The 115343-nt window shown below is 41.5% G+C and carries 115 protein-coding genes and 2 other RNA genes (2 of these 117 running past the window's edge); 52 read left to right on the top strand and 65 right to left on the bottom strand.

Features of this window, described 5'->3' with window-relative positions:
* Positions 1 to 2 carry a 2-nt sliver of a bacteriorhodopsin-like gene (locus G3567_RS04325; protein WP_205521172.1) on the top strand. It extends 730 nt beyond the left edge of the window, so a 2-nt sliver of its 732-nt coding sequence is all that appears in the window; its start codon lies beyond the left edge, outside the window; the stop codon is cut by the window's left edge — 2 of its three bases fall inside, at positions 1 to 2.
* A gap of 66 nt (positions 3 to 68) precedes the next feature.
* On the opposite strand, the gene G3567_RS04320 is transcribed toward G3567_RS04325, so the two are convergent.
* Together G3567_RS04320 and ytxJ are read right to left on the bottom strand one after the other, a co-directional pair.
* A complete protein-coding gene (locus G3567_RS04320; RefSeq protein WP_164004093.1) occupies positions 69 to 533 on the bottom strand; it encodes an ankyrin repeat domain-containing protein in 465 nt (154 codons plus the stop codon).
* Between the two features lie 103 nt (positions 534 to 636).
* Positions 637 to 1053 (bottom strand): bacillithiol system redox-active protein YtxJ, encoded by a 417-nt coding sequence (gene ytxJ / locus G3567_RS04315; RefSeq protein WP_164004092.1) that lies wholly within the window; start codon positions 1051 to 1053, stop codon positions 637 to 639.
* 142 nt (positions 1054 to 1195) lie between these two features.
* On the opposite strand from ytxJ, the gene G3567_RS04310 reads away from it, so the two are divergent.
* A complete protein-coding gene (locus tag G3567_RS04310) occupies positions 1196 to 1885 on the top strand; it encodes a phosphoadenylyl-sulfate reductase (RefSeq protein ID WP_164004091.1) in 690 nt (229 codons plus the stop codon).
* 93 nt (positions 1886 to 1978) lie between these two features.
* Positions 1979 to 2104 (top strand): hypothetical protein, encoded by a 126-nt coding sequence (locus G3567_RS13545; protein ID WP_262887109.1) that lies wholly within the window; start codon positions 1979 to 1981, stop codon positions 2102 to 2104.
* Positions 2105 to 2291: 187 nt separating this feature from the next.
* Here the strand turns inward: G3567_RS13545 and G3567_RS04305 are convergent, their stop codons facing one another.
* The 5 genes from G3567_RS04305 to G3567_RS04285 all read right to left on the bottom strand — a co-directional run bounded on the left by G3567_RS04305 (position 2292) and on the right by G3567_RS04285 (position 5950).
* Complete coding sequence (locus tag G3567_RS04305; protein WP_164004090.1) at positions 2292 to 2744, bottom strand: PH domain-containing protein; 453 nt, start codon at positions 2742 to 2744, stop codon at positions 2292 to 2294.
* A gap of 6 nt (positions 2745 to 2750) precedes the next feature.
* Positions 2751 to 3512 (bottom strand): peroxide stress protein YaaA, encoded by a 762-nt coding sequence (gene yaaA / locus G3567_RS04300; protein WP_164004089.1) that lies wholly within the window; start codon positions 3510 to 3512, stop codon positions 2751 to 2753.
* Between the two features lie 86 nt (positions 3513 to 3598).
* Positions 3599 to 4636 carry an RluA family pseudouridine synthase gene (locus tag G3567_RS04295; protein WP_164004088.1) on the bottom strand — a complete coding sequence of 346 codons (1038 nt, stop codon included), beginning with the start codon at positions 4634 to 4636 and terminating at the stop codon, positions 3599 to 3601.
* A gap of 41 nt (positions 4637 to 4677) precedes the next feature.
* Positions 4678 to 5232: a PASTA domain-containing protein gene (locus G3567_RS04290; RefSeq protein ID WP_164004087.1), complete on the bottom strand. Its 555-nt coding sequence runs from the start codon at positions 5230 to 5232 to the stop codon at positions 4678 to 4680.
* Between the two features lie 70 nt (positions 5233 to 5302).
* The gene (locus G3567_RS04285) at positions 5303 to 5950 is read right to left on the bottom strand and encodes a rhomboid family intramembrane serine protease (protein WP_164004086.1); all 648 of its coding nucleotides are present in this window, start codon (positions 5948 to 5950) and stop codon (positions 5303 to 5305) included.
* Positions 5951 to 6005: 55 nt separating this feature from the next.
* Here G3567_RS04285 and G3567_RS04280 point away from each other — a divergent pair, with 55 nt between their 5' ends.
* Entirely contained in the window at positions 6006 to 6878 is an 873-nt protein-coding gene (locus G3567_RS04280; protein WP_164004085.1) for a lysophospholipid acyltransferase family protein, read from the top strand.
* A 126-nt stretch (positions 6879 to 7004) separates the two neighbouring features.
* Here G3567_RS04280 and glmM read toward each other — a convergent pair whose 3' ends face one another.
* Positions 7005 to 8390 carry a phosphoglucosamine mutase gene (glmM, locus tag G3567_RS04275; protein WP_164004084.1) on the bottom strand — a complete coding sequence of 462 codons (1386 nt, stop codon included), beginning with the start codon at positions 8388 to 8390 and terminating at the stop codon, positions 7005 to 7007.
* A gap of 102 nt (positions 8391 to 8492) precedes the next feature.
* Between glmM and G3567_RS04270 the strand changes: the two genes are divergently transcribed.
* Positions 8493 to 9089 carry an acyl carrier protein phosphodiesterase gene (locus tag G3567_RS04270; protein WP_164004083.1) on the top strand — a complete coding sequence of 199 codons (597 nt, stop codon included), beginning with the start codon at positions 8493 to 8495 and terminating at the stop codon, positions 9087 to 9089.
* Positions 9086 to 9778 (top strand): hypothetical protein, encoded by a 693-nt coding sequence (locus G3567_RS04265; RefSeq protein WP_164004082.1) that lies wholly within the window; start codon positions 9086 to 9088, stop codon positions 9776 to 9778. Before G3567_RS04270 ends, G3567_RS04265 begins: the two co-directional genes overlap by 4 nt.
* On the opposite strand, the gene G3567_RS04260 is transcribed toward G3567_RS04265, so the two are convergent.
* The 5 genes from G3567_RS04260 to G3567_RS04240 all read right to left on the bottom strand — a co-directional run bounded on the left by G3567_RS04260 (position 9775) and on the right by G3567_RS04240 (position 12227).
* Positions 9775 to 10143, bottom strand: coding sequence for a DoxX family protein (locus G3567_RS04260; protein ID WP_164004081.1), 369 nt, complete (start codon positions 10141 to 10143; stop codon positions 9775 to 9777). The two genes, G3567_RS04265 and G3567_RS04260, sit on opposite strands and share 4 nt — an antisense overlap.
* 79 nt (positions 10144 to 10222) lie before the next feature.
* Complete coding sequence (locus G3567_RS04255) at positions 10223 to 10759, bottom strand: DUF4252 domain-containing protein (RefSeq protein WP_164004080.1); 537 nt, start codon at positions 10757 to 10759, stop codon at positions 10223 to 10225.
* 2 nt (positions 10760 to 10761) lie between these two features.
* Positions 10762 to 11295 (bottom strand): DUF4252 domain-containing protein, encoded by a 534-nt coding sequence (locus G3567_RS04250; RefSeq protein WP_164004079.1) that lies wholly within the window; start codon positions 11293 to 11295, stop codon positions 10762 to 10764.
* 4 nt (positions 11296 to 11299) lie between these two features.
* Complete coding sequence (locus G3567_RS04245) at positions 11300 to 11731, bottom strand: hypothetical protein (protein WP_164004078.1); 432 nt, start codon at positions 11729 to 11731, stop codon at positions 11300 to 11302.
* Positions 11718 to 12227: an RNA polymerase sigma factor gene (locus G3567_RS04240; RefSeq protein ID WP_164004077.1), complete on the bottom strand. Its 510-nt coding sequence runs from the start codon at positions 12225 to 12227 to the stop codon at positions 11718 to 11720. Before G3567_RS04240 ends, G3567_RS04245 begins: the two co-directional genes overlap by 14 nt.
* 96 nt (positions 12228 to 12323) lie before the next feature.
* On the opposite strand from G3567_RS04240, the gene G3567_RS04235 reads away from it, so the two are divergent.
* From G3567_RS04235 to G3567_RS04215, 5 genes are all read left to right on the top strand, one after another.
* On the top strand, positions 12324 to 13754 hold the full coding sequence (locus tag G3567_RS04235) for a S41 family peptidase (RefSeq protein ID WP_164004076.1): 1431 nt from the start codon (positions 12324 to 12326) through the stop codon (positions 13752 to 13754).
* A 203-nt stretch (positions 13755 to 13957) separates the two neighbouring features.
* On the top strand, positions 13958 to 15040 hold the full coding sequence (gene gcvT / locus G3567_RS04230; protein WP_164004075.1) for a glycine cleavage system aminomethyltransferase GcvT: 1083 nt from the start codon (positions 13958 to 13960) through the stop codon (positions 15038 to 15040).
* A 337-nt stretch (positions 15041 to 15377) separates the two neighbouring features.
* Positions 15378 to 16184, top strand: coding sequence for a sugar nucleotide-binding protein (locus G3567_RS04225; protein ID WP_235923466.1), 807 nt, complete (start codon positions 15378 to 15380; stop codon positions 16182 to 16184).
* Positions 16185 to 16237: 53 nt separating this feature from the next.
* Positions 16238 to 16522, top strand: a complete 285-nt coding sequence (locus G3567_RS04220) for a 4a-hydroxytetrahydrobiopterin dehydratase (RefSeq protein ID WP_164004074.1) — start codon at positions 16238 to 16240, stop codon at positions 16520 to 16522.
* A gap of 87 nt (positions 16523 to 16609) precedes the next feature.
* A complete protein-coding gene (locus tag G3567_RS04215; protein ID WP_164004308.1) occupies positions 16610 to 17233 on the top strand; it encodes an NAD(P)H-dependent oxidoreductase in 624 nt (207 codons plus the stop codon).
* Between the two features lie 76 nt (positions 17234 to 17309).
* On the opposite strand, the gene G3567_RS04210 is transcribed toward G3567_RS04215, so the two are convergent.
* A complete protein-coding gene (locus tag G3567_RS04210) occupies positions 17310 to 18515 on the bottom strand; it encodes an NAD(P)-dependent oxidoreductase (protein ID WP_164004073.1) in 1206 nt (401 codons plus the stop codon).
* 197 nt (positions 18516 to 18712) lie between these two features.
* Between G3567_RS04210 and ssrA the strand changes: the two genes are divergently transcribed.
* Positions 18713 to 19115, top strand: a transfer-messenger RNA (tmRNA) gene (gene ssrA / locus G3567_RS04205).
* Positions 19116 to 19180: 65 nt separating this feature from the next.
* Here ssrA and yjjX read toward each other — a convergent pair.
* The gene (gene yjjX, locus G3567_RS04200; protein ID WP_164004072.1) at positions 19181 to 19708 is read right to left on the bottom strand and encodes an inosine/xanthosine triphosphatase; all 528 of its coding nucleotides are present in this window, start codon (positions 19706 to 19708) and stop codon (positions 19181 to 19183) included.
* Between the two features lie 299 nt (positions 19709 to 20007).
* Here yjjX and G3567_RS04195 point away from each other — a divergent pair, with 299 nt between their 5' ends.
* A complete protein-coding gene (locus tag G3567_RS04195; RefSeq protein WP_164004071.1) occupies positions 20008 to 20442 on the top strand; it encodes a hemerythrin domain-containing protein in 435 nt (144 codons plus the stop codon).
* 112 nt (positions 20443 to 20554) lie between these two features.
* Here the strand turns inward: G3567_RS04195 and G3567_RS04190 are convergent, their stop codons facing one another.
* The 7 genes from G3567_RS04190 to G3567_RS04160 form a co-directional block, all read right to left on the bottom strand.
* The gene (locus tag G3567_RS04190) at positions 20555 to 21913 is read right to left on the bottom strand and encodes an NAD-dependent succinate-semialdehyde dehydrogenase (protein WP_164004070.1); all 1359 of its coding nucleotides are present in this window, start codon (positions 21911 to 21913) and stop codon (positions 20555 to 20557) included.
* Between the two features lie 68 nt (positions 21914 to 21981).
* Positions 21982 to 23124, bottom strand: a complete 1143-nt coding sequence (locus G3567_RS04185) for a C45 family autoproteolytic acyltransferase/hydolase (protein WP_164004069.1) — start codon at positions 23122 to 23124, stop codon at positions 21982 to 21984.
* A 25-nt stretch (positions 23125 to 23149) separates the two neighbouring features.
* Positions 23150 to 24841, bottom strand: a complete 1692-nt coding sequence (locus tag G3567_RS04180) for a biotin carboxylase (RefSeq protein ID WP_093365915.1) — start codon at positions 24839 to 24841, stop codon at positions 23150 to 23152.
* A 4-nt stretch (positions 24842 to 24845) separates the two neighbouring features.
* The gene (locus G3567_RS04175; protein WP_164004068.1) at positions 24846 to 27590 is read right to left on the bottom strand and encodes an aminotransferase class I/II-fold pyridoxal phosphate-dependent enzyme; all 2745 of its coding nucleotides are present in this window, start codon (positions 27588 to 27590) and stop codon (positions 24846 to 24848) included.
* Positions 27591 to 27595: 5 nt separating this feature from the next.
* Positions 27596 to 27994, bottom strand: a complete 399-nt coding sequence (locus tag G3567_RS04170) for a VOC family protein (protein WP_164004067.1) — start codon at positions 27992 to 27994, stop codon at positions 27596 to 27598.
* 20 nt (positions 27995 to 28014) lie between these two features.
* A complete protein-coding gene (locus tag G3567_RS04165; protein WP_164004066.1) occupies positions 28015 to 28947 on the bottom strand; it encodes a carbon-nitrogen hydrolase family protein in 933 nt (310 codons plus the stop codon).
* Between the two features lie 133 nt (positions 28948 to 29080).
* Positions 29081 to 30388: an aspartate aminotransferase family protein gene (locus tag G3567_RS04160; RefSeq protein ID WP_164004065.1), complete on the bottom strand. Its 1308-nt coding sequence runs from the start codon at positions 30386 to 30388 to the stop codon at positions 29081 to 29083.
* 551 nt (positions 30389 to 30939) lie between these two features.
* Here G3567_RS04160 and G3567_RS04155 point away from each other — a divergent pair.
* Positions 30940 to 31761: a hypothetical protein gene (locus G3567_RS04155; protein WP_164004064.1), complete on the top strand. Its 822-nt coding sequence runs from the start codon at positions 30940 to 30942 to the stop codon at positions 31759 to 31761.
* A 463-nt stretch (positions 31762 to 32224) separates the two neighbouring features.
* Complete coding sequence (locus G3567_RS04150; RefSeq protein WP_164004063.1) at positions 32225 to 32419, top strand: hypothetical protein; 195 nt, start codon at positions 32225 to 32227, stop codon at positions 32417 to 32419.
* A 130-nt stretch (positions 32420 to 32549) separates the two neighbouring features.
* On the opposite strand, the gene ggt is transcribed toward G3567_RS04150, so the two are convergent.
* The 4 genes from ggt to G3567_RS04130 all read right to left on the bottom strand — a co-directional run bounded on the left by ggt (position 32550) and on the right by G3567_RS04130 (position 37729).
* Positions 32550 to 34283: a gamma-glutamyltransferase gene (gene ggt / locus G3567_RS04145; RefSeq protein ID WP_164004062.1), complete on the bottom strand. Its 1734-nt coding sequence runs from the start codon at positions 34281 to 34283 to the stop codon at positions 32550 to 32552.
* Between the two features lie 101 nt (positions 34284 to 34384).
* Complete coding sequence (locus G3567_RS04140) at positions 34385 to 35608, bottom strand: Nramp family divalent metal transporter (RefSeq protein WP_164004061.1); 1224 nt, start codon at positions 35606 to 35608, stop codon at positions 34385 to 34387.
* Complete coding sequence (locus tag G3567_RS04135; protein WP_164004060.1) at positions 35605 to 36711, bottom strand: DUF2891 domain-containing protein; 1107 nt, start codon at positions 36709 to 36711, stop codon at positions 35605 to 35607. The genes G3567_RS04140 and G3567_RS04135 overlap by 4 nt, the downstream gene beginning before the upstream one ends.
* Before the next feature lie 58 nt (positions 36712 to 36769).
* Complete coding sequence (locus G3567_RS04130) at positions 36770 to 37729, bottom strand: calcium/sodium antiporter (RefSeq protein WP_164004059.1); 960 nt, start codon at positions 37727 to 37729, stop codon at positions 36770 to 36772.
* Positions 37730 to 37830: 101 nt separating this feature from the next.
* Between G3567_RS04130 and G3567_RS04125 the strand changes: the two genes are divergently transcribed.
* Both G3567_RS04125 and G3567_RS04120 read left to right on the top strand, forming a co-directional pair.
* Entirely contained in the window at positions 37831 to 38592 is a 762-nt protein-coding gene (locus tag G3567_RS04125) for an SDR family NAD(P)-dependent oxidoreductase (RefSeq protein WP_164004058.1), read from the top strand.
* A 372-nt stretch (positions 38593 to 38964) separates the two neighbouring features.
* Entirely contained in the window at positions 38965 to 40428 is a 1464-nt protein-coding gene (locus tag G3567_RS04120) for an aminoacyl-histidine dipeptidase (protein WP_164004057.1), read from the top strand.
* Positions 40429 to 40645: 217 nt separating this feature from the next.
* Here the strand turns inward: G3567_RS04120 and G3567_RS04115 are convergent, their stop codons facing one another.
* From G3567_RS04115 to ald, 6 genes are all read right to left on the bottom strand, one after another.
* Positions 40646 to 41767, bottom strand: coding sequence for a TonB-dependent receptor (locus G3567_RS04115; RefSeq protein ID WP_164004056.1), 1122 nt, complete (start codon positions 41765 to 41767; stop codon positions 40646 to 40648).
* Positions 41768 to 41854: 87 nt separating this feature from the next.
* Positions 41855 to 42517, bottom strand: a complete 663-nt coding sequence (locus G3567_RS04110) for a hypothetical protein (RefSeq protein WP_164004055.1) — start codon at positions 42515 to 42517, stop codon at positions 41855 to 41857.
* The gene (locus tag G3567_RS04105; RefSeq protein ID WP_164004054.1) at positions 42504 to 43067 is read right to left on the bottom strand and encodes an RNA polymerase sigma factor; all 564 of its coding nucleotides are present in this window, start codon (positions 43065 to 43067) and stop codon (positions 42504 to 42506) included. Before G3567_RS04105 ends, G3567_RS04110 begins: the two co-directional genes overlap by 14 nt.
* Before the next feature lie 182 nt (positions 43068 to 43249).
* An RNA gene (rnpB, locus tag G3567_RS04100) (RNase P RNA component class A) lies at positions 43250 to 43594 on the bottom strand.
* A 469-nt stretch (positions 43595 to 44063) separates the two neighbouring features.
* Complete coding sequence (locus G3567_RS04095; protein WP_164004053.1) at positions 44064 to 45209, bottom strand: geranylgeranyl reductase family protein; 1146 nt, start codon at positions 45207 to 45209, stop codon at positions 44064 to 44066.
* Between the two features lie 224 nt (positions 45210 to 45433).
* Positions 45434 to 46519, bottom strand: a complete 1086-nt coding sequence (gene ald / locus G3567_RS04090) for an alanine dehydrogenase (protein WP_164004052.1) — start codon at positions 46517 to 46519, stop codon at positions 45434 to 45436.
* 319 nt (positions 46520 to 46838) lie between these two features.
* On the opposite strand from ald, the gene G3567_RS04085 reads away from it, so the two are divergent.
* Positions 46839 to 47261 (top strand): ABA4-like family protein, encoded by a 423-nt coding sequence (locus G3567_RS04085; RefSeq protein WP_164004051.1) that lies wholly within the window; start codon positions 46839 to 46841, stop codon positions 47259 to 47261.
* Between the two features lie 191 nt (positions 47262 to 47452).
* On the opposite strand, the gene katG is transcribed toward G3567_RS04085, so the two are convergent.
* The 3 genes from katG to G3567_RS04070 form a co-directional block, all read right to left on the bottom strand.
* Complete coding sequence (gene katG, locus G3567_RS04080) at positions 47453 to 49777, bottom strand: catalase/peroxidase HPI (protein ID WP_164004050.1); 2325 nt, start codon at positions 49775 to 49777, stop codon at positions 47453 to 47455.
* A gap of 226 nt (positions 49778 to 50003) precedes the next feature.
* On the bottom strand, positions 50004 to 52094 hold the full coding sequence (locus G3567_RS04075; RefSeq protein ID WP_164004049.1) for a M28 family peptidase: 2091 nt from the start codon (positions 52092 to 52094) through the stop codon (positions 50004 to 50006).
* A 12-nt stretch (positions 52095 to 52106) separates the two neighbouring features.
* On the bottom strand, positions 52107 to 52415 hold the full coding sequence (locus G3567_RS04070; protein ID WP_164004048.1) for a hypothetical protein: 309 nt from the start codon (positions 52413 to 52415) through the stop codon (positions 52107 to 52109).
* Positions 52416 to 52418: 3 nt separating this feature from the next.
* On the opposite strand from G3567_RS04070, the gene G3567_RS04065 reads away from it, so the two are divergent.
* On the top strand, positions 52419 to 53042 hold the full coding sequence (locus tag G3567_RS04065) for an HIT family protein (protein ID WP_317164158.1): 624 nt from the start codon (positions 52419 to 52421) through the stop codon (positions 53040 to 53042).
* Between the two features lie 39 nt (positions 53043 to 53081).
* Here G3567_RS04065 and G3567_RS04060 read toward each other — a convergent pair whose 3' ends face one another.
* The 4 genes from G3567_RS04060 to G3567_RS04045 form a co-directional block, all read right to left on the bottom strand.
* On the bottom strand, positions 53082 to 53930 hold the full coding sequence (locus G3567_RS04060) for a DUF6671 family protein (protein WP_164004047.1): 849 nt from the start codon (positions 53928 to 53930) through the stop codon (positions 53082 to 53084).
* A 9-nt stretch (positions 53931 to 53939) separates the two neighbouring features.
* On the bottom strand, positions 53940 to 54899 hold the full coding sequence (locus G3567_RS04055; RefSeq protein ID WP_164004046.1) for an L-threonylcarbamoyladenylate synthase: 960 nt from the start codon (positions 54897 to 54899) through the stop codon (positions 53940 to 53942).
* A gap of 5 nt (positions 54900 to 54904) precedes the next feature.
* On the bottom strand, positions 54905 to 56257 hold the full coding sequence (locus G3567_RS04050; RefSeq protein ID WP_164004045.1) for a dihydroorotase: 1353 nt from the start codon (positions 56255 to 56257) through the stop codon (positions 54905 to 54907).
* 325 nt (positions 56258 to 56582) lie between these two features.
* Positions 56583 to 58115, bottom strand: a complete 1533-nt coding sequence (locus G3567_RS04045; RefSeq protein WP_164004044.1) for an alpha/beta hydrolase-fold protein — start codon at positions 58113 to 58115, stop codon at positions 56583 to 56585.
* Between the two features lie 481 nt (positions 58116 to 58596).
* Here G3567_RS04045 and G3567_RS04040 point away from each other — a divergent pair, with 481 nt between their 5' ends.
* The 4 genes from G3567_RS04040 (at position 58597) to G3567_RS04025 (ending at position 61941) form a co-directional block, all read left to right on the top strand.
* Positions 58597 to 59280 carry a peroxiredoxin-like family protein gene (locus tag G3567_RS04040; protein WP_164004043.1) on the top strand — a complete coding sequence of 228 codons (684 nt, stop codon included), beginning with the start codon at positions 58597 to 58599 and terminating at the stop codon, positions 59278 to 59280.
* A 322-nt stretch (positions 59281 to 59602) separates the two neighbouring features.
* Entirely contained in the window at positions 59603 to 59881 is a 279-nt protein-coding gene (locus G3567_RS04035; RefSeq protein WP_235923464.1) for a hypothetical protein, read from the top strand.
* Complete coding sequence (locus tag G3567_RS04030) at positions 59878 to 60078, top strand: helix-turn-helix transcriptional regulator (RefSeq protein WP_164004041.1); 201 nt, start codon at positions 59878 to 59880, stop codon at positions 60076 to 60078. Before G3567_RS04035 ends, G3567_RS04030 begins: the two co-directional genes overlap by 4 nt.
* Before the next feature lie 384 nt (positions 60079 to 60462).
* Complete coding sequence (locus G3567_RS04025; RefSeq protein WP_164004040.1) at positions 60463 to 61941, top strand: carboxypeptidase-like regulatory domain-containing protein; 1479 nt, start codon at positions 60463 to 60465, stop codon at positions 61939 to 61941.
* A gap of 261 nt (positions 61942 to 62202) precedes the next feature.
* Here G3567_RS04025 and G3567_RS04020 read toward each other — a convergent pair whose 3' ends face one another.
* Positions 62203 to 63087 carry a PPK2 family polyphosphate kinase gene (locus tag G3567_RS04020; protein WP_164004039.1) on the bottom strand — a complete coding sequence of 295 codons (885 nt, stop codon included), beginning with the start codon at positions 63085 to 63087 and terminating at the stop codon, positions 62203 to 62205.
* Positions 63088 to 63354: 267 nt separating this feature from the next.
* On the opposite strand from G3567_RS04020, the gene G3567_RS04015 reads away from it, so the two are divergent.
* The 6 genes from G3567_RS04015 (at position 63355) to G3567_RS03990 (ending at position 67556) form a co-directional block, all read left to right on the top strand.
* Positions 63355 to 63663: a hypothetical protein gene (locus tag G3567_RS04015; protein ID WP_164004038.1), complete on the top strand. Its 309-nt coding sequence runs from the start codon at positions 63355 to 63357 to the stop codon at positions 63661 to 63663.
* A 65-nt stretch (positions 63664 to 63728) separates the two neighbouring features.
* A complete protein-coding gene (locus G3567_RS04010; protein ID WP_164004037.1) occupies positions 63729 to 64340 on the top strand; it encodes a porin family protein in 612 nt (203 codons plus the stop codon).
* Positions 64341 to 64539: 199 nt separating this feature from the next.
* Complete coding sequence (locus G3567_RS04005; protein WP_164004036.1) at positions 64540 to 65034, top strand: hypothetical protein; 495 nt, start codon at positions 64540 to 64542, stop codon at positions 65032 to 65034.
* 189 nt (positions 65035 to 65223) lie between these two features.
* The gene (locus G3567_RS04000; protein WP_164004035.1) at positions 65224 to 66261 is read left to right on the top strand and encodes a sensor histidine kinase; all 1038 of its coding nucleotides are present in this window, start codon (positions 65224 to 65226) and stop codon (positions 66259 to 66261) included.
* Positions 66258 to 67007 (top strand): LytR/AlgR family response regulator transcription factor, encoded by a 750-nt coding sequence (locus G3567_RS03995; protein ID WP_164004034.1) that lies wholly within the window; start codon positions 66258 to 66260, stop codon positions 67005 to 67007. The genes G3567_RS04000 and G3567_RS03995 overlap by 4 nt, the downstream gene beginning before the upstream one ends.
* A gap of 42 nt (positions 67008 to 67049) precedes the next feature.
* Entirely contained in the window at positions 67050 to 67556 is a 507-nt protein-coding gene (locus G3567_RS03990; protein WP_164004033.1) for an NADPH-dependent FMN reductase, read from the top strand.
* 63 nt (positions 67557 to 67619) lie between these two features.
* On the opposite strand, the gene typA is transcribed toward G3567_RS03990, so the two are convergent.
* Positions 67620 to 69416, bottom strand: a complete 1797-nt coding sequence (typA, locus tag G3567_RS03985; RefSeq protein WP_164004032.1) for a translational GTPase TypA — start codon at positions 69414 to 69416, stop codon at positions 67620 to 67622.
* A 126-nt stretch (positions 69417 to 69542) separates the two neighbouring features.
* Positions 69543 to 70949, bottom strand: coding sequence for a hypothetical protein (locus tag G3567_RS03980; protein ID WP_164004031.1), 1407 nt, complete (start codon positions 70947 to 70949; stop codon positions 69543 to 69545).
* 134 nt (positions 70950 to 71083) lie between these two features.
* Between G3567_RS03980 and G3567_RS03975 the strand changes: the two genes are divergently transcribed.
* Complete coding sequence (locus tag G3567_RS03975) at positions 71084 to 72715, top strand: ABC-F family ATP-binding cassette domain-containing protein (RefSeq protein ID WP_164004030.1); 1632 nt, start codon at positions 71084 to 71086, stop codon at positions 72713 to 72715.
* A gap of 79 nt (positions 72716 to 72794) precedes the next feature.
* Here G3567_RS03975 and mltG read toward each other — a convergent pair whose 3' ends face one another.
* The 3 genes from mltG to dapF are packed head-to-tail and all read right to left on the bottom strand — an operon-like array spanning position 72795 to position 75133.
* The gene (gene mltG, locus G3567_RS03970; RefSeq protein ID WP_164004029.1) at positions 72795 to 73838 is read right to left on the bottom strand and encodes an endolytic transglycosylase MltG; all 1044 of its coding nucleotides are present in this window, start codon (positions 73836 to 73838) and stop codon (positions 72795 to 72797) included.
* A complete protein-coding gene (locus G3567_RS03965; RefSeq protein WP_164004306.1) occupies positions 73828 to 74355 on the bottom strand; it encodes a GNAT family N-acetyltransferase in 528 nt (175 codons plus the stop codon). The genes mltG and G3567_RS03965 overlap by 11 nt, the downstream gene beginning before the upstream one ends.
* Complete coding sequence (dapF, locus tag G3567_RS03960) at positions 74348 to 75133, bottom strand: diaminopimelate epimerase (protein ID WP_164004028.1); 786 nt, start codon at positions 75131 to 75133, stop codon at positions 74348 to 74350. Before dapF ends, G3567_RS03965 begins: the two co-directional genes overlap by 8 nt.
* 123 nt (positions 75134 to 75256) lie before the next feature.
* On the opposite strand from dapF, the gene G3567_RS03955 reads away from it, so the two are divergent.
* The 4 genes from G3567_RS03955 (at position 75257) to obgE (ending at position 78941) form a co-directional block, all read left to right on the top strand.
* A complete protein-coding gene (locus tag G3567_RS03955; protein ID WP_164004027.1) occupies positions 75257 to 76663 on the top strand; it encodes a trypsin-like peptidase domain-containing protein in 1407 nt (468 codons plus the stop codon).
* Positions 76664 to 76795: 132 nt separating this feature from the next.
* Positions 76796 to 77335: a hypoxanthine phosphoribosyltransferase gene (gene hpt, locus G3567_RS03950; protein WP_164004026.1), complete on the top strand. Its 540-nt coding sequence runs from the start codon at positions 76796 to 76798 to the stop codon at positions 77333 to 77335.
* Positions 77328 to 77900: an adenylate kinase gene (locus G3567_RS03945; protein ID WP_164004025.1), complete on the top strand. Its 573-nt coding sequence runs from the start codon at positions 77328 to 77330 to the stop codon at positions 77898 to 77900. The genes hpt and G3567_RS03945 overlap by 8 nt, the downstream gene beginning before the upstream one ends.
* 24 nt (positions 77901 to 77924) lie before the next feature.
* On the top strand, positions 77925 to 78941 hold the full coding sequence (gene obgE, locus G3567_RS03940) for a GTPase ObgE (RefSeq protein WP_164004024.1): 1017 nt from the start codon (positions 77925 to 77927) through the stop codon (positions 78939 to 78941).
* Here the strand turns inward: obgE and G3567_RS03935 are convergent.
* The gene (locus G3567_RS03935) at positions 78938 to 80086 is read right to left on the bottom strand and encodes a sensor histidine kinase (protein WP_164004023.1); all 1149 of its coding nucleotides are present in this window, start codon (positions 80084 to 80086) and stop codon (positions 78938 to 78940) included. The two genes, obgE and G3567_RS03935, sit on opposite strands and share 4 nt — an antisense overlap.
* 117 nt (positions 80087 to 80203) lie before the next feature.
* Here G3567_RS03935 and G3567_RS03930 point away from each other — a divergent pair, with 117 nt between their 5' ends.
* Genes G3567_RS03930 through G3567_RS03920 form a run of 3 tightly spaced genes read left to right on the top strand, consistent with a single transcriptional unit; the run spans position 80204 to position 82417 of the window.
* The gene (locus G3567_RS03930) at positions 80204 to 81367 is read left to right on the top strand and encodes a 5-(carboxyamino)imidazole ribonucleotide synthase (RefSeq protein ID WP_164004022.1); all 1164 of its coding nucleotides are present in this window, start codon (positions 80204 to 80206) and stop codon (positions 81365 to 81367) included.
* 4 nt (positions 81368 to 81371) lie between these two features.
* Positions 81372 to 81851 (top strand): 5-(carboxyamino)imidazole ribonucleotide mutase, encoded by a 480-nt coding sequence (gene purE, locus G3567_RS03925; protein ID WP_164004021.1) that lies wholly within the window; start codon positions 81372 to 81374, stop codon positions 81849 to 81851.
* 53 nt (positions 81852 to 81904) lie between these two features.
* Entirely contained in the window at positions 81905 to 82417 is a 513-nt protein-coding gene (locus tag G3567_RS03920) for a DUF4136 domain-containing protein (RefSeq protein WP_164004020.1), read from the top strand.
* 21 nt (positions 82418 to 82438) lie between these two features.
* Here G3567_RS03920 and G3567_RS03915 read toward each other — a convergent pair whose 3' ends face one another.
* The 8 genes from G3567_RS03915 to pyrR form a co-directional block, all read right to left on the bottom strand.
* Complete coding sequence (locus G3567_RS03915) at positions 82439 to 83341, bottom strand: Ppx/GppA phosphatase family protein (RefSeq protein WP_164004019.1); 903 nt, start codon at positions 83339 to 83341, stop codon at positions 82439 to 82441.
* Positions 83342 to 83347: 6 nt separating this feature from the next.
* Complete coding sequence (gene ppk1, locus G3567_RS03910) at positions 83348 to 85417, bottom strand: polyphosphate kinase 1 (RefSeq protein ID WP_164004018.1); 2070 nt, start codon at positions 85415 to 85417, stop codon at positions 83348 to 83350.
* Positions 85417 to 85902, bottom strand: coding sequence for a SixA phosphatase family protein (locus G3567_RS03905; protein ID WP_164004017.1), 486 nt, complete (start codon positions 85900 to 85902; stop codon positions 85417 to 85419). Before G3567_RS03905 ends, ppk1 begins: the two co-directional genes overlap by 1 nt.
* 1 nt (position 85903) lies before the next feature.
* Complete coding sequence (pdxH, locus tag G3567_RS03900; protein WP_164004016.1) at positions 85904 to 86548, bottom strand: pyridoxamine 5'-phosphate oxidase; 645 nt, start codon at positions 86546 to 86548, stop codon at positions 85904 to 85906.
* 57 nt (positions 86549 to 86605) lie between these two features.
* On the bottom strand, positions 86606 to 87514 hold the full coding sequence (locus G3567_RS03895; protein ID WP_164004305.1) for a ribonuclease Z: 909 nt from the start codon (positions 87512 to 87514) through the stop codon (positions 86606 to 86608).
* A gap of 4 nt (positions 87515 to 87518) precedes the next feature.
* Positions 87519 to 87851, bottom strand: a complete 333-nt coding sequence (locus G3567_RS03890; protein ID WP_164004015.1) for a ribonuclease Z — start codon at positions 87849 to 87851, stop codon at positions 87519 to 87521.
* An 89-nt stretch (positions 87852 to 87940) separates the two neighbouring features.
* Positions 87941 to 88891: an aspartate carbamoyltransferase catalytic subunit gene (locus G3567_RS03885; RefSeq protein ID WP_164004014.1), complete on the bottom strand. Its 951-nt coding sequence runs from the start codon at positions 88889 to 88891 to the stop codon at positions 87941 to 87943.
* 9 nt (positions 88892 to 88900) lie between these two features.
* Complete coding sequence (gene pyrR / locus G3567_RS03880) at positions 88901 to 89440, bottom strand: bifunctional pyr operon transcriptional regulator/uracil phosphoribosyltransferase PyrR (RefSeq protein WP_164004013.1); 540 nt, start codon at positions 89438 to 89440, stop codon at positions 88901 to 88903.
* 138 nt (positions 89441 to 89578) lie between these two features.
* Between pyrR and G3567_RS03875 the strand changes: the two genes are divergently transcribed.
* Positions 89579 to 90808, top strand: coding sequence for an Nramp family divalent metal transporter (locus G3567_RS03875; protein ID WP_164004012.1), 1230 nt, complete (start codon positions 89579 to 89581; stop codon positions 90806 to 90808).
* A gap of 71 nt (positions 90809 to 90879) precedes the next feature.
* On the opposite strand, the gene dnaK is transcribed toward G3567_RS03875, so the two are convergent.
* A complete protein-coding gene (gene dnaK, locus G3567_RS03870) occupies positions 90880 to 92790 on the bottom strand; it encodes a molecular chaperone DnaK (protein WP_164004011.1) in 1911 nt (636 codons plus the stop codon).
* 191 nt (positions 92791 to 92981) lie between these two features.
* On the opposite strand from dnaK, the gene G3567_RS03865 reads away from it, so the two are divergent.
* The gene (locus G3567_RS03865; RefSeq protein WP_164004010.1) at positions 92982 to 94421 is read left to right on the top strand and encodes an L-serine ammonia-lyase; all 1440 of its coding nucleotides are present in this window, start codon (positions 92982 to 92984) and stop codon (positions 94419 to 94421) included.
* Between the two features lie 61 nt (positions 94422 to 94482).
* Here the strand turns inward: G3567_RS03865 and G3567_RS03860 are convergent, their stop codons facing one another.
* From G3567_RS03860 to G3567_RS03845, 4 genes are all read right to left on the bottom strand, one after another.
* On the bottom strand, positions 94483 to 95415 hold the full coding sequence (locus G3567_RS03860; protein WP_164004009.1) for a peptidylprolyl isomerase: 933 nt from the start codon (positions 95413 to 95415) through the stop codon (positions 94483 to 94485).
* 82 nt (positions 95416 to 95497) lie between these two features.
* Entirely contained in the window at positions 95498 to 96043 is a 546-nt protein-coding gene (locus G3567_RS03855) for a Smr/MutS family protein (RefSeq protein ID WP_164004008.1), read from the bottom strand.
* Positions 96033 to 96242, bottom strand: a complete 210-nt coding sequence (locus tag G3567_RS03850; protein WP_164004007.1) for a hypothetical protein — start codon at positions 96240 to 96242, stop codon at positions 96033 to 96035. The genes G3567_RS03855 and G3567_RS03850 overlap by 11 nt, the downstream gene beginning before the upstream one ends.
* Before the next feature lie 30 nt (positions 96243 to 96272).
* Positions 96273 to 97790 (bottom strand): GH3 auxin-responsive promoter family protein, encoded by a 1518-nt coding sequence (locus G3567_RS03845; protein WP_164004006.1) that lies wholly within the window; start codon positions 97788 to 97790, stop codon positions 96273 to 96275.
* A gap of 70 nt (positions 97791 to 97860) precedes the next feature.
* On the opposite strand from G3567_RS03845, the gene G3567_RS03840 reads away from it, so the two are divergent.
* The gene (locus G3567_RS03840) at positions 97861 to 98658 is read left to right on the top strand and encodes a DUF2797 domain-containing protein (RefSeq protein ID WP_164004005.1); all 798 of its coding nucleotides are present in this window, start codon (positions 97861 to 97863) and stop codon (positions 98656 to 98658) included.
* 58 nt (positions 98659 to 98716) lie between these two features.
* On the opposite strand, the gene rpsU is transcribed toward G3567_RS03840, so the two are convergent.
* Both rpsU and G3567_RS03830 read right to left on the bottom strand, forming a co-directional pair.
* Positions 98717 to 98911, bottom strand: coding sequence for a 30S ribosomal protein S21 (rpsU, locus tag G3567_RS03835; RefSeq protein ID WP_164004004.1), 195 nt, complete (start codon positions 98909 to 98911; stop codon positions 98717 to 98719).
* Between the two features lie 90 nt (positions 98912 to 99001).
* A complete protein-coding gene (locus tag G3567_RS03830; RefSeq protein ID WP_164004003.1) occupies positions 99002 to 99733 on the bottom strand; it encodes a biotin--[acetyl-CoA-carboxylase] ligase in 732 nt (243 codons plus the stop codon).
* 89 nt (positions 99734 to 99822) lie between these two features.
* On the opposite strand from G3567_RS03830, the gene rsfS reads away from it, so the two are divergent.
* The 6 genes from rsfS (at position 99823) to G3567_RS03800 (ending at position 104746) form a co-directional block, all read left to right on the top strand.
* Positions 99823 to 100194, top strand: coding sequence for a ribosome silencing factor (rsfS, locus tag G3567_RS03825; protein ID WP_164004002.1), 372 nt, complete (start codon positions 99823 to 99825; stop codon positions 100192 to 100194).
* 15 nt (positions 100195 to 100209) lie between these two features.
* Positions 100210 to 102267, top strand: a complete 2058-nt coding sequence (gene ftsH, locus G3567_RS03820; protein WP_164004001.1) for an ATP-dependent zinc metalloprotease FtsH — start codon at positions 100210 to 100212, stop codon at positions 102265 to 102267.
* A gap of 113 nt (positions 102268 to 102380) precedes the next feature.
* Positions 102381 to 102986 (top strand): LUD domain-containing protein, encoded by a 606-nt coding sequence (locus G3567_RS03815; RefSeq protein ID WP_164004000.1) that lies wholly within the window; start codon positions 102381 to 102383, stop codon positions 102984 to 102986.
* A 3-nt stretch (positions 102987 to 102989) separates the two neighbouring features.
* The gene (locus G3567_RS03810; RefSeq protein WP_164003999.1) at positions 102990 to 103790 is read left to right on the top strand and encodes a phosphatidate cytidylyltransferase; all 801 of its coding nucleotides are present in this window, start codon (positions 102990 to 102992) and stop codon (positions 103788 to 103790) included.
* On the top strand, positions 103780 to 104439 hold the full coding sequence (locus tag G3567_RS03805; RefSeq protein WP_164003998.1) for a phosphatidylserine decarboxylase family protein: 660 nt from the start codon (positions 103780 to 103782) through the stop codon (positions 104437 to 104439). The genes G3567_RS03810 and G3567_RS03805 overlap by 11 nt, the downstream gene beginning before the upstream one ends.
* Position 104440: 1 nt before the next feature.
* Entirely contained in the window at positions 104441 to 104746 is a 306-nt protein-coding gene (locus G3567_RS03800; RefSeq protein ID WP_164003997.1) for an acyl-CoA-binding protein, read from the top strand.
* A 52-nt stretch (positions 104747 to 104798) separates the two neighbouring features.
* On the opposite strand, the gene G3567_RS03795 is transcribed toward G3567_RS03800, so the two are convergent.
* Together G3567_RS03795 and G3567_RS03790 are read right to left on the bottom strand one after the other, a co-directional pair.
* A complete protein-coding gene (locus tag G3567_RS03795; RefSeq protein ID WP_164003996.1) occupies positions 104799 to 107426 on the bottom strand; it encodes a valine--tRNA ligase in 2628 nt (875 codons plus the stop codon).
* A 309-nt stretch (positions 107427 to 107735) separates the two neighbouring features.
* On the bottom strand, positions 107736 to 109076 hold the full coding sequence (locus G3567_RS03790) for a retropepsin-like aspartic protease (protein ID WP_235923463.1): 1341 nt from the start codon (positions 109074 to 109076) through the stop codon (positions 107736 to 107738).
* 137 nt (positions 109077 to 109213) lie between these two features.
* On the opposite strand from G3567_RS03790, the gene G3567_RS03785 reads away from it, so the two are divergent.
* The 6 genes from G3567_RS03785 (at position 109214) to G3567_RS03760 (ending at position 113782) form a co-directional block, all read left to right on the top strand.
* Positions 109214 to 110407 (top strand): pyridoxal phosphate-dependent aminotransferase, encoded by a 1194-nt coding sequence (locus G3567_RS03785; RefSeq protein ID WP_164003995.1) that lies wholly within the window; start codon positions 109214 to 109216, stop codon positions 110405 to 110407.
* Positions 110408 to 111421 (top strand): UDP-N-acetylmuramate dehydrogenase, encoded by a 1014-nt coding sequence (gene murB, locus G3567_RS03780; RefSeq protein ID WP_164003994.1) that lies wholly within the window; start codon positions 110408 to 110410, stop codon positions 111419 to 111421.
* An 85-nt stretch (positions 111422 to 111506) separates the two neighbouring features.
* The gene (locus tag G3567_RS03775; protein ID WP_164003993.1) at positions 111507 to 111713 is read left to right on the top strand and encodes a membrane or secreted protein; all 207 of its coding nucleotides are present in this window, start codon (positions 111507 to 111509) and stop codon (positions 111711 to 111713) included.
* A 145-nt stretch (positions 111714 to 111858) separates the two neighbouring features.
* Positions 111859 to 112833, top strand: coding sequence for a glycosyltransferase (locus G3567_RS03770; protein ID WP_317164157.1), 975 nt, complete (start codon positions 111859 to 111861; stop codon positions 112831 to 112833).
* Positions 112824 to 113378: an RNA polymerase sigma factor gene (locus tag G3567_RS03765; protein WP_164003991.1), complete on the top strand. Its 555-nt coding sequence runs from the start codon at positions 112824 to 112826 to the stop codon at positions 113376 to 113378. The genes G3567_RS03770 and G3567_RS03765 overlap by 10 nt, the downstream gene beginning before the upstream one ends.
* 2 nt (positions 113379 to 113380) lie before the next feature.
* A complete protein-coding gene (locus G3567_RS03760) occupies positions 113381 to 113782 on the top strand; it encodes a DUF4174 domain-containing protein (RefSeq protein WP_164003990.1) in 402 nt (133 codons plus the stop codon).
* Here the strand turns inward: G3567_RS03760 and G3567_RS03755 are convergent.
* Both G3567_RS03755 and G3567_RS03750 read right to left on the bottom strand, forming a co-directional pair.
* The gene (locus tag G3567_RS03755) at positions 113779 to 114729 is read right to left on the bottom strand and encodes a phosphoribosylaminoimidazolesuccinocarboxamide synthase (protein WP_164003989.1); all 951 of its coding nucleotides are present in this window, start codon (positions 114727 to 114729) and stop codon (positions 113779 to 113781) included. The two genes, G3567_RS03760 and G3567_RS03755, sit on opposite strands and share 4 nt — an antisense overlap.
* A gap of 3 nt (positions 114730 to 114732) precedes the next feature.
* Positions 114733 to 115343, bottom strand: partial view of a PhoH family protein gene (locus G3567_RS03750; protein WP_164003988.1) — the 3' portion only. It continues 343 nt past the right edge of the window; only the last 611 of its 954 coding nucleotides appear in the window; its start codon lies beyond the right edge, outside the window; it ends in the stop codon at positions 114733 to 114735.

Genomic DNA, 115343 nt, shown 5'->3' with positions numbered 1-115343 from the left:
AAATCAACTTACCTAAATGATTTTATAAGCCGAATCTTAACAGATTCGGCTTACTTTTTTTATACGATTTAATCTTGACTCACTAAAGCTTCAATTTCCTTGAAGCCCAGGTTTCTAGCATGGGCTCTGGCAGATAAACCATCCTGGTCTTTTATGCTGATATCAGCTCCATGAGACAGTAATAACTTCACCATATCAGGCTGATTATAACTCACTGCATAAATCATGGCCGTCGCTCCCTTTTTATTGCTAAGGTTGACATCGGCTCCATGCTTTAAAAGCAATTCAGCCATGTCCAGATTCCCTTTAAAACTCACACCCATCAGGGCCGTATTTCCTGTCACATCCTGTGCATTGACATCCGGATGGAATTTCATCAAATAATCAACCAATGCGGTTTGACCCGTATAAGTTGCATATAACAGGGGTGTAAATCCCCTTTCATCAGGTTGATTTATCGCTTCAGGGTTTTGCTCCAGAATATGTTTGGCTTCTTCCCTATTTTGGCTTTTGACTGCGTCTATTAGATTCATTTGCTTCATGATTTTTTTTATGAATTTAAAACAAACCGGATTCAGATCCGGGTTTTTTTCTATTTCTAAAACACATAGGACTATCAACTGAACAGATGCCTGGTTATGAATCAGATTCTGGTAGGAATTTTTTGATATTGGAGAGTCTTATGGCTGAATGGGAAGCATGGTGTAAAACCTCTCCATTCTTAATCACCAGTATCTGCGGAGACTGGTGCAGAACCTGAAAACGCTGTGTGATTTCATTGGAAACATCTCTATGGGCCAAAAGATCAAGGTAAAGCATTTCGATGTGATCGTTATTGAAATCTATCTCGTTTTGGAATTGATGCCAAACCATATTGCTGATTCCACAGGAAACAGAATGCTTAAAAATAACCACCAGTTTTTCTTCTGAAAGCTTTTCTACAGCATCCAGCTGAGAAAGACCGTCAAGAGTCCGCCAGGTAAATTCAGAGGCCTTTGAGGCTTCGTCAGTTTGAGTTGGTTTAACATTAAAGAGTTGATCAAAAAATCCCATAATGGTTCTAATTTATTAAGAGTTGGCGTCAGCTTCTTTCCTACTTACAGCTAACAAGCAAAGTCTAAAGTTATCATTAAAAAATAAAGTCTAAAACTAATCAGTTACTTATATTCGCAAAGTTAAAATATCTAGAAATAGAATGAGTGAAATTGCAGAAAAGAGAATCGTTTCCAATGAAGACATACAGCTACTCAATAAAAAATATAAAAGCTTAAGCATTGCAGACCGCATCAAGACTTTGTATGAAGATTTTGATCAGGCTGAAGTCATGGTCACCAGTTCTTTTGCAGCCACTTCTGCATTTTTACTCAAGCTCTTTTCCGACATCAATTCCGACCAGGTCATCTATTTTATAGATACCGGCTACCATTTTGAGGAGACACTAAACTACAAAAAACAACTGAGTGAAGCCTATCAGCTGAATGTAAAATCGGTCAGCGCCCTTTCTCATGAACATGAGTTTACGACCAAAGACAAAACCTGGTCTAAAAATCCGGATTTTTGCTGCAGCATCAATAAAGTCAAGCCCCTGGAAGTCATTAAGAATAAATTCACCGTATGGGTTTCTGGGCTTATGGAATGGCAGAGCGACCATAGGAATTCACTGGATATTTTTGAACAAAGAGGGGAAATCCTGAAATTTTATCCGCTTTTAGACGTCAGTAAAGAAGAACGGGATGCTTTTATAAGAAAACACGAGTTACCTTTTCACCCTCTGGTGAGCAAGGGCTACAATTCTATTGGCTGTAAACACTGCACTGTTCCCGGTGATGACAGGAGCGGACGCTGGAATAACAGCCCCAAAACCGAATGCGGTTTACATCTATAATTTAAAAAATACTACTTTGTTTTACATAGTACTGTAACAAATCTAGTTTTCATTCGTCTTAATAATAGATATTAACTTTTAAAACGAATACTCATGGAAACTACATTAGAAAACACCGTACTTGACTCAAGCAGAAAACCCGTATCAAGAGCTCACAAACTAGAGCTTAAAACCACACGTTTAAAATACTGGAACAGCTTACGCCGATATCATTATTAAAACAAGCCGCCTCAAAACTTTAGCATTGTCAGTATGAACCTGCCTGATTGCATCGTGCAGGAGTAAGACCCTGAAACCAGTTCAGGGTGACAAGAATAAAGTTTTGAGACCGCTTTAAAGGTTTGGAAGGACAAACGCAGTTTGTTTCTGGGCATATCCAGACACGGCTTACAAAGGAAGAAGAGCTTTATTTTAAGGAAATAAACTGATTTTTCTCAATCTCAATGTCAGGATTGACTTTTTTTAGATAGTCAACAAAAGAATCATTGGTTTTAGGCGCAAAATAAATTTCCTTATTCCCATTATATATCAGGACCAAACCCTTTTTAGCCAGGGCTACCTTTTTACCATCCCAGGACGTTTTATCTACCATCACTTTTTTGATCTGTTTCAGGGGAATCGTTCCGTAAAAAGGTCCGCTTCTGAAACTGACCTTCCGATCGGTTATTTTATAACTCGTATCCAAAAAAATCCAGATTACCAGTAACCAAAGTAATGCAACAGCAGTGACCAAAACAATGACATAGGTTTTTGAAAAATTCATCATCAGTACATTCTGGCTAATCAATATGCTAAAAAGAAGTGATAATAAACTAAATATAAAAATAAAGGTCTTGTCTATACGGCTTTTGAATTTCATCTTCGCTTATCTGATAAAGACGGGCTCACTTTCTTTCTCTGTATGTTCTTCAGAAAAGTGATAGTCTTCATAATTAAACCCTTTAATACCTTCCAGGGTTTTGATCTCATGATCCAGGATATACCTTACCATGAGTCCTCTGGCTTTTTTAGCATAGAAACTGATAATTTTCAATTTCCCATTTTTGAAATCTTTAAACACGGGAGAAATGATTTCAGCATGCAGCTTTTTAGAATTGACTGCTTTGAAATACTCCTGACTTGCTAAATTGATTAAAAGTTCACCTTCCTGCATTTCTGAATTGAGCTGAGAAGTCACTTTGTCCTGCCAAAGCGCGTACAAATCATCATTTGACTCTATGGCTAATTTTGTTCCCATTTCAAGCCTGTAAGGCTGAATAAGGTCTAAGGGCCGAAGCACACCGTACATCCCTGACAAAATCCGCAGCGAATTTTGCAGATGTTCCAGCTTATCTTTTGGAATGGAATAGGCATCTATTCCTGTATAAACATCCCCATCGAACATGTAGATAGCGGGTCTGGCATTTTCAGGGGTGTGTTTTTCTTCAAAATCCTGATACCTTCCGTAATTGAGATCCGCAAGTTTATCGCTGATGCTCATCAAATCAGCGATGTCATCTTTGCTCATTCGCGCCAGCTTTCGGTTGATTTGTGCGGCGGTTTCTTCAAACACCGGCTTGGTATAGCGATCTGTAGGAAGCTGATCCTCTTGATTAAGTGATTTGGCAGGAGATACGATTAATTTCATTTTTTATTTTAAAAATAATGGAAATTCAGCAGTTAAAATATCCTGTTAACTAATAATTTAAAATAACAGGATTAGATTCGCTTATATTAAATATTCTCCTTGCTGTTTTTAGCATAATTTCTCCAGCGCTCCACACAGTCTGAGATGTCTGCGGGGACTTCAGAATCGAATTCCATCCATTCTTTGGTTACCGGATGTTCGAAAGCCAGGGTTTTGGCGTGAAGTGCCTGACGTGGAAGAATTTTAAAGCAATTATCTACAAATTGCTTGTACTTGGTGAAGGTGGTTCCTTTCAGAATCTTGTCCCCTCCATAGCGTTCATCGTTGAATAAGGTATGACCAATATGTTTGAGGTGCACACGAATCTGGTGTGTTCTTCCTGTTTCCAGCTGACAGGAGATCAGGGTCACGTAGCCTAAACGTTCAATCACTTTATAATGGGTCACCGCGGGCTTCCCCTGCTCGGCTTCATCCCCGGTGTGAACGAGGTTTTGCAATCTGTTCTTAGGATTTCTTCCGATATTGCCTTCAATTCTGCCTTCATCATCATCCATATTTCCCCAGACCAGCGCGACATACTCACGCTTACTGGTTTTATGAAAAAATTGATTGGCGAGGTAGGCCATAGCCGATTCGGTTTTGGCAATTACCAAAAGTCCGCTTGTATCCTTATCGATTCGATGAACCAATCCAGGGCGATCGCTGCTGTTGTTCGGCAAATTATCGAAATGGTAAATCAGGGCATTAATCAGTGTTCCGGAGTAATTCCCATGGCCCGGATGCACTACCATTCCGGCCGGTTTATTGACCACTAATAGAGAATCGTCTTCATAAACGATATCCAAAGGAATGTCTTCGGGTGTGAGTAAGTTTTCATAAGGCGGATAGGCCAAGAGGACTTTCACCTCATCACCGGCTTTCACTTTATAATTTTGCTTAACCGCTACCCCATTGACGTAAATATTCCCGTCTTTAGCCGCCTGCTGAACTTTATTACGCGTGGCATTTTCAATAAAATTCATTAAAAACTTATCTACACGCAGCGGTTCCTGACCCCTGGTTGCGGTAAAACTATGATGTTCATAGAGATCATCATTCTCATCTAAATTATCTTGTGCTTGCATGGTGTGTTTAATTTGGAACTTAGCAGGATATGACCGCGAGCCTAAAGACTGCCATCACCTACCACTAAGTCTATGGTACTCGTTTTGGGAAGCTTATCTCCGGCTTTCAGGGTTTCCCCTTTATGTCTCAGTTCGAGGATGGCTCCTTTGGCAATATCGCGTTTTTCTATAATTTCTCCGATTTGAAAGCCTAAAGCTATCAGTGTAGGCTCTACCTGTCGTCTTGTTTTTCTGATTAGATTTTCAGGAATTTCAACATTGATATAACCCGAAGGATTGAGGGTGAGGTAAATTTTACGCATTTCTTTGACCTGCTTTCCTGGTTTCGGAACCTGGTCCAGTACAGAATAGGGCGGATAATTTGGATTAAAATTGGCGGAGTCCAGGATCTCACGTCTCAAGTTCATTTCCTCCAATTTTTTATCGACGATATCCAGTTGGAATTTGGACAAATCCGGAACGGCAACGGTTTCGTTATGATCGGTCGTGATGTCTAAATATTTTAGAGCACCAAAAACCAAAACAACTAAAACCAGGACTGCCAGAATTAACTGAAGCAAAAAGACTTTGCTAAAAATAAACTTGAAAAATTTCATAACTAAAAATAATTACAAATATAGGTTATGCCGAAGCTAGAATAAAATTAACGCGAGAGATTCTAAAAAATTATAGTTTACCCATTCTCTGAAGCACGAAAAGAACCACAATAGGAATGGCAAGCAAAATAACCATCAGCAAATGCTCCTGTAACACCCATGGAGAAAGCAGCAAGGTGATGAAATAACCTCCCATAGCTCCCCCAAAATGCGCATCATGCCCTACATTATCTCTTCTGGCTTTCATCGCCCAGATGGAATAAAACAAATAGCCTATCCCAAACACATAAGCAGGAATGGGAATGATAAAAAATAAGCCCAGCATCATATCGGGCTGAAGTAAAATAGCAGCGTATAAAACACCTACCACAGCTCCGCTCGCCCCAACAGCCGTATAATTGCTTTCGTTTTTATGAAATTGAAGCGAAAGTAAATTTCCCAGAATCAGACTTCCAAAATACACCAGCAAAAGTCCGCCGGTTCCAAGAAAACTTAGCACACTGGAAGCAAAGAAATACAACGTCAGCATATTGACAAAGAGATGCGTCGTATCCACATGAAGAAATGCAGAACTCAATAGTCTGATTTGATCTCCGGCTTTGATAGAGGAAACCTCAAATTTATAGCGGTTAAAAAAACCGGAATTCTTGAATCCCTTATAAGACATCAACACATTGGCCGCTATGATTGCTATAACTATAAAACCTAATCCCCCCATAATTTTTAAATCTCAAAAGCCCAAATATACCTATCTTTGCACAAAATTTGGCTAAATGCAATTACTGATTTATGTTTTAATCTACCCCTTTTTATGGCTGATTTCAAAACTTCCCTTTCCACTTATTTATCTCCTTTCAGACCTGGTTTATGTTTTGGTATATAACCTGTTCGCCTACCGCAAAAAGGTAGTCCTGGACAATCTGAAACTCGCATTCCCGGACTATTCAAAGTCAGAGCATGAAGCCATAGCAAGAAAATTTTATAAACATTTATGCGATCTGATCTTTGAGTCCATCAAATCGATTTCCATGTCAAAAGCTGAAATAGATAAACGCTTTAAGTTTGAAGGTTTATCCATTTTTTCAGATTTGGAACGCCAAAATAAAAGTGCCATTATCATCCTGGGGCATTATGGAAACTGGGAATGGATTTTCATTTTACAAACCTTTATAAATCATAAGGGCTATGGGGTCTACAAGCAACTGAAGAACAAATATTTCGACAGGTTGGTGAAACGGATCAGAGCCAAATACGACACCTACCTCATCACGACCAAAGAAACGGTTCATGTATTGAACGAAGTCACTGAAAAGGGTGAGTTGACCGTGAGTGGTTTCATATCCGACCAGTCTCCCAAGAAAGACAAAGCCTTTCACTGGCAGGAGTTTATGGGCGTTGAGGTTCCTGTGTATACAGGCGCCGAAATGCTGGCCAAAAGACTGGACCATGCCGTGGTTTATGCCAGAATTTCCAAGCTGAAACGCGGGCATTACAACTGTAAATTCGAACTTATCACCGATGAGCCCAAGTCGATTCCTGACTATGAAATCACGGATCATTTTTTGAAATTGCTGGAAGAGCAAATTCGTGAGGAACCCGCTTACTACCTGTGGACTCACAAGCGCTGGAAACACAGAAAACCCTAAACAAATCCTCCCGAAATGTCTATCTGCTCGAGGGGAATTGGTTAGGGTCTGATGTATGTTCTTTTAAACAGAGCTTTAGGCTGAGCTCATCTCTCTTTTTACAAAAAAACTGGTCGCCTGAAAGCTTTATCTACTCATTTCTTCCAGCTCAGCTATAAAGCGCTGAGCCAAAGCATCGGCCTCGTCTTGACTTTTAGCTTCGGTATAAATTCTGACGATGGGTTCTGTATTTGATTTTCTCAGGTGGACCCAGTTATTCTCAAAGTCGATTTTCACGCCGTCGATGGTTTTGATGTCCTCGTCTTTATATTTTTCCTGTATCTTATTCAAAAGCGCATCCACATCAAGATCTGGAGTCAGTTCAATTTTTTCCTTCGCCATAAAGTAGGAGGTGTAGGTTTGTCTGAGCTCAGAAACTTTAATCTGTCGTTCTGAAAGCAAGCTTAAGAACAAAGCAACACCCACAAGGCTGTCTCTGCCGTAGTGCAATTCAGGATAAATGACTCCACCATTCCCTTCGCCTCCTATCACTGCATTCACTTCTTTCATTTTGGCTACGACATTCACTTCTCCAACCGCACTTGCAAAATATTCACACCCGTGTTTCTCGGTAATATCGCGCAGGGCACGAGACGACGACAAATTGCTAACCGTCGGCCCTTTTTTACGACTCAGTACATAATCGGCGATGCTCACCAGCGTATATTCCTCTCCAAACATGTCCCCGTTTTCATCCACCAAAGCCAGTCGGTCTACATCCGGGTCCACAGCAATACCGAAATCCGCGTGTTCTTCTTTAACTTTTTTAGACAGTTCCGTCAAGTGTTTAGCCAGCGGTTCCGGATTATGTGGGAAATGCCCGTTGGGTTCGCAGTAGAGTTTTACCACTTCTACCCCAAGCATTTCCAGAAGTGGTGGAATAGATATCCCTCCGGTAGAGTTTACGGCATCTACGACCACCTTGATTTTGGCTTCTTTTATCTGATCGACTTCTACAAGCTCCAGGTTCACCACTTCTTCAATGTGAAGATCTATATATGCATTATGATAGGTGATTTCCCCTAAATCGTCTACTTCAGAAAACTGGAAGTTCTCTTCTTCCACGAAATTCAGAATGTCCTGGCCTTCGGCGGCATTTAAAAATTCTCCGTCTTTATTCAATAGCTTTAGGGCGTTCCATTGTTTAGGGTTATGACTTGCCGTAAGGATGATACCTCCGTCTGCATTTTCAAGACCTACTGCCATTTCTACAGTGGGCGTCGTGGAAAGGTCCAGGTCCACCACGTGAATACCCATCCCCGATAGCGTATGCATTACCAGTGACTGAACCATCTTCCCGGAAATTCGTGCATCCCGGCCCACTACAACTTTGTAGTGTTCCTTGGTTCTTTGGGTTTTTATCCATTGCCCGTAGGCCGCAGAAAACTTTACAACGTCCAGCGGGGTCAGATTGTCTCCAACCTGTCCGCCAATAGTGCCTCGAATTCCAGAAATAGATTTAATTAGTGTCATAATTTAGGATTTATAAGAAATTTTTCAGGTGTAAAGATACGAGTCCAAAGATTTTACCTGTAAATAATTTGCTAAAACTGCTTAATAAACTATTTTAGAGCAATGAATTACCTGGCTCATATATTTCTATCTGGTGATGATGAATTCCTGAAACTGGGGAACTTCATGGCAGATGAAATAAAAGGAAAGTCGTACAAGACCTATCCTGCTGAAATTCAGAAAGGCATTTTACTGCACCGGGCTATAGACGACTTTACAGATCACCATCCTTTGGTGTCTAAAGGGGCGCATCGGTTTTTTGATGAACTTGGACATTACAACAGCGTTGTAATCGATATGATTTATGATCATATTTTAGCCAAACGCTGGAAAGAATATTCGGATATAGAATTACCTGTATTTGCGGAAGATTTTTACCATTTGCTGGAGAGTAATCAGCATCTGCTGCCTAAGAAAATAAGTAAAGTGGTTCCTTATATGATCGAACACAACTGGTTATTGAGTTATTCCAAGTTAGACGATTTAAGACACATTCTAAGGCAGATGAATCATAAAACCAAGCATGAAACCCAATTGCATAAAGGCGCCGACATTTATCTGGCGTTTCAATCTGAATTTGATTCAGAATTCACCAGCTTTTTTGAGGATATCCGGAAGTTTTGCAACTTAAAAATCAAAACACTTAACCAGAATATATGAAGCGATTTTTGAAGATCTTAAAAATAACAGGCCTGGGGGTTGTAGGTTTAATACTAGTCCTGACGCTCATTGGCTTTTTCATGTCTGAAGACCTGCCGGAGGGCAAACAAGGCCCGGAAGCCGATCGGTTTGCACAGCAGATTTTAAAAGAGTTGAATTATGAAGCTTTCCAAAACACCAAAATCATAAGCTGGACCTTTGCAGGCTTGCATTCGTACGAATGGCATAAAGACCAAAACTATGTCCTGGTAAGTTCTGAGAATTATAAAGTAAAACTCGACCTGAAGGAGTATGACAAAAGCGAAGTCATCTCCTCTAATGACCTGAATTCTTCAGAAATCATTCAAACCTGCATTAAAAATTTCAATAACGACTCGTACTGGCTGATTGCACCCTACAAAATCATGGATGAGGATGTAGAAAGGCGACTTGTAACTAAAGATGGAGAAAAGAGCCTACTGGTTACCTTTACTTCAGGAGGCACCACACCCGGCGATTCGTATTTATGGAAGGTAGATGAAAATTACAGACCCACTGCGTTCAAAATGTGGGTGTCTATTATTCCTGTAGGCGGGATTGAAGCTAAATGGAAAGACTGGGTCAAAACCCAGTCTGGTATGCTGCTTTCCACTAAAAAATCAGTATTTGGAATTCCCATTGAAATTACAAATCTGGAAACTTTGCGCTAAGCAAAGGCGATAAACGCTGACATCACAAGCATTAAAAAGGCGGGTAACGAGCGCTTTAACGGATCGTTTATTTTGATATGCATGGCAATGGCTCCTATCATAAGGATTCCCATACCTACTGCGCCAATAAAGCCAAGATTATAGCCATCATTAAAAATGCTTATAATCAATAAGGTTGCAAATCCGAGTTTTAGAAATCCAATCACGGGTACAAGCCAGACCGGAAGGCCATATTTGGTAAACTCTTCATTCATGTTTCCGGCTGCAGCTCCTCTCCATTCGGTTTGCTTGTTAAACCTCAGTAACCAGACGTTTAGGATGCCAAGGGCAATCACTACTTTAAAAATTAAAATTAGAGTATCCATAAGTAATTATTTTTATTAAATATCTTAAAAATAATTAAGCCTAAAGACACTCTAACATAAATTTAATCAGAAAATCAATCTATTGCCCCAAATCTCCTAAGAGATCTCCAAAGTCTCCCGTCAATGCATTCATATCCATGCGCTGAGCGGTTTGTGTAATCTGATAGATATCATTGGCGTTCACATCACTACCTCGCATTCTCAGAAGCAACATACCTATTTCTGAATCATATCCGAAAAAGATGAGCTCATCTATGTTTCCTTCCGATCCAACGAACAGCAATTCAGCTTCTCTGCCACTACTGCTGAAGTCCAGAAGAGATTCGTAGGCTGGTTGTTCAAGAACGGATTTCAGCTTTAAACGCTCTTCTTCAAGCATAGTCTTCCCTTTTTTATTCGTCAGCGCCAGTAAATTTATCTTTTCAATTTTCCTCAAACTGCTATTCTCTTCGGGAGACAGGCTGTCCAGGTTTTGAAATAAAAGATTAGTAGGCAGACTGGCAGAAATAAATTCGACTGAATTTTCTTTTTCCACAAGATATTCCTGGAGGCTTGGCTTGGAATTGCAAGCCACCAGAGAAATACCTATCAATGCTATTAAAATGATCTTTTTCATATCTATTGCTCTTTAAGTTTTTCCAAAGACTTTCCGCCAGGAATATTCATCTGACTGGTCAACTTGGAAATATTTTTCAAGTCAATTTGACCATTGATAACCATCAGCACCGACTGGGTATCTGATTCTTCTGAGGAGTTGATAAACATCAAGAGTTTATTCACATAGTCATCGGATTTACCGGGTTCGATATAAAAATTAACATTCTTACCTTCACTGTTAACACGCATCAGCTCCTCCAGATTTTTATTGGATTTCATTGTATTAAAATCGGCTTGAAGCTGTTTGCCGTATTCGACACTTTCTGTTGTATAAATCTTGATATCCTCTAGATTTCCAACAAGATCCAGGTAAGCTTTGACATCTTCATCGGAACTGTCTAAGTCTAGTTTACTCATAAGTCTAAACATGCCTTTGTTTACCACTATAGAAGTGATTTCCCTTACATTGTTATACTTACTGAAATCCTGAGCATTTGTCGTTAAGCTCATCATGGCGATGGTCATTATAAGACCCATTAATTTAAGTTGTTTCATAGCTTTATTTTATTAATTTATTTTTCTGTTGGCTGAATACTTCTATATATTCCAATTTCTCGAGACCTTCATTCATGTTAATGGATAAAAAATTAAGCGCATTTTGAGTGGTTTCAAAGGCAAGTCTGGCTTGCTCTAATTCTTGTTGGTCTTGATAAAAGTCATAAAACCAAACCCCGCCTAACACAATACAAATGCTTGCTGCTATATTGATCCAAAACGGATACCTTGTTTTTTTCGCTTTGGTTTGAAGAGGAGGACTTTGAGATGTAGATTCTTTTTCAAAAAACTGAAAAAGACGAGCGTAAGCTGCAAACTCCGAGTCATAGTTTTCACTCGAAAAATAAGACTTCAGTTCTCTCTCCTGCTCCAGAGTGGTTTCCCCCTCTTCGTAAAGCTTTAGGAGCTTTTCCACGTAAGATTTATCCAATTCCATATGCTGATGTTTTTTTTAATTCACTCATAATTTTTTTTCTTGCTCTTGATAAAGCGACTCTTACCGAAGTAGAGTTCATGTCCATAATCTCTTCAATCTCTTTGTTCGTAAACTGCTCCACATCCCTCAGCTGAATAACCGCTCTCTGCTGTTCTGGCAATTCATTGATGAATTTAGCCACCAAATTCACTTCATCTCTGGCTTCTATTTCTGAAGAAAGACTGGACGTTTGTCCCGCATAATTGCTGTGAACAAGTTCCAGGGTTTTACTGTGCTTAGATTTCAAAACATCATAACACATGTTTTTAGTCATTGTCATAGCATAAGCTTCCATGTTTTTTATGCCTGCAAGTTCTTTTCTCAATCTCCACAGCTTCAGTAAAACTTCCTGTGTAGCGTCTTTCGCAGCGTCTTCTGAAGATAAGAGACGTCTAGAAAACCTAAAGATTTTATCTTGTAGGGGTATAACGTGCTGAGCATAAAATTCAGAAGTCATAGGTAGCCTGTTTTAATGAAGACGATCTAACAAAGGATTTGTTACATCATCACCCTTGTATTTTAAAATTGATTATTTTTATCAAAAAATAGCTTGATGAAAAAATTGAAACTTTTCTTATTTGTTAGCATCTCTTTATCCATTCTCATGTCCTGCCAGGAAGATATTGATGATTCTATTACAAACGTAAATGAATTGGCCGACCAAAACGCTATAAAAGATTTTATCTGGAAGGGCCTGAATATCTTTTACGTCTATAAAAGTGACTCCCCGGACCTGGCAGACAACAGATTTGAAACCACACCGGAATATGTCGATTTTTTGTCAAGCATAGACTCGCCTGTCGACTTCTTTTATTCCTTATTAGCCGAACAGGACCGGTTTAGTTTTATCGTTACCGATTTTGTGACTTTAGAACAGAATCTACAGGGAATTTCATTGTCCAATGGTATGAAGTTTGGACTGGTAAGATTTACCAATACCGAAACGGTTTTCGGTTACGTGAGATATATTGTTCCGGGCTCCCCTGCAGATGTTGCAGGTATTGAGCGGGGAGTTATATTCAATCGCATCGACGGCGTGACTTTTACTCCAACAACCGATTTTAATTTACTTTTATCTCAGCCCAGCTATACGATTGGACTGGCAGAATTTCAGGGGGATAATTTGGTTGCCCTGGACCAGGAGATCAGTCTAAATAAAATTCAGCTTACAGAAAATCCTATTCTTGAGCATAACGTACTGGATGTGGATGGCCAAAAAGTAGGCTATCTGATGTACAACAACTTCAGATCCAACTTCAACAGCGAACTCAATTCGGTTTTTGCTAATTTTTCTGCGGAAGGGATTACAGATCTGGTTTTAGACCTGAGGTACAATTCCGGCGGAAGCATTGAAACTGCCAAAGATTTATCCAGCATGATTACCGGACAGTTTTCCGGAGAAGTCTTTGCCAGACAGATCTACAACGAAAATTTTGAACCCACTGAATTGGTTTTTGACAATCAAATTTCTACGGATGAACCCATCAATAGTCTGAATTTATCCAGGGTATATGTATTAACTACAACTTCTTCGGCTTCAGCAAGTGAACTTGTCATCAACGCCTTGAATCCGTACATCAACGTTATACAAATCGGAACAAATACAGCGGGCAAATTTGAAGGATCCGTCACCTTATATGACTCCCCGGATTTCGGAAGAGAGGATGTTAGCTTAGAACACACCTATGCCATTCAGCCATTGATTTTAAAAATAGCCAATAAAGAGGGATTCACCGGATTTTTTGACGGCCTCGAGCCCGACATTCAGCAGCGTGAAATCTTCTCACAGCTCGGCGTATTGGGAGACCCTCAGGAAACCTTGCTCAATGTAGCGCTCAGGGAAATCAGTCCGGGCTTTGAACGTCCTGCATTTCAGGAGAAACAGTCCATTAGTCCTGGTGTCCTTATCGGAGAAAGTCAGATGAATGCTCCGGCTTTTCAAAGAATGTATATCGACCTGAATGCGGTCCCCTCCCGGAAATAGGTATTGAGTGTTAGACTGGAAAACTATTTTCTGCATATACCACAAGTGAATTCACTCTGTTCATACTTATGAATTCAAAGGGACATATGCATTATGCTTAATTAAAAATCAGAAGGCTTCAGCTATTCGTTCTCAAAGTTAATGCCTGCCAGTCAGGCTCATTCTTGATTTTAATCTTAAATTTGCACACGAAAAAAACAACTATGAAATCAACAGCACTTAATCATATTCATCACCAGCTGGGAGCCAAGATGGTTCCTTTTGCAGGCTACGAAATGCCCGTTTCCTATACAGGAGTTAATGTAGAACACGAAATCGTCCGCCAGCATCTTGGTGTATTTGACGTGTCCCACATGGGTGAATTTTTCGTAGAAGGCAAAGAAGCTTTGGACCTCATCCAAAGAGTCACTACCAATGACGCTTCTGTTCTTGCAGATGGCCAGGCGCAGTACACCTGTATGCCCAATGAAACCGGTGGTATTGTGGATGACCTGATCATCTATAAATTCAATGCTGAAAAATTCATGATGGTCGTGAATGCTTCCAATATTGAAAAGGACTGGAACTGGATCAATTCTCATAATTCATTTGATGCTAAACTATCAAATTTATCGGATGAATATTCGCTTTTGGCTATACAAGGCCCCAAAGCAGTAAACGCTATGCAAAGTCTGTCGCCACTGGACTTATCTCAAATCAAGTTTTATCACTTTGAAGTTGGAGAGTTTGCCGGCGCTCAGGATGTTATTATTTCAGCGACAGGCTATACGGGAAGCGGAGGTTTTGAAATTTATTTCAAAAACAAAGATGCAGAGCAAATCTGGTCGGCCGTTCTTGAAGCAGGAAAAGACTTTGGCATCCAGCCCATCGGACTGGCTGCCCGCGATACCTTAAGACTGGAAATGGGCATGTGTCTGTATGGAAATGATATCGATGAGACCACGTCTCCGATTGAAGCTAAACTGGGCTGGATTACCAAATTCACCAAAGACTTCATCAATGCTGAAGCCTTAAAGCAAGAAAAAGAAGAAGGCCCTTCAAGAAAATTGATCGCCTTTGAAGTTATTGAAAAAGGCATCCCTAGACACGGCTACGATTTGCTGAATACGGAAGGTGAAGCCATTGGCCATGTGACTTCCGGGACCATGTCCCCAAGCCTTAAAAAAGCCATTGGCATGGGGTATGTGAACACAGAATATGCCAAATTTGGAACAGAAATTCTGATCCAAATCAGAAAAAAACAAGTCAAAGCCGTTATTGTGAAGCCTCCCTTTTACAAAGCTTAAGGCTAAAATAAACTGGATATTTGAGCCGTTTCTAGTTTAGGAAGGGCTCAATTCGTTTAGAAAAAATAGGGAAGTCAAATCTTTGGAGATTTTAGGATTATAAGTCATAATTTAAAATCTGTCGATAGGTGGATGGTTCTCGACTTTAGTTTATCCTGAGCATAGAGGAAGGCTCTAACTTTAAACAGGAAAGTGGTAATTAAGAGTTTATATAAAAACGTCGTTGGGTAGCCTTTCAGCATCATTCAAGACAGGCTAAAGTTAACACCTGACTATACGAAGAGACAACATAAAATACCTATTAAAAAAAAGCATTATCAAACACTCAAAAAAAATATTGATTCTTGGCGCAAGCGGCTTTCTGGGAAATGTTCTGTTCAAAGAATTATCTCCTTATTACGATGTTTATGGCACCTATGCAAGAGACCATGCGGTTCTGGAACAGAATAAGCGTATGTTTCAGTGGGATGCAGAAACAGAGAGCATAAGCCTTCTGCTTCAGGAACTGGCTCCGGACCTTATCATTTCGGCTATACGCGGAGATTTTTCGGCCCAGACCCATGCTCACTTTGAGATTATTGAGTATCTGATCAAATTTCAAAAGAAATTGATTTTCATCTCCTCTGCCAACGTGTTTGATGTGTTCACCAATTATCCGTCCTACGAATATGACAAAACGCTTTCTGAAAGTGTCTATGGCCGATTTAAAATCAAGATTGAAAATGCCTTACTTAGGCTTCCCAATCCGCTGTATAATATCGTTCGGCTTCCCATGATTTACGGACACAATTCTCCCCGGGTAAAGGAACTGAAGATTATGCATGATCTGAAAGAAGCCATAGAAGTCTTCCCGAATGTAGTCATGAATGCGACGACCCACGATAAATTTGCCCAGCAGATTCACTACATCATCAACAGAGAACTGGAGGGGGTTTATCATCTGGGCAGCAGGGATCTGATACATCACAAAGAACTGGTCTATGAGATTTTAAAAGGACTGGAACTGGAAAACCCTATTTTCAAAAACGTCTATAACTCTAACGAAGATCGCTATATCGCTGTCATTCCTAAAGAAAATATATTACCAAAAAATTTACAGATCAATATCGATGAAGTGGTACAAAACTCTGTAAAACTTTCATAAACCTGAAAATATCTACACTCAAAATTGTAAATTCAACTCAAAATAAAAATGACATGAAACCACTACAAAGCGCAGAAATCGAATCCAGATTAGAAAAAATGGAAGGCTGGTCCTTTAATGAAAATGCTATACATACGACGCTTGAGTTTGAAAATTTCAAAGAAGCTTTTGCAGCCATGACCAGAATTGCCTTTGAAGCAGAAGCCCAACAGCATCATCCGCAATGGTATAATGTTTACAATACCCTCGAAATCTCGTTATCGACACATGATGCCGATGGCGTAACCGATAAAGATTTTAAACTGGCAGAAAAGATAGAAGAAATCATCGCGGCCTAATTTTAACAAAAGTTGAGTTAATTATTTCGGAAGTTAAACACGGTAAGGATCATAACTCTATATTTGTCAAAATAAATAGATTTGAATATGATTGATGCTTTAGAATGGAGATACGCCACCAAGAAGTTTGACGATTCCAGAACCGTAGACTCCAGCAGGATTGAGCTTTTGAAAAAAGCCTTCAACCTGACCCCTACCTCCTATGGCTTGCAGCCTTTACGCCTGGTGATTATAAAAAACCAGGAGCTTAAAGACAGGCTTTTTGAGCACAGTTATGACCAAATACAGGTTAAGACCGCTTCGCACGTTTTGGTGATTTGCATTGAAAATACGGTGGATGAACATTTTATCAATCACAATTTTGAACTGCAGAAAGAAATCAGAAATGCAAAGGATGAAATCATCAATCCCTTTCGGGAATTTTTGATTAAAGATTTCGGTAAAAAAAGCGATGGAAACATCAAAGAATGGGCTATTAATCAGGCGTATTTAGCGCTTGGAAATATGCTCACCACCTGTGCCGCCGAGAAAATAGATGCCTGTCCTATGGAAGGTTTTGAAAAAGAAGCCTATGACGACATTTTAAACCTTAAGGAAAAAGGTATTTCATCCGCTTTGGTTCTTCCCATAGGCTATCGCGCTAAAGACGACAAGTTTGCCGATTTTAAAAAAGTAAGACGCCCTCAGGAAGAAACGATAATAGAATATTAGATAGTAGATATTAGACTGTAGAGGTTAGATATTAGATAGTAGTCAGTAATCTGTAGTCTGTACTCTGTAGTCAAAACTATTCTTTTCCATCTACAAACTCCTGTAAATAGTCATATCTGGGGGTTAGTTTACCATCTTTTGTCATTCTCGCGCGTTCGAGAATTCCATCTAAATCTCCATTGAAAAAAGCAGGAATCACATGTTCTGCAAACATCTGTCCGAAGCCTTCGCTGGCATCTTTAGGCAATTCACAGGGCAGATTATCAACAGCCATAACCGTGATGGCTCCTTCGGCATCAAAAGCGACTTCAGATTCGGTTTGCGGATCGTACCCATAAAAGGGATCTTCAATTGTAGAAGCTCTCAGCGTAGAAGCCACCGGACCATCGATATCGCAGCTGATATCAGCAACCAGGCTGATCTTAAAGTCAGGGTGCCTTGCATCTGCTCTGGTAAATAAATAGGGCGCGTTATCGCCGTAGAAATGTCCGGCAATGAAGAAATCGGTGACCTTGGCAAACCGCATAAAGTCAGACTCATAAGGTGAAGGATCCAGGAAGAATTCTGATATTTTTCCAGGCTCACCATCTTTTCTTCTGTTGTAGTCCAGCACATGAATAATGGTATAGACGGGTTCCTGAAAGGTATCGGAAAGATACTCTTCTACGCCAACCTGTTTGATTTTGAGATGATCTAAAATTTCTTTCGCTCCTTTGGCCACCTTTCCTAGACCTGAAAGACAGATTTTGATAGCAGGCACCCGGATAGCATCCAGTTCTTTTTTGACCGCCTCCAGGTCTGCGAGGTCATCGACCTTTGGCAAACTGAAGAGACTGTCTCTAAGCCCAAGGGCTCTAAACCCGTTGTAGGCTCCGACTAACCCGGCATAACGTCCAAAGCCTATAAGTCGGTTACCCAGGCTATCCGTAACCACTTCATGGTCATACAGCTGGATATTTTTATCTAATATCGCTTTCAGCAAATCTCTGTTATAGGGCTGCTTTTTGATGGTATGTGAAAAAAAGAAATAGGATGCATGCGGAATCAGGGAATCTATGGGCACTTCTTTGACCCCCAGTAAAACATCACAGTTGGACAGGTCATTTTCCAAAAGTAAATCCTGTTGTGCATAGGCTTTATCTGAAAAGATACGAATGTCTGAAGGCTCTACGACAAACTGTAAATCTTCAAACTGCATTTGGACTGCTTTCGCTTTTTGCGGAGAAAATACAACGCGGCGGTCTGGAGGGGTTTTTCGCTCTTTGATAAGTCCAATTTTCATATCAGGTATTTTAAGATGAATTTAGCTTCAAAGATAGGATTAATATCTATTTTTGCATTCCTGTTTTGAAAAGGAAACGCCTGGTTTTTGTCTGTCAGCTTTAAGTTAACGACAAACTCGCGTTAGTCCCCAAAGCATTGGGGACAAAACAGTGTTCTTTGACGTGATTGCAGTTATACAGCTTCACTTATTTAATTGGGGTCGACTTGGTTTTGACAGCAAGACCAATTGAATGGTAAGCACGCCGAGCGCTGGGATACAGCTCGTAAATCTCATATTTCACACTTTTTTAAACGGCGAAGATAACTACGCCTTGGCTGCATAATCCGAATTTCAGTAGGATATGCTTCATCCCCAACAAGGTTGGGGACCAAGATGTCTCGCAAAAGCCTTGATTTACGGCGTTTGCACCAGAGGCACCGGTAAAGTAAATATAGCCAAAGCAGGGCCTTGATGCTTTGGTAAAATTTAATCGAGGATAAGGACAAAGTAGGTGGTTTTCAGCCAGCTTTGTCACGAAAACCCAAGAGAAAACTAAGCGTGTAGAAAACTATTGAATTGCTTGTTTGGACGGGAGTTCGAGTCTCCCCGACTCCACAATAAACCCTCATATACCCAGTGTATATGGGGGTTTTGTATTTTAGGTGACAGGTAAGATTGTTTTCCTAATACAACGTCTCATTTTTAAAAGGTATCAGGGCTAAAATGACAGCCTCGGTGTAATAGGAGGTTCGGCTGATCAGATCACCTGTCAAAATGCCTACAGCCCCGCTTTTTTGCTTGGAATTATCGCGGTTAAAAACCAGATCATCGGCTTCACCAAGCTCCTTCCCTTCCCGGATCAGGTCGACCACCTGTTTGGGGAGAAAAAAGGTTCCCGTCCTGGATTTACCGTACTGCTCGCCAGATTTGATAACCACCCAGGCAAAGGCCTGCATTTCATTGTTGATTTGGGCGATCCCCCCTTCTATACCGATGTGAAAATCAGCGTCTTTGTCTGAACCTGAAGCATTGTCAGCCCTGTTTTTGGCGCCGAGAAAGGTTTCTTCATCACTCATAGGCTGGTCAGACACATTTGAGGGGACAGACACACCCACGCATTCGAACTCCTGATCGGGAAACATCTGCTCCAGACCCTGTTTTGCGGCTTTAATTTTTACGGGATTTTTTGAAGCGATAATCACTTTTTTCATGGTCCTGTTTATAAAGGGGGTCTATTCTAAATTTATGTTTTGGAGGGGGTAACTGGTCTCCCCCGTTCCATAAGTTTTCTGTACAACATGCAGTTGGTTTCAACGAAACCTCAGCACATCTTTAAGTTTTAAACATAGCAAAAAATTCGATTAGGGCACGCACTCCGTCCTGAAAAATAGACGAAGTATCAAAATCAACTTCTCTTTAGAACGGGTTTAAACTATCAGGTTAAGTCTTAAATTGAGTTTCCCTCAAGCTTTAAATTTCTAACTTAGGATTTGAACCAAAACCTTATATCATGACAATTTTTGAAGCCTTACGTCAGGAACACGAAATTCAGCGCCATCTGGCGGCTAAGCTGGTGGAAACCCACGGCGATACTGAAGAACGAAAAAAAATATTTGAACAGTTCAAACACGAATTAAAAATTCATGCCGATGCCGAAGAAAGGCATTTCTATATCCCCTTAATCAAGAAAGACCTGACCCAGGAAAAAGCCAGGCACAGTATAGCTGAGCACCATGAAATGGATGAGCTGATCGAACAGCTGGAAAATACCGAAATGGATGCATCCAACTGGCTAAAAATAGCCAAAGACCTGGAAGATAAAGTGATTCATCATCTCGATGAAGAAGAGCATGAAGTCTTTCAAATGGCGGGTAAAGCGCTCACCGACCATCAAAAGACCAGTCTTGCTGAAGACTATAACAAGGAAATTAAGAAGATGAGGTAAGACGTGAGATTTAATCACCCTTATTTTTATTAAGCCTAGCTTTCAAACGCATGTAGGTCCTTACAAACTAGGTTTATAAGGATTTACTGGTATAAGCCTAATGAGATATTGACTACCCTTTTACATAAACCGTTTTCTTATTCACAAACTCCATCATACCTTCTTTGGCCAGTTCTCTTCCGTAACCAGAGCGTTTGGTTCCCCCAAAAGGGAGTCGGGGATCAGACTTGACCAGTTCATTGATGAAGTAAGCTCCATCGCTGACTTTTTCGGCCATGTCCATAGCTTTCTGAATGTCTTTAGTAAAGACGGTCACACCCAATCCAAATTTGGAATTTTCAGAAAGTTCAAAAGCTTCCTCAATAGTTTTAGCTTTAATCATAGCCGCCAACGGCCCAAAGGTTTCCTCATCGAAGGCCGGCATGCCCGGCTTTACATGTCCAAGGATGGTAGGCTCGTGGTAACAGTTATCCTGCTTGCCTCCCAGAATTAATTCAGCACCCATTTCCACCGATCTTTCCACCTGGCTATGAAGCTGGTCGGCCAGGTCTTGTCGAGCTAACGGACCCACCTGAGTGGAATCGTCCATCGTGTCTCCGCGTTTCAACTCACCAACTGCTTTTTTGAATTTAGAAACAAATTCATCGTAAACACCTTCTAAAACAATAAACCGCTTCGCTGCGATACAACTTTGCCCACAGTTTAGCATTCTCGCCTTTACTGCTGTTTCAACAGCCTGATCGATGTCCGCGTCTTCCCATACAATAAAGGAGTTACTGCCTCCAAGTTCCAGCAAACTCTTTTTTAAATGTTCGCCGGCAAGTTTAGCCACTGCAGAACCTGCTCCGCCACTTCCAGTTAAGGTGACCGCCTGAACAGTATCGTGAGCTATAATTTGCTCTGAGGTGTCATGGTGAACAATCAAATTCTGAAAAACACCTGCAGGATAGCCTGCTTTTTTAAATACCTCTTCAATCTTCAGCGCGCATCCAAACACGTTGGGGGCGTGTTTTAATAGAGCTGTATTTCCAGAAGTCAGGGTAGGCGCTGCAAATCTAAAGACCTGCCAGAAGGGAAAATTCCAGGGCATCACTGCAAACACGGTTCCTATAGGCTCATGCCTGACATAACTGTGCTTAGCATCGGTTTTTATCACTTCATCAGCTAAAAATTCTGAAGCATTTTCAGCGTAATAATCACAAACCCAGGCGCACTTATTGACCTCAGCTCTGGATTCAGAAATGGGCTTGCCCATTTCACGCGTAATCATTTCGGCAAAGTCTTCCACATGTTCTCTTAACACCTCTCCTGCTTTCTTCAAACGTTCAGTTCGCTCAGACAAAGGGGTCTTTCTCCAGGCTTTAAAGGCTTCAGAAGAAGCTTTGAGTTTAGCAGTAAGTTCTTCGGGAGTAAGTGAATTATATTCTGCAAATTGTTCTCCGTTATAAGGATTTATACTTTGAAATTTCATTTGTCTATCATTTTATTACACCTCTTCAAAATTAAAATTTGAAAGGAAATTTTTAATTTCTAATTTAATTACGATTTTATATCTGACCAGACTTCTTTCAAAAACTCTTTAGTTATTTCTTTAGGCTTTTTAGGGGTTGCTTTGTCCAAAAGAGGAGTTGAATATGTAATAATTTTGGCAGTATGGCCTTTATATGGCATCGCAAACTGATTGTTTTTTGGTCGTCGTTTTCTTCTCTGCAGGAGTTGAATGTTTTCTTCTCTTTCCTGAAAATCATCAAAACTTTGACTGATTTTTTTATTTGGCCAGTGCAATTCAACCCGACCTGATTTTGGATAATACGATGCAGTGAATAGCGTTCCAAAACCTTCTTTGAAAAGATCATTATAAAGAGGTTTCCTAAGAAAAGCTGATACTAATTCTTCCGATGAAAGACCATCCTCTTCCAATAAGTGGCTTAAAAACAAAGAACGCTCAACTGTTTTATTAAATCTGGCATTCTCTGGCCAGTCCACCTTTTTTTGATGATTTGTCGTGTACGCAGAGTTCGTGATGACAGCTTTTTCGCCGGGAGCGACTCTTATCGTTTTATAACTTCCCGACTCGTCTGCAACACTTACATTATAAGCCATATGGGATGGTATTCTGATTAAGGCTTCGACGGCCTCATCCACATTAGAACAGAATTCAAGTATGTACCTTAAAATGAAGGGGATGCCAAATCCTTGGCCTGTGATTTTTCTTCCCCCAAAGGTTAATGAAACCACCAAACCGTCTTCATTTATACCATCCAAAACACCAATTAAGCAATCACTGGTAGCGATTACTTTTTTTTGATTCCATCGGGTAAGGAGTTGTACACCTTCAAATAGGTCTGGATGATGATCGTAATTCCGAACGAGCTGAAAATCATCCCCTTCCAAAATCGCATTTGAACATCCGCTTACGTAAAATGGAGGCTGATAACCAGTGAGAAATTTAGCTCCCAATGCATTTGCATCCACAAGATGGCAAAGTCGTTCATAAGTTGGCCATAATTCTGGCATGTAAGTTTTGAGCGCTAATTGAGAGGTTTCCAAATCTGCAGTTGGAACGTCTTTCTCATTTTCAATTAACCACTTTTCATAAGCCTCCCAATGCGTAAAGAACAGGTTTTGCCATTTTGATCCAGGTAAACCAGGTTCTGAAATCGTCTTAAAATTAATCTGCATATAGAGATTTATAATTAATATTTGTTTATTTGGTTAAAGATCCGGACAAATTTGGTTTGCGTTTATCTTCAACTACAACCGAGGAAAACTTAGATCGAATAGCCTTAATCCATTTTTTAGCTCTGCCATTCAGTTTAAAATCGTCTGTCATCATTCGACCTCTGGTTACCAAAATACCCATGTCTGCACCCTCATAGAGATAATCACCGTTTTTAGCTATTCTCATGAAAAAAGCTTCGTTTTCATTTTGCACAGCACGTCTATGCGTATCCATCCTGTCAAATTGAATGTGTCCTGTATCGTACATTTTCCAAATACCAGATTTCGCAGATTCAGTAACATATTCAATGGTGTCTTCGGTATGCTTCACAATCAATTGGCTCCAGCTGTCTATATTTTGCTGATTGGACCAGCGCTTGTTTAGTTTTTCTACATCCAAAGCATAATCGATGTTCATCCATTCTAAAATATGAAATACAAATAGTGGAGCATCTGCTAGGGCGAAAACGGCGTGATTCGTAATGGAACTCGCTCCGGTAACTCTCGGATTGAGCTCTCCTAAGTAAATTTCTCCATTGTCTTGATCTATAAGAAAATCCAATTCAAAATAGCCTTTATAACCTTCTTCTCTTAGCTGGTTTCCAAAAAGCTGGGTGTAATCCACTGCTTTTTGTCTCAACTCTGGCGTAAATGCATCCGGATAAATTTCGTTACCACACCAGCCCCCTTCATAAGGTGTTAATTGTTTGAAACCAACCAGCTCGGTCATAAGTGGTGCAACAATGGTACCATGTCTGGTCACACAGGCTTCAATCGCTGTTCCTCTGCAACGAATACGTTTCATGATTTTAACCTCTGATTCTTCTTCGATTTCATCTGCATATTCAAGGTATTCTTCTTCATTAGAAATAAAGAAAGTCGTATGACCAGAATCTCCAAAAGGAGTCTGTATAACGAGTTCATTGCCTAAATGCTTAGAAACTTCACACAAGTGATCGTAATTTTTAACTTTTGAAAGGACATAAGGAACACAGGCAACGCCAGCTTTTTCCGCAATTCTATTGGTATTGACTTTATTATCCAGAAAGGTTCTCATTTCAGCTTTGGGAAACATGATCTCCAAGCCCAGTTTTTCGGCAAGTCTTTCAGTTTCTTCATTAAACATAAGAAACATAGCCTTTCCTGCTCTTCCATCGACACTTCTGGTTTTTATATAGTCTTGTACTTCAGGGTGCTGTAGCAGGTAGTTGTTGATATCTTCTATCCCTTCAAAATCGTCATGGGGTATTTCATTTTTAGGAGAGAAAACGTTTGGGTGCTGGCCATCAAAACATTCTATATAAGTAATAAATCTGAAACCTTTTATCCATTCATCTGCTCCCAAGAGATTAAAATTGGTAGCACTTATGAAATATAAGGGTTCTTCATTTTTATGAAAAGCCCTTCTGATGTCAGATATGCCGTTCAATTCTACTTTTTTAGGTCTTCCCCGTTTTTTTGGTGCTGTCCCAGGAGAAGCTTTACTTGGTTTTGTAAGGGTTTTACTTTTGGGAGATGAACCGGCTTTAGTTGAAGTAGAGGCTTTTTTACTTTTGGACTTTTGATTTCCGCGAACTGGGATTTTAGTTTCATCCTTTCCCGTAATCGTTGCCTGTTTAGAATGAGATTGCTCTTTCGCTTTTTTATTATCTGAATCCTTATTTTTTGCTGATTTCATACGTTTATTTTTTATCAATTAAATTTTTCTTTCTATTACTCCCCATGGAGGTAACTGTTTGTTGCCTGTTCAATACACTGTCTTTAAATACTCTCAACCCGAGTTCTGGTGAATAACCGTGAATTTCGGTGACATCCAAAACGGTTAAAAAGTGAATAATTTCTTCACTCACCACCTGTCCAGGTACCAAAACAGGAAATCCTGGAGGATACGGAATTATAAATGAAGAGGCCACCAGAGTTCTTCCTCCTTCCATGGTAGGTCTGCACTCTGATAATGGCACGAATTCGTAATTCTCTTCACTGTAAGCTAAGGTGAAGGCCTCCCTGATGTTTCCTCCAGGAACTCCTGGAACCGCTTGAAAAGAGTGATGAAAATAACTAAAGTCTGGCAATGGAGGGAAATCCTGGGTTAAAGAATTGATTTTAGCCTGATGGATTTTATTCTCTTCGGTAGTAAGAGACAATTCCTCCCTGTCCAATTCATCTGCAATTTTAAGCAATGCGTTAGTCAAGTATGTAATGCTACCTCTGGTTGTACCAATATTAGTCATCAATAAAACGGTGTTCCGTGATGTTTTGTTGATTTGGATATTGAATTGATCCATCAGGTATTTGTTCTTGAAGGTATCTCCATCCACGCCTGTTCTTCCAATATGTATAGTGATCTTTGTGGGGTCTAATACGAATTCATCCGCTTCCCAGGCTTTATCCATTCGATTCCAGCCTGTCTTTGGATTATAATATTCCGATAACCCAGAGGATCTGTATTCCTTTGGAATAAAATCTCCTACGGTTAAGACATCAAAGTATTTTTTTAATTTTGGATGATCGTTGACCTTGGCTCTAAAAACCATGGCTAATTCGATGCTTTTTTCCACGAGTTCATAACCCTCAAATTGTACTTGCCGTCTTCCTGCATCGAGCGAGGCAAGAATTTGATAATTCGGTGATGTAGAGGTATGAGTCATATAGGCTTCCATGAACGTATTTTGCGTTTTCTTCCTGAAATCCTGATCCCATATATGAATCATTGAGCCCTGTCTAAAACTGCTTAGTGTTTTGTGCGTACTTTGTGTTGAATAGACTCTTATCCGAACCTTATCTGGGTCTGGAAGCTTTGATACCTCCCCTTTCTTGAGGCCTTTTATATGTTCTTCGTATTCAATTCGATATTTTTCCGTCTTATATTTTTTGCTGAGTTTATCTGCTACATACATTCCGGTTCTTTGCTTATAATTGTAGGTGAAACCTGCAAAAGCAAACCAGGCTTCATCCCAGAGAAAAATCATATCGGGTTTGATCGCCAGGATTTCTTCCATCACTCTTTCTACATTGTAAACAAATCCATCAAATGTACAGTTGGTAAGTAATAGCATTTTTGCCAGCTGCATTCTCCCAGCTTCTTTCAATTGCAGCAACTTATCTTTTATTTGTTGCAGTGGAACTGCTCCATACATTGAATATTTTTCTATCGGGTAGGAATCCAGATACACCGGATAAGCACCGGAAAGCACTAGCCCGTAATGATGTGATTTATGACAATCTCTGTCGATTAAAACAATATCCCCCGGTTTCACCAAAGCTTGTACAACAATTTTGTTCGATGTTGAAGTTCCATTAGTCACAAAAAAAGTATTCAACGAACCATAGGCTTTACTGGCCATTTTTTGAGCGGTCTTCAGAGTTCCTGTTGGCTGAAGTAGTGAATCCAGGCCTCCTTTTGTCGAAGACGTTTCCGCTAAAAACATATTTCTGCCATAGAAATTTCCAAAATCATTAATCCATCTGGATTTAAAAACTGAATTCCCGCGAGAGATCGGCATCGCGTGAAATACTCCAGTAGGCTTTTTACTGTATTCTTTCAAAGCTGAAAAAAACGGAGTTTCGTAACGCTTATAAATTCCTCTAAGAATGGTCAGGTGTAATTCCTGAACATCTTCTGCCCGGTAAAAAATTCTGTCGAAAGTTTTTAAGGTATTGTCTTTCAAATTTGCTAAGGATGTATCTGTAACATAATACGTATCGATCTCAGGTCTGAATTTCTTAACCAAACGACCTAAAACCGGACCTAAACGTATTTCTGATTTTGAATTCACGTCCAAATCGAGAATGCTCTGAACAAACGGTTTCAATACCGGAGTAATTTTTTTGGATTTGTAGGGCGGTGCATAGCGAATCACTACGGCCTGAATATTACTATTGAATTTCAAAGCTATCATAGCATCCTCAAAGGTTTTTTGGACCACGACCCCATAATTGAACTGATCGCTGCTAGTGCAGACCTCTTTTAAGTCACTTCGTAGTTTATTCTCTTCCTGTAGGGAAATATCCTCCACAAAAAGAACCTCAAAATAATTTTTACCCTTACCATCGTATTTATCAATGTCTTCCAGCTGATCTATCTTTAAATCCTCATCTTCTAAAGCATTAGGATTACTCCTGTATTTATCACTGACAAGCAGTTTAGTGATTTCAGAAATTTTGTGAGCAAAAGCAGTGTATTCTTGCCTTACTATCATTTCAAACAATAATCCTAACCTATGAATTCCTGGAAGAGCAAAGTAACTTTCGATGCTTTCTAATTTAGAAAGTATTTTTTTGACTTTTTCAACTTGCTTTTTCTCTTCAGCTGAACCCTTAGAATTCTCACCAAGCTTAGAAGATTCTAACTTTAATGAATTCCAGGATTCGAGTCGAAGTTGGTTGATATTATAACAATTTGAAATTTGAAGTTTTGAATTTATCATACGTATTATTGGCTTGAATAAAGTGCTAATTTGTTTCCTTCTGAATCAATGAAAATGGCGAAATAACCAGATTCTTCGCTGATAAGCGTTTTGGGCATTACAATTCTTCCTCCGGCATTTTCAACATTTCTCAGAACAAGATTGAGATCATTTCCGGCATTTAAATAGATGAGAGGACCAGAGTCTCCGGGCGTAGAACCGGGACCCGCTACTATTGAGCCCCCAATGCCATTACTGACCGGAAAAAAAGCCATGGCATAGTTGTCATCAATATTGGTTTCCATGTCAATTCCAAAGATCTGATTGTAAAAATTTACAGATTGCTGAAAATTGATCGCTGGAATCTCAAACCAGCTTATAAAATCTTTTTGCTGTAGTTTAACTTTTGGTGATGTTCCTCCCATAGTTTTGTTTTAAATTTTTATTATCCCCCAAATCCTTTGTAACCTGCCGGATCCTGAGGGGCCTGATAGCCTTGTTCTTTCATTTTTAACTCTGCCAGATTTCCTAGCTTTGTCGGTTTGATAAGCGGCCCTAACGAATTCAGATAAGGCAGCTGAACGCCCTGCTGGTAAATATTAAACTGGCCGATATGGTCTCTAAAACTTTTTAGAGGCTGTCCTAATCGTAAAATTCCCAGTTCCCGACTTCTTTTCACCCGATTGATATTGAGTTCCAGCGGGAAAATTTCTTCATTACCTTCGGCCTGATAGATGACTCTGCCATCAGGTCCACAGACGATGGATCTACCACTACCTCCGGATTCCAGTCCGTTCACATCGAAGAAATAGCATTGGTTAACCGCTGCCATCGCTCTTACGATAGATAATTCCACATCTCTGTCTATGGTTCCGGTCATCGTAGGATGCAAAATGACTTCTGCGCCCATGACTGCCAGCGTACGCACGGTTTCCGGAAACCACATGTCATAACAAATGGACAACCCAAATCTGGCGACACCCGGCACATCGAACACACAAAATTCTGAGCCCGGGGTCACCCCTACTTCGTAAGGATAAAACGGGAACATTTTTCTGTAACGCGTAACGATTTCACCCTCCGGGTTAATCACTGTAGCCGTATTATAGATCTTGCCTTCACTTTTTTCGAATATAGAGCCTGGCAAGAGCCAGATGCCGTGTTTCTTGGCCATGGCCTGCATCTCTTTTTCAAATTCTCCCGGGATTTCCTGGGCATTATGGGTTAACGGACCGTAACCACATAACTCACTAAAGAGAACCATATCTACCCAGGGGTAGAGACTCATCGTGATATCGAGTTTCAGCTTCATCATTTCCACATTGGAACTAACCGCTGAAATCTTCATTTGTATTCCTGCTATTGCAAATGGATTCATAATCTTATTTATTTCGTGTTATTTGAAAACCTATGTTTTCAAATTAGTAATGCTTAAGATTCAATGCTGTCGTAAAATCAATAGACGACATGAAAAATAATCATCTCTGTAGAGACAATCACCTGTATAAATCTTAAGTATGTTTTCTTATTTGATTTTCGATAATGTCCAAACCTTTGTTCAATTGTTCATCGGTAATGACAAGCGGACACAAAATGCGTATCACATTTTTGTGAGTTCCGGCACTTAAGAGAACCAGACCCTCTTCAGCACAACCTTTCACAATTTTAGAACATAGGTCCGTATGAGGATCTCCAGGATCATTATTTTTTATAAATTCTATACCTATCATAGCCCCTATACCTCTTACGTCACCGATTTCAGGATAATGCCTGCTTAATTTTTCCATGCGGCTGGTAATCAGTTTACCAATGTGTAAGGCGCGTTCATTCAGGTTTTCATCTTTCATATACTGAATGGTGGCCAGTGCTGCGGCGCAACACACAGGACTTCCTATATAGGTTCCGCCAATGGTTCCAGGTCCGGCAGCATCCATAACTTCTGCCCTGCCCACAACAGCAGCAATAGGAAGACCGGATCCCATAGATTTGGCATAGGTGCTCAAATCTGGTTGCACTCCGTAGTGCTGCCAGCTGGCCCAGTGTCCTGTTCGGCAAAAACCGCTCTGGATTTCATCGAAAATCAACATCACCCCGTGTTCGTCGCAAAAAGAGCGAAGTCCTTCCATATATTTTGGAGGAATCGGATTAAATCCACCCTCACCCTGAATGGGCTCCACAATGATAGCGGCAACGCTATTGATGTCAACCATGCTATGTGCACTCTCCCTTAACCTCCTGAGCTCGGTCTCCACAAATTCTTCCATGCTCTGGGAACCGTGATATTTATAGAAGTTAGGAAACGGGATGCGGTACACTTCAGGCGCAAAAGGACCCGATGAAAATTTATAATTTACCTTACTAGTAAGACTCATTCCCATCAATGTCCGACCGTGATAGGCTTCTGTAAAACAAATAACTGCCGGTCTTTGTGTCGCCTGACGTGCAATTTTTATAGCATTTTCAACGGCCTCAGCCCCGGTACTGATGAGCATGACCTTGGTTTTATCGCCGTGAGGAAGAATGTCTGCAAGTTCTTCACACAACCTGATATAAGGTTCATAAGTCACAACATTGAAACTGGTATGAAGATAATTCTCGGCCTGTTCCTGGATCGCCTTAACCACAGGCGCCGGACAATGTCCTGCATTGACAACTCCAATCCCACCGGCAAAATCTATAAGCTCATTACCATCTACATCTGTAATGATGGCCCCTTTGGCTTTTTGTACGGTTGCTGTATTAAAAACACCAACGCCGTTGGCGACAATGTTTTTTCTCCTCTCCAGGAGCTCCTGAGATTTTGTTTGCTCTTGAGTCATAAAAAATTTAAATTATTATATAGTGTTCAATGCTGGTCTGAAAACATCGGAATTAAGTTTTTTGAGAAAAACCTGGAATACCCTTTCAGCGCTTTTCAATATACGATTTAATTCTGTCATTCAAAATGACTTTTTCGCTTAAAATCAGTAATAAAATGGACCAAACACTAAAGTTATACTAATAAGCTTGTTAATTAATTTGTGTAAAAACAGACTCTAAAAACCTATCTGCTTTATCGTCAATAAATTATAGCTGCAGAAGCCACATTCAGCAAATTCAACTTTAACAATCCAGAAGCTCTACATATTGTTAAAGAATTTAACTAAAAATAGTTAAGCTTTTTAACAATAGACTTCCAGAGGTTATGCATACACCTTACATTGGCTTGCTTAAAAAAACTCAATTTCCGAAAACGAAAGCTTCACCTTTTGATATGAATAAACCTTTTCACTCAGGGTACTGTTGTAAAGGTTATTTTCGGTTGCAAATAATCCCTCTAAAAATTTTACTTATGTTTAGCCTTCTGTAATTCCAGTAAAACTTAAACACGATGAAGAGAACAACAGATTCTGTAAACATAAGATATTGGAGCGGTAACCGCACACAGATCAGGCAGGACTACGAAGGCTTGGTATTGATAGCCGTCCTGGAAGCGACTGAAAAAGATTTTGGGTTATGGAATCTAGAAGAAAACACAAGCGATTTGCCAGGAGATGAAGAATCTAAAGTGTTCACGGAAAAAAATTATGATCTACTGGTAAGCATAGCAGGTAATCAAAAGTTTAAAGATCAGGAAATTCATATGATAGAGTACCCCCTGGTTAAAAATTTATTAGGCTTCAGAATACCAATAGTCAGAGAAAACGTTTCATCACAATTTCATTCTGAGGCGAAAACCTCTGACTTAAAAGCGCTGGTTCACGGCATTCCGGAAACCTGGGGGGATGTCACAATATTTGAAGAAAACGGATATTCGGTTTTAGAAAAAGGCAGCTTAGATAGTCTGTTTGAAAGGCTCTCCAACAAAGAATTTGATTACACGGCCTTTGGTGCTAATGAAATCCTCAGTGTTTTTGAACATAGAGCTTCTAAATTTGAAAACCTGGAAATAGCCGAAGCTGTGCTTTTCTATTACCCCTTTCCTATGGTCTTTTACGTTCATCCCCGTCGAGAAAAGTTAGCCAAGCGGATACAAACGGGCATGGAAAGAATTCAAAAAAACGGCGATTTAGATTCGATTTTCCGTTCGTTTTATGGAACATTAGTCACGGATTTAAAACTGACTGAGCGTAAGATCTTTAAATTGAAAAACCCCTTTATTCCCGAAACCTTTAAAAATCTTCAACCTGATCTTAATTCTATTCAAAACTAAAGCCACATACACCTGATGCTTCTAATTATAGGCAGATTCAGATTTCAGCGTATCCACTATCACTGACTTAAAACTTTACTCTGTAGGTTTGTTTAGATTCGGTTTAGAGTTTAGTCAGAGTTTTACTGAGAAGATATGTATCTAAACTGTTGTTTATAAACCAGTTACAAATCCATTTCTTAAAATATTCAGCTGACAGTTAAGTGATTTAAAAACATGCAGAATTATAAAAGGTTCACCTCAGATGAATCTTATTTTAAAAATCCTATTTTATTTATGAAACCTTAATTGCTCAGCTAACTCTCATCTTTTATTTAGTTTTAAAAGACATAATTAAAATAATTGAACACTTGAGAACTGAAATACTCAAATTACTGACGACTGGAATGGAACTTAATGATCTGTTAACGGACAATTATTCCGATGTATTACCTCAAAAATCCTGGAAACTGCATAACACACAGTGAGTACTGATTTACCTAATAAAGTGAATGCTTTCTTAAGCATTTGGAATGTGGTCGAGAATGAAGAGAAATACAAACCACTGGACTCTATTGATGACCCTATTTCTCTTTTTGAAAATGAAGATATTCAGAAGTCAATAGATAAAACAACAGAGAATAATGACCTGACGGGTATAAGTCCGTTGCGAGAGTAAGCCTTTACTTTATCTGAAATTTTAAGCAATGCTTTGAATGGTATGGAATCGAGCGTACAACTGCTAAGTGCTCAAATACAGCTGGGTGAATCTCTTAAAAGACGAGGCGGCTACAGCTAGGTCTTTTTTATTAATACCCGGCTGCCTGACCGTCAACGCGAGATTCTGAAGCCCCGTAATACACGCCGTTTTCCTGATCTTTTAAGATGCCTTGATACCTTCCAAAAAAACTGTTACCCACCTCTACCTTATGGCCTTTGGCGCGGAGTTGGCGAACGACTTCGTACCGAATTCCAGATTCGACATTCACCTGACCGGTAGTAGTGAGATGATCCGCAACTGACCCGGTTGGTTTTGATGAGCCGGAATGGTCCCATCGGGAAGCATCCCCGGCTTCCTGAACATTCATTCCAAAATCGATTATATTAGTCAGGATACTCACATGTCCTATAGGCTGGTAGGCGCCTCCCATATTGCCATAGCTTAAAAACGGCTTTCCGCCTTTCATCACAAAGCCCGGGATGATCGTATGAAAAGGCCGCTTACCAGGCTGATATACATTGGGATGTCTGGGGTCTGTAGAGAATAATTCCCCCCGATTTTGAAAACTAAATCCAAGTCCGGGGACCACAAAGCCTGTGCCCATGCCTCTAAAGTTACTTTGTATCAAAGACACCATATTGCCTTCGCTGTCTGCTGTTGTCAGATAAACCGTATCTCCATTTTCAATCACCTCAACCCCTGTACTCATGTCACTCATCGCCTTTTCCCCAATGAGCTGTCTTCGTTCAGCGGCATAATCTTTGGACAATAAAATGTCGTAAGGCACATTCTGAAAATCAGGATCGGCGTAGTGTTTTGCTCGGTCTTCATAAACCAGCTTTTTGGTTTCGATATAGGCATGCAGGGTTTCTGCCGTCCCGAATCCCATGGACGCTAGGTCGAAGCCTTCCAGGATATTCAGCATTTGTAAAACCGCTGTACCCTGTACATTTCCTCCTACCTGATACACATCATAACCACGGTAATTGGTGCTAACAGGCTCTATCCATTCGGAGTGGTGGTTTTTAAAATCTTCATAACGCAAATAGCCGCCTTGCTCTTTCATCCAGCGATCTATCTCCTGAGCGATTTCTCCTTCATAGAATGCATCTCTGCCCTTTTCAGCCAGCAAGCGCAGGGTGTTGCCCAGGTCAGGGTTTTTGAAAATCTCACCTTTACGGGGGCCCCGGCCATCTATGGTAAACGTAGATTCAAAAGCGCCGGGCTGTGTCTTTAAAAAAGGAACACTGGATCTCCACCGCATGGAAATCGCTTCGGTCACAGGAAATCCGTTCACCGCATAATCGATTGGCGATTTCAAAATGTCCTTCATCGGTAGAGAACCAAATTTTTTATGCAGCTCAAACCAGCCGTCGACTGCGCCAGGCACGGAAACCGAAAGCAAATGATAAGACGGTATACTTTCCCGATCGATTGCATCTAGCTCAGCGAGTAAACCCTCATACGACAAGCCCAGAGGCGAACGCCCGCTGGCATTGATGGCGTATAATTTCTGACTTTTCTCATGCCAGATAATGGCAAACAAATCTCCCCCGATTCCGTTGCCGGTGGGTTCCATTAGCCCTGTAGCCGCATTGACGGCAATGGCTGCATCAATGGCGTTTCCGCCCTGCTTCAGGATATCCAGTCCAATTTGGGTGGCTAAGGGATGGCTGGTGGCCACCATCCCATGTTGTCCTATGACTTCAGATCTTGAGGCAAAATTAAGTCCTTTCGCTTCTCGATCGGCCTGTGCAAAAGTGAAGCCCGTCATTAACAAACCTAGTGATAAACTGCTTAAATGCTTCAGATATGAATTCATAATATGTGTTTTAAGATCTAAGAAATCAAGTTTTTGACTTAAAAATTCTTATAAAGTTAAATATCTATTCATTCAAAAACTAATAAACCATTACCTCATTACTACACACTGTACATCATAAAAAAACTCTTGAAGCTTAAAAACAAACAAAACAGCACGATCAAAATTCCTACGGCATTTTGTAACCAGGTGTTTTTAAATTCGCCCATCAGCTTTTGGTTAGAGACCATAGCAAGAAGTATTATAGCAATAAAGGGCAATAATATAGCATTACTCACCTGGGCAATTTGAATCAACTCAATCGGATTGATGCCTAAGGAAGAAAAGAAGACGCCGAGAAAAAGAATACCTCGCCAGGTCCATTTGAATCTCGGATGCGACTTAGCTATCTTCCAGCCCAGGCATCCTTTCAGGACATAGGCAGCAGCCAAAGCGGCCGTGAGTGTTGATGTAATTCCTGCGGCAAAAAAACCAAAGCCCAGTAAATACTTTGCATACACCCCATACAGAGGTTCCAGGGTTTCCGCCATATCCAAAATAGAAAGCAGTTCTTCCTTGGGTAATCGGGAAGCCGACACCACGACGGCAATGGAAACTATTCCGCCGAGGCCTATAGCGATGGCAGAATCCCATTTGGCCGCTGACAAAGCCTTTACGCCATTCCATTTTTCCTGAACGATAGAAGAATGCAAAAACAAATTGTAAGGGACAATGGTTGTCCCGACAATGGCCAGAACAGTGGTTAAAGATTCGGAAGGCATGTTAAAAAGAAAAACGCCTTGCAATAAGGCCAGGTAACTCGGTTGGGTGATGATGGCTGTGGTCAAAAACGACAAACTCATCAAAACCACCAGGACAATCAAAACGTTTTCGATTTTTTTATAGCTGTTCATATTCAGGATGAAGAAACAAATCACACCGATGAGCAGAGGCAGATAATCCAGCTGGAAACCCCCGATACTGACCAGGGTATCTGCATAAATCACCGAAAAGCCCATCACAGCGCCACTGATGTTTCCAGCTTCGTAGGCTGCATTTCCAAAGACGATGGCGACCACCACCAGAACCATGAGAATGCTTTTGAGTATGGGATGTTTGACCACATGGCGCATGGCTGTGCCCAGGTCTTTTTGAGTGACCAGGCCAATCCTGGCAGACATGTTTTGTAAGACGATGGTGGCCAGAATCGATAAGACCAGCGCCCAGATCAGATCGGTTCCAAACTTAACGCCGGCAATTGAACAAATGGTAATCGTCCCGGGACCGATAAAGGCTGCCGCTACAAAGGTTCCCGGACCGAAATAGGAAGTGAGTTTTTTGATCATTCAGGACGCTTTTCGAGTGCATAAAGCGCAAAGGTTCCCAGCCAGTGCGAGCCCTCATAGGTATCGCCAAATAAATTCGGATAGGCTTTCGCAAAATGTTTATCTCCTGTGGTTTTCAGATGATAAAAGGCTTCATAAGTATCGGCCAGTTCATAGAGGTTCCAGGCTCTGCTGAAATTGAGACCATCCAGGTGTACCAGCTTTCCATCGCTCCTGTCGCTTACTTCAGCAACCTCTAAAGAAAAATATTTTGAAAATAATTCCGGCATAAAGTCCCTGGCCCAGACTTGAAATTCATTTTCAGGCAACACTTTAGCCATCAGAGAAGCTTCTTCCAGACATGGCGATAAAAAATCGTAGCCGCTTGGCTCCCACCCGATCGGGCAATTTTTATCCCCGAGGTAAAAATCCCTGGAGCGCTTGAAGAGGAGTGCCCTGAGCGCTTCTTTTTCAAAAGTCTTCGCATAATCTAAAGTCATGGACAAGGCAAAAGCGGTGTTGGGATGTTCTCCCACCCGAATGGGATAGACCAGTTTGGGCAAAAACGCCATCATTTTGTCTTCCAGCAACTCGACAAGCGGCATCAGATTAGTGAGCCATTCCTGTGCCTGAGGGTCTTCCCAGGTTTTGAGTTCTCTGGCCAGGGTAAACAGCCAGGCCCAGCCGTAAGTGCGTTCAAAATTTGTATTGTGTTCGGTTTCAAAAAACTCGATTTCGGTTTGAATGTGTTCTGCCGTAAGCCTTTGCGATAAAGCACTTCTGATATTATCCGCCTGCTTAAGTTCTGGAAAGGATTTGAGCAGTTTCACCAAAGACCACTGACTGTGCACAGCAGAATGCCAGTCGAAACAGCCATAAAAGGCAGGGCGCAGATCTTTAGGTCTGGCCAAATCGGCTCCCGAGCCCAGCACCTGACCCAGTTTGTTCGGGAATTCCTGAGTGATGCACTCCAAGGGAAGTTCAGCTAGCTGTTCTGCTTCTTCAATCCCAAATTCAGGAAAAGAATGGGTCTCAAACGGAGATTTGGTTCCGCCTTGGGTATCCGGTGACTTCTGACAACTCCAGAACGCTAAAGACAGAAAAACTACACAAGTCAATTTCATAGAATTCAATTTTGGCTGACAAGTTAAAGAAATCACACAGTACTTTCAAAATCCGAATTTATTTTGATATCATATAGCCGGTATAAACCACAAAGCCGACAAGCAGCAGGAGAGCCTCCCAGCGGTCCAGGCGTTTGGCTTTACCGCTGAACATAGCGATAAACAAAAACAAGGTAGCCCCCACAAGCAGATACATTTCAAAATTGAAAGACACATTGTAAGCAATAGGTTTGATCAGGGCACTCACCGGTACTATCAAAAGCACGTTGAATATATTGGAACCAATCACGTTACCAATGGCGATGTCGGCGTTTTTCTTAAGCGCAGCCACTATGGAAGTCACCAGCTCCGGCAGGGAGGTTCCAGCAGCAACGATGGTTAATCCTATCACTTTTTCACTGATTCCAAATTCCAGGGCCATATCCGTCGCATTGCTCACCACCAGGTGTCCACCGTAAACCAGACCGGCTAAACCAAAGACCACCAAAAGCGTCATTTTAGTGGTCGTGTAATCCTGAGCAGGAGGGCTGTCATCTGACTTCTTCACTGTTTCGGAAGAAAGCCCCCGATAGATATAATACATAAACCCTGCGAATAAAAGCAGTAAAACCAGGGCATCGCCCCAGGACACCTTGGCGGTGCTGCTTCCAAACCATGCGTTTGACAAGATATAAAGGACTATGATTACAACAAGGGAAATAGGAATTTCTATCCACACCATGCTTTTTTGTACGGTAATGGGTTTGATGAGGCCTACAATGCCCAAAATCATCATCAGGTTAAACAGATTACTGCCCAGGACATTGCCCAAAATCAAATCTGACTGCCCCTGTACGGAAGCCACAGAACTCACCACCAGTTCAGGGGCCGATGTGCCGAAAGCCACTATGGTAAGTCCAATGGCAAGATCAGACATGTTCAGTCGTCGGGCCAGGGCTGAGGCGCCTTTTACCAAAGCATCCGCTCCGAAAATCAACAGGACAAAGCCAAAAATTACCAAAAGTATTTCAACTAACATATGCATTTTTTATAAAGCGAAATTAGTCTGAATTTTCATTCAAAAAGCAACTCAGTTCATAAATTTAAAAGCTTTTGCTTACATTTATCAAAAACAAATGTATGTCCAAAACAGTACTCATTACTGGAGCCAGCAGTGGAATAGGATTGGCCACCGCCAGACAATTTGCCAAAGAAGGCTTCAAACTTATACTCTGTGGTCGTCGGCAGGAGCGTCTGGATGACTTAAAATCAGAGTTGTCTTCACAGACGAAAGTCACCACCCTCAATTTTGATGTAAGGGATCAGCAAGCGGTAAACGAAGCCCTGGAATCCCTCCCAACTGAATTTAAAGCCATTCAAATCCTTATCAACAATGCCGGCAACGCCCATGGTCTGGATTACATACAAGAGGGCTCTTCTACAGACTGGGATGCTATGCTGGACATCAATGTGAAAGGCTTACTCTATGTTTCTCAGCCGATCATACGGACCATGATCAAGAATAATGACGGCCATATCATCAACATCGGTTCTACGGCAGGCAAGGAAGTTTACCCCAAAGGTAACGTTTATTGCGCCAGCAAACACGCCGTGGACGCGATCAATAAAGGCATGCGCATGGATTTGAATGCGCACGGCATACGCGTGGGCGCCATCAATCCCGGCATGGTCGAAACCGAATTCAGCAAAGTCAGATTCAAAGGCGATGAAGATCGTGCCGAGCAGGTTTACAAAGGCTACAAAGCCCTGCAGCCAGAAGATATCGCCGACATTATTCACTTCACGGTCACCCGGCCCTATCACGTCAACATCGCCGACCTTGTGGTCATGCCTACCGCCCAGGCCGGCAGCGGAATGATCAACAAGTCCAGTCAAGATTGATTTTGCCCCTGCTGGCGTTCAGGTTTTGCGATATCACCAGCTTAAAACCTTAACGCAGACCTGATGCCGGGAACTGGGGCTTAATGGCAGTTTGAAGATGTAGTTGTGTATATACGTGAGCGTTCATCTGAAGTATCCAAATGCGGTATCTACAGCTGAAGCCCCTCTTGGGTCGACCTCTCGACTGCGCCTGCCTGCGGTCCCCTTGGAAGGCAGGCTCTAACCTAAACAAAAAACAAGCTGAAAGTCGAGACCTATTTTCAATAGTATCAAATGATACTATCAGAAGAACTAAAACCACAACACAATTTTATCACTTCCTTACCATCCATTTAGAACAAGCCTCTTAACTTTGTAAAAAACATAACACACATGAGCAGCCCTATACAAGACCTTGAACCTAAAGCAATCTGGAAAAACTTTTCAGACTTAAACGCCGTGCCGAGAGCTTCCAAAAAAGAAGAACGCGTCATTGAATTTATGATGCAGTTCGGGAAATCTTTGGGTCTCGAAACCCTTCAGGATAAAGTTGGAAATGTAATCATCAAAAAACCGGCGACTTCCGGCATGGACGATCGCAAAACCACGGTTTTACAGTCGCATCTGGACATGGTTCATCAAAAAAATAACGATACGGATTTCGATTTTGATACCGAGGGTATTCGCATGTATGTGGATGGCGACTGGGTAAAAGCCGAGGGGACCACGCTTGGCGCCGATAACGGACTTGGCGTGGCCACGATTATGGCGATTTTGGAAAGCAAGGATCTGCCGCATCCCGCCCTAGAAGCTTTATTTACCATCGATGAGGAAACGGGCATGACCGGTGCCAAAGAGCTGGATGGCAGTATTCTGGACGGTGAGGTTTTACTCAACCTCGATACCGAGGAGGATGACGAAATCGGGATTGGCTGTGCGGGTGGCGTGGACATGACCGCCACACGTTTTTATATCGAAGAATCGATTCCCGAAAATTCGCTGGCTTACAAACTCAAGCTCAAAGGTTTGCAGGGCGGACATTCAGGCATGGACATCATCAAAGGCCTGGCCAATGCCAATGTCCTGATGAACCGACTCTTGTACTCCGCCTATACAACGGTAAACTCCCGAGTCGCAAGCATTGAAGGCGGAGGACTCAGAAATGCCATTCCGCGTGAAAGCGAAGCCGTGGTCATCGTACACCGGGACCACAAAGACAAGTTTGAGGATGCCCTCCATACCCTTTTTCATGAGATCAAATCTGAATTTGCCAGCCTTGAGCCGGAGATGAAGTTTGACCTGGAACAAACCGAATTGCCTAAGAAAATCATGAGCAGCGATGTGCAGGATGCGGTGTTGAAATCCATTTACGCCGCGCATAACGGGGTGTACCGAATGAGTCCTGACATTGAAGGTTTGGTAGAAACCTCCAACAATATCGCTAAAATCTCGCTGGGAGGCGGAAAGATTGAAGTCTTATGCCTGACGAGATCCTCACTGGCGTCGTCCAAAGACGATCTGGTGAATTCCTTAAGTTCGGCTTTTGATCTGGCTGGTTTTCAGGTTGACCTATCCGGGGATTATCCAGGCTGGTCACCCGACCCGTCTTCAGAAATTCTTAAGGTCGTCGACCGCATTTACCAGGAACAAAACAATGAAAAAGCCCATGTCGCCGCCTGCCATGCAGGTCTGGAATGCGGGATTTTAGGCAGTCATTATCCCGAAATGGATATGATTTCCTTTGGACCGACCATTCGCGGGGCGCACTCGCCAGACGAACGCGCCAGCATTTCCAGTACCCAAAAGTTCTGGAAACTGACTCAGGAGGTCTTGAAGCAAATACCGGTAAAAGGATAGACTGGTTGACCGGTCCACTGGTTTAAACATAATTTGTCATTCTGCCTGCCTTTGCCGGCAGGAAGGCTCGTCGAAGCGAAAAAGCTTCATCAAAACGATCAGCGATCGGTAAATTTGAAACAGCTTCCTCATCAGCCACATTCGCAGAGACTAACAAAAAAAGAAAACAGGCTCCTGTTGTTCAACAAGAGCCTGTTTTGATTGTGATTTAATAGACTTAATCCCAATGTGTCCGGATACCAATCTGGAAATTATTCAAGTCGGTTAGGTTGTCGCTGAAAATGGAATTGAGGTTATACTGAGCAAAGACCGCCATGTTTTCCCAGCCTATATAAGCACTAAGGCCATACAACAGGTTATTGGTGTTGAAGTCATCCCGCTCCCGAAGCTTTACATCGGTTCGGCCGTCATTGTACTTTAACTTCTGAGTATTCAGTATATTTATACCTGCAAATCCACCCAGACCTACTTTAAAATCATGATCACTAAAGCGCTTGTTGCCATTGTCCAGAACCGTGGTCTTTGAACTTCCAAACTGAAGATGAACCGGAACGATTAAATTGTCCATTCTGAATTTCGATTTATCCAGATCAAACCCAAACTCTTGGAGTTCGGTCTGTTCGCCATTTTGAACAAAAACGGAATTGTTTTTTGGTTTTAAGCCGTTAAACTGAACAGAAACGCCATAATTCAATCTTAAAAAATTGGTTTCTTTAAACACCCGTGTACTCCACTCATACCCAATTTCAAAGCTACGGCTTCCCCCAAATTTGAAGGAGGTGTCGTCTATACTTCCCCCCTCCAAAACCGCATTGTTGAAAGACAAACTGGAGAAAACTGCCCCGCTTGTTCTGGATGAATAGGGAAGATCCCGGTGTTTTAAAGTCTCCTGTGAAACCTCCTTCTTAGATGAAATTTCAAACAGGTCGAAGGTAAAACTTGATGGACTTAGACCCAATTCATCGATAATGGACAGATAAGAATCATAGTCTTCAAACTGATCAAAGTCTACTTCGTTATATTTCCTTTTTTGAAAAGAAGCCCAGTCGATAAGCAATTCCTGAGCTTCTTCTATGTTTGCAGCAGACTCTGTTGCAGCCTCCATCTTGAGTTCCTCAGCTTCAGCAGGTGAAAGCTCTCCGTTTTCCAGCTGAGAATTGATTTTACTCACTTTAGTACTCAAAAAGCGCTTTTCTTCGGTTTCAATCCTGTTGAGAAGCTGCTTTAGCTCTAAAGTTTCATTCTTAGAAAAGATCGAAAAATCTCTGTTCTGTGCCACAAGTGATGTGCTCCATATACTGGCTAAAAACAGGACTATAAGTGTTATTTTAATAGGCATAATTTTAAAATTTAAAGGTTGAACATTAGATAAATACAACAGGTATGTCTTTAAATTGGGCGCCAACATAGCTGTATTGGATTATAACTACCTAGCCCCGAGGCTAGATTTTAATTCGTTGAAATTCACTTCTATAAACTTCCAGATTTTATCTTTAAAAGAGTCTGGGTTTTCACGATCCACCTCAGCCAAAAGGCGTTCTGCCGAGAGCTGATCGAAAATCTGTTTATCCCTCTTCGTGGATAAATCGGCTCTGGCCTGTGCTAATAAGGCATCCACTTCGCTTAGATTCTGCTGACGAAAACGCTCCTCTTCGAGCTCCTGCTCTACCTCGGTCAGTAAGGTTTTAGGCTTAAGGTGATTAGGTTTTAGGGTACCGGTGCTGATAGATTTAGGAGCTTCGATTATTATCTTGGATTTGGGTAGCTGAACGAATGAAGCTTTTACCGCTTTAGGCTGAAGCTGAATGACAGATAGGATTATCGGTCTTTCAGGCTCCATGTCCTGAGTTTCCTTTTCTTCTGAATTGACCATAGGTCCTTCCTCTGTAGAAACAGAAAAATAAGCTGGAGACAATAAAACCAAGAGCCCGATAAACCCGGCGGCAATGCCGCTCCAAAACCACAAGCTTTTCGTTATAGATATGCGGGAACTGGCTAATTCTCCGGTGATTTTTCCCCAGGCTTCCTCCGTTGGCTGGATGTCTCGCTGGTTGAACTTATGCTGTATGTCGTTTTTAAACTTGTCCATGAGCTGTGGCGCTTAAGGTTTCTAATTTTGTTTTGAGCAGTCGCCTGGCTTTAAACAGCTGCGACCTGGAGGTTGCTTCCGTAATATTGAGCGTTTCTGCAATGGCTTTGTGCGTATAGTCTTCGATCACATGCATGGTGAATACGAGTCTGTAGCCTTCCGGCAGTTCGTCGATAACTTCCTGCAGCTCCTCCACCGACCACTCGGTCAGGCCCGGCATCCGGACCACTTCAAAATGCTCTACCTCATCGGTAGAAAATTCGATGTCTTTTTGCTGTCTGAGGAAATCAATTGCTGTAGTCACCATGATGCGACGGACCCAGCCTTCAAAACTCCCTTTGTGTTCGAAGCGATGCAGGTTTTTAAAGACTTTCACAAAGCCGGTGGACATCACATCTTCGGCATGATGAAGGTCTGAAATGTAAAGCCTGCAAACCGAGAGCATTTTGGGAGCAAACTGCCTGTAAAGGCGGTACTGTGCCTTCTGGTTGTGGCGTTGGGCCTCCCGAATATTTTGCTCTAAGTCTTTATGTAGCTTGATCAGTTTCACAGTTAAACAGGGTATCTATTTATATAGACGAGGAATAAACCTTCAGCGTTGCCTGAAGCCTCCAGTTTATTTAAAAAGATTTTCAATCGTCTTCCTCACCAGGCAACCGCTTTCAGGCAGGACGGGGGTTGAAGCAAATATCGTGACCTTTTAAAATGTGTTGTACACAAAATCAAAAAAAGAAAAAAAGCAGGTCTGTAAGCCGGATTCTGTTCCCGATCGAAATCGGGACCCTATCATTTATCTAGGATTTTTGTTACCAAAAACCTCAATCTGTTTACCCTCCAAGATCGGGCGCACAACCCTCAAGCCTTGGTTTACATAACATTTCACCACATAGAGTTTACCGATTTCACTACAGCCGAACTGTACTTGCTTTCTGTTGCACTGGTCCTTCCCCGTCCCGATAGTCCCGATAGCTATCGGGATCGGGACGGGACGACGGGCGTTACCCGCTATGTTGTGCTATGGTGTCCGGACTTTCCTCTCTCCCGATTTCCCGGGACAGCGATAGGGCGACCTGCGCTGCAAAAGTAAGTTTAATTATTGGAGTTTTGATGGAGAAAGTAAAGAGTAATAAGTAACCAGTAATGAAACAGGAACCAGGACAAGTGAGTAGTGGGTAGGTAGTAAAATAGAGAAAAGAACAAGGAGCCTAGAGCAATGCCCAATTAGCAACGAATCAGGAAATAAGAAACAGTATACAAGACTGATACCAGGCTTTTAAAATTTCCTTACACATGATTTTGCCTTCCTCCAAGTTCAAACACACCTGCGGGTGATGGACACCCGACTTTCATTGTTTTTGATTTCAACTGGCACCCCTATTTTCGTAATAACACTATTTTAATTCAACTAACCCCTGTTTATTTAGAGGTAAATATAAAATACATGTACATCTAAACACCAATACCTCTCCTTTTTTGTTCGTTTGTAAATTATTTTATTAAAATTACAAGATCTAAGCCTTTGCTTTATAAAAGAGGTTTTGCTGTATCAAAACAAGGACAGCTTCAATTTTTGTTTTACCTTTTCTCTGAAGTCGTGGGGATAGGTACGATCTCCCATAAAAATATCGGTCATATACTCGGCTGCACGTTGCCCGTGTTTTTTCAAAAGTATATTACGCAAGGTTTTATTTTCATAGAAAAAACCAGCGAGTTTAACACCCAGTCTAAGTTCCGGCAGTAGTTTTTTATTCAACTTTTCATCATAAAGCTGAATGGCTTTTTCCAAATTCAATTCACTTTCCACTATGGAAGTGGCCGCTAATTTACCACTATAAATCGCATTCGAAATACCCTCAGCTGTCAGTGGATCTGCAAAGCCGGCAGCATCGCCAATAAGAAATACATTCTGCTTCACAAAACCGTCCGTTCTTGGTGTATTTGGAATAATAAACCCATGACCCTGTTCTTCTAGAACTTCAGTTATCCCAAGCATGGTTAAGTAATTCTTATAATGCGTTTTTAAGTCAACCCCTTTTTTAGTTTTCAAAAATTTTCCAACACCAACTGATAAGTGATTTTTCTTCGGAAAACTCCAAGCATAACCATAAGGAACGACATCAATATCAAATCGAGCTGATGTCGATAATCGCCTGAAGTCTTCATCCGGTACTTTGATTTCATATTCTAAAGCAGGACACATCATCCGTGTTTCTTCCCAACCTGCCAGCTTAGCCGTTGGACTCAAAGCTCCATCGGCTGCAATGATGAATTTAGCCTGAAATGTATGCGATGTCGTGGTTAGCGTAGTCAACTGATGTTTAAAATCCAAGGCCACTAACTTTTGGCCCTGCAGGAGTTCTACACCCAGTTCCTGAGCTTTCTGCACCATCAAAAAATCGAATTCATCCCGCATAATCATGCTGATAATTGGATGTTTTCGCTTAGTATTGAGCGCCATTTTTTTGGCTTCAAACCTGATGTCCACATCAAAAAATTCACGCTCTACTGCTGATGTTATATCAAAAGGCATGTCTTTCCTTCCTCTAAACACAAATCCACCTCCACAGGTTTTATAACGTGGCAGGAATTCCTTTTCTATAATCACTGTTTTTAAACCGCTTTTTGCAGCTTCAAAAGCAGCACTAGCCCCCGAAGGTCCACCACCAATAATGGCGAGATCGTAAGTTTTCATAACTGGTTATTTGTTAGTCTGATGGTAAAAATAAATTATTTTTTGAAAGTAGATAAGAAAAAAAACAGAGACAAGAACAAAGAGCAAGGAAAAAAGAACAAAGGGACACAACAAGAGTAGTGGGTAAAAATAGAGAAAAGAACAAGGAGCATAGGATAAAGAGACACAATAAACCAGCAACGAACAACGAAACAGGAACTGCTATAGAAGACTGGTAACAGGCTTTAGACCAGGTCGGCTTTTAAAATTTCCTTACACACGATTTTTCCTTCGTCCAGGCTCAGGCCTTTGGCTAAAGCGGGATTGGAAGCGCAGGCCTCTTTCCAGCCTTTGTTCGCGATTTCCAGTATGTACGGGAAGGTCACGTTGGTCAGGGCCAGGGTGGAGGTATAAGGCACTGCGCCGGGCATGTTGGTGACGCAGTAATGCACCACATCGTCTACGATATAGGTCGGGTTTTCGTGAGTGGTCGGTTGGGTGGTTTCAAAACAGCCGCCCTGGTCCACAGCTACATCGACCATCACCGTACCGGGCTGCATGTCTTTCAGCATGTCTTTGGTGATTAGCTTGGGCGCTTTGGCGCCAGCTATCAGCACAGCCCCAATAATCAAGTCGGCGGTTTTGATGTGTTTTCTGATGTTGTATTCATTCGAAAAGGCGGTGACCACGTGGCTGGGCATGATATCGTTGACATACCTAAGTCTTTTCATGCTGATATCGAAAATGATGACATGCGCACCCAGGCCTGCAGCCATCTTGGCCGCCTGAATCCCCACCACGCCAGCGCCCAGCACCAGCACCTTTCCCGGGGTCACCCCAGGAACACCGCCTAAAAGGATGCCCTTGCCACGGATAGGCTTTTCCAGGTATTTGGCACCCTGCTGAGTGGCCATACGACCGGCAACTTCAGACATGGGCGTGAGTAACGGTAAACTTCCGTCTTCATCCTGCACCGTTTCGTAAGCGATACAGACAGCTTTGGAGTCTATCATGGCCTGAGTGAGGATCTGACTGGACGCAAAATGGAAATAGGTAAAAATAATCTGCCCTTTTTTAGCCAGGCTGTATTCTTCTTCGATAGGCTCTTTGACTTTGACAATCATTTCAGCCACCTGATATACCGATTGAATGTCGGGCAGAATTTCCGCACCGGCTTCTCTGTAATCCTGATCCGAAAAACCACTGGCCAGGCCGGCCCGGGTCTGAACGTAAACCTGATGCCTGCTTTTGGAAAGTTCAAAGACACCGGCAGGGGTGATGGACACCCGACTTTCATTGTTTTTAATTTCAATTGGCACACCTATTTTCATAATACTATGTTTTTAATTTACTTACCCCCTATTTAATTAGGGGTAAATATATAATTAATGTATTTATGAATGACATTACCCCCCTTATTTTTTATTCAATTTGAATTATTTTATAAAATTCAAATAAATCAGGAAACAGGAATCAAGGAACACGACAAGCAGTTAATTAAATACGAGCAACTAACAACCAATAACGAATCAACTAACCTCCTCTACGTCTCAAAACTCACCAACTCAAATCCTCACCCCCCCCTCACCTCTCATCAACTCACTCAATTTTTCAAAAAAACACTACATTTAGGTCTTAAAACTTTTACTTATGAGTGCTTCTGATGTTTTTCAAATCGTCAATACCATCGTTTTACCTGCCTGGCTGATCCTTATTTTCTTTCCTTCCAAATCCTGGCGGAATCCTGTGATTTACGGGTTTTCCATTGCCATGTCTGTCGTTTATCTCGTCTATGTCATCACAGGTTTGGGCGATTTTGATATGGAGTCGTTTAGTGAACTCGAAGGCATCAAAGCCATGTTCACCTCCGATGAAGCGGTCTTGACGGGTTGGGTGCATTATTTGGTATTTGACCTCCTTGTGGGGAATTGGATTCTGAATCAGTCACGGAAACACAACATCAGTCACTTTCTTATGATTCCTTGCCTGCTCCTCTGCTTTATGTTTGGACCTGTGGGATTTCTATTGTATTACATCATTAAAACAATACATACTAAAAGGCTGGATGAGTAAGAATAAGCTTTTAAAAAAGACATTGAGAATAGAATATATTGAAATTTAAGACATCCTCTACAAACCTCTACTCTTCATAGCTGCGCTTTGCTCTTTTACTTGATCAGTATAGCCATTTTTTCTCAACAGTTTACATTCAAAAAAAAAGCCCTGCAATGGCAGAGCTTTTTTAACACATAAAAGTAATCAACTTACATTCTTACATCAAACCGGTCGAGTTCCATCACTTTTGACCAGGCATTGACAAAATCAGTTACAAATTTTTTATTGGCATCTTGGGTCGCATAAACTTCTGCAAGCGCTCTTAATTCAGAGTTAGATCCGAAAATTAAATCTGCACGCGTTGCGGTCCATTTTACTTCACCTGATTTTCTATCTTTTCCAACGAAAATCATTTTTGAATCTTCTTTTGCTTCCCATGTATTAGCCATATCAAGCAAATTCACAAAATAATCGGTGGTGAGTTCACCAGGAGTCTCTGTAAGTATACCGTGATCTGTTTGGTTATGGTTTGCCCCTAAAGCTCTCATTCCACCAACTAATACTGTCATTTCTGGAGCTGTAAGTGTGAGTAACTGTGCTTTGTCTACCAAGAGTTCTTCTGTGGTTAGCGTGTATTGCTTCTCTTGGTAGTTGGTGAATCCATCGGCCATTGGTTTAAGCAATTGCATAGACTCAACATCGGTTTGCTCCTGAGTAGCATCTGTTCTTCCAGGCGTAAATGGCACTGAAACGGCATATCCAGCCTTTTTCGCTGCCTCTTCAACAGCTAGGTTACCACCAAGTACGATTAAGTCGGCAATAGATACTTTCTTATTGGTATTATTCTTATTGAATTTCTTCTGAATAGACTCATATGTTGAAAGTACTTTTTCCAGTTGTTTTGGATTATTAGCTTCCCAGCTGCGCATGGGCTCTAATCGGATTCTCGCTCCATTAGCTCCTCCCCTTCTGTCGGAATCTCTATAGGTTGAGGCAGAATTCCATGCGGTGGTCACCAATTCTGAAGTGGATAAGCCTGACTTTAAAATATCAGCTTTTAAAGCTTCTATATCCGCATCCGTTATCATTTCATAATCAGCTTCTGGAATGGGATCTTGCCAGATGTAATCTTTTGAAGGGGCTTCTGGTCCAATATAGGTTGAATTTGGACCCATATCTCTGTGGGTTAGCTTGAACCAGGCTTCAGCAAATGTTTTATTGAATTCCTCTGGATTCTCATAAAAGAACTTTGAAATCTTCAAATATTCAGGATCTTTTATCAAGGTCAAATCTGTGGTAAACATGGTTGGCTTATGAAATTTACCTTCAATGTGAGCGTCTGGATAATCAGCCTCGGCATCGCTCGCGATCCATTGGTATGCGCCAGCTGGGCTTTTGGTTAATTCCCATTCGTTTTCGAAAAGAGACTTGAAGTAACCTTGGCTCCATTCTGCAGGAGTTTTGGTCCAAATCACTTCCAAACCAGAGGTAATCGCATCCTCGGCTTTACCCGATTTATAAGAACTCATCCATCCTAAACCTTGATTTTCTATAGCAGCGGCTTCTGGCTCAGGACCTACATTTGAAGCATCTCCAGCACCATGAGATTTACCGATGGTGTGTCCACCAGCAATTAATGCTACCGTTTCTTTGTCGTTCATTCCCATGCGACCGAAGGTTTCACGAATCCCATCAGCAGCCAAGGCTGGATCTGGTTTTCCATTGGGTCCTTCTGGGTTAACGTAAATCAATCCCATTTGCACGGCTGCTAAGGGTCGCTCTAAATCGCCATCTTCATCATATCGTTTATCGTTTGCTAACATTTCGTTTTCTGCTCCCCAGTACACATTGCTTGCCGGTTCCCAGGTGTCTTCCCGGCCTCCGCTAAATCCTACGATCTCCAATCCCATATCTTCATAAGCGACAGTTCCTGCTAAGATCATCAAATCTGCCCAAGACAAACTTTTACCGTACTTCTGCTTAATGGGCCATAGCAAACGTCTCGCTTTATCCAAGTTGGCATTATCTGGCCAAGAGTTGATTGGCGCAAAGCGCTGCTGACCATCACGTGATCCCCCGCGTCCATCTGCTGACCGATAGGTTCCTGCACTGTGCCAAGACATACGAATAAAAAACGGACCATAATGACCATAATCTGCTGGCCACCAGTCTTGTGATGTGGTCATCACTTCTACAAGATCAGCTTTCAATTGTTCATAATCCAAAGCTGCGAAAGCTTCTCTATAATCAAAATCTTCTCCCATAGGATTAGATTTTTGAGTGTGCTGCCTCAGGACACTTATATCTAAACTGTTTGGCCACCAGTCTTTCCCACCAGTTCGTTTGGTTTGTGAAGATTCAGTGTCTTCCATTTCGGCTGTTTCAGCCTGCATCTTAGCGTGTGGGTTTTCCCCATCTTTCACTTTGATCCTGATGCCTGTAACCGGACAGGTTTTGTATACAGCTTCTGCACTTTGCTGAGCAAATACGGATACTGTGAACATAGCAAAGGCTGCAATTAATAATTTTTTCATAGGTATAAATTTTAGATATAAATATTAAAATTACTCAGAAACTTCATCTGATTATCTTTTTTGAAATCACTGTTTTTGATTGATCTATTAGAATCTCTGATAGTAGAATATGCAGCGATTAGATGCAACTGAAAATCAAAGCCTTAATCCGAATGCTCGATTAGTGTCATTTTACAATGAAACTAAAATCAGAAAACACTCCAACTTTTCAACTCAAGACTCCCCACTACAAACTCTCCATAATATCAACCAGCTTGGCGTTTAAGTGGGAAATCGCATCGGCATAACGTTCATCCCACACAGAAAGTTTGTCTTTATTTTCCATTTCGATTTGGTATTGAAGGCCTGGCAGTATCCAAGAGGCATAGCCACTAAAGGGATCGGAAGAGGCATACAGGGACTTATACCAGTCGCCGTAAGGCATGCCTTCATCATATAAAAAGCTTTTTTCCAAAGCCAGTAGCTTAGCATTCAATCGTTTCGTTTTCTTCTTGCTTAGGTTTCCGTTTTGAAGCTGTTCCTCAAAGGCTTTCGCCACAAGATTGGCAGTCGCCTCTAAGCTGGATATCGCAGAAGTTGAAGCTTTAAATCCGGCAAAATCAGAATAAAACCCCCTTACCTGCTTTTCGGCATTTTTAAAGTGCATGTCTAAATCTGTAGCATACTTCACCACATCGTAGGGCAGTATAGCCGCATTGGCCAGGCGCAGACTGAGGGTGCCCATGACCGCTTCCACGGTAGGTCCCATTTGGAATTCGGGATCAACGAAGTTTTCGTAAAAGTAGAAGTCGTCGTAATTGGTGTGGTATAAGGTCGGCCCCCTGGTGCCACCACTAAGAGAAGGCACGCCGGCGTGCATATAAAAGGCTATGTGATCTGAACCACCGCCCAGGTTACCTATGCTTGGCTCGTCATTGTCTTTAGACCAGTGCTCGTAAACCGTCTCCTCGGTATATGGGTAATCGACTTTTTTGGTCGCTTGCGCGAGAACCGTTTTGAGACTTGGTGACGAGGAGGCCCCAAAATTCTTACCCGACACCGCTGCATCAAGGTTGATATAGGCCACGGCTTTGGCTTTCAGCTCGTCTTTGAACTGCTCCACCCACTCGCTGGAACCAATGACTCCGTGTTCCTCGGCATCCCAATGCGCAATCAAAATAGAGCGTTCTGGTCGGTTGCCGGTTTTGGCCATCTTACCCAAAGTTTCGGAAAGGCTCAAGAGCATCGCCGTACCTGAGTTGGGGTCTGTAGCTCCAAACGCCCAGGCATCGTAGTGACAGCCCAAAATAATCCACTCATCTGGATAGGTTTTGCCTTTTAGCGTCCCTACAATATTATAAACTTCAGTGAATTTTTTAGGCTGATCAACTTTTAACCTGACGGTCAATTCTGAGCCGCCTTGCAGTCTGTAAGTATAAGGTAAGCCCCCTTGCCAGTCTTGCGGAACGGCCTCCCCTTTCATATGTTTGAAAATGTGATCGGCAGCGCCATAAGAAATAGGCGTTACGGGAATGGTATGTAAGCCCACATCTTTAGGATCAAGTCGCTCTGGGGAATCTTTATCGTCTCTAGGCAAAGCCGGTTCGTAAGGCGTTAAAGGATCTCCGGTCCAGTCGGCAGTAAGCAAAGAGCCGCGTTGGATTCCGCTGTCGTTGTAATACACACCGTCTGGAAAAACTAAACCTTTGGTAAAGCCAGAGTCTTTGGGATCGGTATAAATGATGAGTCCAGCAGCGCCGTAAGCCTCGGCAAATTTGGCTTTATATCCCCGAAAGTTACCTCCATACCGGGCAATCACAATTTTACCTTCGACGGATATCCCGAGGTCTTCCAATTTTTCAAAGTCAGCTTTGGTGCCGTAATTGGCATACACCACCTGAGCAGTGACATCTCCACTCCCCGAATAGGCATTCCAGCCTTTTACCAGTCCGGGATCACTGGAATACGGATCATCGGCTAAGGCTTTTTCCTGCTGGTCTAGAACTATGGACTCTGGTGTCATCACTTCTACCAAAGATTCTCCAGGACCACTACTCATATAGATGTCGTAAGGATAATTCTCCACATCCAAGCCCGCCTGACTCATGCTTTTGACGATGTAATCTTTCACCTTTTCATTGGCAGGCGTCCCTGCGATATGCGGGTGTTCGGTAAGCGTTTTGAGATGGGATTTGAACCGGGTGCTATCTATGCTTTCCCGAAACCGGGTCTCGAGCTCGAGTTGTGTTCTGGAAGCTTCGAGACTATAGCCTGTAAGATCCTGGGCTTGTAGTGTTGCTGCTATAAGTAAACTGAAACTGAAAAGAAATCCTTTCATGGTGTAGGGCGTTTAGATTTTGGTGCTGAATTTACGGAAAAAATTTAAGTGGCAGAAGCTGGTGAGGATTGGAGATTGTTGATTTAAAACGAAGACCTGGACGAAGACCTGGACGAAGACTTTGACGAAGACGATAGGAGAATTTCGTCGCATTGAGTAAAATCGAAATGTATCCAAGCCACTTCTCGATAAGGTCATTTCGATACATCCCGACGAAAACTGTCGGTACACCCGCCTGCCAAAGGCATAGACATCACAGGCTACGACCCGCATTATTTCCCGGTCTATCCCGAGAAAACATTCGATACGATTCTCTGCCATTATGTGCTGAACGTCCTGCAGGCCCAGGAGCAGGCCCGGGTGTTGTATCAGGTCTCAAAACTTTTAAAGTTTGGCGGCAAGGCCTACTTCAGCGTCAGGCGGGATATCACAAAACCCGGTTTTAGAACGCACTTTATCCATAAGGTACAGACGTACCAAACCAATGTCATTTTACCGTTTAAAAGTCTGTTTAAAAATGATACTGTTGAAATTTATGAGTACCAGCATTACTGCTATCTAAACCAAAACCAAGCGGAAGTGAGTCCGTTTTTTGAACGCCTGGAACCCAAGCAGCAGGTGGGTGAACTGGCCAGCTGTTTTGCCTTTCGGGACAAGTTTCCCGTTTCTGAAGGTCACACCTTGGTCATTCCCAAAAGAAAAGTCTCTGATTATTTTGACCTCAGCTTTAAGGAGCAGTCCGCCTGCTGGTTTTTGGTGAACCTGATTAAAGCGGACTTACAGCACGAATTCAATCCCGATGGCTTTAACATTGGCATCAACATCGGCGACGCAGGCGGTCAGACCATTCCACATATTCATATCCACATCATCTCTCGGTATACAGGCGATGTGGAACATCCGCGTGGTGGGGTAAGAGGCATGATTCCCGGGAAGAAGGGGTATTGATTGACTGTCTCTGCTAAGAAACGCAGGTCTTACTTAAGCCTAGGGATTGCAATAATCGCAGTACATGGGGTCTTCGAAGGTTTTTCCGTGGGGATGCCTCACTTCCTTGGTATACTCGCAGTCCTGGCAGGTATAGCTATGGCTGAGAGTGGATTTGGTGGGCGAGCCGCAGAGTTTACAGGCTAAACCGGGTTTCACTGCGGTGATGCCAAAGCCGGGCGTTTCGCAGCTGGGGCAGCAGGAGTTTATCTTGTCAGCCAGCTTTTGGGCTGCGGCCTGTATGACCTGCATCCGGGTGGGGTTGTACATCGCCCGCATATCGGTTTCGGCGTAGACAGTATCGGTGGTCTTAAGTAGAGCATGAAACGCTTCTTCCAGACGGGCGGTGTCGGTGATGCCTTTAACCAGCTGAGCGGTATCGGTTTTGGAGGCACGCAGAATCACGGCATGCGAAGGGAACTTCACCCGCTCACAGAAGTCGGTGAGCTCCTGCAGGCTGCGGACCTCCTGTCCGTTGAAGTTGGTTTCCATACTCAGCTCCCGGACGATAATCTCCAGCTTGTTTTTTTGATCTATAAACATCAGAAACTCATCATCGGCATTCACGAAAAACAGCGAGGGATGCGCTCCAAAAGAGCCTTCACTGGCCACGCCCAGGTCACAGTTGCTCTGCGCCATGGCCATCAGGCATTTTTGCCTGGCGTTGGCCACCGGGTCCAGCTCCCGCTCTACTTCGCCGGTAAAGGTACCCAGGCTGTCGGTGTCGAAGTCCTCATTAACGATACACTTCACCCCCAAAGCGGCTTCCAGAATGGGCGCAATGACTTTTTCCTTGCCGTGTTTGGTGGCGATGAGAAGTTTTCTGTTTTTAAATACGGGCTTGGGCATGCTACAGGATTATGAGGAGGTGGCGCGTTCCAGCCTGTCGTTGATGGATTTCCCCAGCCCCTCCTCCGGGAACCTCTGGGCGATAATAATGTCCAGCCCCAGACTGTCCAGCTTGTGCAGGGCGCTGTATAAGTTAGACGCCGCTTCTTTGAGGTCTCCGGCCGGCGATAACACCTGAACCCTTTCCTCTTCCAGGCCTTTTACGTACTCAGAAAAACTGATAGCGCCTATCCTGGCATAGTCGGTGTTTTGTATAAAGCTGTCGATATCCTCCACCAGGAGGGTTTTGGTTTGCGGGGCGTAATGCTTTGCCAGCATGCCCGGCGCCTCGGGAGCGTGTTCCTTTTTGTTCCGGATGCTGAGCGGACCTGCCACCTGCTCGATCTCCTCCACCGCGATGGAACCGAGTCGGTACAGCACGGGCTCCCCGTCTTCAAAACCGATGATGGTGGATTCAATGCCTGCCTGACAGTCGCCGCCTTCCAGCACCAGCTTGAGGCGGTCCTTAAAATAGGCTTCCACATGTTTGGAAGACGTTGGACTGATCCGGTTGAAGGGATTCGCACTGGGGGCCGCCAGCGGGAAATCCAGATGCCGCAGCAGCTCCAGAGTCACAGGATGTCGGGGAATTCTTACCGCCACACTGTCTTTGCCTCCGGTGATCAGATCGGGGACGCTGGGTTTTTTCTTGAGAATCAGGGTCAGCGGACCCGGCCAGAAGGCATCAGCCAGCAGTCGGGCTTTTTCGGGAAATTCACTCACCAGCGCCTCCAGCTGATCGACAGCATGCACATGAACTATTAAGGGATTGAATAAGGGCCTTTGCTTGACGTCAAAAATCTTTCGGATGGCTTTTTCACTGTAAATATTTCCTGCCAGTCCGTAGACGGTCTCTGTAGGAATAGCTACCACCTCCTCCTGGTTCAAGAGGGCGATGGCTTTGTGGATGTCGCTGGAGATTATGCTCATAGAAGTTACTTCGATTTAGACCCGAAGGCGATGGGCAGCCCGTAGGCCTGTTCGTGAAAGGTCCCCGAATCGTAGATGAGATTCCCGTTGACAAAGGTATGGGTCACCTGAGTCTGAAAGAGAGTGCCTTCCAGCGGCGACCAGCCGCATTTGTAGAGAATATTGTCTTTAGCTACCGTCCAGGGGCTGTCTAGGTCGACCAGAACCAGGTCGGCATAATAGCCCTCGCGGATATAGCCGCGATGGGTCATGTCGTAGAGAATCGCCGGGTTATGGCACATCTTCTCCACGAGTTTCTCTAGGGAAATCAGTCCCTGTTTATAAAACTCCAGCATGCAGTTCAGCGAATGCTGCACCATGGGAGCTCCCGACATGGATTTGAAATAGGTCTGTTGCTTTTCCTCCAGAGTATGCGGTGCGTGATCGGTGGTGATCAGGTCAATTTTATCCTCCAGCAAACTTTTTAAAAGGCCTTTTCGGTCTGCTTCGGTCTTGATGGCGGGGTTCCATTTGATGCGCATGCCCAGACGCTCGTAATCCCGGTCCGAAAACCACAGGTGATGCACCGAGACTTCGGTGGTGATGTTTTTTTCCTGCAGGGGAATATCATTCCGAAAGAGGTGGGTCTCGGCTTCGGTCGTCAGGTGAAGAATATGCAGCCTGGCTTTGTGCTTTTCAGCGATGGCGATGGCGCGCTCAGTAGCTTCGAAACAGCCGCGTTCGCTGCGGATGAGCGGGTGAAACTTAGCCGGGAGATCTTCCCCGTATTTTTCTCTAAAGGCCTCTTCGTTGGCCTCCACGATTTCTTCTTTTTCGGAGTGAATGGCGATGATGGACTTGCAGTTGGCAAACAGCTTCTCCATTTTTTCAGGGCTATCGGCCAGCAGGTTTCCTTTTTTAGTAAAGTACAGGCCATCGTCCGACACGCCAATCAGCTGACTGGTATCCATCGCGAGGACCTCATCGATATTATCGCCGTTCACCCCCAGGAAAAAGGAGTAGTTGGCCAGGGATTTCCCGGCTGCGATGTCAAACTTTTCCTGCAGACGTTCCAGGCTTAAGGTATTGGGGACGGTGTTGGGCATGTCTATAAAGGAGGTGACTCCTCCGACCACAGCCGCTTTGCTTTCGGTGTATAAATCGGCTTTGTGCGTCAGTCCCGGATCTCTGAAATGCACCTGCGCATCTATAATCCCCGGCAGTAAGACCTTACCCGTGGCATCTATGACCCGGACTTCGCCCTCAGGCTCCAGGGTTCCGATCTTTTGTATGCGTCCGTTTGAAATCCGCACATCGCCAACGACAGAGCGCCCCTCGTTGATGATGCTAGCGTTTTTAATTAAAATATCCTGATTCATGTGTTTAAAGCTTGAATGGGTGTGAATTTAAGCAGCGGCCCACGGCACCGCTAACAGCGGATAAAAATATGCTTTTTATCTAAAACCTAAAATTTCCACTGACTTCATTTGGGGTGTGGGAGTGAAGATTTTTGATTGGAGATTAGGGATTGCTGATTTAAGATCTAAAACCAAAACCAAGACGATGATAAAAACTATTGGACTCTGAACGTGCTGGGGGCTGACCTGTCCGCCAAAGACATTCAGGCAAAAGCAAAGACCATGTGGACCTCTGGTGACTAAGAGATTCGAAGGTAGGAGAATCGTATCGGAGCCACTAACACCATCATTCCCCTGTTTCTACTGCCTCCAGCGCAAGCAATCTCTTTTGAATTTGTTCCAAAACCTTTCGATGAGAATAGTCCGTACAATGGCCTTTCATGGGAGAAAAGACAATTTCAGCGTTGGATTCAGGAGCAGAGGTTTCATTTAAATAAGCTTCAAACAACCGCATCGCGTTATTGAGGTAGAAATTATCCATATCGCCCATCCAGATGTAAATCTTATCCTGTATTTTAGGACCCAGACTCGACCAGTTATCCCGGGTATATTTCAGTAAGTCGTAATGCTTCCAATGGGCTGCAACAGTGCTGTCTATAACTCCGGTCTCATGGTCAAAAAGGGGTTTTGGCAAACCATCTTCACCTTTTGGGCTGTACAGCGCATTCCATCCGCCCCACTGGCCACCTGAAGTCGTGTAGGTATTGGAATAGCCCTGGACATTTTCGTCGGTGATTTCCTGTTTAATGGAAAACCTGGGATTTCCATAGACATCTCTCATGCTTGGAATTAGGTAATCTGCAGCGTTATAGAATGCATTGTCATCCTCATAAATATTCACCAGTTGCATATGCCGAAAACTTACAGGATCCGGGCTGTAGGACCAGCACCCGTTAAAATGTTCCGGATAGAACAATTGCAGGGCCAGGGAAACCCATCCGCCTGTAGAGCAGCCATCTAAAAACCGGGTGTTAGCCGAACCTGTTATTCGGAATTCCTTTTCAAGACGAGGAATCAATTCGGAGATCAAAGCTTCTCCATAAGGGCCGCTGTTTTGAGAATCCAGCTGATAAGGATCGCCAAAGGGCCCTTCCCCATCTAAAAACACCGTAATGATTTGTGGCGCCTCAGGACCTGTCCACCAGTCCATAAATTCAGAATCCTCTGCTAACGCATTGACTCGGGTGTACCGCGATCCGTAGCCTCCGATATTATAACGTACAGGGTAGTTTTGATCTGGATTCATGGTGTATCCCGAGGGCAACAATACAGAGGCTTTTAAGGAAACGGATTTATTCCACCAGTTGGAAAGCACTTCACTTTCGAAGGTAAAAAACTTCACTAAGTCATGACTGACAAGGCTGCGTTCAGGGATGATTTCAGTTAAGGCGATGTCCACGTGTTGGTTGCCTTCCAGCTGAATAAATACAGGTCTGCTGTATAGATTATGTGGCGTATTGCTTCGCGATTCGTCATTTTGCTTCCAAAGCACCTGAACGAAATACTCCCCTTCAGGTACAGCGCTAAAGTCCCAGTCTGCGGTGGTGATCAATTCATCATGTCCCTCCAGATTGAGCACCTGACTGCTGTCCCATCCCTGAATGTTTTTAGCAAATTTATATCCATCACCAAAAACGGAAGAAAATCTGGGCTCAGGCTCTTCAGCTTCAGAAACGTAGATAAACAAGCGACCCTCAGGCTGGAAAACGGATTTCACTTCTTCGGAAACGGTTATCGCAAAGCTCATTTCGGAGGTTGGATGTTGAGCAGAAACTGCAGCTCCTAAAAGGAGCAGAAAGGATAGAACCAGGCTTTTCATAGTATTGATTTTAAACCAGATAAAAATAGGTATAAAAGTTTTAATGGCATTCCTCTATTTTTTTGATGCTTTAAGCCGAGTTCTCGATGCGCTGGTGGCTGGGTCAGGCCGAAGTATGGGAAAACGGGAGTGGAGATTTTTGATTGGGGATTGTGTATTTTTGATAAAAACGTAGACGAAGACGATGATAAAAACTATTGGACTCTGAACGTGCTGGGAGCTGAGCCTGTCCGAATGCCTAGCAGGTGGGTGTCCCGACAGATATCGTAGATATATCGAAGCCAAGTCGTGGCTCCTGGTTCATGTTTCCTGACTCCTGCTTCTTCTGCTCACCCTTCACCTTTCACCTTTAACCCTTGAACCTTGACAAAGGCTGATCACTCAGGCTAAAGCATTATGCTCTGACTTTTAAAAAAATAATGTTGAATTTAGTACTTTGCAGGGTCTAAGCCCTTTGAGCTTATCTATTAAACCTCAACTTATGAAAACACCTTTCTTTTTTCTGTCTTTACTGCTGTGCCTGAGTGCCTGTAAACAAAACAGCGTTCAGGATGCATCCGAGGAAGTAAAAACAAATCCTTTAGTAACACAACCCCGGTCTCTTAAGCAATTTGGCATAAGCGATACGAATCAGCCTAAGGGTCTGAACACAGGGGATAAAGCCCCAGAGCTCCTAATGACTACCTCTGCGGGAGAGCAGATGAGCCTGGCTTCACTTTATAAAGACCAGCCTTTGGTCATTATCTTTTACAGAGGCTACTGGTGTCCGTCCTGTAGTCGGTATTTATCTAAATTTTCGGAACGGAGTGATGAGCTTAAAGCAACAGGGGCCAGGCTTCTGGCCGTAACACCGGAAACTTATGAAAACATAGAAACCACAAAAAATGAAACGGGTTTGAATGTTACGGTGGTGTCCGATACGGACGGGTCTGTCATGAAGGCTTTTGATGTGCTTTTTGAAGTCACTGAGGAATATCAGGAGATGATCCAAACAAATCTAAACGCCTCAATAAGCGAAACAAATACAAGCCAAAAGGCCATCTTACCCGTACCGGCTACCTATATCCTCAATACCCAGGGTGAAATTATCTATAAACATTTCAATCCGGATTACAATCAGCGAGCCTCTGTAGATGATATTTTGAAAAATTTGCCTAAAAAATGAAAATTCGTAGTCGTTAATCTTTGGAAATTACCCGATTTATCTCTTAAATCGGTCCAGTATCAAGCTCCCCCCATCGGATGTAAATCCAGCAGAACCAGTCATTTTGATTTTAATTTAAAAATAAATGTAAATTAAACTTTACATTTCAAATTATTGATATATTTTTGTAAAGTCTTATTTACATAATGTATAATCTTAATTACTTTTCAAAATGGAAAATAGTAGAAAAAAAATTTTAAACTTAGCGGGATGGACCTGGTCCTGGGTTGCTACACTGGCGCTTGCCACCTTTGGTCCCATTTTTATCTGGGACGACCACCAAATGCTCACTATCCTCTTTGTGGGATTGAACTTTGTCAATGGCATTGCCATGATTATTGCCAACCGCAACTGGTTTAATAGTTTGGATGAGCTACAGCGTAAGATTCAACTTGAGGCTTTGGGGATTACCTTGGGCCTAACCGTTATCATCGGGATCACCTATTCGCTACTCGATACGACCAACTTGATTGCTGCCGATGCGGAAATCGGTTTTCTGGTCGGGATCATTGGGATAACCTACATGGTCAGTTTGCTCATCATCAGAAAACGCTACACATGAAAAACAAACTCAAGGTTTTACGTGCGCAGAATGACCTTACCCAGGAACAGCTGGCCAAAGCAGTAGAGGTCTCCCGACAAACCATCAATGCCATAGAAAAAGAAAAATTTGACCCAAGTTTGATGTTAGCTATTAAACTGGCCCGCTTTTTTAAAACGGATATTGAGGAGATTTTTATTTACGAAGCCTCGTCCTAAAAAGCAATGCAGGTCAAAATATTATCAACAGGCTTCTTCCCACCTGTACTGAACAAAGTTGAAGTAAGGGGAGATGGGAGTGGTGAGAGGGTAGTCGTGAGTGGTGAATTTTGATTGCTGATTTTTGATAAAAAATCTAGATCAAGACTAAGACGATATTAAAAACGGTTGGACTCTGAAACTACTGGGCTGAGTCTGCCTTCCTAGTTAACGCAGGCAGGCTCAATGACCAACTCCAACACTGGTGGCTGAGTGGTTTCACGCTAGTGAAATTGTATCGAAGCCACCGGAAATGTCATGTCGACAGGCTCTGATGATCGGGATCCCTGGAGAAACTTATTGTAACAATCCTTCACATCCACCGTCTAACCAAAAACCAATCCTATGAAATTCAGTTTTAGCCTTGTTCTGCTCCTAAGCATTTTTAGTATTCAACTGCAGGCACAAAGCCTTCGGGGGCGTGTGGTGGACGCCGGCAATCAGGAAGGCATTCCCTTTGTCACCGTGCAGCTTGGCGAAAATTACGGGGTAATTTCCAATGCGGAAGGCTATTTTGTACTTCAGCTTAAAACCACCAATACGGACTCCCCGATCATTTTTTCATCCATGGGCTTTGAAAGGCTTGAGATTCCGTTGAAGGATTTTGAAGACGAGCAGGTGATCCGTTTGAAGCCTGCAACCTATGCACTGGACGAAGTTTTATTATTTGACAAGCAGTTAACGGCTGAAGATATCCTTGAAAAGTTCATAGCCAAGGCGGAAGAAAATCATCAGCTCAGTAATGCCAGAGTCCAGGTGTTTTTAAGGTCAAATAATGATTACAAAGCCGAAACCTTTGCAATCGATGTAGAAAAAGCTTCTTTTCTGAACAGATCCGAACGTCAGAAAATGAATGAGAATATAAGGAACCTGGGGAAAAAGATTACTCAAACCTCATCGACGTCCTATCGTGAACGTCTGACCGATATTTATGCCTTTGAAGATACCTTAATCAATCATTACCAAAAGGCGCTCAATTTAATCAATAGGAAGACCACGTTTGATACAGAAGATATCCAAAATCAGGTTTTTCTGGAGCTTCTAAAAAGTCTGGAATCTCCCAATTCCTTTAAAGTCAAATCAGGAATCATTCCTCTGGACAGGGATTTATCGCTTAACGACATGCTTGAAGACCTGGAAGAAGATCAATTGAAACTGCCGGATACTCTTCGCCATAAAAACGCCTGGCGTAGCGAATCTTATAAGAAGCATGCTATACAATTTGAAAATGACTTTTTCACCTCTCCAAAATACTATGCGTATGAATTGGTAGGAGTAACCAAAGCTTACGGCCAGCCTTGCTACCACATTCGATTTACCCCCGACCGCAGGAAAGGGAAATATGTCGGAGATCTGTATATCAACACCAGAGATTTTGGTATGGTGAGTTATACCTATGACCTGGAAGAAGGAAGAAAAGCCATGAGTGTGAATTTGAAATTTGTCCTGGGGATAAAAGCAAACACCTTTGCCGATAGCGGGTTTTTGATTTTTTCTAAAAACAGCGACAATACCTACTATCCAAAATACATCAAACAAACGAACGGGGATTATGCCTATATCAACCGCAGTCTTTCTTTTAAAGAAAACCATCCCAACCGAAGCAAGCGTAAAAAACTGACCTTCGAGTTTGAGATGGAGTTCAATTTAATCGAAACTATAGAATATGTAGGGGTTGAATACCAAAACATCGTTCCGGAACTTAAAAATGATCTGAGTTTTGAAGACTATATCCTTATCGATGAAGTGGAGAAATATGATACCGGCTACTGGAAAGACTACAACATCATAGAAGCTACCGAAGCGATTAAGGATTATAAATAGATACCGGCAAGTTTGTTTCTTAAATCTATGTATCTAAAGTAAAATGACTGTTATCAAGATAACGTTCATATTCTAAACAGTTACTGTTCAGGCTGAAGCATTTCGGGAGTTGCCAGGGTTCGAAAACCCACGTGATCTAAACTCGATTATTCTGCATTTCCCATTCGCGCTGAAATTCTGAAACTTATACAAATCTTGACTTTGTTTAAATGAGTCGTAAATAAGTCGTGTTTCATGTTTCGTGGCTCCCGGTTCTTCTATTCACCCTTCACCCTTGACTTTTGATAATAGCTGCTGTTTATAATCTGAAATCTGATCCTGAAGCGCTTCGGGAAGACTTGGATTTTGAATATCGGTATAGGTTTCCATGCGTTCTTTGATGGTTTTAGCGACCAGTAACCGGGCATGAGGCTTAGAATCTGCCGGAATGATATACCAGGGGGCATGCGCTGTTGACGTTGCGTTAATAGCTTCCTGATAACAGTGCGTATATTCATCCCAAAGTTCACGGTCTTTGAGATCCTCCGGTGAAAATTTCCAATGTTTACTGGGTTTGTTCAGTCGCCTCAGCAGCCTGTTTTTCTGCTCGTCTTTAGAAATATGCAGGAAAAACTTGAAAAGGATGCAGCCATTCTGGTGGATGGTCTTTTCAAAATGATTGATTTGCTCGAGCCTGCTGTTCCAAAAAGCAGGGGTGATATCTTCCAAACTGTTGATATGCGGAATCTTTTCATTCAGAACGATTTCGGGCTTGACTCTAGAAATCAGGACATTTTCATAATGCGACCGGTTAAACACCCCGTATTTGCCTCGAGCGGGTAAGGCTTTGTAATGTCTCCATAAAAAATCATGATTGATCTCCTGCGCTGAAGGCTTTTTAAAACTATGAGAAACGACGCCCCTCACGTTGAAGTCTTTGAAGACTTCACGGATTAAGCTGTCTTTGCCCGAGGTGTCCATGCCCTGGATACAGATCAACACCGAATATTTACCATGGGCATACAGTGTGTTTTGCATCTTGCCAAGGGCTCGTCTTTCCTGCTTAAGCTGTTTTTTTAAGGACGTTTTGCTGGAGTTGTGATTGATTTTTGTGGGAAAATCACTTAAATGTACGGGGCCTTCTACTTTTATAGGTGGTAATTCCATAGAACAGAGTTAAGACATTATACTTGGCTTTTCATAAATAGGAACTAGCAAAATAAGGAAATGAACTCGGGAATACCAGAGTTGGGGCCTAAATCTGGAAAGATTCACGCTTTTAAATTCAGAACAGCCTGAAAAAACACGAAGAAAGCAGCATTGCATTGTATTTAATTTAAGAAAAGTTGAATTTTCATCATAAATTACAATTAAATCAAATTCGATTACGCACCAGACTGCTTAACTTTGCTTCAGGTATACAAAACACGGATTATGAATGAGACATTTGACATAACAGAAGACCTGGCGAATTTTACAAGCGCCGGGACATCTCATTTAACCTTGAATACCTCCAGAGGTCTGGAAGAGGTTGAAATCGAAAATATAACCCAACTGGATTCAGATTATAAAACCTCTGATCTCGGTCAGCTGTATGCAGATTTTCCTGATAATTTTATAAAAATCCAAAAAATAACATTTCGAAATCAGACCTTCTTCAACTGTTACTTCACCACAGAAGAAAGGGTCAGTATTTTGAAGTTTGACAGCGAAGGTGAACTCTTAGGAGAAAAACACCTGTAATTTTTATACCGAAGTCTCTGACTTCAACTCCATTTTAATTTAATTCACATTTACACATTTTCAAGATGAACAACACATTAAAACATTTTTCCTATGCCTTACTGTTAGGTCTTATCACGTACAGCACCCAGGCACAGGAAAGCAGCTTTGGAATAAAAGGCGGACTTAACTTTTCAAACTTTTTTACCGAGAATGTAGATGACGAAAACCTGCGAACCGGTCTCCATGTTAGCCTGTATTCCAGAACGCCGCTGGTAGGCGAAGTGCTCTTCCTGCAAACCGAACTGGGCTATTCTGGGAAAGGAGCCAAACTGGAAGGCAGCAATGGCGAAACCGAACTGGCTCTGGGCTATTTGGAATTGCCAATATTAGCTTCTTTCAGCATTGGCGATTTGCTTTACCTGGAAGCTGGGGCCTATGCCTCGTACTTGCTAAACGCTAATGTTTCCGGGGAAACCCTTGGGGGTTCTTCTTTTTCTGATGACATCAGTACCGACAATTTTAAGGACTTTGATTATGGACTCGCGGTAGGTGCAAACACCCATCTGGCTCCGCTTGTCATAGGCGTACGATATTACTACGGACTGCCAAATATTATAGCAAATGATTTTGCTAGCTTTTCAGGAATCGAAGCCAGAAATTCAACATTTCAGGCCTATGTGGCCTTTGAGTTTTAAGCAATAAAAAGAAAAGCGCAAATCAGATTGATCTTTTTTCTGATAAGCCTAGTCTGTGTAAAAATTCAAAATGATAATTGATAAATTAAGCTATAGGTGGAAAAGCAACAGAAAAAGATTGGCTTAACATTGGCTTAACACTTGTCTCAAGATTGTCTTTTTTGCTTAAATTTACTAATAAATAATAAAATATTGATTTATGAAAAAGTTACTTATTGCAGCGTGTTTTATGCTAGCCTTCGGATTCCAATCTCAGGCGCAATCTATGTCTGAACATGCTCTCGGATTAAGATTTGGCGGAAATAACGGGTACGGTGCAGAAATTTCTTACCAGAACGCATTGGGAGATAACAACCGACTTGAACTCGATTTAGGCTGGAGAAATGGTGATAACTTCGACGCTTTTAAACTGACTGGTTTGTACCACTGGGTTTGGAATATAGAAGGAGGATTCAATTGGTTTGCCGGCTTTGGTGCAGGTTTAGGAAGTGTAAGTAATGACTATGTTGACGGTAATGGAAATCCTTATGATGATAATGAAGTTTTTGTTTTTGGTGCCGGAAACATTGGTATCGAATATAATTTCGACTTTCCTCTGCTTATCGCCTTAGACTTTAGACCTGAAATCGGTTCTGGAGATTACTACAGCGATTTGGATCTTGACATAGCTTTAGCGCTGCGTTACCAGTTCTAAAACTGCTAACTACATAATTATCACAAAGCAAAACTTTGTATAAAGCCTCGAATCCATTTCGAGGCTTTTTTATGTGAAACATTTAAAATTTATGCTTTATATTCAGTTCATCTTTCAAATTGGTCGATTCATCGAAAAGATGATTTTGAAATTTCCATTTCAGGTTAGATTTGAATCAAAATAAAAATCATGAAAACCTCACTTGTTAAACAAATTATCAGATTCATTTGGATATCAGCAGCAGTTGCTGTATTTATTCACCTTATCAACTTTATTGGAAGTGGTTGGTCTATGGAGTATATTACGAATTATAAATATGTACTCGGCCATTTTGCTTATGCCTTTATTATAGGCATCTTCAACATTGTGTTTTTTACACTCATCCAAAAAAAATATTCCTGGAGAAAAGAGCCCAAAACTCTAATCATTCTTGGAATTCCTGGTTCAGTCATCTTATCAGTTTTAGGTTTTTTCTTAGCTAGGTTCGTTCATAGTGTTTGGATATACGGCAATTCTTTTGACTCTTTTTTGAGTAATGAGAGTCTGAATAATTATGTCTTTGCAGTTCTTATCGCCATCATTGTGAGTTTAGCCTTTCATGCCTATTATTTCTATAAATATGGAACTGAAGCAGAACTGAGAGCTCAGAAAGAGATCGTTGAACATACCAAAGCCAAGCATAAAGCGCTTCAGGATCAGCTCGATCCGCACTTTTTGTTCAACAGCCTGAGTGTCTTAGCCTCCTTAATTGAAGAAGACCCTGAACGGGCTGCTGCGTTCACCACCAGCCTGTCTAAAGTGTATCGCTACGTTTTAGATCAGCGACAGGAAGATCTGGTAAGTATTTCTTCTGAATTGGATTTTGCCAAAGTCTATTTGAATTTGCTTTCTACCCGATTTGAAGACAGTTTAGAATACAGTATTGAAGTCGCAGACGAATCCTGGTATACCGTTCCGCTTTCACTTCAGCTTTTAATTGAAAATGCCGTAAAACACAACAAAGTGACAGAAAAGTCTCCCTTAGTCATCAAGATCTATCAAACTGATGAGCATTTGATTATTCAAAACAATGTGAATCCAAAGGCTAATGACTCTAAAAGAAACGGAATAGGTTTGATGAACATCAGGAAGCGATTTGAAGTGTACACAGAAACCCCTGTCAAAGTTGAAAAAGATTCTGACAGCTTTAGAGTAAAACTCCCTCTCATTCAAACTCAAAACTCATGATTAAAATCCTCATAGTAGAAGACGAAAAACCGGCCGCAAGAAGACTCGAGCGGCTTCTTACTGAAATGAATTACCCTGTATTTCAAAAATTACATTCGGTGGAAGAAGCTGTAGACTGGTTTCAGAAAAACCCTCAGGTAGATTTAATATTCCTGGATATTCAACTGAGTGATGGCTTGTCTTTTGAAATTTTTGAACAGGTGCATATCGAATCCGATTTAATTTTCACGACGGCTTACGATGAATATGCCCTGAAAGCCTTTAAACTCAATAGCATTGACTACCTCCTCAAACCAATTGATAAGGAGGAACTCAAATCAGCGCTTAAGAAATTTGAAAAAAGAAAATCCTCAGAAACCATCGATGCCAAATTGCTGAAAAGTCTTTTGCTGAAATCCCAAACCGATGAAACCTATAAAACGCGCTTTTCTGTGAAAGTGGGAGAAAAGCTTAAAACCTATTCAGCCGATGAGATTGCCTGTTTTGAAAGTTCTGATAAGGCGACTTCTCTGGTGACTTATGAAGGAAAGCATTATGTCATCGACGACTCGCTCAACCAGCTTGAGCCTAAATTGTCACCCACCGATTTTTTCAGAATAAACAGAAGCCATATTATTCACTATCGATCCATACAAGATATGCTGAGTTATTCCTCAAGTAGAATTAAAATCAGCTTAAAAGGAGTGGACCAACCCGTTATTGTAAGCCGTGAACGTGTAAAAGAGTTTAAAACCTGGATTGGATAAATGTCTTAAAGCCTTTGAAATTGCTTATATTCAACCTAAAAAATGAAGATTCTATGTATTTCCGGTTCCGCTTCCAGGGAAAGCAGCAATGTCAAATTCCTCAAGGCTATCGCTGAACATCTTTCCGATAAACATACGGCTGAAGTTTACGAAGGGCTTTATCATTTCCCCTTATTTACGCCGGAACGGCTTAATGCCGGAATGCCTGAACTCATCAATTTACTGCGAGAGCGCATCACTCAGGCAGACCTGGTCCTCATTTCCACTCCGGAGTACAATCACAACATCCCGGCAGTCCTCAAAAACATGCTGGAATGGCTTACCGATTCCGGTGAGTTTTTTGGAAAAAGGGTTTTGCCCATCACCTTTACACCCAAAGCACCGCGAGGTGAACACGCCTTAATATCCCTGCAAATGAGCCTTAAGGCTCAACAGGCCTCCATCATTTCTGAAGCCAATTTTTATAAAACAGATGTGGAGTTTGTAGATGACCTCATCGTTTTAACGGAGGATATCAAGCGCATGTTTAGCGACAGCATTGAAAGTTAAACCATAAAAAAAGCCTGTTCAAAGATTTGAACAGGCTTTTTAATTTATAAAAATATAACTCTACTAGATGATTTTGAAACGCTTACGATCGGTTTCGGTCAAATAGATTTTACGTATTCTTAAAAAATGTGGGGTCACTTCCACGTATTCATCTTTCTGGATGTATTCCAAAGCTTCTTCCAGTGAGAATTTCTTCGCGGGAACAATTTTAGCTTTATCATCTGCACCAGAAGATCTGACGTTAGATAGTTTTTTAGTTTTTGTGATATTCACAGTCATATCATCAGACCTGGAGTTCTCACCAATCACCTGACCTTCGTAAATCTCTTCACCCGGGTCTACAAAAAACTTACCTCTGTCCTGAAGTTTATCGATAGAATAAGGAATTGCTTTTCCTTTTTCCATAGACACTAGAGATCCATTCTGACGCTGTGGAATATCGCCTTTAAGCGGCTGAAATTCTTTAAAACGGTGAGCCATAATCGCTTCACCGGCGGTAGCGGTCATCAACTGGTTTCTTAAACCAATGATTCCACGAGAAGGAATTAAAAACTGAATCGTCATACGATCCCCTTTACCTTCCATGCTCAGCATTTCCCCTTTACGCAAAGTCACCATCTCTACGGATTTACCGGAAATATGTTCAGGTAAGTCGATAGTCAGTTCTTCAACCGGCTCACACTTCACGCCATCAATTTCTTTGATGATAACCTGTGGCTGCCCAATCTGAAGTTCGTAACCTTCTCTACGCATGGTTTCAATCAACACAGACAAGTGCATAACGCCTCGTCCGAAAACGTTGAATTTATCTGCGGAATTTGTTTCTTCTACTCTTAAGGCTAAGTTCTTTTCCAGTTCTTTGGTCAAACGATCCTTGATGTGTCTGGAAGTCACGAATTTTCCATCTTTTCCGAAGAAAGGAGAATCATTAATCGTAAACAGCATACTCATGGTAGGTTCGTCAATCGCAATAGATTTCAGACCTTCAGGATTTTCGATATCGGCTACCGTATCTCCAATTTCGAAACCTTCAAGACCAACAATGGCACAAATGTCTCCGGCCTGGATCTCCTCTACCCTGCGTCTTCCAACACCCTCAAAGGTGTGAAGCTCTTTAATACGGGTTTTGGTAATGGAGCCATCGCGTTTCACCAATGAAACCGGCATATTTTCTTTTAAGATTCCTCTGTGCAAACGACCGATAGCAATTCTGCCGGTGTAAGAAGAGAAGTCTAAGGACGTAATCAACATTTGGGTATTTCCTTCTTTTATTTCAGGTGACTCAATATGTTCTATAACCATATCGAGCAAAGGCTCGATATTATCTGTTTTTTCGTCTGGGCTATCACTCATCCAGTTGTTTAATGCAGAACCGTAGACCGCTGGAAAATCCAACTGCCACTCTTCGGCACCAAGCTCATACATCAGGTCGAAGACTTTCTCGTGAACTTCGTCTGGAGTACAGTTTGGCTTGTCAACTTTATTGATCACCACACATGGCTTAAGACCAAGATCCAAAGCTTTTTGCAGCACAAAACGAGTCTGTGGCATAGGGCCTTCAAAAGCATCAACTAACAGTAAAACACCGTCGGCCATGTTCAGGACTCTCTCGACCTCTCCACCAAAATCGGCGTGACCAGGGGTATCGATGATATTGATTTTTGTTTCTTTGTAAACTACAGAAACGTTTTTGGAGACAATTGTAATCCCTCTCTCGCGTTCGAGATCGTTATTGTCTAAAATAAGCTCTCCTGTGGATTCGTTGTCACGAAACAATTTACAGTAGTGCATGATTTTGTCAACCAAAGTTGTCTTACCGTGGTCAACGTGAGCGATAATCGCAATATTCTTGATATTCATAAAAAGGCGTAATTTTAAGTCTGCAAAGGTAGGTTTATTTTATGTATAAAAAACAGCTTTGGCAAAATGATAATTTTAAGGGCTTTATTTATAATAAATCCTTTAAAACCAACTATTTGAACAGTCTTAGGGGTTAAGCAGAGTTAAGAAGTGGCTTTCGAGTTTGGGGTCAAATAAACTCGTTGAATTGTTGATTAGCGTGTAATTCTTATCGATAATGTAAATCCGATTGAGGTAATTTTTATAGAATCCGTAGGTGTTCTTAGGGACGTCAGAAATGATCTGATATTCCGTTTGGGCCGGAGATTGTATACGCTTAAGCGCATTTCTCCAGAGACCCGGGTTTTGAAAATCCAGGTTGATGCTTAGAAAATTGATTTGAGGATATTTCGCCCTTAGGCTTTCAATGCTTGTGATATGGTTGCGTTTACCTTTAGAGGACTGGGCAGACCAGGTGTAGAGCACCGTTGGCTTTGCGTATGAAATTTGATGCAGCAGAACCGTATCCATGCCCGGAGTTCTTAACTTCAGGTGTTTTAAGTTTTTACCTACCAAATATTTGCTTTGAATATTGGTGAGTTGATGTAATTCTTCTTCATCTAAAGACGGAAGATCAAATTTTTTGATAATCGCCAGGGTCTCCTTCAACTGTTCTTCAGTTTGTGAAAACACGATTTCTCTTCTGATAAACCGATTAAAGAAATTAAGTCTCAAGTAGTCATTATCAAATAAGTCATGAACCAGATTCAGTCGGCGTTTCAAATTTTGATGATCGTTCAAATCGAAACAATCTCTGTTTTCCTGGTCGCAGATCTCGATGGATTTATTTCGCAGATAGTTGTCCAGAAATCGCATATAACTAAAATTCGAGACTAAGTCTGGATGATTGAAATCAGCCTGCTTCCTGTAATCGAAGTAATCCTCAGGAAATTCGTCAAATGTATTTGGAACATATTTCTTCATCAGGAAAGCATAGCGTTCTCTCATGTCGAAATGTTCATACTCAATCGTGCTTTTCGCAATGTTTTCAAAATAAGGGGTAAACTCAGATTCCAGCTTTAATTTTTCTAAATTGTTTAAACGAAGTCTCATGATAGAATCCGTTTTATCGATAAAATTCTGTGGAGATATTTTGTAGTAGGATAAAATCAAATCGTTATCCTTTTCATTCAAAAGAAACATATTGATCAGGAAATTATTTTCAATGGAAGAGCTCCCTCCATAACTCAGGGATTCGTCAAATTCCATCGTATTTACCCTCAGGACAGCACTATCGCCTGGTTTTAAGTAAATAGTTTGACTCTCGGGGTAATGCTTAAAACTATAAACCGACTCTTGATCCTGAGAAAACTCATACCCAAAATTATTATTTCTGTCCAAAGGAATGGTGTCGATGAGCTTCTCATTATGCTCTAAAGTAACATAACTGGACGTGGGGTTAACGATTCGACCTCCGATAAAGGTAAGATCTCTGTCCTGTTCTTTAGAACAGCCGAAACATAATATTAGAACTCCAAGAAAAAGATACCTCATAAATCTCATAATCGTTACAAATCTAGTTTTACGGACTTAGTCCTCATGTTAAGTCACCGTTAAAAAAAGCAGCGTAATAATTTTTTCACGCCTTGTAATAAAATGAGTACTTTTGCAAAAAATTTAGTTTTATTATGCTTTCAGTTTCAAATCTTTCGGTTCAATTTGGTAAACGCATCCTGTTTGACGAAGTCAATACGGGTTTCACTTCCGGCAATTGTTATGGCATTATTGGCGCAAACGGCGCCGGTAAGTCAACGTTTTTGAATATCATTTCCGGAAAAATGGATCCTACCTCTGGTCACGTTCACCTGGAGCCCGGTAAACGCATGTCTGTTTTAGAACAGGATCATTCCCTGTACGATGACTACAATGTCCTGGAAACCGTGATCATGGGTAACGAGCCTCTTTTTAAGATTAAAAAAGAGATGGATGACATTTATGCCAAACCCGATTTTAACGATGCCGATGGTGAACGCGTTGGTGTGCTGCAGGTGGAGTTTGAAGAAATGGATGGCTGGAATGCAGAAAGTAACGCTGCTGCCCTGCTCTCCAATCTGGGCATAGGCTCAGACCTTCATTACACCCTGGTAAAAGACCTCGACGGACAACAAAAAGTGCGGGTGCTTCTGGCCAAAGCGATTTTTGGAAATCCGGATGTACTCATCATGGATGAGCCTACCAACGATCTGGATTATGAAACCATCACCTGGCTGGAAAACTTTTTAGCCAATTTTGACAATACCGTTATCGTGGTCTCTCACGACCGTCATTTCCTGGATGCCGTATGTACCCACATTTCTGATATTGATTTTGGTAAAATCACGCATTATAGCGGTAATTATACCTTCTGGTACGAATCTTCGCAATTAGCGGCCAAGCAAAGAGCACAGCAGAACAAAAAAGCGGAAGAAAAGAAAAAGGAACTGCAGCAGTTTATTGAACGTTTCAGTGCCAACGTGGCCAAATCCAAACAAGCCACTTCCAGAAAGAAAATGCTTGATAAACTGGATTTTCAAAACATTAAGCCTTCCAACAGAAGGTATCCTGCCATCATTTTCGAAAAAGAAAGAGAAGCCGGAGATCAGATTCTTCAGGCTGAAAACTTATCGGCAAGCATCGACGGGGAGAAGATTTTCACCAATGTGCATATCAATTTGAACAAAGGAGATAAAGTCGTCATTTACTCAAAGGATTCCCGGGCCACAACGGCGTTTTATGAAATCATAAACGGTAATGCCGAACCCGATACAGGTTCTTACAAATGGGGTGTAACCACCAATCAGTCCTATTTACCAAACGACAACAGCGCCTATTTTGAAAGTAAACTTTCCCTTGTGGACTGGCTCAGACAATGGGCCAAAACCGAAGAAGAACGCGAAGAAGTTCATATCCGCGGATTTTTGGGTAAAATGCTTTTCAGTGGAGATGAGGCTTTAAAAACCTGCGATGTTCTTTCCGGTGGTGAAAAAGTAAGATGTATGGTGAGCAGAATGATGATGACCAGAGCCAATGTGCTTATCCTGGATGAGCCTACCAATCACCTGGACCTGGAGACTATCACCGCTTTCAACAATTCCTTGAACAACTTTAAGGGAAATATCTTGCTAACAACGCATGATCACCAGTTTGCCCAGACTGTAGGTAACCGCGTCATCGAATTAACTCCTAATGGAGTGATAGACAAGTTCTCAACCTTCGATGAGTATATGTCCGATCCTAAAATTAAGGAACAGCGAGAAAAAATGTACAGCGTAGGCGTATAGAGCCCACGGCATTGCTTAAAAAAAATCTCTCAGGTTTAACGCCTGAGGGATTTTTTATTGTGTAAAACAGCCTGGTCGTTTATCTGTATATGTTTTGTTTGTTGACCCAGTTTTGGTAAACTCGGGCATTGCGATTATGCTGGGCTAAGGTTTTTGCGAATTTATGATAGCCTGGATTTTCGGGATCCGCGGCAAAATAAAAATAGTCGTGAGACTCGGCATTGAGCACCGCTTCAATAGATGAAATGTCCGGCATCGCAATAAGCCCCGGAGGTACGCCTTTATACTTATAGGTATTGTAAGGTGAATCCAGTTCCAGGTCTTTGTACAGTACGCGTTTGATGGGGGTTTCGAAATCCTGATTTTTAGTTTGGATAGCGAAAATCACGGTGGGATCGGCCTGCAGTTTTATACCGCGCTGCAGTCTGTTCAGATAAACGCCGGCAACTCTTGGTCGTTCTTCCACCTTGGCGGTTTCCTTTTGAACGATCGCCGCCAGAGACATAACCTCCTGAGGAGACAAATCGATTTGCTTGGCTTTTTCCCGTCTGTTTTCATTCCAAAATTCATGGTAATAATTCACCATTCGATCCCGAAACGCTTCACCTGACGTGTTCCAGTAAAATTCATAGGTGTTGGGAATATAATACTTCATCGATTGTAAAGGCGTGACCTGAAGAGAATCCAGAAAGGGTCCTGAAATCATGGCGGTCAACACCTCCAGGCTATCCGCTTCAATTTGCTCAGCGACTCTTCCGGCCAGGTTTTCCAGTCGGTGTTGATTATTGAAACTGACCTGAATGGGAATATTTCTGGATCGGAGTGTATTTATAATTTCGTTGTTATTCATGTCTTTTTTCAACACGAAATGCCCGGCTTTTAGATTGCTGGCATATCCTTTTTTCTTGGCCACCGTGATAAAGTCATCGGTTTTTTTCAGCAAAGGATGCAATTCATTTACAACTTCCTGCAGAGAACTCCCGGTAGAAATGTAAACCGAGTGTGTCTCTGAAGCAAATGCTGTATTAGGCGAAAAGATAATGTTATAGATATAAACGCTTATCCCGCCAAGCACAACCAATCCAACAATAGACGCGGCTATCAGTATTTTTTTAATGTACATCTTTAATTTTTTGCAATACATATTCACTTTGAAAATGACCGGAATTGTAGCGCCAGTCCTTTTTAAGTCCGATGACTTCAAAGCCGAAGCTTTTAAAAAGCTTAAGGCTCCTCGTGTTTTCCTCGATGATGGATGCGGATAACTGGTGTAAATCCAGGACATCAAAGGCGTAATCCAGCATGAGTTCCAGGGCCTCGGTTCCATAGCCTTTGGACTGGTAATTTTCTAAAATAAGAATCCCTAAACCGGCCCTCTTATTTTTAGGGTCAAAATCGTAAAGGTCTATAAAGCCGATCGGCTGTTTGTTGTGTAAAGCCACAACAAGCCGCATTTGTTTGGCCTCATAAATATCTTTGTGGGAGTTGTCGAGGTACTCTTTAAGCACCGATCTTGAAAAGGGTTGTAAGGTATCGCTGAGGTACCAAAGGTGCTCATCGTTCTCGACAAGATCCAGGAAATCTAAATCGTCGGGGGTAAGCGCCCTTAATAAGATATGTTTGCTTTTAAGTTTAACCATGATAATCGCCTTCAAAAACAAGTTTTGCGGGTCCTTTCAGCCATATATTTTTAACGGCATTAGGGCCCTCTACTTCAAAATCGACTTCCAGACTTCCTCCTTTGGTCACCACTTTTATAGGAAGCTTATCCAGTTTACTGGACATTTTGGCAGTAATTGCAGCAGCAGTTACCCCGGTTCCACAGGAAAAGGTTTCGTCCTCTACACCCCTTTCGTAAGTTCTGACATGCAACGCCTCATCGATGACCTGTATAAAATTGACATTGGTCCCTTTTATAGCCTTGTAGTTGGGTAAATTTCTGATTCGCCTTCCCTGGGTAAACACATCGAAATCGTAAACATCATCCACAAAGGCGACGTGATGTGGCGAACCTGTATCCAAAAAGGAAGCGTCTTTGCTTAAATTCACCATCGGGACATCAACCATTTTCAGGTTGACCGAGTCTTCTTTGATGATGGCGGAGTGCAATCCATCTACAGCTTCAAATGTGGTTTCAGAGGTAATGACTCCCAAATGCTTTGCAAAAGCGACTATACATCTCCCCCCGTTTCCACACATGGTACTCTCATTGCCATCGGCATTGAAGTATACCATTTTGAAATCGCATAAGTCCATGGAAGAATTCTCCAGAAGAATAAAACCGTCGGCTCCTACTCCAAAACGCCTGTCACAAACCTCTTTAATGAATTTGGTATCGTTTTTGAAACTGGAGTTTCTGTTATCTATTAAGACAAAATCGTTTCCAGTACCTTGGTATTTATAGAAATGTAACTCCATCACTTGGATTTAGAACTTGCAAATATAGCGAAATATAAAACGAAGTTTAGGGGTTAAAAATCGGTTAAATCCAGTTTTAAATAGAAAACAGAAAGTAATTTTAATTTAAAATACTAGTATATCATGAAGAAAAGTGTTCAATTATTATCAATTGCATTATTCGCAAGTGTCTTAAGTATAGGAGGTTATAAATTCTTCCTGGAAGAATCTCAGTCCATAACCCAGGACTACGAGATTCCGTGGCAAAAAGAAGGTTATGAGGCTTCTAGCCAGCTCGCTTCGTATACGGGAGAAAATTCAGAACTAAATTTTACTGAAGCTGCCAAAAAAACAGTGAATGCAGTGGTTCACGTCAAAAACATAACCACCACACGACAGGCCAGAAGCGCTTTTGAATATTACTACGGGAGCGGAGAGGTTCGGAAAGCCATTAGAGGCGCGGGATCCGGAGTAATCCTTAGTCCCGACGGACTTATCGTCACCAATAATCACGTGATCCAAGGGGCTTCAGAAGTTCAGGTGACCCTGAACAATAACGAAACCTACATGGCCGAAATTTTAGGCACATCAGCAGATAATGATATCGCTTTGCTTAAAATTGATGCAACGGACCTAGACTATTTGCCTTTTGGAGATTCTAATGAGGTTGAAATTGGTGAATGGGTGTTAGCGGTAGGAAATCCCTTTAACCTGACCTCCACGGTGACAGCAGGTATTGTAAGTGCCAAAGCCAGAGACCTGGGAAGTTTGGACAATCAGTTTCAGTCCTTCTTACAAACCGATGCGGCTGTAAACCCGGGTAACAGTGGTGGAGCCCTGGTCAATACGCGTGGCGAACTGATCGGAATAAACACCGCTATCACCTCTCAAACCGGTTCTTTCGTGGGTTACTCTTTTGCCATCCCAAGTAACAATGCCAAGAAAATCGTTGAAGACTTACTTGAATTTGGAAATGTAAGAAAAGCCATTTTAGGGGTCACAGGAAGCGACCTGAATAGTATGATCGCCAAAGAACTGGAAGTAGACAGCTCTCAGGGATTTTACATCAGTAGTGTTGAAACCGGAAGCGGAGCCTCCGAGGCCGGACTTCAGAAAGGGGACATCATCACCTCTATAGATGATATCAAAATCAGAAAATTTGCGGATATGACCGGGTATCTGAATTCCAAAAACCCAGGCGAAAGGGTTAGCATCACCTATCTCAGAAATGGGAATGAGCGCCAAACCGATGTCATTCTGGATATTTTAAAAGTGTTTCAAATAAAAGACATAGGTGTGGAAGTCACTGAACTTTCTGAAGCAGATTTGGAAAAATACGGCAAGGTATCTGGAGTAAAAATCAATAAGATGCTGCCAAATAGCTTTACCAAAACAGACATCAGCGGTTTAGTCATTACTAAAATCAACGAAAAAGAGGTGGATTCTATCGAAGACGTCAGGTCCATTCTCAGCGCTAAAAATCCGGATGAGCCTATGCTCATTACCTTTTTAAGCCCAGGCGGACAAGAGAAAACCTATGTTTTCAGATAACCTCTGAATCCTGTTTTAAAACCCGCAAAACTCCCGTTTTCATCACTGAAGCCGGGAGTTTTTTATTTAGGTTTCCGGACTCCCCTTAATAGGTTTTGAATTCTTATATTTGCACTTCATTAAAATTATGGCATGGTTAAACTTCACGATTTGGAATTTGAACCCTATCTCGATCAAAAGACATTACAAAAATCGGTGAAAGAACTCGCTGAACGCATTGCTGCTGACTATGCTAATAAAACACCGGTTTTCCTCGGAATACTCAATGGCGCTTTTATGTTTTTATCCGATTTGATGAAGTATTATGAAGGAGACTGTGAGATAAGTTTTACTAAACTGGCTTCCTATGAAGGCATATCCTCCACGGGAGAAGTTTCTACCCTCCTGGGAGCTGGAAATTTAAAAGGCAAGGATGTGATTGTGGTGGAAGACATTGTCGATACGGGAAGCACGCTGGAACATATTGTTGAGGTTTTAAAAAACGAAGGGGTTGCTTCCTACAGGATTGCAAGCTTATTCTTAAAACCGGAAGCTTATAAAAAGACACTTCCCGTAGATTACGTAGGCATAGAAATACCTAATAAATTTATAGTCGGCTACGGTTTAGATTACAACGGCTTAGGAAGAAATATATCCAAAATATATCAACTAAAATCAGATCCAAATGATTAACATCGTACTATTTGGCCCTCCAGGAGCCGGAAAGGGAACGCAGGCAGAAAACCTGAAAGACAAATACGATCTCAAACATATCTCCACAGGAGATATGTTCAGACACCACATCCAAAACGAAACGGAACTAGGCAAACTAGCCAAATCCTATATGGATAAAGGAGAGCTGGTTCCCGATGAAGTCACCATCAAAATGCTGAAGGCGAAAGTCGAGGAACACCTCGACAGCAAGGGATTTATCTTCGACGGGTTTCCGAGAACCAAAGCTCAGGCAGAATCCTTAAGCGAATTAATGCAGTCTAAAGGGACGCAAATCGATGCCATGATCGCTTTGGAAGTGCCGGATGAAGTCCTGGTAGAACGCCTTTTAGAGCGCGGAAAGACTTCGGGAAGAAAAGACGATTCCAACGAAGAGGTCATTCGAAACAGAATAAAAGTATATTATAAGGAAACTGAAGTCCTCAAAGAATTTTATAAAAAAGAAGATAAATATTACGGTGTAGACGGCGTAGGCTCCATTTCGGAAATTACAGACCGCATAAGCAAAGTGATTGATTCTTTATAAAAACAGAGCATTTAGCTTAAGACTATGACAGAAGGAAATTTCGTAGATTACATAAAACTCCATTTAAAATCTGGAAACGGAGGGAAAGGCTCCGCGCACCTGAGAAGGGAAAAATACATTCCCAAGGGCGGACCTGATGGCGGTGATGGTGGTCGTGGCGGTCATGTTATTTTTAAAGCTAATAAGGACCTCTGGACGCTTTTTCACCTCAAGTTCAAAAGACACCTGAAAGCTACGCATGGTGAGCACGGAAGTAAGCAAACCAGTACGGGAGCAGATGGCGAAGATCAGTATGTGGAGGTGCCACTGGGAACGGTTATAAGAGACACCAATACCAACGAAGTCATCAAAGAAATGACCGAGCATGAAGAGGAATATATTGCTGTAGAAGGCGGTATGGGTGGAAAAGGAAATGCACACTTTAAGAGCTCAACCAACCAGACGCCGCGTTTTGCCCAGCCCGGGATTCCCGGAGAAGAAAAAGACATCACGCTGGAGTTAAAACTCCTTGCCGATGTAGGTCTCGTTGGATTTCCTAATGCCGGTAAATCTACTTTACTATCGGTGATTACAGCCGCTAAACCTAAAATTGCCAACTACGAGTTCACCACCCTAAAACCCAATCTGGGGATTGTGGAGTATCGAAATTATAAAACCTTTGTGGTTGCCGACATTCCCGGAATCATTGAAGGCGCAGCAGAAGGAAAAGGACTGGGTTACCGTTTTTTAAGACATATTGAAAGAAATTCTACCCTCTTATTTCTTATTCCTGCCGATGCGCCAAGCGTAAAGGAGCAGTATGAAATCCTGCTGGATGAACTGCGGCGTTATAATCCAGAGCTTCTGGATAAATCCAGAGTTATTGCCATTTCAAAGGGAGATTTGCTCGATGAGGAGCTTAAAGCTGAACTGGCTCAGGAACTGGAAGATGCCTTTGGGAATATTCCCCATGTGTTTATCTCTTCGATAGCGCAACAAGGCTTGATGGAACTGAAAGACCTACTCTGGAAAACCCTGAACGAAGACAAAGCTGCCGATTAAGTTTTAGGCAGTTTGATTTCAAAAATAGTTCCGGCTTCTGCAGAACTGGAGAGGACACGTATCTTTCCGGAATGGTAATCTTCGATAATGCGTTTGGACAGTGAAAGCCCTAGGCCCCAGCCTCGTTTTTTTGTCGAATAACCAGGCTGGAAGATGGTTTTAAACTTTGAGCCTGGTATCCCCTTGCCCGTATCCGAGATGTGTATTTTATAAAAATGCTTATCGGCGAAAAGACGAATATTTAAGCTTCCCCGACCTTTCATCGCATCGATGGCATTTTTGGTCAGGTTCTCTATGGTCCAGCTCAGCAGGGTTGGGTTCAATTTACAGTGAAATTCATCCGCTGGCAGTTCAATGGAAAACTGAATCAGCTTGGAACTTCTGTCCCTGAGATAGTTGTAAGACTGCTCCACTGCAGCCCTGAGGCTGGATACCTCTAAAGTGAGTTTGGAACCCACCTTGGAAAAGCGTTCGGTGATCGTTTTGAGCCGATCGATGTCTTTTTCTATTTCTAATATGTACTCCGGATTGACCGCTTCAGATCTTAAAATTTCCATCCAGCCTACCAGGGAGGACAGCGGGGTGCCTATTTGATGCGCTGTTTCTTTGGCCATCCCGGCCCAGAGTTTATTTTTTTCGCTGTTCTTGGCAGTTATATAATACAGATAAATAAGCCCTATCAACAGAAAAATGATAAGCAATAAGATGAATGGATAGTATTTTATTTTCGTAAGTATGGAAGAGTCTCCGTAATATAAATACTGCTTACCGGATGCGCCCAGGTCGATGACGATGGGCTGATTCTGAGCCTTGATGGACTCAAAAAACTGCCTCAGTCTAAGTGAATCGGTCGCTATCGGATCGGAAATATTATTGGTTTCCTGAAAGTCATCAGATTCATTGACAATAAACATAGGAATATCGTTTATCGTGTTTAAAATCTCCAGTTCCAGGCTGAGGTCCTGCTCAACCCCTGCTCGGTTTACCGAAGCCTGAGCCGAAGACCAGATTCTCATCTTTTCCCGCTCTTCTTCTTTCACACCTTCATAAAACACGGAGATATTCCAGACTACAATTCCAATCACCACCACAGAGGTGAAAAGAATAAAAAGTCTAACTTTCACTGTATTTTCAAAAAATGTCATGCATGAAATATTTAAACAATAATACTGAAAATGAAACTGGTTTACTATAAACCTTTTAAAATCGAAATTATTTTAGAAAATCACCGGAACAGCATGTAAATCTATTATTTTTGTGGCATGACACATTATTTTTCTTCGGATTTTAAGCTCGGCATTTTAGGCGGAGGGCAATTGGGTAAAATGTTGCTGTATGACACCCGCAAATTTGATATTCAAACCTACGTGATGGATGCCAATCCTGAAGCTCCTTCCCGACTGGCCTGCAATCATTTTGAAGTGGGGAGCCTTATGGACTATGATGCGGTTATGGCTTTTGGAAAAAAAGTGGACGTGCTTACCTTTGAAATTGAATCCGTCAATGTAAAGGCTTTAGAAGATCTTGAAGCCTTAGGCAAAAAGGTATATCCATCAGCTGCTACCTTACAAAAAATTCAGAATAAAGCGGTTCAGAAAAAATTTTACGAGTCCAGTCATATCCCAACAGCAGACTTTGACCTCTTTTCCGACTTAAAACGTTTGAAAGAAGCCGTTTCAGAAGGAAACATCAAGCTTCCCTTTGTATGGAAAAGCAGTATCGGCGGTTATGATGGCAAAGGAGTAAGTGTGATTAAATCCCGCGAACAGCTCAGCCAGCTTCCCGACGTAGAATGCATTGCTGAAGCGCTTGTCGATTTCAAAACTGAAATTGCCGTCATCGTTTCCAGAAGTGTTTCCGGAGAAATCAAAACCTACCCCGTGGTCGAAATGGAATTTCATCCCGAAGCCAATCAGGTTGAATACGTCTTATGTCCTGCCAGAATAGACGAAACCCTGGCCAAAAAGGCCAGAGAACTGGCACAGCTGGTTTCGAGTAAGTTTGAGCATGTAGGACTGCTGGCTATTGAAATGTTTGTGACTCAGTCTGATGACGTATTGGTCAACGAAGTTGCTCCAAGACCACACAACAGCGGCCACTTTAGTATTGAAGGGAGTTTTACCAATCAGTTCGAGCAGCACTTAAGAGCGATTCTCGATTTACCATTGGGCAGTACCGAAAGCAAAAGCCATTCGGTGATGGTCAATTTGGTTGGTGATGAAAAACATACCGGAGAGGTGGTCTATGAGGGTATCGAAGATATCATGGCGATGCCTGGTGTAACCCCGCATATTTATGGAAAACGAGAAACACGTCCCTTCAGAAAAATGGGACACGTGAATATTATTCATGCTGACCTGAGTGAAGCCAGGGCCATTGCAGAAGTCGTCAAATCGAAAATCAAAGTCATATCCAAAACATCTTAAGCTTATGAGTAAAGTTGCTATCATCATGGGAAGTAAAAGCGACCTCCCGGTCATGCAGGACGCTATTGATATTTTGAAAGAATTTGACATCGAAACCGAAGTAGATATCGTGTCTGCACACCGGACACCGGAATACATGATGGATTTTGGAAAAGCGGCCCACACCCGAGGAATTGACGTCATCATTGCCGGCGCCGGAGGTGCTGCCCATCTGCCGGGCATGGTAGCCTCCATCACTCCGCTGCCTGTTATAGGAGTGCCTGTAAAATCCAGCAATTCGATAGACGGATGGGATTCTATCCTTTCCATTCTTCAAATGCCCGGCGGGGTTCCCGTAGCTACAGTAGCGCTGAATGGTGCAAAAAATGCAGGGATTCTAGCCGCACAAATCATAGGGGTAAAAGATCCTGAAGTCCAAAAACAACTTCTTGTTTATATGGAACAGCTTAAGGAAAAGGTCCAGAAAATGAGAGAAGATTTATAATGTTTAGCAAAAAAGGTTTGGTATTAGAATCTAATTCCTAATTTTAATTAAAAATGAAAGCCCGTTTTAGCTTACTTCTTGTTTCTCTTATTCTTTTTTCCTGTACTTCTCCCAGAGTACTTACAGATTATGCTCCCGATGTAGATTTCGACAGCTATAAAGGCTTCGCCTTTTATGCGATAGAAAACTCCGGTTTGGCGGAACTGGATGAAGATCGTGTTTACCTGGCTATAAAAGATACCCTGATAGCCAAGGGCTTTGAAAAAAAATTAATACCGGATTTTAAAGTCAATTTTTACGCCGATGTTTTCGACAAGGTCTCGAATAACAACTTTGGGATAGGTTTTGGTGGTTATGCAGGAAGTGTAGGCGGAATGATTTCCCCTCAAGTTCCAAAACGCACAATTGCCATAACCATCGAATTTGCTGATGGCCTCACCAATGATCTTTTTTGGCAAGGGGTTGTGGAAGCAAGTTTTAAAGAAAATTTAAAGGGAAAAGAACGCGAAGCCTTTTTCAATAGGCTTGTTGGAAAAGTACTGGAAAAATATCCGCCGGAAAAATAATGCGAAAGCTATCCTTTTCTATTACAGGTTTTCAGACTTGTAATTTTGATACAGGGATTTAATAATGCCATCTACCAGGCCTATTTTGGGCACATGTATGGACTTGGACCTGCTCCATTTCATAGCCGATAAATAAATCTTGGTCGCCGGGATAATCACATCGGCTCTGTCTTCATTCAGGCTAAGTTCGGAGATACGCTCTTCATAGGTGAGCGAATTCAATAACTGGTAATAGGAGCTCAGGTAAAAAAAAGACAAGGGCCTCCCTGTTTTTTTATTACTCGATTTGAAAATATTGTTGATGTTTCCTCCGGAACCTACCATTTCAATTCTGGAATAAGGTTTGGTTATGGATTTTATCCAATGTTCTACCTCTATCCATAAACTTTCAGAAATAGTGTTGTTTAAAATTCTAACCGTACCCAGTTTAAAGGATTTGGATGCTACCGTCTGACCATTGGAAAACAAGGTGAACTCCGTACTTCCCCCTCCCACATCCACGTAGAGATAGGTTTTGTTGTTATCGACCAGGCTATGCAAATCTGTTGCGGCGATGATAGCTGCTTCATCGCTCCCGTCTATGATATCAATATCGATTTTAGACTCTACAGCTATTTTCTCAGCCACAGCCTGCCCGTTTTCAGCATCTCTCATCGCCGAGGTAGCGCAGGCCCGGTAAGCTTCAATTTTATGAGATTTCATGAGTAAACTGAAGGCTTTCATGGTATCTACTATACGCTCTGTGCTTTCATCGGAAATATAGGATTTTGTAAACACGTCCTGCCCAAGTCTGATAGGAACTCTCACCAGAGACGTTTTCTTAAAGGTCACAGGCTTATTATCGGGTTCAGTTATGGTAGAAATAAGAAGACGCACGGCATTGGAGCCTATATCTATAGCAGCAAATTTTTTGATAGAAAGCATAATCGATTATTTATTTACTGATTTCTTGAGTTTTTCCTGATAATACGTGTAGGTCTCGAACTGACTTCTGAAATCCGGGCCGAGCTTTTCTCTATACGCATTGTCTTCCTTTGAAGAGAAATCTCTGGCTTTTATATTGTCCTTCCAGCAAATACCAAAGGTTTCGATCAATTCATGTTTGATGTCATCGTCGTAAATAGGACAGGTAACCTCCACCCGATGGTCTATATTTCTGGTCATCCAGTCTGCAGAAGATATGAAAACTTTAGGGTGGTCGTCATTCTGGAAGATATATAGCCTGGGATGTTCAAGAAATTTATCTACAATACTAATGGCTTCTATGTTTTCGCTCATTCCCTTTACCTGAGGTATCAGGCAGTTTATACCCCTGATGATCAGTTTGACTTTCACCCCGACCCGACTCGCTTCATAAAGCTTATCAATCAAACCATAATCCGACAAACTGTTCATTTTGATGGAGATTCCTGATTTCTTACCGGCTTCATGATTTTCAATTTCCTGATCGATCAGGTCTGAAAATTTTGAACGTGAGTAATGCGGCGAAACAATGAGGTGCTTATATCTTTTAATCTTATAATTCACTTCAAAGAAGTCGAAAACTTTATCGATATCTTTTAAAATGCCCTGATGTGCGGTAAACAGGGTGTAATCTGTATAAATCTTAGCTGTATTTTCATTAAAATTTCCAGTGCTGATAAACCCGTAATACTTGATTTTGTTATTTTCCAAACGCTCGATGATGCAGGTTTTGCAATGCACTTTCAGCCCTGTTACCCCAAAAATAAGCTTGACGCCTTCACGCTCCATTTTTTCTGCATACTTGATGTTATTGGCTTCATCAAAACGGGCTTGAAGCTCTATGGATACGGTGACACGCTTACCGTTTTTTGCAGCATTGATAAGTGAACTGGCAATATGTGAAACTGTGGCTAACCTGTAAATGGTGATTTTGATGGATTTGACTTTAGGATCTAAAGCGGCCTCCCGCAAAAATTTAACCGTGTAAGAGAAGGTTTGGTAAGGGACATGCTGAAGAAAATCCTTTTTGGCTATTTTTTCCAGTAGACTTCCCTGTATTTCAAGTCCCGGTATGGGCAAAGGTTCAATTTTATCGTACACCAGATGCTTGGCGCCGAGGTCGGGAAAATTCATATAATCCCGCCGGTTATGGTACTTGCCACCGGGAATTAAACTGTCTGTGGTATCGATTTCCATCTTTTTCAGCAGAAAATCAAGCGTGTCCTGTTCAATTTCCTTGTCGTAGACAAAACGAACGGGATCTCCTTCTATTCTATCCTTCACGCTATCCATCAGTTTTTCTATATAACTTTTGCTCAGGTCTCCTTCCAGATCAAGCTGGGCATCTCTGGTGATTTTGACCATGTGAGCCGATATACTGTCATAATCGAAAATGTTGAAAATAACATTGAGATTATAGCGAATCAGATCATCCAGCAAGATGATATACTTTTTCCCATCTGAAGAAGGAATCTCTACAAATCGCTCTACACTTGAAGGGATCTCTATCAAAATATACTGATTTTGCAGTCTGTCCTTTTCAAGCTGAACCATCTTCACGGCCAGATAAGCCTTGGAGTCCTTCAGGTTTGGAACTTTATCGATCTCGTTTAACATGATAGTGACCAGAGCCGGACTTACCTTTTGAAGAAAAAATTCTTTCAAAAATATAGCCTGTTCTGAAGTCACCTGGTTTTCGTCGATGACGTAAATGTCATGCTCTTTAAGCTGATCCTGAATGGAAGCCAAAATATCTAAACTTTCCGCTTGTTTTTTGATAACAATTTGAGTGATCTCTTTAAGCAGACGACTGGCATTAAAACCGCCAAGCACCTTCTTCCCGGCTTTACCGGCAAGATCTATTCGTTTTACAGTAGCATAGCGCACTTTGAAAAACTCATCCAGGTTATTGGAGAATATACCCAAAAACCTCAGCCGCTCAATCAAGGGAACGCTGGGGTCTGCAGCTTCCTGTAATACCCGTTGATTGAATTTCAACCAGCTCAATTCTCTATTATCGTATTTATTGTTGCGCATTAGCGTAAATGTTTTGGGAATAAATATAAGTGTGTGTTTCCTGTCCGAATGTGCTTCCAGGAATCAATTTCAAAAACAATACTGACTAAGCCCGTGGTAGGCAAATTATCAATGGCCAAACTCCCGAGCCTGTTCACAAGTTCCGTATAAGCTGGATTGTGACCAAACAGCATCACATGATCGAATTCGTCAGCGATGTTCTTAATAAATTTAAGCACTTCGTCAGCATCAAAGGTGTACAATTCAGGACGGATATGAAAATGCTGCGCGTCGATACCGAGTTTATCTTTAAACAATTCAGCCGTGGTTTTTGCACGCAGGGCAGGACTTGAAAACACCTCAACAGAATAATCCAAATGGGCCTGGAACGCTGAAATCACATGCTCTGCATCTGTATAGGCCCGCTCTTTCAAAGGCCTTAATTTATCTGCAACCGGAGAATCCCAGGAAGACTTACCGTGTCTTACAAAAACTAATCGTTTCATATCAAGGCGCTAAACGATCAATGTTCCAATCGTATTCTGATTTTGTGTATAAAAATCGATCATGAAGTCGGTTGGGACGGCCCTGCCAAAACTCGATAGATTCTGGTCTCACCAAAAATCCTCCCCAGTTTTCAGGACGTGGAACCTCCTTATCGGCATATTTCTTTTCCAAGGCTTTCAGTTCGTCTTCCAAAACCTGTCGGTTTTTTATGACACTGCTTTGATTGGACACCAAAGCACCAAGCTGACTTCCTTTGGGTCTCGATGCGAAATACTGATCTGAGACATTTTCGGGAACTTTTTCTGCAAGCCCCTTTATAATGACCTGCCGTTCGGTATTTGGCCAAAAGAACGACAAACAGGTTTGAGGTTGGTTCTGCAAAGCCTGGCCTTTTTCACTTTCATAATTCGTGTAAAACACAAAGCCATTTTCATCATAAGATTTCAAAAGAACAATTCTGCTTTTCGGAAAGCCATCTTCCCCTATAGTTGAAATTGTCATGGCATTCGCTTCATCTACGCCTCCAAATCTTTCAACATCATAAAACCAGGTTCTGAATTGCTGAATCGGGTTTTCATCTAAATTTTCCCGAATCAGGCTGGCTTTTTCGTAGGATTTTCTGTAGTCATGTAATTTATCTTCCATGGTAGCAAATTAGAAAATTATAGGTTGAGAAGCAATGTAATTCAGAAAAGATTGAGACTATTCGAACCTGAAGATTTTACCGCTTTCTGCATTTTCCACATTATCAAAAACAACCTGCGCTTCTTTTTCAAACAGGGATAAATTTTTATAACGCGCCGAAAAATGACCCAGGATCAATTTTTGAACCCCTGCTTTCTGAGCGATGATTCCTGCCTGCTTAGCGGTAGAATGCTTGGTTTTTTCACACAGATGTTCCTGTTCTTCAAGAAATGTTGACTCATGATAAAGCAGTGTCGTTCCAGTAATCTGCGGTACGATATCGGGTTTAAAGACCGTATCGCTGCAGAAGGCATAACTCGGTTCAGGCCTGGGATCTGCTGTTAAGTCCTCATTCCTGACAAGTCGCCCGTCTCTGGTTTCCACATCCTTACCCTTGACAATGCTTTTGTAATAGGCTTTATCTATATCTAAATTCTGGACTTTGTCAATCAGCAACTTTCGATCGCCAGGCTTGGCTTTAAATAAAAATCCGTTGGTATATACCCTGTGGGATAAAGGAATCGTCTCGACGCTCAACTTGTCATTATCCAAAATGAGTTCTGCTTTCCTGGAATCCAACTGATGAAAAATGAGCGGATAGGAAGTATAGGCATGACTGACCCTGAGTTGCAGCTTGATGATTTCTTCAAGGCCCTGCGGGGCATGGATATGCAATTCTGCGGTTCTGTTAAGCAGACTAAAGGTGGACAACAGGCCTATAAGTCCATAATAATGATCCCCATGCAGATGTGAAATAAAAATATGGCGTATGCGAGAAAACTTGATTTTTTCCCGTCTCAAACGAACCTGGGTGCCTTCCCCGCAGTCTATGAGCATCAACTCGCCGTTCATATCCAAAACCTGAGAGGTTGGATGGGCGTTTGCTCTGGGTGTTGCTGAGTGACAACCTAAAATGGTAAGCTGCATCATATCAAAACCCCAAATCTCTTTCTATTTCTTCCAGACCGATGAGATCCTCTGCCTCCTGCAGTGTTGGAACCACATGAATCTCTTCAGGCACTGCATCTATATTGATGGTATCGTTCACCAGGACAAAGGATCTTTTACCTTTTCTATGAATAATAGAAAGTTTTAAAAACTGTAAAAGCTCTTCCAATGTGAGGTTTCCGTATTTCTGAATATCGATAACCAGGTTTTGGTCTTTGAATTTATCATGAATTCGAGTCAAAAAGTCTGCAAAATCGTTTACATCCTCCTTTTCATCCCTAAGAATTATATAATTGTCTTTTTGTTCAGTTTTCATCAGTCGAAATTTATTTTTTTGTAAAGTCAGACCTGGCTTTGTCAGCAGGTTAATGTCACTGGCTATTGAACAGGCCCCTTGCTATAAATTTAATCGGCAGGACTCCTGTCATAATTTTTGATTTTTGAAGCCAGTAAGTAGATGACGGCCATACGAATGGCGACCCCATTTTCCACCTGATTTAAAATAATGGAATGTTCTGAATCTGCCACATCGCTGGTAATCTCTACTCCCCTGTTGATTGGACCCGGGTGCATGATGGTGATGGGTTTACTCAAGGTATCCAATAAACTTTTATTGATTCCATATTGCTGCACATATTCTCTGGTACTGGGAAAATATGAATGCTCCATACGTTCATTTTGAACACGCAGCATATTGGCAATATCGCACCATTCTAAAGCTTTGACGAGATTGTGCTCCACTTTTACACCCAGACTTTCAATGTGTTTGGGCATCAGGGAGTTTGGTCCGCAAACTTTAACCTCCGCGCCTAGTTTTTTAAGGGCAAAAATATTGCTTAAGGCTACTCGGGAGTGCATGATATCCCCAACAATAACGATCTTCTTCCCGGCAACATCGCCGTACTTTTCCCGAATCGAAAACACGTCGAGTAAAGCCTGGGTGGGATGCTCATGAGCGCCATCTCCGGCATTTACAATACTCGCGTTTACGTGCCTGGAAAGAAAGACTCCGGCTCCCGGATTGGGATGACGCATCACCACCATATCCACCTTCATCGCAAGTATGTTGCTGACCGTATCGATGAGGGTTTCTCCTTTCGTAACCGAAGAAGAGGAGGCTGAAAAATTGATGACATCTGCACTCAGCCGCTTTTCAGCTAATTCGAAGGACAGCCGGGTTCTTGTACTGTTTTCAAAAAAAAGATTGGCAATGGTAATGTCTCTTAAACTTGGGACTTTTTTTATAGGCCTGTTGATGACTTCCTTAAACTGATCTGCAGTTTCAAAGATAAGATGAAGGTCTTCTGAAGTCAGGTATTTGATTCCTAATAAATTTGAAACACTAAGTTCTTTCATGGTTAAAAATCAGTTTTTCAATACGTATATAGCGTCTTCCCCATCGTTTTCTTTCCAGCAGACCTTCACATGCTCGTTATTAATAGCATCCACTTTTCTTCCATTGTAATCGGGCTGGATAGGTAAATGCCTGCTAAAACGCCGGTCGATCAAGGTCAGTAATTCAATTTTGGAAGGTCTCCCAAAAGACTGTAAAGCGGTTAAAGCAGAGCGTATGCTTCTTCCTGTAAACAGCACATCATCGATTAAAATCACCTGTTTGTTTTCTACGATAAAATCGATATCGGTTTCGTTGGCTTTCAAAACTTTGTCCCCACGTCTGAAGTCATCGCGATAAAAGGTAATATCGAGCTTGCCGTAAGACAACAGAGTTAATCCATAATCCGTTTTCAAAATATCATGAAGCCGACTGGCCAGAAAGCTGCCTCTAGGCTGAATGCCGATAAGTGCAGAGTTCTCGAAATCTTTGTGGTTTTCAACAAGTTGACAAGCTAAGCGCTGAAGAATGATATTGATTTCTTTGGCATTAAGAAGCAATTTTTGGCTCATTGTTGAAATTCGTTTGTTTTACAAAAGTAATTAAAAATAGCTGTAATGTTAAAGCGGAGTTTCACTTTATGATTTTACTTCGGAAATTGTTAGCTATTTAAAAAAAAGTGATAAGATTGTCACCTGAAATCTTAGCATTTGAAAGGTTTATTAAAGCACATCGGACCCGGGTTTTTATTAGCTGGTGCGGCCATTGGCGTTTCACATCTGGTCCAGGCTACCCGCGCTGGAGCTGATTATGGCGTAGTCCTGATCTTTGCCATTTTGATAGCCTGCCTTAGCAAATATCCATTTATGGAGTTTGGATCCAGGTATGCATCGGCCACTGGGAAAAATCTAATCGATGGATACAGAACACTTGGACGCTGGTATCTTATCGCTTTTGCGGTGATTACCATGTCCACGATGTTTATCATTCAGGCAGCGGTGACGATTGTTACTGCAGGTTTAGCCGAGTATTTATTTGGATTTGGCTGGTCCAATTTTACCTGGAGTCTCTTTTTACTGGGTTTCTGTATTCTGATTTTGCGTATTGGAAAATATAAAAAACTGGATGTGTTGATGAAAGTTATCGTCAGCCTCTTAACTCTTTCCACCCTGTTTTCTGTGGTAATTGCTGCATTTGAAGTTGATTTTTCGGCGATTAGTTTCAATAAATCCCCCGGGGTATGGACACTTAGCGGTATTGGCTTTGTCATCGCTTTAATGAGCTGGATGCCCATTCCTATCGATGCGTCGGTATGGCATTCCATCTGGATTCAGGAAAAGACCAAACAAACCCAGCAGCAGCCTAGTCCCAGAGAAACCGGTTTCGATTTCAACTTAGGCTATGTATCGGCCGCTTTACTGGGTATTTTATTCTTCCTGATGGGTCTTTTTCTAATGAATAGCAGCGATATCCCGCTGGCTTCCGGCAGTGTTGCATTTTCCGCACAGTTGATCGAAATGTACACGCAAACTTTGGGCGAATGGAGCAGGGTATTAATTGCGTTTATCGCTTTTGTGACCATGTTCAGCACGACTTTAACGGTCACGGATGCCTTCCCTAGAGTAATGTCCAAGCTCTTTCAGAATAAAGCGCAGAGCCGACGAGAAACATATATCTATCATCTGTTTATCATTCTTATCCCACTGGCTGCTCTTGGGATTCTTTATGCCTTAAAAAGCACATTTACGGTATTGGTGGATTTTGCCGCAGGATTATCATTTCTGGCTTCTCCCGTGCTGGCCTGGTTCAATTTGAAATTGATGACCCGGAAAGAAAATCCGATTAGCATGACTCCGAGCTACCTGGTCTTTTCTAAAATCTGCCTGTATTTTCTGATTTGCTTTGGCCTGGGCTATCTTATCTATGAATTTATCGCATAAAAAAACCGCCCATTTCCGGGCGGTTTTAGATAGATATTCGAAGTCTGTATTTCGACTTTGCTCAGCGCAGCCTACTTGACTTCTTCGAAGTCTACGTCTTCGACATCGCTGTCGTCGTCGTTTCCTTTGGATTCGCCGGCATCAGGTCCTGGTTGCTCACCACCACCCTGCTGAGATTCAGCTTGTGCCTTGTACATTTCTTCAGAAACCGTTTTCCAGGTTTCATTCAGTTTGTCTAAGGCTGGAGTGATTTTCTCAAGCTCTTTCGTTTCGTAAGCTGCTTTTAATTCTTCTAAAGCATCTTCAAGAGGCTTCTTCTTGTCCTCAGAAATCTTGTCTCCGAATTCTTTCAGTTGACTCTCAGTCTGGAAAATCATAGCATCAGCTTCATTCAGCTTATCTACTTTTTCCTTGGTCTTTTTATCTGCTTCAGCATTGGCTTCAGCTTCCTGCTTCATTTTCTTGATTTCCTCTTCAGTCAATCCTGAAGAAGCTTCAATTCTGATATCCTGAGATTTCCCGGTTGCTTTATCTGTCGCACTTACTTTGATGATACCGTTGGCATCAATATCAAAGGTTACTTCAATTTGCGGAACTCCGCGTTTTGCTGGCGGAATACCATCCAGGTGGAATCTTCCGATCGTCTTGTTGTCAGTGGCCATAGGGCGCTCACCTTGTAACACGTGAATCTCTACACTTGGCTGGTTGTCCTGTGCTGTTGAGAACACCTGAGACTTTTTGGAAGGTATGGTAGTGTTGGATTCTATAAGTTTGGTCATGACACCTCCCATAGTTTCAATACCCAGAGACAATGGCGTTACATCAAGTAACAATACATCTTTTACATCTCCAGTCAATACACCTCCCTGGATTCCTGCTCCAATAGCAACAACCTCATCCGGGTTGACACCTTTACTTGGTTTTTTTCCGAAGAAATCTTCCACAGCTTTCTGTACCGCTGGAATACGTGTTGAACCACCTACCAGGATAACTTCATCGATATCACTTGTTTTTAATCCTGCAGCTTTTAAAGCTTTTTCACATGGAGTGATTGTTCTTTTAACCAAATCAGAAATTAACTGCTCAAATTTTGATCTTGACAAGGTTCTTACCAGGTGTTTAGGACCGCTTTGAGTTGCAGTGACGTAAGGCAGGTTAATTTCAGTTGAGCTTGAAGAGGACAATTCAATTTTGGCTTTTTCAGCGGCTTCTTTCAATCTCTGAAGTGCCATGGCATCTTTTCTAAGATCGATGTCTTCATCTTTGATGAATTCCTCAGCTAACCAGTCGATAATCACCTCATCCACGTCATCACCTCCAAGGTGTGTATCCCCATCGGTTGCTAATACTTCAAATACACCGTCACCCAGTTCAAGGATAGAAACGTCATGAGTACCACCACCAAAGTCAAATACTGCAATTTTTTGGTCTACTTCTTTTTTATCCAAACCATAAGCTAAAGCAGCTGCAGTAGGTTCGTTTATAATTCTACTCACTTTCAAACCAGCGATTTCACCGGCTTCTTTCGTGGCCTGTCTTTGAGAATCGTTGAAGTATGCTGGAACTGTAATTACAGCTTCAGTGACTTCCTGACCTAAATAATCTTCAGCAGTCTTCTTCATTTTTTGAAGAATCATAGCAGAAAGTTCCTGTGGCGTGTACATTCTTCCGTCAATATCGACGCGAGCTGTATCGTTTTCACCTTTTACCACTTTGTAGGGAACTCTGTCTACTTCTTTTGTGGATTCGGAATATTTATTCCCCATAAATCTTTTGATAGAGGAAATAGTTTTTTCCGGATTGGTTACGGCCTGACGTTTTGCAGGGTCACCAACTTTTATTTCACCGCCTTCTACAAAAGCTATAACAGATGGTGTTGTTCTTTTTCCTTCGGCATTAGGAATAACCGTAGGCTCATTTCCCTCCATAACAGAGACACACGAGTTGGTTGTACCTAAATCTATACCTATAATCTTACCCATAATTGTTTTTTTTGTGTTCTTAATAATTAATTTTGATTCATAAAAGTCAATCTTTATGCCATCAAAACCGATATGACAGAGTGTCACCCTTTATTATTTTTTCAGACAAAGTCTATCATTTTGAAAGATTATGAATTTAATCTCGAAAAAAACTTGAATATTTGTAAATTCATAAACAAAGCTTAAAACGAATGAAGAAAATTGAATGCATTAGTGTTTTCGATATGATGAAGATTGGCATTGGACCCTCAAGTTCTCATACCCTTGGTCCATGGCGCGCATCGCAACGCTGGATTGAAGAATTGAAGGAAGATAAGCTTTTGGATCAAGTCAAATCCATTGAAATACACCTCTACGGCTCTTTGTCTTTAACAGGTAAAGGGCACGCCACAGATATTGCTGCCATTTTGGGTCTTTGTGGTCACGATCCCGTAAGTATGGACATTACTCAGATCGATGTTGAAGTTGACCGCGTGAAAAATGAGGGCCGATTAAATCTCGATAATTCCCGTTTTATCGATTTTGATTTCAATACGGATATCGTTTTCAAAAAGGAGTTCAAGGAATTTCATCCCAACGGAATCACCTACATTGGAATCTTGGAAAACGGGGAGTCTGTAGAATCTACATTTTATTCCATCGGCGGAGGTTTTGTCGTGAAAGAAGATCGCGAAAATGCTAAGCAGAAACAAGAAGAACTCAAAAGCTTCCCCTATCAAATCAATTCTGCACAGGATTTAATAGAACACTGTAAAAAAGAACAAAAAATCATTTCTGAAATTGTTCTCGAAAATGAAAAATCGCTCAGAAATGAACTTGAAATCCATTCGGGTTTAGAAAAAATCTGGGAAGTCATGCTGGAGTCGATGTACATCGGCTGTCACACCGAAGGTACACTTCCCGGCGGACTGAATGTGAGCAGAAGAGCGGCCAAAATGAATAAAAATTTGCTTGAGCACAGATTTGAAACCTATGATACACCTCAGGGCTGGCTGGAGACCATCCGAACCAAAGAAGTCAAATTCAGACAGATCTTACAATGGGTGAGCTGTTTTGCCATTTCCGTCAATGAAGTCAATGCCTCGCTAGGTCGGGTTGTCACCGCTCCAACCAATGGGAGCTCCGGAACTTTACCGGCAGTGATGATGTATTATATGGTCATCGAAAATCATAACGCCACTTTTGAGCACCTGAAGCAGTTTATGCTGGTCGCCGGTGAAATCGGAAGCTTATTCAAAAAGGGCGCCACCATCTCTGCGGCTATGGGCGGTTGCCAGGCAGAAATCGGCGTTTCCTCGGCAATGGCTGCCGGCGCGCTTACCGAAGTCATGGGCGGCACCCCGGAGCAGGTGCTTATGGCCAGTGAAATCGCGATGGAACATCACCTGGGAATGACCTGCGATCCCATAGCAGGGCTGGTTCAGATTCCTTGTATAGAACGCAACGCGATGGGAGCCATCAAAGCCATAAATGCTGCTGAAATCGCTATGGAATCTGATGCCTCCAAAGCCAAAGTTCCTCTGGACAAAGTCATCGCTACCATGTGGGATACCGCTCAGGACATGACTTCCAAATACAAGGAGACTTCTGAAGGCGGACTGGCCATCAAAGTGAATATGAGTGATTGCTAAACAAAAACACCCCTTAGGTTCTAACAGAAAATAAGGGGTGTTTTTTTTTTAAAGTATTTTGTTATTTAATGTCAACCAGTTCGAGGTCGAAAATTAAAATGGAATTGGTCGGTATCACTCCGCCCACTTCTCTGTCTCCATATGCCAAATGTGGAGGAATCACAAACTGAGCCTTTGTGCCCTGATTCAATAACATAAGTCCTTCGTCCCAGCCTTCAATCACATGTCCGGCGCCCACGGGAAATTCGATAGGCTGTTTTCTTTTGTAAGACGAATCGAACACGCTTCCATCAACTAAACTTCCTTTGTAATGAACACTCACATTCTGACCCTTTTTAGGTTTTGGACCAGAGCCCTCATTGATGATTTGGTAACGCAGGCCACTTTCGGTTTCTTTAAAGCCTTTTGAAATTTCATCAAGCTTTTTTGCCGCTTCAGCTTTCAGTTCAGCTTCTCTTTCAGCTTTTGATGACTTGAACTTTTCAAAACGCTCTACGGCATCAAAGGCTTTAGCGTCTTCACCCACACGTTCTATTTCTACTGAAGTTAAGGTGTCATTCACTTCAATACTGTCAACCACGTCCTGACCTTCCACGACGTATCCAAAAACAGTGTGTTTCCCATCAAGCCAGGAAGTTGGCTCGTGGGTAATAAAAAACTGACTCCCATTGGTGCCGGCACCTGCATTGGCCATAGATAAGACTCCAGACCGATCATGTTTTAATTCTGGGTGAATCTCATCATCGAACTGATAACCTGGTCCACCAGTTCCATTACCCTTGGGATCTCCACCTTGGATCATGAAGTTTTCTATAACTCTGTGAAATTTTGTGCCATCGTAATACGGAGTTCCCAGGGCTTTGGCTGTGTTTTCAATCTTACCTTCTGCAAGGCCTACAAAGTTCCCGACTGTTCCAGGGGTTTTATCAAAAGCAAGTTGAACTGTGATCTTCCCTCTTTCCGTATTAAAATGTGCGTATAGTCCGTTTTCCATGATTATATTTTTTTTGCGAATTTAAGATTAAATCTATTTTAGACCGGCTCAAATTCGGTTTAAAATCTGAAAAAACTCTGGATTACTGATCGTAGATATAGATTTCAGTCGCTCCGAGACCGTATTTTTGATAATCTGCATCGTAAAATTCAATCTGCTCGTAACGTCTAAAAAGCGTGTGCAATTCCTCTTTCAGTACCCCCTGCCCTACACCATGAATGAAGACGATGCGCTTGATTCGTTTTTCGATGGCAAATTCAATTTTTTTCCGGCTGTGTTCCAGCTGAATATTAAGCATTTCAAAATTGGAAAGCTGTGCGGTTTTGTCCACAATATTATGAATATGAAGATCCACTTCCATCGCAGGCTGTTGACGTTGTGGTTTTTGTGATGGTCCCTTGCGTTTAGGGTTTAAATCAGATTTCAGCTTTTGAATAAAAATATCATCTTCCAAGTCAATTTCCAATCTACCTTCAGTCTTAACTACTAAAGCAAAAGGCATTTTCATTTCAAAACCATCAGAAGTCTCAAAGGTGACTTCATCTGTTTCAACGTTGGTAACGACTCCTGAGACATCATCATCCAGAAGTTCAACTTTATCGCCTATTTGGAAGCTTTTACTTTTCATCTTCAGAAGAATCTTGGTCGTCTTTTGGGTTATCTTTTGCCCATTGCTTTGTAGAATTATAGAGTCCTATCATGAGTAAGAGCAACCCCCCTATCTTTAAATAAACATTTTCATTATCACCGGTGAGGTCATAAATTATGAGGATAGCGCCTATAATAATTAATGCTGTAAACAGGGCTTGTTTCTTGGTATCGATCATTGAATAAATTTTTCAACAGCAAAGATAGGCTCAATTTCTGTTTAGAGCCAACAATTCTTCCAGGTGTTCCCGATGATTTGAGAGGCGGGGAATTTTGTGCTGTCCACCCAGCTTGTTATGCTGTTTGAGCCATTGCTGAAACAGCATGGGTTTGGCCTGATGAATTTTAAGCAAATCCAGGGTCATATTGTTGTACCGCTTGGCTTCATAGTCACTGTTGATTTCCTGGAGATTCTGATCCAGGCGAATTTGAAATTCAGAAAGGCTTTTCGGGGGCGTTTTAAATTCCAGAATCCATTCATGCGCCCCTTTCTTGTTCCCGCTCATAAAAACAGGAGCAGCGGTATATTCCATAACTTCACACTGGAGTTCGCTGGCTGTTTTATTGATGGCGGCTTCGGCATTTTCAATGATGAGTTCTTCACCAAAGGCATTGATGTGGTGCTTTGTCCTTCCGGTCACTCTGATCCTGTGGGGACTTAAGGAGGTAAATCGTATCGTATCTCCTATCTTATAACGCCACAAGCCAGAATTGGTCGTAATCACAATAGCATAATTTTTATCAATCTCAACCTCGCTTAAACTGATGACTTTTTCATTAGGCGTTCCATAGGTGGACATCGGTATAAATTCAAAAAATATCCCATAATCCAGCATCAGCAATAAATCTTTGGAATCGTTGCTGTCTTGGGCAGCAAAAAACCCTTCAGACGCATTATAAATTTCATAATACTTCATGTTGGAACTGGGAATGAGGTTTTCGTACTGGTTTTTGTAAGGCTCAAAACTTACCCCGCCGTGAAAATAAACTTCCAAATCCGGCCAGACTTCATCTATAGAGGATTTACCCGTGGTTTTAAGAACATCATTAAGCAGTACCAGCATCCATGAAGGTACTCCTGCCAGGCTGGTGACTCGTTCTTTGATGGTTTCGTCTACAATCGCCTGCATCTTGGTCTCCCAGTCGCTCATCAGTGAAATGGAATTTCCGGGCGTACTGCTATAGCTGGCCCAAAAGGGCATATTATAAATGAGCAGGGCAGAAAGATCGCCATACGAAGTTCCCTTATCCTGATAGATCTCTTTGCTTCCTCCAAGCCTTAAACTTTTACCTGTGAATAATTTGGAGTCCGGATTATTATTGAGATAGATACAGAGCAAATCTTTGCTGGCTGCATAATGGCAGTCTTCCAGAGATTCCTGACTCACCGGAATAAATTTACTCTTGGCTCCGGTGGTACCACTGGATTTTGCAAACATGGTGATGGGGGTTGGCCAGATAATATTGGCTTCTCCTTGCCTGCACCTTTCAAAAGTAGCTTCCAGGTCTTCGTAAGTTTGTACGGGAAGCTTATCTTTAAATGCCTCGTAACTTTTTATCTCGTGAAAGCCGTAGGTTTTGCCAAATTCCGTATTTTGGGCTTTATAAACCAAGTCCAGCAACAATTCATTTTGAACTTCATAGGGATGTTTTTTAAACAACTCCATATGATGAATACGCTTCTTTAAAATCCAGGAAGCAATAGAATTTACGATGGGTATTGGCATATACAGGCTATATTTTAATACTGAATTCTTCTTTTAACAGTTTTAAAGAATTCATCAAACTTAATAAAAAATGCAATATAGAGGAGTCTTAAGAAAAATGAAAACGGATAATAATGAAGAAGTGGATTATTTTCTGGAATTCAATGATGATGTGGTGCATGTTAACCAACTTTTAGATAGAGAGATAGCGATTTATTTTGTAGGATACCAGTGTCTAAACTGTGGCAGAAACAAAAAGATTTTCAGACAGGGATTTTGTTACGACTGCTTTCAGGAAATACCAAATGCGGGAGACTGGATCATGCATCCGGAATTGAGCAAAGCGCATTTGGATGAAGAAGACCGGGATTTGGCCTACGAAAAAAAGGTTCAGCTGCAGCCGCATGTGGTTTATCTGGCCAATTCCAGCAACGTAAAGGTGGGGGTCACCCGCAAGAGTCAGATTCCAACCCGCTGGATAGACCAGGGGGCTCATGAAGCCATTGCCATTTTAGAAACCCCGAATCGCTACCTCGCAGGAATTACTGAAGTGGCCTTGAAAAAACACATAAGCGATAAAACCAACTGGCGCACCATGCTTAAAAATGAAATTGAAGACAAGAACCTGGTAGAAGAACGCGAAAAACTCAAAGACTTTATTCCCGACGAAGCCAAAGCCTATTATCTCGATTCCAGCAAAGAACTGAATATCAATTTTCCAGTAATTCAGTATCCTAAAAAATTGAAGAGTCTCAACCTGGAAAAGAGTAATAATTTCAAAGGGAGATTAAAAGGCATTAAAGGACAATACCTGATTTTCGAAAACGATGTGGTGTTCAACGTAAGAAACAGTGAAGGTTATGTTGTAGACTTCGAGGTGTTAACTTAAACAAAAATACCCTGTGATACGAATATCACAGGGTTTGTATTTTGAACTAAAAAAGCGACTACATATTTTCCTTCTCTCTCAAAGACTGGATGTACTGAGCTTTCTTAAGATTTTGTCTCTTTAAAACAGATTTTTTCGTGAATTGTTTTTTATCACGAAGTGTTTGAAGAACTTTAGTATCTCTAAACTTGCGTTTCAGACGCTTAAGAGCTCTTTCAATTTTTTCACCATCTTTTACTTTAACTACTAACATATAATGATTAATTATTTACAGTTGACTTAAAATTTTCGAATTGCAAATATAGATATTTCAATTATAAATATATCATCAAAATCATTTTTTTCAATATTTAATTTGAATTTCTTTTATATCGAAAGATTTCAGCCTGTCTTCCTCAAATTCAACGATTAATCTCCCGTACTTATCTACACCTCTCAAGAGTCCCTGAGCCAGACTTCCGTCTGGAAACTGAAAAATACTCACCGCATTGTATTTGAATAAAGCCTCGTGATAGGCTGAAATCACCTCCCTGTAAGGCATGCGGTTAAAACGATCTGGAATCAGTTCAAACTCAGCCAGAATGTCCGTTAAGAGTTCCTCAAGAGGAAAAGACCTGCCGCTTAGTATCTTCATGGAAGAGGCTTTGGGCAAATTTGAAAACGCCTCCTGATTTACATTTAAACCGACACCTACAATGCTGGCACCTTCCTGATTTTGACTGATCATATTTTCGATAAGAATCCCTCCTATTTTGAACTGACGTGACAGGATGTCGTTAGGCCATTTGATACTGAGTTTAGGTATGTCATACCCGGTTAATACCTTTTTAAGCGCCAGAGCTATGAGAGCACTCAGTTTAAAAGTTTCTTTATGAATGGATTCCAGACCCGGCAGGTATACGCTAAAGGTGAGGTTTTTACCAGCCTCGCTTTCCCAGGCTGTACCCCGCTGACCTCTGCCTTCCAGTTGACGATGGGCAGCGATGCAGTACATCTGTTTTTTGGAATGTGTTTTTACAAACTCTTTAAGGAAAGTATTGGTGGAACTTGTGGCATCAACTTTGACTACTTTCATAGAGATGTTAGATATCGAATAATCTTTTGTTAACTGACGCAAAAAAAGGTATTAAAAACCTATTTTTGCGTTAAAATTTAAATCTTTAAATGAGTACAAAGAAAGAACAAATAGACCAATTGATTACGTATATAATTCAAGGAATTGAGGACGTTAAGGGTAATGAAATTGAAATCATAGACTTAAGAGACTTAGAAAATACGGTTTGCGATTACTTCATAGTATGCTCTGGAAATTCAAACACCCAGGTAGATGCAATTGAAAGTTCTGTAAGAAAAGTAGTTAGCAAAGCCCTGCAGGACAAGCCATGGCATGTGGAAGGACTTGAAAATTCGGAATGGGTGCTCATGGATTACGTAGACGTTGTCGTCCATATTTTTCAAAAACAAATACGTGAATACTACGATATTGAAAGCTTATGGGGAGACGCCAAAATAACGTCTATTGAGTCTAATTATTAAATTAAGAAGTAAAGAATGGCGAATAAAGCAACACAGAAAAAAAACGTAAATAAAGAACCCAAAAAACCAAAGTTTAATTCATACTGGATTTACATTGGTATTATCCTTATTTTCTTTGGGGTTCAATTTTTTGGCGGAAGTGGTTTTAGTGAACCTAAGCAAACAAGTATTGCACAATTTGAGCAGTTTTTGAGAAGCGGTGATGTTGAAAAGATTAACATCATTAAAAACTCCAGGGTTGCTGAAGTATTCCTGACGTCTGAAGCTAAAAGCAAGCCTCAGCACAAAGGCAGTACCGACGACCAGGTCTTCGCCTCTTCCGGAGGTCCGGATTATACCTTCGAATTTGGAGATTTACAGAATTTTGAGAACAAAATCGAAAAGATAAAGGAAGAACAAAACTTAGACACCAGTGTATATTACGATACGCGGTCTAATTATTTCAGTGAGATATTGATTGGTCTTCTCCCCATTATATTGATAGTAGGAATCTGGATATTCATCATGAAACGCATGAGCAAAGGCGGTGGTGGTGGACCCGGGGGTCAACTCTTCAATATAGGAAAATCGAAGGCCAAATTATTTGATGAAAAGAAAGATATTAAAACCTCATTTAAGGATGTTGCCGGCCTTGAAGGGGCCAAGGATGAAGTACAGGAAATTGTAGATTTCTTAAAACATCCGGATAAATATACCAATCTGGGTGGTAAAATACCGAAAGGCGCTTTGCTGGTAGGACCTCCCGGAACGGGTAAAACCCTGCTTGCAAAAGCTGTTGCTGGAGAAGCTGGCGTTCCTTTTTTCTCCTTATCGGGATCAGATTTTGTAGAAATGTTTGTTGGTGTTGGTGCTTCCAGGGTAAGGGATTTATTCAAACAAGCCAAAGACAAATCCCCTTCGATCATATTTATAGATGAAATCGATGCCATTGGAAGGTCTCGTGGAAAAGGCAATATGTCCGGTTCTAATGACGAACGTGAAAACACGCTAAACCAGCTTTTAACCGAGATGGATGGTTTTGGAACCAACACAAATGTCATTGTTATTGCAGCAACCAACCGTGCGGACGTTCTTGACAAGGCCTTGATGAGAGCCGGCCGATTTGACAGACAGATTTATGTTGACCTACCCGATGTAAGAGAACGTGAGGAAATTTTTGAGGTTCATTTAAAACCTTTAAAGAAAGTAGCTGACGAATTGGATACAGAGTTTTTAGCGAAACAAACGCCTGGTTTTTCCGGAGCAGATATTGCCAATCTTTGTAACGAAGCAGCACTGATCGCTGCCCGAAACAATAGTACAGCTGTAGGTAAACAGGACTTTCTTGATGCTGTAGATAGAATTGTAGGCGGTCTGGAAAAGAAAAACAAGATTATGACTGTAGAGGAGAAAAAGACCATTGCTTTTCACGAAGCAGGTCATGCTACAGTGAGCTGGATGCTGGAATATGCCGCTCCACTTGTAAAAGTAACTATTGTTCCTCGCGGACAGTCTCTTGGTGCAGCCTGGTACTTACCGGAAGAAAGACAAATTGTAAGATCCGAACAGATTTTGGATGAAATGTGTGCTACCATGGGTGGCCGTGCAGCAGAAAAAGTGATTTTCAATAAAATCTCAACTGGAGCTTTAAGTGATTTGGAAAAAGTGACCAAACAGGCAAAAGCTATGGTAACCATTTATGGTCTGAATGACAAAATAGGAAATCTAACCTATTACGATTCCTCCGGACAATCTGATTATAATTTCACAAAGCCTTACAGTGATAAAACCTCCGAATTAATCGATGAAGAAATTTCAAAACTTATAGAGGAGCAATATTCAAGAGCTATCGAAATTCTGGAAAAACACAAAGACCAGTTGACCAAATTAGCTGAGTTGCTTCTGGAAAAAGAAGTCATTTTCAAAGACAATTTAATAGAGATTTTTGGAGAGCGTCCCTTCAAAAAACCAGAAATGATAAATACCTACAAAAAAAAGGTAGCAGAAAACAGTGAAGAAAAAGCTCCCACTGAAGAAACTAAAGAAACCGAAGAGGATACTAAAAAAGACGATAAAGTAGAAAGTGATTCCTAAAGGATTAATTTAATTTAAATAAAATTAAAAAAAATCTGATTTTGATTAAATCAATCTCAGATTTTTTTTATATTTAAATATATGTATATTTGGATGAAATTTAAGCAATATTTATGAACTTCTTAAAACGCCTTTTGGGCATTGAACCGGTAAAAGAAGTGACCGACGAATACGGCAATGAGATAGGCAAGTTCATGCCAAGGCCTGAAAAACCCGTCGATGAGGAATTTATGCTTAATTTCAAAAAAAACGGAGGAAAGTTTTTATACTGTGAAAACGTAAATGAATTAAGGCTCAATTTCTCTGAAATTTTAAAAGAGAATAACTGGACCAACTGCGAGGTTTACTGTAGCAAGCCGTCTATATCTGAAGATTTTGAACATACACAACTTACCTTCAACAAAAATCTAGAAGCCTGTTTCTTTCTTTCAGACTGCGAGTTTTTAATATCCAATACAGGTGCCATTTTGGTAAGTTCCAGTCAGATGGGTGATAAAAAACTGGTGGATTTGCCTTTAAACTTTATCATCATTGCCAAAACCAGTCAGCTCATCAAAACTATAGGGGAAGGTTTACAAAGAATAAATAAAAATCATGACAGAAATCTTCCTACTAATATCACGACCATCAAAACTTTCGATGAAAACAAAGATTCTGATTTTATGAGCTATGGAAGTACCCCAAAAAATTTATATTTGCTTCTCTTAGAAGATTTATAAAAAATGTCCGAAATTCTTAAAAGGAGTATCACTGGTGCTTTATATATTATTATCATAGTTTCTACTGCTTTTTTGAGTCATTATCTCTTACTTCTCTTTTTTACTATCGTAGGTTTTATTTGCTTAAAGGAGTTTCAGACTCTGCTTAGTTTCAGGAATATTATTTCCTACGTATCCCTGGTGGTACTGCTTTACTACTTCAATTTTACAGAGGTTTATCTTCCTCTCCTTATCACTTATATGGCGATGACTTTGGTGGTTAAACTATTTTTATTGAAAGATTTATATACGCATCACGACATCCCGATATTTGACGGAAAAAAGCATCTACTGACCTTATTTTATATCGTGCCCTCCATCATTTTTTTAACCATGATTCCCGTGTATAAGGAAAATTACGAATACGTGCTTATTGGAACTTTTGTTTTGATATGGACCAACGATTCGTTTGCTTACCTGGTGGGTAAAAATTTCGGAAAGAACAAATTATTTGAAAGGATTTCACCGAAAAAAACAATCGAAGGTTTTTTTGGTGGCGCGATAGCTTCAGTTATTATAAGCTACGTGATATTCCTTTACATCGATATACTGTCCTGGTGGGCCTGGATTATACTCGCTGTCATCGTGAGTGTATTTGGCACACTTGGAGACCTGGTGCAATCCAAATTCAAAAGAAAAGCAGACGTGAAGGACAGCGGTAAAATCATGCCCGGACACGGTGGTATATTCGACAGAATGGATAGTATGCTTTTTTCCAGTACCTTTGTTTTTATATTTATTTTATTTTTAGATTATGTTTCATAAAGAAGGCTATAAAATCCTTATTTGGAGTTTACTTGGTTTAATCCTCATCAACCTTTTAGCAAATTCATTTCTTGGCAAAGAAAATCAACTGATTATCACAATCATTTTCATTGTCAGCTTTGTCATATTCATTCTTATAGCCCAGTTTTTCAGAAACCCTAAAGTCAGGGTTAATAAAAATGAAAATCAGATTTTAGCTCCTGTAGACGGTAAAGTTGTTGCCATAGAAAAGGTCACAGAACTGGAATATTTTAAAGGAGAACGGCTGCAGGTATCCATTTTCATGTCCCCGGTCAACGTCCATGTCACACGCTATCCTATCGGAGGAAAAATTTCATACAGCAAATACCATCCGGGAAAATTTCTGGTGGCCTGGCATCCCAAGTCCAGCGAAGAAAACGAAAGAACGACTGTGGTCATAGAGACCAAAAACTTTGGTGATATTCTTTACCGACAGATTGCAGGAGCAGTGGCAAAACGCATTGTAAACTATGCCGAGGAGGGCGATATGGCTGTACAAGGCGAAGATTCAGGGTTTATAAAATTCGGATCCCGTGTAGACCTTTTTTTACCTGTTGATACTGACATCGCGGTAAACATAAATGATAAGGTTAAGGGCGGGAAATCCATCATTTCTAAAAAATCATGAAATGGATCTGAATAGTTATTCTGAACAGGACCTGGATCAGCTTTTTGAACTTGCTTACAACAAAGTGAGCGAAACCCATCTCAAATTCCCGCAGGATGTCCTTCTTTATTTTTATGCCTACTACAAACACGCTAAAAATGAATCTGACCTTAAGGTGATTCAAAACCCCATAAATGAAGAACAGCTCGTCAATGCTTTTAAAGCCAATGCGATGTTTCAGGTCAAAAAGTTTTCTGAAAGAGAGTCCAAAATCAAGTACATCAAACTAGCCCAACGCCATCTGGGAGACGAATTCTCACTCAAATAAAAAAGGCCGAAAATGAAATCGGCCTTTGTTCTAGTTAATATTAAACCCGAATTTACAGGTTTTCCAAACTCTTGGTTATCGTTTGGATTTGTGCCAAAGCATCTTCTTTCTTTTGCTTTTCTATATTCACAACCTGCTCCGGTGCATTGTTCACAAATCGATCGTTAGAAAGTTTTTTCTCAACCGATTTTAGAAAACCCTCGTAATACTTCAGCTCTTCTTTAAGCTTTTCTTTTTCAGCCTCAACATCGATGGCACCCTCCACCGGTATAAAATATTCATTAGATTTAACTCTAAAAGTAAGACTACCCTCCACAGGAGAATCTGTATACGTGAGATTCTTGATATTCCCCAGTTTAAGAATTACAGCATCCAGAGCTTTTGAAACGGATTCATTGTTCAGAACAATCAAATCGATCTGATTTTTGAAGGCTATGTTTTTCTCTTTTCTTATGCTTCTTATGCCTGAAATCACTTCTGAAGCAAAATTAAATTCTGAAATGAGAAGCGCATCATAGGGCTTCTGTGCCGGCCATGAAGAAACCGTCAAGGCTTCTTCTGGCTTTCTGTCAGCGATTTGATGCCAGATTTCTTCGGTAACAAACGGCATAAAAGGGTGAAGAATTTTCAAGTTATCTTCAAAAAATGCAATCGCGGAGTTGAAGGTAGACTGGTCTATAGGTTGCTGATACGCTGGCTTTATAATTTCCAGAAACCAGGAACAAAAATCGTCCCAAACCAGTTTATAACCAGTCATCAGAGCATCGGAAATTCTATACTTGCTATAGTGGTCTTCCAGTTCCCTCAGCTTATCCTGAAAAACAGAATCATACCATGCTATTGCTTTTTTGGAAGATTCCGGTTGCTCGATACCCGCATCTACCTCCCAGGAGGTTACCAGTTTGAAAGCATTCCAGATTTTATTACTAAATCCTTTTCCCTGCTGACAAAGGGATTCATCAAACAACAAATCATTGCCGGCAGCATTACTCAGCAGCAGTCCAACCCTTACGCCGTCTGCACTATAGTTGTCAATAAGCTCCAGGGCATCCGGAGAATTCCCCAGTGATTTGGACATTTTTTGTCTTTTCTTATCTCTCACCAAGCCCGTGAGATACACGTTTTCAAATGGTTTTTGTCCCGTATATTCATAACCCGCCATAATCATACGCGCTACCCAAAAAAATAAAATATCGGGGCCTGTCACTAAATCATTCGTTGGATAGTAGTAGTTAAACTCTTTGTTTTCCGGATTTCTAATGCCATCAAACACACTCATAGGCCATAGCCAGGAAGAAAACCAGGTATCCAATACATCTTCGTCTTGTCTGAGGTCATTTAGGCTAAGTGATTTTCCGGATTTTTCTTTTGCCGTCTCTAAAGCCTCCTCCTTAGTTTTGGCCACGACATAATCGTTTTCTCCATCGCCATAGAAAAAAGCGGGTATCTGATGTCCCCACCACAACTGTCGAGATATATTCCAGTCCCGAATATTTTCCATCCAGTGCTTGTAGGTGTTTTCGAACTTCCGGGGATGTAATTGTATGTCTTCACTCTTTAAAACAGCATTGATAGCTGGCTGAGCAAGCTCTTTCATCCTTAAAAACCACTGGTCGGAGAGTCTGGGCTCGATGATAGCTTTGGTTCTTTCTGAAGTTCCCACTTTATTGGTATACTCTTCAACTTTCACCAGAAACCCCTGCGCATCCAAATCTTTTACAAAGTTTTTTCTGGCTACAAAACGATCCTGGCCTGCATAGCTTAGTCCGAAACTGTTAAGTGTCGCATCGGGATTAAAAATATCGTAAACTTCAAGTTGATGTTTATCGCCCAGAATTTTATCGTTTTCATCATGAGCCGGGGTGACCTTCAGGCAGCCTGTCCCAAACTCCATATCCACGTATTCATCCTCAATAATCGGGATGCTTCTCCCTACAAGGGGAACAATAACCTTTTTCCCTTTAAGGTGCGTAAAACGCTCATCGTTTGGATTTATACAGATGGCTGAATCTCCAAAAATGGTTTCCGGCCTAGTCGTAGCTATGGTTAATTTTTCTTCCGAATCTTCCAGACTGTAAGACACATAATAAAGTTTGCCTTGTTTTTCTTCGTAGATAACTTCTTCATCAGACAAGGTGGTTTGAGCTTCCGGATCCCAGTTGACCATGCGGTAACCCCGATAAATCAATCCCTTGTTGTGCAAATCTATGAACGACTGTATAACAGACTCATACATATCATCATCCAAGGTGAATTTGGTTCTCTGCCAGTCACAGGATGCGCCAAGTTTCTTGAGTTGGTTCAATATCCGGCCACCATAATCATGGGTCCATTCCCAGGCGTGGCCTAAGAATTCTTCCCGAGATAAATCTGTTTTTGAAATGCCCTTTTCCTTTAGCTTAGCTACAACTTTGGCTTCAGTGGCGATTGATGCATGATCCGTCCCCGGTACCCAACAGGCATTTTTTCCCAGCAATCTTGCTCGTCTTACAAGGACATCCTGAATAGTATTGTTGAGCATATGTCCCATATGTAGCACTCCTGTAACATTTGGCGGAGGAATCACTATGGAATAGGCTTCTCTTTCATCGACTTCAGAATGAAAGAATTCGTGCTTTTCCCAATAGGAATACCATTTTTGCTCAGATTCTTTTGAATTGTATTCAAGTTTGCTTGACATGCTTAGAAATTATTTTGAATGGCGAAATTACTGATAAGTCCTTAAACTAAAAAAATTAAGATTTAGAATATGCAGCGAATTTTAGGCTTGGGAATCTCTGCATATCTAAAGGATGCGAAAAAAACGGGATGTCCTGCTTTTTCCCAGGACAACCCCCTTACTCCTTTTGAACAAAAAAGAAGGGCTTTAGCTTTGCATATAAGCCTCTGGAATTTGACGCACATCGTCCAAGGCTAAGGCTCTCTTTTCATTCAGCAAGCTTCCGTAATAGAAATTTAAATCATAAAAACACACCGGAGAAGTCAAGGACTAATTGCCTGGTATGTCATTGAGTTGAGAACTCAAAAACAGTTCTCTCTTCAAAACTTTACCCGCTCTTTCAAGCTGGATTTTTATGAGCTTGCCTTCTTCGCTACTCAATAACGTATTGATGTCTTCCAGTGACATTTTATTTACTGTTTTTCCGTTAAGTTTAAGAATTCGATCCCCGATTTGAATATCAGTCCCTGCGGCTGGGGACCTGGGCCGAATCTGAGCTACTTTAAGAATCTTAGCTATTTGCAGTCGAATCTCGAAACGGTTTTCCGGATTAAAGGAATTATAGTTAGTTTCTTCATCCACCCTCACCATAATAGGCACTCTTGTCCTGGTGACTTCATCACCCACGTACAATAAAATTAAACCGCTGCGGTCATAATTGGTAGTATCGTCAAAATTACGATTCGATTTTAGATACACAGTTCGGCTCTCATAATCAAAAAACCAGACGAATCTTCTTAAAATCTCAGAACCTATAATACCATCTTTAAAACGGTCCGCAGTAAATAATTGGGAAGAGAGGGAATCTATATAAGCAACCCTTGGCTGTTGCAGTTCATAGTTGCCAATCTGGGCAGATTGAAATTTAGTTCGCTGCCCTTCTATAGCGAGTTCGAGTCCATAACCTACATAATCGGTAAAAGCGTTTTCGGGAACGGGCACATCTTCATCTTCGAACAGCCAAAACGCATCACTGGATCCTGTATCTAAAAGGAACACCAGCTCCTTTTCAGAACCGTTTAAAAATTTGATAGGGCTTTTAATATGAGGTTTATTACGGATAAGCCTAAATTCGATTTTATCAAATCGCCGCAGTTTTCTGTTAAACTTTTCGCGTTGATATAGCCTAAGGCTTTCACTATCATAATTCAGCCGAATAATAAAGTCTTTAAACAATTCATAGCCCATGATGCCCTGAACATTGATACCTAATTTACCTGCCAGATCAAAGCGAGGATCGGTGATATAATACACTTCCTGGTTTTTACCTGTAATCGGACCAAAATCGATAGTATTATTCAGAGTTTTATAGCCTTTTACGGGCTCCGGACTTCCTAGACTTCGCATGGAGATATATTCTGCATTTTCCAGAAGACTTGAATCTTTGGGTTGCGCAAAGACCTTGGTTTTATTGACTCCGGTATCCACCAGAAATTTAATGTATTCCCCGTTAAGCATGGCGGGAAGGATAATCAAATTATTGAGAGATTCGAATTTTAAAGTTACAGCCCTTTTCTCCTGCGCATCAAATTCAAACCGATTCTGAGAATAGATTGAATTAAAACCACAAAGCATTAGAATTAAAAAAATAAGCCATCCAGGTTTCATCATATAAAGCCTAAAGATAAGTCGAAAATCTACTTCAAAAGTTATTTTAGCAAGTCTTTAGACCTTTTTTAAAGGGTTTTGAACATTACAAATCTTGCAGTTACTATTTAAAATCACCACATTTGTAAAAAATTTTTATTATGCCAAAAATATCCTTTAAAGGCCTGGAAATGCCTGAATCTCCAATTAGAAAATTGGCTCCTTTTGCAGACAAAGCAATAGACGAAGGAAAAAAAATATATTTTTTAAATATCGGTCAACCTGACATTGCTACCCCAAAAGTAGCTCTGGATGCTGTTAAGACCAACGATCTGGACATTTTGTCTTATAGCCCCTCTTCCGGGTTTGAGTCCTACAAGACAAAACTAGCCAAGTATTATGTAAAAAAAGGAATTGATATCAGACCCGAAGAACTTATTGTGACCACAGGTGGATCTGAAGCATTGCTATTCACCATGGGAAGCATAACAGATCCGGGAGATGAAGTGATTATTCCCGAACCTTTTTATGCCAACTATAACGGCTTTTCCGTAGCCTCTGGTGTAACGGTAAAACCTGTGGAATCCCACTTCGAGAATAATTTTGCGCTGCCTCCTATCAGCGAATTTGAAGCTAAGATCACAGAGCGAACTAAAGCCATAATCATATGTAATCCAGGTAATCCAACCGGGTATTTATACACTAAGGACGAACTTCAAAAATTAGCCGATCTGGTATTGAAACATGATTTGTTTCTGGTAGCGGATGAAGTTTACAGAGAATTTGTCTACGATGGGATAGAACACCATTCTATCATGAGCTTACCTGAATTGAAAGAACATGCGATCATGGTAGATTCTGTTTCTAAACGTTACAGTATGTGCGGAGCTCGTATAGGCTGTATGGTTTCCAGAAATAAAGAACTCATGGTCACGGCCATGAAGTTCGCTCAGGCGAGATTGAGCCCTCCTACCTTTGCACAGATTGCTAGTGAGGCGGCATTAGACACTACCGATGATTATTTCCTGGAAGTAAATGAGGAATATAAAGAGCGAAGAGATACACTTATCGAAGCATTGGAGGATATCAAAGGTGTAAAAGTGGCTAAACCCAAAGGTGCGTTTTACTGCGTTGTCGAGCTTCCGGTAGAAGATACTGAGGATTTTGCAAAGTGGCTGTTATCAGAATTTGATGTGAATGGCGAAACCGTTATGGTAGCTCCTGCAGCTGGATTCTATTCAACTCCGGGATCAGGTCTCAATCAGATACGGATTGCTTATGTTTTGGAAAAACAAAGCCTGTTAAAAGCGGTTTCTATTCTGAAAATGGCCCTACAAGCTTATAACAATAGATAAATGAAGCTTGAAAAAGATATCTCTTTAAAATCCTACAATACGTTTGGAATAGATGTGAATGCACATCAATTTATATCGGTTCAGAACGAAGAGGAACTTCTAGAAATATTGAAACGTTTTTATGCTTCAGAATTATTTGTTTTGGGTGGAGGCAGCAATATGCTTCTCACCCAAAACATAAATAAAACCGTTCTACACATTAATCTTAAAGGCATTGAAGTGATCGAGGACCAGGAAGATCATGTGCTTATAAAAGCCTGTGCAGGTGAAAACTGGCACGACTTTGTCGATTACTGTTTAGACCATAATTACGGAGGTCTGGAAAATTTATCGCTTATTCCCGGGAATGTAGGCACGTCTCCAATCCAGAACATCGGAGCCTATGGTGTCGAACTTAAGGATGTCATGGCCTATTGTGAAACCATCAATAGACAAAGCCTTTCCAGGAAAAGATTTTATACCAAAGATTGTCTCTTTGGGTATAGGGATTCTATTTTCAAATCAAAGTTCAAGAATCAGTTTATCATCACCAGTGTTGTTTTCAAATTATCCAAAAACAACCACCAGCTTCATATAGATTACGGTTCCATCAAAACCGAACTCGATGCTAAAGGAATCACTTCTCCGACCATACAGGAGGTCTCCAAAGCAGTCATAGCTATTCGGGAATCCAAACTCCCCAATCCTAAGGAAATAGGCAATAGCGGAAGTTTTTTTAAAAACCCAATCTTGGATCATAGCAGCTTAAACGCTATTCAAAACGATTATCCCGATGTTCCTTATTATGAAATAGACGAAAACGCTGTTAAAATTCCGGCGGGCTGGCTTATTGAAAAAGCCGGTCTCAAAGGCTATCGAAAAGGAGATGCAGGTGTTCATACCAAACAGGCTTTGGTTTTGGTAAATTATGGAAGCGCTAGCGGGAAAGAGATTGAAAACGTAGCAAAACGTGTGCAAAAAGAGGTGAAGCGTAAATTCAACATCGATTTGGAGACTGAAGTCAATGTGTTTTAAACCTCAGGTTCCAGGTTTACGTTAAAAAATCAAGATAAAATTCCAATTTCACTTGGTTTCGGTCGACTTTTATTAAATTTGCGGTATGAAATTACTACTGATAACTATCGTACTTTTAGGTATAGCTGTCGCAGGAATAGCTATAAAAATTTGGGGTAAAAAAGATGGTAAATTTGCAGGAACCTGTGCAAGTCAAAGTCCTTTTTTAAACAAATCCGGTGAATCCTGTAGCTTTTGCGGAAAGATGCCGGATGAACAGACCGATTGCAGCGGTGTCGATAAAACCAAATAACACTTTAAATTTGTAATGGTTGAAATTCATTCTTCTTCTTTTCATAATTTCAACCCTTTATATACTGATTCAGCATTTAAAGATTAGTCATTTATTATCTAAACATAAGCCTCAGGCTTCGGATTCAGAAAACAAAGCGTTTCCTGTGAGTGTCATTATCTGTGCTAAAAACGAGGCTGAAAATCTTTCCAAACATCTGGAATTTGTCTTAAATCAAAATTATCCCGAATTTGAAGTCATCGTCGTAGATGATGCCTCTACAGATTCAACTTCAGAAATCATACAAAAACTTCAGGAAAGCTATACGACTCTAAAATTAATTCAGCTTAAACAAAAGGAATCTCCTTCTAAGCGAACTGCCCTCAAGACCGGGGTTCTTGCTTCCCGCTTTGATCATATCTTATTGACAGATGCCGACTGCAGACCCGTCAGCAAGGACTGGATTTCAATTATGAGTTCTCAGCTTTCAAACTCAAGACCCTGTGTGCTGGGTTATTCACCCTATCTGTACTGCCCCTCGTTTTTAAATTTCATCATACAGTTTGAGACTTTACAAACCGCTGTTTTATACTTATCCAAAGCTATTGAAAACAAAGCTTATATGAGTGTGGGCAGAAATGCGATGTACAGCAAACGGCTTTTTCTGGACAGCGAAAATTTTAAAAACGAAACGCATCTGACTTCCGGAGATGATGATATGCTGATTCAGAATATGAAAGACCTCTCTGGAATTACAGTAAGTCTTAACGCCGATAGTTTTGTGCTTAGCCAACCAAAAACGGACTGGAAGTCCTGGTGGAGACAGAAGCTAAGACACTATACTACAGCCTATCATTACAGGTCTTCCCATCAGTTATTTTTAGGCTTGTATCATGTTTCTCATGCCCTATTCTGGGTAAGTTTTCTGATCCTGCTCTTCAGCCGATTTTCAGGGATTGCTCTGGGAGTTTTCGCAGCAACTCTGTTGATAAAAAGTATTTTCATAGGGATTTATGCTAAGATTTTGAAAGCCTCAAAACCTGTTTTATTTATATGGCCTATCTTAGAAGCGTGTTTACTTTTTTTACAACTCGGTCTAGGCATAGGTGGTAAATTTAAAAAACAGCAATCGTGGCAGTAAAACCAGACGTAACAGCACTTATCAATAAGGCAAAACAAGCAGATCAAAAAGCCTTCAGGGCTTTGTTGAATCATTTCTGGGAGGATGTCTACAGATTTCAGTTGAAACGCACCAATGACACCTATGAGGCTGAAGAGATTACGGTTCAAACCTTTGCCAGAGCCTTTGACAGGATAGAGACCTACGAAGAGAGTTTTAAATTCAAGACCTGGTTAATGACCATTTCAAAAAACATCCACATCGATCTGACCCGGAAACAAAGGCTAAAAACATCTGAAATCGATTCCAGAAAAGTCTCTCAAATCGCAGATGCCGAACCTACCGTTGAAGACAAAATCATAAACGAACAAAACCTAAGCAATCTTTTAAGGCAAATCAAAGAATTGCAACCGCATTACAGAGAAGTGATTGAACTGCGTTTCTTTAAGGAGATGAGCTATAAAGAAATCGCCGTCCGGACAGAACAACCCATCACCAACGTAAAAGTAAGATTGCTGAGAGCCAAAAAACTTCTGGCTGAAATCATCAATCAGAAACAGAAATAATCATGAAACCAGTCTTATTTATAGTTTTTATGAGTCTTATGAATATACCACAGGGATTTAACGACAGGCGTATTATTGTTATTGCCGATTCAGAATTTACGGGAGACGTAAAACGACAAATCGATACTTTGAAGGAAAAGACCGGTGAATTAGAAGAAAGAAGGCTGGCTATTTTTACAGTGATAGACGGCGAAATGGAAGCCGTTTTTAATCCTAGTGAAAAAAGCAAAGCTTTTATTGAAGAAAACAAGGCGAATTATACAGTTGGCGCAACTCTTCAGGTGTATTTAATAGGCCTGGACAAAACCGTAAAACAAACCTTTAGAAGTCTGGTACAGCCTGAGCAAATTTTTGAAATCGTAGATGACATGCCTATGCGAAAAGCCGAAATGAGAAAAAATTAGCGCTTCAAATAGCCCTCAATATTGCTCAAAATTCGGGTTTCTATGGATTCCACATCTGCTTTTTGAAAGCTTTTTCCGGTGATTTTCTCATAGAGCTCGATATATCTTTCGCTTATGGAATTTACCACTTCGGGGGTTAGCTCCGGGATTTTTTGTCCTTCTTTTCCCTGGAACCCGTTTGCCATGAGCCATTCTCTGACAAATTCTTTGGACAATTGCTTTTGCTTTTCACCTTTAGCTTGTCGTTCCTCATAGCCTTCTTTGTAGAAATACCGTGAAGAATCAGGCGTATGAATTTCATCAATGACTACAATCTTACCCTCCGGAGTTTTACCAAATTCGTATTTGGTATCCACCAACAACAGGCCTCTTTTATCAGCAAGTTCAGTTCCCCGTTGAAATAATTTGAGCGCATAATCTTCCAAAATCTCGTAATCGGTCTGGCTTACAATCCCCTGGTTGAGGATTTCTTCTCTGGAAATATCCTGATCATGGTCGCCCTGCTCTGCTTTGGTTGTTGGGGTGATGATAGGGGCATCAAACTTGTCGTTCAGTTTTAAGCCTTCTTTGAATTCTACCCCACAAAGTTCGCGTTTACCGGCAAAATATTCCCTGGCGGCATGGCCAACCAGGTAATTTCTTACCACCATTTCCACTTTAAAGGGTTCGCATTTTACACCGACGCTCACATTGGGATCTGGAACCGCTTCCAGCCAGTTGGGAACAAGGTCCTCGGTTGCATGAAGCATTTCGGAAGCGATTTCATTTAAAATCTGACCTTTATACGGGATGCCTTGTGGCAAAACCACATCGAAAGCACTCAGCCGATCTGTAGCAACGATTACGATTGTATTATTTTTAAGCGAATAGACTTCCCTGACTTTGCCTTTGTAAAAATCCTCTTGGCCGGGAAGTTGAAACTGTGTTGATAAAAGTGTAGCACGCATAACTTAATCCTGATTTTCTATAGCTTTATAAGCTGAAATTACTTTTTTAACGAGTCGGTGGCGAATCACATCTTTATCATCCAGATAAATCATACCAATTCCTTTGATATCCTTTAAAACCAGGAGGGCTTCTTTAAGGCCTGAAATGGCGCGTTTTGGCAAATCAACCTGACCCGGATCTCCGGTAATCATGAATTTGGCATTTTTACCCATTCTTGTCAGGAACATTTTCATCTGGGGATGCGTGGTGTTTTGGGCTTCATCCAGTATCACAAAGGCATTATCTAAGGTTCTTCCTCGCATAAAAGCCAGCGGAGCGATCTGAATGGTTCCTTTTTCGATGTAACTTTCCAGCTTCTCCGGCGCAATCATATCGCGTAAGGCATCGTAAAGCGGCTGCATGTAGGGATCTAATTTTTCCCTCAAATCGCCCGGTAAAAAGCCTAAGTTCTCCCCTGCTTCTACTGCGGGACGCGTGAGAATGATTCTGCGAACCTGTTTGTTTTTTAATGCCTGCACAGCCAGAGCAACACCCGTATAGGTTTTACCGGTACCTGCAGGACCAATAGCAAACACCATGTCGTTGGTATTCATCTGTTCTACCAGTTTACGCT

The organism is Psychroflexus aurantiacus, from assembly GCF_010820555.1.
GTDB lineage: Bacteria > Bacteroidota > Bacteroidia > Flavobacteriales > Flavobacteriaceae > Psychroflexus > Psychroflexus aurantiacus.
Note: the sequence above shows the minus strand (reverse complement) of the source record. Positions and strands in the feature narration are given on the sequence as shown.

Excerpts from the sequence above, each read along its gene's own strand:
- G3567_RS03980 (WP_164004031.1), bottom strand. The coding sequence starts at position 70,949 with ATGAGGTATCTTTTTCTTGGAGTTCTAATATTATGTTTCGGCTGTTCT.
- G3567_RS03890 (WP_164004015.1), bottom strand. The coding sequence starts at position 87,851 with ATGAAAACTGAACAAAAAGACAATTATATAATTCTTAGGGATGAAAAG.
- G3567_RS04085 (WP_164004051.1), top strand. The coding sequence starts at position 46,839 with ATGAGTGCTTCTGATGTTTTTCAAATCGTCAATACCATCGTTTTACCT.
- G3567_RS04095 (WP_164004053.1), bottom strand. The coding sequence starts at position 45,209 with ATGAAAACTTACGATCTCGCCATTATTGGTGGTGGACCTTCGGGGGCT.
- G3567_RS04035 (WP_235923464.1), top strand. The coding sequence starts at position 59,603 with ATGCTCACTATCCTCTTTGTGGGATTGAACTTTGTCAATGGCATTGCC.
- G3567_RS03845 (WP_164004006.1), bottom strand. The coding sequence starts at position 97,790 with ATGCCAATACCCATCGTAAATTCTATTGCTTCCTGGATTTTAAAGAAG.
- G3567_RS04135 (WP_164004060.1), bottom strand. The coding sequence starts at position 36,711 with ATGAAATTGACTTGTGTAGTTTTTCTGTCTTTAGCGTTCTGGAGTTGT.
- G3567_RS04060 (WP_164004047.1), bottom strand. The coding sequence starts at position 53,930 with ATGCCCAAGCCCGTATTTAAAAACAGAAAACTTCTCATCGCCACCAAA.
- glmM (WP_164004084.1), bottom strand. The coding sequence starts at position 8,390 with ATGACACTAATTAAATCTATTTCTGGAATTCGAGGCACTATTGGCGGA.
- G3567_RS03855 (WP_164004008.1), bottom strand. The coding sequence starts at position 96,043 with ATGAAAAGTAAAAGCTTCCAAATAGGCGATAAAGTTGAACTTCTGGAT.
- katG (WP_164004050.1), bottom strand. The coding sequence starts at position 49,777 with ATGAAAAAATTATTAATTGCAGCCTTTGCTATGTTCACAGTATCCGTA.
- G3567_RS04270 (WP_164004083.1), top strand. The coding sequence starts at position 8,493 with ATGAATTACCTGGCTCATATATTTCTATCTGGTGATGATGAATTCCTG.
- G3567_RS03945 (WP_164004025.1), top strand. The coding sequence starts at position 77,328 with ATGATTAACATCGTACTATTTGGCCCTCCAGGAGCCGGAAAGGGAACG.
- hpt (WP_164004026.1), top strand. The coding sequence starts at position 76,796 with ATGGTTAAACTTCACGATTTGGAATTTGAACCCTATCTCGATCAAAAG.
- G3567_RS04295 (WP_164004088.1), bottom strand. The coding sequence starts at position 4,636 with ATGCAAGCACAAGATAATTTAGATGAGAATGATGATCTCTATGAACAT.
- obgE (WP_164004024.1), top strand. The coding sequence starts at position 77,925 with ATGACAGAAGGAAATTTCGTAGATTACATAAAACTCCATTTAAAATCT.
- gcvT (WP_164004075.1), top strand. The coding sequence starts at position 13,958 with ATGAAATCAACAGCACTTAATCATATTCATCACCAGCTGGGAGCCAAG.
- ftsH (WP_164004001.1), top strand. The coding sequence starts at position 100,210 with ATGGCGAATAAAGCAACACAGAAAAAAAACGTAAATAAAGAACCCAAA.
- G3567_RS03775 (WP_164003993.1), top strand. The coding sequence starts at position 111,507 with ATGAAATTACTACTGATAACTATCGTACTTTTAGGTATAGCTGTCGCA.
- G3567_RS04215 (WP_164004308.1), top strand. The coding sequence starts at position 16,610 with ATGATTGATGCTTTAGAATGGAGATACGCCACCAAGAAGTTTGACGAT.
- dnaK (WP_164004011.1), bottom strand. The coding sequence starts at position 92,790 with ATGGGTAAGATTATAGGTATAGATTTAGGTACAACCAACTCGTGTGTC.
- G3567_RS03885 (WP_164004014.1), bottom strand. The coding sequence starts at position 88,891 with ATGAAAGAACTTAGTGTTTCAAATTTATTAGGAATCAAATACCTGACT.
- G3567_RS03930 (WP_164004022.1), top strand. The coding sequence starts at position 80,204 with ATGACACATTATTTTTCTTCGGATTTTAAGCTCGGCATTTTAGGCGGA.
- G3567_RS03805 (WP_164003998.1), top strand. The coding sequence starts at position 103,780 with ATGTTTCATAAAGAAGGCTATAAAATCCTTATTTGGAGTTTACTTGGT.
- G3567_RS04245 (WP_164004078.1), bottom strand. The coding sequence starts at position 11,731 with ATGGAATTGGATAAATCTTACGTGGAAAAGCTCCTAAAGCTTTACGAA.
- G3567_RS04190 (WP_164004070.1), bottom strand. The coding sequence starts at position 21,913 with ATGAAATTTCAAAGTATAAATCCTTATAACGGAGAACAATTTGCAGAA.
- rpsU (WP_164004004.1), bottom strand. The coding sequence starts at position 98,911 with ATGTTAGTAGTTAAAGTAAAAGATGGTGAAAAAATTGAAAGAGCTCTT.
- G3567_RS04175 (WP_164004068.1), bottom strand. The coding sequence starts at position 27,590 with ATGATAAATTCAAAACTTCAAATTTCAAATTGTTATAATATCAACCAA.
- G3567_RS04040 (WP_164004043.1), top strand. The coding sequence starts at position 58,597 with ATGAAAACACCTTTCTTTTTTCTGTCTTTACTGCTGTGCCTGAGTGCC.
- G3567_RS04195 (WP_164004071.1), top strand. The coding sequence starts at position 20,008 with ATGACAATTTTTGAAGCCTTACGTCAGGAACACGAAATTCAGCGCCAT.
- G3567_RS04310 (WP_164004091.1), top strand. The coding sequence starts at position 1,196 with ATGAGTGAAATTGCAGAAAAGAGAATCGTTTCCAATGAAGACATACAG.
- G3567_RS03955 (WP_164004027.1), top strand. The coding sequence starts at position 75,257 with ATGAAGAAAAGTGTTCAATTATTATCAATTGCATTATTCGCAAGTGTC.
- G3567_RS04255 (WP_164004080.1), bottom strand. The coding sequence starts at position 10,759 with ATGAAAAAGATCATTTTAATAGCATTGATAGGTATTTCTCTGGTGGCT.
- G3567_RS04140 (WP_164004061.1), bottom strand. The coding sequence starts at position 35,608 with ATGATCAAAAAACTCACTTCCTATTTCGGTCCGGGAACCTTTGTAGCG.
- G3567_RS04115 (WP_164004056.1), bottom strand. The coding sequence starts at position 41,767 with ATGCCTATTAAAATAACACTTATAGTCCTGTTTTTAGCCAGTATATGG.
- murB (WP_164003994.1), top strand. The coding sequence starts at position 110,408 with ATGAAGCTTGAAAAAGATATCTCTTTAAAATCCTACAATACGTTTGGA.
- G3567_RS04265 (WP_164004082.1), top strand. The coding sequence starts at position 9,086 with ATGAAGCGATTTTTGAAGATCTTAAAAATAACAGGCCTGGGGGTTGTA.
- G3567_RS04240 (WP_164004077.1), bottom strand. The coding sequence starts at position 12,227 with ATGACTTCTGAATTTTATGCTCAGCACGTTATACCCCTACAAGATAAA.
- G3567_RS04235 (WP_164004076.1), top strand. The coding sequence starts at position 12,324 with ATGAAAAAATTGAAACTTTTCTTATTTGTTAGCATCTCTTTATCCATT.
- G3567_RS03995 (WP_164004034.1), top strand. The coding sequence starts at position 66,258 with ATGATTAAAATCCTCATAGTAGAAGACGAAAAACCGGCCGCAAGAAGA.
- G3567_RS04025 (WP_164004040.1), top strand. The coding sequence starts at position 60,463 with ATGAAATTCAGTTTTAGCCTTGTTCTGCTCCTAAGCATTTTTAGTATT.
- G3567_RS03755 (WP_164003989.1), bottom strand. The coding sequence starts at position 114,729 with ATGCGTGCTACACTTTTATCAACACAGTTTCAACTTCCCGGCCAAGAG.
- pdxH (WP_164004016.1), bottom strand. The coding sequence starts at position 86,548 with ATGGAAGATAAATTACATGACTACAGAAAATCCTACGAAAAAGCCAGC.
- yaaA (WP_164004089.1), bottom strand. The coding sequence starts at position 3,512 with ATGAAATTAATCGTATCTCCTGCCAAATCACTTAATCAAGAGGATCAG.
- G3567_RS04285 (WP_164004086.1), bottom strand. The coding sequence starts at position 5,950 with ATGGGGGGATTAGGTTTTATAGTTATAGCAATCATAGCGGCCAATGTG.
- G3567_RS03790 (WP_235923463.1), bottom strand. The coding sequence starts at position 109,076 with ATGATGAAACCTGGATGGCTTATTTTTTTAATTCTAATGCTTTGTGGT.
- pyrR (WP_164004013.1), bottom strand. The coding sequence starts at position 89,440 with ATGAGCCAAAAATTGCTTCTTAATGCCAAAGAAATCAATATCATTCTT.
- G3567_RS03760 (WP_164003990.1), top strand. The coding sequence starts at position 113,381 with ATGAAACCAGTCTTATTTATAGTTTTTATGAGTCTTATGAATATACCA.
- G3567_RS04120 (WP_164004057.1), top strand. The coding sequence starts at position 38,965 with ATGAGCAGCCCTATACAAGACCTTGAACCTAAAGCAATCTGGAAAAAC.
- G3567_RS04290 (WP_164004087.1), bottom strand. The coding sequence starts at position 5,232 with ATGAAATTTTTCAAGTTTATTTTTAGCAAAGTCTTTTTGCTTCAGTTA.
- G3567_RS04125 (WP_164004058.1), top strand. The coding sequence starts at position 37,831 with ATGTCCAAAACAGTACTCATTACTGGAGCCAGCAGTGGAATAGGATTG.
- G3567_RS04280 (WP_164004085.1), top strand. The coding sequence starts at position 6,006 with ATGCAATTACTGATTTATGTTTTAATCTACCCCTTTTTATGGCTGATT.
- G3567_RS03990 (WP_164004033.1), top strand. The coding sequence starts at position 67,050 with ATGAAGATTCTATGTATTTCCGGTTCCGCTTCCAGGGAAAGCAGCAAT.
- G3567_RS04250 (WP_164004079.1), bottom strand. The coding sequence starts at position 11,295 with ATGAAACAACTTAAATTAATGGGTCTTATAATGACCATCGCCATGATG.
- G3567_RS04070 (WP_164004048.1), bottom strand. The coding sequence starts at position 52,415 with ATGGCAGAGAATCGTATCGAATGTTTTCTCGGGATAGACCGGGAAATA.
- ytxJ (WP_164004092.1), bottom strand. The coding sequence starts at position 1,053 with ATGGGATTTTTTGATCAACTCTTTAATGTTAAACCAACTCAAACTGAC.
- G3567_RS03785 (WP_164003995.1), top strand. The coding sequence starts at position 109,214 with ATGCCAAAAATATCCTTTAAAGGCCTGGAAATGCCTGAATCTCCAATT.
- G3567_RS04160 (WP_164004065.1), bottom strand. The coding sequence starts at position 30,388 with ATGACTCAAGAGCAAACAAAATCTCAGGAGCTCCTGGAGAGGAGAAAA.
- G3567_RS04170 (WP_164004067.1), bottom strand. The coding sequence starts at position 27,994 with ATGGGAGGAACATCACCAAAAGTTAAACTACAGCAAAAAGATTTTATA.
- ald (WP_164004052.1), bottom strand. The coding sequence starts at position 46,519 with ATGAAAATAGGTGTGCCAATTGAAATTAAAAACAATGAAAGTCGGGTG.
- G3567_RS04320 (WP_164004093.1), bottom strand. The coding sequence starts at position 533 with ATGAATCTAATAGACGCAGTCAAAAGCCAAAATAGGGAAGAAGCCAAA.
- G3567_RS13545 (WP_262887109.1), top strand. The coding sequence starts at position 1,979 with ATGGAAACTACATTAGAAAACACCGTACTTGACTCAAGCAGAAAACCC.
- G3567_RS04185 (WP_164004069.1), bottom strand. The coding sequence starts at position 23,124 with ATGCAGATTAATTTTAAGACGATTTCAGAACCTGGTTTACCTGGATCA.
- G3567_RS04020 (WP_164004039.1), bottom strand. The coding sequence starts at position 63,087 with ATGGAATTACCACCTATAAAAGTAGAAGGCCCCGTACATTTAAGTGAT.
- G3567_RS04220 (WP_164004074.1), top strand. The coding sequence starts at position 16,238 with ATGAAACCACTACAAAGCGCAGAAATCGAATCCAGATTAGAAAAAATG.
- G3567_RS04075 (WP_164004049.1), bottom strand. The coding sequence starts at position 52,094 with ATGAAAGGATTTCTTTTCAGTTTCAGTTTACTTATAGCAGCAACACTA.
- G3567_RS04050 (WP_164004045.1), bottom strand. The coding sequence starts at position 56,257 with ATGAATCAGGATATTTTAATTAAAAACGCTAGCATCATCAACGAGGGG.
- G3567_RS04005 (WP_164004036.1), top strand. The coding sequence starts at position 64,540 with ATGAAAAAGTTACTTATTGCAGCGTGTTTTATGCTAGCCTTCGGATTC.
- G3567_RS04110 (WP_164004055.1), bottom strand. The coding sequence starts at position 42,517 with ATGGACAAGTTTAAAAACGACATACAGCATAAGTTCAACCAGCGAGAC.
- G3567_RS04155 (WP_164004064.1), top strand. The coding sequence starts at position 30,940 with ATGAAGAGAACAACAGATTCTGTAAACATAAGATATTGGAGCGGTAAC.
- G3567_RS03895 (WP_164004305.1), bottom strand. The coding sequence starts at position 87,514 with ATGCAGCTTACCATTTTAGGTTGTCACTCAGCAACACCCAGAGCAAAC.
- G3567_RS03915 (WP_164004019.1), bottom strand. The coding sequence starts at position 83,341 with ATGCTTTCTATCAAAAAATTTGCTGCTATAGATATAGGCTCCAATGCC.
- G3567_RS03965 (WP_164004306.1), bottom strand. The coding sequence starts at position 74,355 with ATGGTTAAACTTAAAAGCAAACATATCTTATTAAGGGCGCTTACCCCC.
- G3567_RS03810 (WP_164003999.1), top strand. The coding sequence starts at position 102,990 with ATGTCCGAAATTCTTAAAAGGAGTATCACTGGTGCTTTATATATTATT.
- G3567_RS03920 (WP_164004020.1), top strand. The coding sequence starts at position 81,905 with ATGAAAGCCCGTTTTAGCTTACTTCTTGTTTCTCTTATTCTTTTTTCC.
- G3567_RS04305 (WP_164004090.1), bottom strand. The coding sequence starts at position 2,744 with ATGAAATTCAAAAGCCGTATAGACAAGACCTTTATTTTTATATTTAGT.
- G3567_RS04010 (WP_164004037.1), top strand. The coding sequence starts at position 63,729 with ATGAACAACACATTAAAACATTTTTCCTATGCCTTACTGTTAGGTCTT.
- G3567_RS03850 (WP_164004007.1), bottom strand. The coding sequence starts at position 96,242 with ATGATCGATACCAAGAAACAAGCCCTGTTTACAGCATTAATTATTATA.
- G3567_RS03860 (WP_164004009.1), bottom strand. The coding sequence starts at position 95,415 with ATGGAAAACGGACTATACGCACATTTTAATACGGAAAGAGGGAAGATC.
- G3567_RS04015 (WP_164004038.1), top strand. The coding sequence starts at position 63,355 with ATGAATGAGACATTTGACATAACAGAAGACCTGGCGAATTTTACAAGC.
- G3567_RS04030 (WP_164004041.1), top strand. The coding sequence starts at position 59,878 with ATGAAAAACAAACTCAAGGTTTTACGTGCGCAGAATGACCTTACCCAG.
- G3567_RS03865 (WP_164004010.1), top strand. The coding sequence starts at position 92,982 with ATGAAGAAAATTGAATGCATTAGTGTTTTCGATATGATGAAGATTGGC.
- G3567_RS04180 (WP_093365915.1), bottom strand. The coding sequence starts at position 24,841 with ATGAAATCAGCAAAAAATAAGGATTCAGATAATAAAAAAGCGAAAGAG.
- dapF (WP_164004028.1), bottom strand. The coding sequence starts at position 75,133 with ATGGAGTTACATTTCTATAAATACCAAGGTACTGGAAACGATTTTGTC.
- G3567_RS03795 (WP_164003996.1), bottom strand. The coding sequence starts at position 107,426 with ATGTCAAGCAAACTTGAATACAATTCAAAAGAATCTGAGCAAAAATGG.
- ggt (WP_164004062.1), bottom strand. The coding sequence starts at position 34,283 with ATGAATTCATATCTGAAGCATTTAAGCAGTTTATCACTAGGTTTGTTA.
- mltG (WP_164004029.1), bottom strand. The coding sequence starts at position 73,838 with ATGTACATTAAAAAAATACTGATAGCCGCGTCTATTGTTGGATTGGTT.
- G3567_RS04260 (WP_164004081.1), bottom strand. The coding sequence starts at position 10,143 with ATGGATACTCTAATTTTAATTTTTAAAGTAGTGATTGCCCTTGGCATC.
- G3567_RS04000 (WP_164004035.1), top strand. The coding sequence starts at position 65,224 with ATGAAAACCTCACTTGTTAAACAAATTATCAGATTCATTTGGATATCA.
- yjjX (WP_164004072.1), bottom strand. The coding sequence starts at position 19,708 with ATGAAAAAAGTGATTATCGCTTCAAAAAATCCCGTAAAAATTAAAGCC.
- G3567_RS04210 (WP_164004073.1), bottom strand. The coding sequence starts at position 18,515 with ATGAAAATTGGACTTATCAAAGAGCGAAAAACCCCTCCAGACCGCCGC.
- G3567_RS04055 (WP_164004046.1), bottom strand. The coding sequence starts at position 54,899 with ATGAGCATAATCTCCAGCGACATCCACAAAGCCATCGCCCTCTTGAAC.
- G3567_RS03800 (WP_164003997.1), top strand. The coding sequence starts at position 104,441 with ATGGATCTGAATAGTTATTCTGAACAGGACCTGGATCAGCTTTTTGAA.
- G3567_RS03815 (WP_164004000.1), top strand. The coding sequence starts at position 102,381 with ATGAACTTCTTAAAACGCCTTTTGGGCATTGAACCGGTAAAAGAAGTG.
- G3567_RS04130 (WP_164004059.1), bottom strand. The coding sequence starts at position 37,729 with ATGTTAGTTGAAATACTTTTGGTAATTTTTGGCTTTGTCCTGTTGATT.
- G3567_RS04045 (WP_164004044.1), bottom strand. The coding sequence starts at position 58,115 with ATGAAAAGCCTGGTTCTATCCTTTCTGCTCCTTTTAGGAGCTGCAGTT.
- G3567_RS03840 (WP_164004005.1), top strand. The coding sequence starts at position 97,861 with ATGCAATATAGAGGAGTCTTAAGAAAAATGAAAACGGATAATAATGAA.
- rsfS (WP_164004002.1), top strand. The coding sequence starts at position 99,823 with ATGAGTACAAAGAAAGAACAAATAGACCAATTGATTACGTATATAATT.
- G3567_RS03935 (WP_164004023.1), bottom strand. The coding sequence starts at position 80,086 with ATGACATTTTTTGAAAATACAGTGAAAGTTAGACTTTTTATTCTTTTC.
- G3567_RS03905 (WP_164004017.1), bottom strand. The coding sequence starts at position 85,902 with ATGAAACGATTAGTTTTTGTAAGACACGGTAAGTCTTCCTGGGATTCT.
- G3567_RS04165 (WP_164004066.1), bottom strand. The coding sequence starts at position 28,947 with ATGAATCCATTTGCAATAGCAGGAATACAAATGAAGATTTCAGCGGTT.
- typA (WP_164004032.1), bottom strand. The coding sequence starts at position 69,416 with ATGAATATCAAGAATATTGCGATTATCGCTCACGTTGACCACGGTAAG.
- purE (WP_164004021.1), top strand. The coding sequence starts at position 81,372 with ATGAGTAAAGTTGCTATCATCATGGGAAGTAAAAGCGACCTCCCGGTC.
- G3567_RS03975 (WP_164004030.1), top strand. The coding sequence starts at position 71,084 with ATGCTTTCAGTTTCAAATCTTTCGGTTCAATTTGGTAAACGCATCCTG.
- G3567_RS03830 (WP_164004003.1), bottom strand. The coding sequence starts at position 99,733 with ATGAAAGTAGTCAAAGTTGATGCCACAAGTTCCACCAATACTTTCCTT.
- ppk1 (WP_164004018.1), bottom strand. The coding sequence starts at position 85,417 with ATGCGCAACAATAAATACGATAATAGAGAATTGAGCTGGTTGAAATTC.